The 97,629-nt window shown below is 64.2% G+C and carries 92 protein-coding genes, 2 tRNA genes and 1 pseudogene (1 of these 95 cut by a window edge); 42 read left to right on the forward strand and 53 right to left on the reverse strand.

All coding sequences use genetic code 11. From position 1 onward, the window contains the following. The 4 genes from BN1132_RS16565 to nqrE all read left to right on the forward strand — a co-directional run. On the forward strand, positions 1 to 986 hold the 3' portion of the coding sequence (locus tag BN1132_RS16565; RefSeq protein WP_042078894.1) for a MerR family transcriptional regulator. Its footprint begins 196 nt before the window's first position; 986 of the gene's 1,182 nt are visible here — the last part of the coding sequence; the start codon falls outside the window, past its left edge; its stop codon occupies positions 984 to 986. 40 nt (positions 987 to 1,026) lie between these two features. Then, positions 1,027 to 1,530, forward strand: a complete 504-nt coding sequence (locus BN1132_RS16570; RefSeq protein WP_042078895.1) for a GNAT family N-acetyltransferase — start codon at positions 1,027 to 1,029, stop codon at positions 1,528 to 1,530. Positions 1,531 to 1,835: 305 nt separating this feature from the next. Next, positions 1,836 to 2,129, forward strand: a complete 294-nt coding sequence (locus BN1132_RS16575) for a hypothetical protein (protein ID WP_084203036.1) — start codon at positions 1,836 to 1,838, stop codon at positions 2,127 to 2,129. Between the two features lie 175 nt (positions 2,130 to 2,304). Then, positions 2,305 to 2,904 carry an NADH:ubiquinone reductase (Na(+)-transporting) subunit E gene (nqrE, locus tag BN1132_RS16580; RefSeq protein WP_042078897.1) on the forward strand — a complete coding sequence of 200 codons (600 nt, stop codon included), beginning with the start codon at positions 2,305 to 2,307 and terminating at the stop codon, positions 2,902 to 2,904. Positions 2,905 to 2,950: 46 nt separating this feature from the next. Here the strand turns inward: nqrE and BN1132_RS16585 are convergent, their stop codons facing one another. The 15 genes from BN1132_RS16585 to leuS all read right to left on the reverse strand — a co-directional run bounded on the left by BN1132_RS16585 (position 2,951) and on the right by leuS (position 18,358). Then, positions 2,951 to 3,460, reverse strand: coding sequence for a GNAT family N-acetyltransferase (locus tag BN1132_RS16585; RefSeq protein ID WP_052447043.1), 510 nt, complete (start codon positions 3,458 to 3,460; stop codon positions 2,951 to 2,953). A gap of 170 nt (positions 3,461 to 3,630) precedes the next feature. Next, positions 3,631 to 4,596 (reverse strand): lipoyl synthase, encoded by a 966-nt coding sequence (gene lipA / locus BN1132_RS16590; RefSeq protein WP_042078898.1) that lies wholly within the window; start codon positions 4,594 to 4,596, stop codon positions 3,631 to 3,633. A gap of 85 nt (positions 4,597 to 4,681) precedes the next feature. After that, positions 4,682 to 5,374, reverse strand: a complete 693-nt coding sequence (gene lipB / locus BN1132_RS16595; protein ID WP_042078899.1) for a lipoyl(octanoyl) transferase LipB — start codon at positions 5,372 to 5,374, stop codon at positions 4,682 to 4,684. Between the two features lie 93 nt (positions 5,375 to 5,467). Then, entirely contained in the window at positions 5,468 to 5,731 is a 264-nt protein-coding gene (gene ybeD / locus BN1132_RS16600; protein ID WP_042078900.1) for a DUF493 family protein YbeD, read from the reverse strand. 256 nt (positions 5,732 to 5,987) lie between these two features. Further along, positions 5,988 to 7,217, reverse strand: a complete 1,230-nt coding sequence (locus BN1132_RS16605) for a D-alanyl-D-alanine carboxypeptidase family protein (RefSeq protein WP_042078901.1) — start codon at positions 7,215 to 7,217, stop codon at positions 5,988 to 5,990. Positions 7,218 to 7,382: 165 nt separating this feature from the next. Continuing rightward, the gene (locus BN1132_RS16610; RefSeq protein WP_042078902.1) at positions 7,383 to 8,306 is read right to left on the reverse strand and encodes a septal ring lytic transglycosylase RlpA family protein; all 924 of its coding nucleotides are present in this window, start codon (positions 8,304 to 8,306) and stop codon (positions 7,383 to 7,385) included. Further along, the gene (gene mltB, locus BN1132_RS16615; RefSeq protein ID WP_244462960.1) at positions 8,248 to 9,228 is read right to left on the reverse strand and encodes a lytic murein transglycosylase B; all 981 of its coding nucleotides are present in this window, start codon (positions 9,226 to 9,228) and stop codon (positions 8,248 to 8,250) included. Before mltB ends, BN1132_RS16610 begins: the two co-directional genes overlap by 59 nt. Before the next feature lie 32 nt (positions 9,229 to 9,260). Further along, positions 9,261 to 10,364: a rod shape-determining protein RodA gene (gene rodA, locus BN1132_RS16620; protein WP_042078904.1), complete on the reverse strand. Its 1,104-nt coding sequence runs from the start codon at positions 10,362 to 10,364 to the stop codon at positions 9,261 to 9,263. Next, entirely contained in the window at positions 10,357 to 12,273 is a 1,917-nt protein-coding gene (gene mrdA / locus BN1132_RS16625; RefSeq protein WP_042078905.1) for a penicillin-binding protein 2, read from the reverse strand. The genes rodA and mrdA overlap by 8 nt, the downstream gene beginning before the upstream one ends. A 99-nt stretch (positions 12,274 to 12,372) precedes the next feature. Next, positions 12,373 to 12,840 (reverse strand): 23S rRNA (pseudouridine(1915)-N(3))-methyltransferase RlmH, encoded by a 468-nt coding sequence (gene rlmH, locus BN1132_RS16630; RefSeq protein WP_042078906.1) that lies wholly within the window; start codon positions 12,838 to 12,840, stop codon positions 12,373 to 12,375. Between the two features lie 40 nt (positions 12,841 to 12,880). Then, on the reverse strand, positions 12,881 to 13,219 hold the full coding sequence (rsfS, locus tag BN1132_RS16635; RefSeq protein ID WP_042078907.1) for a ribosome silencing factor: 339 nt from the start codon (positions 13,217 to 13,219) through the stop codon (positions 12,881 to 12,883). Positions 13,220 to 13,435: 216 nt separating this feature from the next. After that, positions 13,436 to 14,092 carry a nicotinate-nucleotide adenylyltransferase gene (gene nadD, locus BN1132_RS16640; protein ID WP_042078908.1) on the reverse strand — a complete coding sequence of 219 codons (657 nt, stop codon included), beginning with the start codon at positions 14,090 to 14,092 and terminating at the stop codon, positions 13,436 to 13,438. Between the two features lie 76 nt (positions 14,093 to 14,168). Further along, positions 14,169 to 15,203 (reverse strand): DNA polymerase III subunit delta, encoded by a 1,035-nt coding sequence (holA, locus tag BN1132_RS16645; RefSeq protein WP_042078909.1) that lies wholly within the window; start codon positions 15,201 to 15,203, stop codon positions 14,169 to 14,171. A gap of 13 nt (positions 15,204 to 15,216) precedes the next feature. Next, entirely contained in the window at positions 15,217 to 15,699 is a 483-nt protein-coding gene (locus BN1132_RS16650; RefSeq protein ID WP_042078910.1) for an LPS assembly lipoprotein LptE, read from the reverse strand. Between the two features lie 79 nt (positions 15,700 to 15,778). After that, complete coding sequence (gene leuS, locus BN1132_RS16655) at positions 15,779 to 18,358, reverse strand: leucine--tRNA ligase (protein ID WP_042078911.1); 2,580 nt, start codon at positions 18,356 to 18,358, stop codon at positions 15,779 to 15,781. 143 nt (positions 18,359 to 18,501) lie between these two features. Between leuS and BN1132_RS16660 the strand changes: the two genes are divergently transcribed. Then, the gene (locus BN1132_RS16660) at positions 18,502 to 18,984 is read left to right on the forward strand and encodes a zinc ribbon-containing protein (RefSeq protein WP_042078912.1); all 483 of its coding nucleotides are present in this window, start codon (positions 18,502 to 18,504) and stop codon (positions 18,982 to 18,984) included. A 71-nt stretch (positions 18,985 to 19,055) separates the two neighbouring features. Here BN1132_RS16660 and lnt read toward each other — a convergent pair whose 3' ends face one another. From lnt to miaB, 5 genes and pseudogenes are all read right to left on the reverse strand, one after another. Further along, positions 19,056 to 20,633 (reverse strand): apolipoprotein N-acyltransferase, encoded by a 1,578-nt coding sequence (lnt, locus tag BN1132_RS16665; protein ID WP_042078913.1) that lies wholly within the window; start codon positions 20,631 to 20,633, stop codon positions 19,056 to 19,058. Between the two features lie 146 nt (positions 20,634 to 20,779). Continuing rightward, positions 20,780 to 21,661: a CNNM family magnesium/cobalt transport protein CorC gene (gene corC, locus BN1132_RS16670; RefSeq protein WP_042078914.1), complete on the reverse strand. Its 882-nt coding sequence runs from the start codon at positions 21,659 to 21,661 to the stop codon at positions 20,780 to 20,782. 189 nt (positions 21,662 to 21,850) lie between these two features. Beyond that, on the reverse strand, positions 21,851 to 22,321 hold the full coding sequence (gene ybeY / locus BN1132_RS16675; RefSeq protein ID WP_042078915.1) for an rRNA maturation RNase YbeY: 471 nt from the start codon (positions 22,319 to 22,321) through the stop codon (positions 21,851 to 21,853). Continuing rightward, complete coding sequence (locus BN1132_RS16680; protein ID WP_042078916.1) at positions 22,318 to 23,373, reverse strand: PhoH family protein; 1,056 nt, start codon at positions 23,371 to 23,373, stop codon at positions 22,318 to 22,320. The genes ybeY and BN1132_RS16680 overlap by 4 nt, the downstream gene beginning before the upstream one ends. Before the next feature lie 129 nt (positions 23,374 to 23,502). Further along, positions 23,503 to 24,930, reverse strand: a pseudogene (miaB, locus tag BN1132_RS16685) (tRNA (N6-isopentenyl adenosine(37)-C2)-methylthiotransferase MiaB); the annotation flags it as partial. A 242-nt stretch (positions 24,931 to 25,172) separates the two neighbouring features. Here miaB and BN1132_RS16690 point away from each other — a divergent pair. After that, positions 25,173 to 26,336, forward strand: coding sequence for an FAD-dependent monooxygenase (locus tag BN1132_RS16690; protein WP_042078917.1), 1,164 nt, complete (start codon positions 25,173 to 25,175; stop codon positions 26,334 to 26,336). 38 nt (positions 26,337 to 26,374) lie between these two features. Here BN1132_RS16690 and BN1132_RS16695 read toward each other — a convergent pair whose 3' ends face one another. Further along, the gene (locus BN1132_RS16695; RefSeq protein ID WP_042078918.1) at positions 26,375 to 27,274 is read right to left on the reverse strand and encodes a LysR family transcriptional regulator; all 900 of its coding nucleotides are present in this window, start codon (positions 27,272 to 27,274) and stop codon (positions 26,375 to 26,377) included. 114 nt (positions 27,275 to 27,388) lie between these two features. On the opposite strand from BN1132_RS16695, the gene BN1132_RS16700 reads away from it, so the two are divergent. Both BN1132_RS16700 and BN1132_RS16705 read left to right on the forward strand, forming a co-directional pair. Then, positions 27,389 to 27,613 (forward strand): hypothetical protein, encoded by a 225-nt coding sequence (locus BN1132_RS16700; protein WP_042078919.1) that lies wholly within the window; start codon positions 27,389 to 27,391, stop codon positions 27,611 to 27,613. After that, positions 27,610 to 28,263 (forward strand): HAD-IA family hydrolase, encoded by a 654-nt coding sequence (locus tag BN1132_RS16705; RefSeq protein ID WP_042078920.1) that lies wholly within the window; start codon positions 27,610 to 27,612, stop codon positions 28,261 to 28,263. Before BN1132_RS16700 ends, BN1132_RS16705 begins: the two co-directional genes overlap by 4 nt. 57 nt (positions 28,264 to 28,320) lie before the next feature. Here BN1132_RS16705 and BN1132_RS16710 read toward each other — a convergent pair whose 3' ends face one another. Then, the gene (locus BN1132_RS16710; protein WP_042078921.1) at positions 28,321 to 28,923 is read right to left on the reverse strand and encodes a nitroreductase family protein; all 603 of its coding nucleotides are present in this window, start codon (positions 28,921 to 28,923) and stop codon (positions 28,321 to 28,323) included. Positions 28,924 to 29,213: 290 nt separating this feature from the next. On the opposite strand from BN1132_RS16710, the gene BN1132_RS16715 reads away from it, so the two are divergent. Together BN1132_RS16715 and BN1132_RS16720 are read left to right on the forward strand one after the other, a co-directional pair. Further along, positions 29,214 to 30,761 carry a GGDEF domain-containing protein gene (locus BN1132_RS16715; protein ID WP_042078923.1) on the forward strand — a complete coding sequence of 516 codons (1,548 nt, stop codon included), beginning with the start codon at positions 29,214 to 29,216 and terminating at the stop codon, positions 30,759 to 30,761. A 239-nt stretch (positions 30,762 to 31,000) separates the two neighbouring features. Further along, positions 31,001 to 31,474, forward strand: coding sequence for a glycine zipper domain-containing protein (locus BN1132_RS16720; protein WP_042078924.1), 474 nt, complete (start codon positions 31,001 to 31,003; stop codon positions 31,472 to 31,474). A gap of 60 nt (positions 31,475 to 31,534) precedes the next feature. Here the strand turns inward: BN1132_RS16720 and BN1132_RS16725 are convergent, their stop codons facing one another. From BN1132_RS16725 to BN1132_RS16745, 5 genes are all read right to left on the reverse strand, one after another. After that, positions 31,535 to 32,491 carry a D-2-hydroxyacid dehydrogenase gene (locus BN1132_RS16725; protein ID WP_042078927.1) on the reverse strand — a complete coding sequence of 319 codons (957 nt, stop codon included), beginning with the start codon at positions 32,489 to 32,491 and terminating at the stop codon, positions 31,535 to 31,537. Positions 32,492 to 32,591: 100 nt separating this feature from the next. Further along, the gene (locus BN1132_RS16730; protein WP_042078928.1) at positions 32,592 to 33,350 is read right to left on the reverse strand and encodes a DUF3530 family protein; all 759 of its coding nucleotides are present in this window, start codon (positions 33,348 to 33,350) and stop codon (positions 32,592 to 32,594) included. 200 nt (positions 33,351 to 33,550) lie between these two features. Continuing rightward, the gene (gene efp / locus BN1132_RS16735; RefSeq protein WP_042078929.1) at positions 33,551 to 34,117 is read right to left on the reverse strand and encodes an elongation factor P; all 567 of its coding nucleotides are present in this window, start codon (positions 34,115 to 34,117) and stop codon (positions 33,551 to 33,553) included. Positions 34,118 to 34,161: 44 nt separating this feature from the next. Further along, on the reverse strand, positions 34,162 to 35,337 hold the full coding sequence (earP, locus tag BN1132_RS16740; RefSeq protein WP_042078930.1) for an elongation factor P maturation arginine rhamnosyltransferase EarP: 1,176 nt from the start codon (positions 35,335 to 35,337) through the stop codon (positions 34,162 to 34,164). A gap of 156 nt (positions 35,338 to 35,493) precedes the next feature. After that, entirely contained in the window at positions 35,494 to 36,537 is a 1,044-nt protein-coding gene (locus tag BN1132_RS16745) for a GMP reductase (protein WP_042078931.1), read from the reverse strand. A gap of 386 nt (positions 36,538 to 36,923) precedes the next feature. On the opposite strand from BN1132_RS16745, the gene rloA3 reads away from it, so the two are divergent. Beyond that, positions 36,924 to 37,415 (forward strand): retropepsin-like aspartic peptidase RloA3, encoded by a 492-nt coding sequence (gene rloA3 / locus BN1132_RS16750; protein ID WP_042078932.1) that lies wholly within the window; start codon positions 36,924 to 36,926, stop codon positions 37,413 to 37,415. A gap of 68 nt (positions 37,416 to 37,483) precedes the next feature. Here rloA3 and BN1132_RS16755 read toward each other — a convergent pair whose 3' ends face one another. The 7 genes from BN1132_RS16755 to BN1132_RS16785 all read right to left on the reverse strand — a co-directional run bounded on the left by BN1132_RS16755 (position 37,484) and on the right by BN1132_RS16785 (position 44,014). Further along, the gene (locus BN1132_RS16755) at positions 37,484 to 38,926 is read right to left on the reverse strand and encodes an ATP-binding protein (RefSeq protein ID WP_042078933.1); all 1,443 of its coding nucleotides are present in this window, start codon (positions 38,924 to 38,926) and stop codon (positions 37,484 to 37,486) included. After that, positions 38,923 to 39,615, reverse strand: a complete 693-nt coding sequence (locus BN1132_RS16760; RefSeq protein ID WP_042078934.1) for a response regulator — start codon at positions 39,613 to 39,615, stop codon at positions 38,923 to 38,925. The genes BN1132_RS16755 and BN1132_RS16760 overlap by 4 nt, the downstream gene beginning before the upstream one ends. 81 nt (positions 39,616 to 39,696) lie before the next feature. Continuing rightward, positions 39,697 to 40,329 carry a tetratricopeptide repeat protein gene (locus tag BN1132_RS16765; RefSeq protein ID WP_042078935.1) on the reverse strand — a complete coding sequence of 211 codons (633 nt, stop codon included), beginning with the start codon at positions 40,327 to 40,329 and terminating at the stop codon, positions 39,697 to 39,699. Position 40,330: 1 nt separating this feature from the next. Beyond that, the gene (locus tag BN1132_RS16770; RefSeq protein WP_042078936.1) at positions 40,331 to 41,179 is read right to left on the reverse strand and encodes an SDR family oxidoreductase; all 849 of its coding nucleotides are present in this window, start codon (positions 41,177 to 41,179) and stop codon (positions 40,331 to 40,333) included. Then, positions 41,176 to 41,832 carry an iron-containing redox enzyme family protein gene (locus BN1132_RS16775; protein ID WP_042078937.1) on the reverse strand — a complete coding sequence of 219 codons (657 nt, stop codon included), beginning with the start codon at positions 41,830 to 41,832 and terminating at the stop codon, positions 41,176 to 41,178. The genes BN1132_RS16770 and BN1132_RS16775 overlap by 4 nt, the downstream gene beginning before the upstream one ends. After that, a complete protein-coding gene (locus BN1132_RS16780; RefSeq protein WP_042078938.1) occupies positions 41,829 to 43,352 on the reverse strand; it encodes an AMP-binding protein in 1,524 nt (507 codons plus the stop codon). The genes BN1132_RS16775 and BN1132_RS16780 overlap by 4 nt, the downstream gene beginning before the upstream one ends. Next, on the reverse strand, positions 43,349 to 44,014 hold the full coding sequence (locus BN1132_RS16785) for a thermostable hemolysin (protein WP_042078939.1): 666 nt from the start codon (positions 44,012 to 44,014) through the stop codon (positions 43,349 to 43,351). Before BN1132_RS16785 ends, BN1132_RS16780 begins: the two co-directional genes overlap by 4 nt. 194 nt (positions 44,015 to 44,208) lie before the next feature. On the opposite strand from BN1132_RS16785, the gene BN1132_RS16790 reads away from it, so the two are divergent. After that, on the forward strand, positions 44,209 to 44,844 hold the full coding sequence (locus BN1132_RS16790; RefSeq protein ID WP_042078940.1) for a class I SAM-dependent methyltransferase: 636 nt from the start codon (positions 44,209 to 44,211) through the stop codon (positions 44,842 to 44,844). 74 nt (positions 44,845 to 44,918) lie between these two features. After that, positions 44,919 to 46,136 (forward strand): winged helix-turn-helix domain-containing protein, encoded by a 1,218-nt coding sequence (locus BN1132_RS16795; protein WP_042078941.1) that lies wholly within the window; start codon positions 44,919 to 44,921, stop codon positions 46,134 to 46,136. A gap of 79 nt (positions 46,137 to 46,215) precedes the next feature. Here BN1132_RS16795 and frdD read toward each other — a convergent pair whose 3' ends face one another. The 7 genes from frdD to mscM form a co-directional block, all read right to left on the reverse strand. Then, positions 46,216 to 46,572: a fumarate reductase subunit FrdD gene (gene frdD, locus BN1132_RS16800; RefSeq protein WP_042078942.1), complete on the reverse strand. Its 357-nt coding sequence runs from the start codon at positions 46,570 to 46,572 to the stop codon at positions 46,216 to 46,218. A 117-nt stretch (positions 46,573 to 46,689) separates the two neighbouring features. Further along, positions 46,690 to 47,088 (reverse strand): fumarate reductase subunit C, encoded by a 399-nt coding sequence (locus BN1132_RS16805; protein ID WP_042078943.1) that lies wholly within the window; start codon positions 47,086 to 47,088, stop codon positions 46,690 to 46,692. Between the two features lie 16 nt (positions 47,089 to 47,104). After that, the gene (locus tag BN1132_RS16810; RefSeq protein WP_042078944.1) at positions 47,105 to 47,839 is read right to left on the reverse strand and encodes a succinate dehydrogenase/fumarate reductase iron-sulfur subunit; all 735 of its coding nucleotides are present in this window, start codon (positions 47,837 to 47,839) and stop codon (positions 47,105 to 47,107) included. Continuing rightward, positions 47,832 to 49,616, reverse strand: coding sequence for a fumarate reductase (quinol) flavoprotein subunit (gene frdA, locus BN1132_RS16815; RefSeq protein ID WP_042078945.1), 1,785 nt, complete (start codon positions 49,614 to 49,616; stop codon positions 47,832 to 47,834). The genes BN1132_RS16810 and frdA overlap by 8 nt, the downstream gene beginning before the upstream one ends. Positions 49,617 to 50,132: 516 nt before the next feature. Next, positions 50,133 to 52,010, reverse strand: coding sequence for a methyl-accepting chemotaxis protein (locus tag BN1132_RS16820; protein WP_042078946.1), 1,878 nt, complete (start codon positions 52,008 to 52,010; stop codon positions 50,133 to 50,135). A gap of 156 nt (positions 52,011 to 52,166) precedes the next feature. Continuing rightward, on the reverse strand, positions 52,167 to 52,844 hold the full coding sequence (locus BN1132_RS16825) for a glycerophosphodiester phosphodiesterase (protein WP_042078947.1): 678 nt from the start codon (positions 52,842 to 52,844) through the stop codon (positions 52,167 to 52,169). A gap of 209 nt (positions 52,845 to 53,053) precedes the next feature. After that, a complete protein-coding gene (mscM, locus tag BN1132_RS16830) occupies positions 53,054 to 56,329 on the reverse strand; it encodes a miniconductance mechanosensitive channel MscM (RefSeq protein ID WP_042078948.1) in 3,276 nt (1,091 codons plus the stop codon). Between the two features lie 155 nt (positions 56,330 to 56,484). Between mscM and BN1132_RS16835 the strand changes: the two genes are divergently transcribed. After that, positions 56,485 to 57,822, forward strand: coding sequence for an MATE family efflux transporter (locus BN1132_RS16835; protein WP_042078949.1), 1,338 nt, complete (start codon positions 56,485 to 56,487; stop codon positions 57,820 to 57,822). 66 nt (positions 57,823 to 57,888) lie between these two features. Here BN1132_RS16835 and BN1132_RS16840 read toward each other — a convergent pair whose 3' ends face one another. After that, the gene (locus BN1132_RS16840) at positions 57,889 to 58,716 is read right to left on the reverse strand and encodes a peptidoglycan DD-metalloendopeptidase family protein (RefSeq protein WP_042078950.1); all 828 of its coding nucleotides are present in this window, start codon (positions 58,714 to 58,716) and stop codon (positions 57,889 to 57,891) included. Positions 58,717 to 58,961: 245 nt separating this feature from the next. Here BN1132_RS16840 and BN1132_RS16845 point away from each other — a divergent pair, with 245 nt between their 5' ends. From BN1132_RS16845 to BN1132_RS16870, 6 genes are read left to right on the forward strand one after another with little or no spacing between them, the layout of a single operon-like run. Further along, positions 58,962 to 59,501, forward strand: coding sequence for a fimbrial protein (locus BN1132_RS16845; protein WP_042078951.1), 540 nt, complete (start codon positions 58,962 to 58,964; stop codon positions 59,499 to 59,501). A gap of 9 nt (positions 59,502 to 59,510) precedes the next feature. Beyond that, complete coding sequence (locus tag BN1132_RS16850; protein ID WP_042078952.1) at positions 59,511 to 60,272, forward strand: fimbria/pilus periplasmic chaperone; 762 nt, start codon at positions 59,511 to 59,513, stop codon at positions 60,270 to 60,272. Positions 60,273 to 60,306: 34 nt separating this feature from the next. After that, entirely contained in the window at positions 60,307 to 62,865 is a 2,559-nt protein-coding gene (locus tag BN1132_RS16855; RefSeq protein WP_244462962.1) for a fimbria/pilus outer membrane usher protein, read from the forward strand. Then, complete coding sequence (locus BN1132_RS16860) at positions 62,862 to 63,590, forward strand: fimbrial biogenesis chaperone (RefSeq protein ID WP_042078955.1); 729 nt, start codon at positions 62,862 to 62,864, stop codon at positions 63,588 to 63,590. The genes BN1132_RS16855 and BN1132_RS16860 overlap by 4 nt, the downstream gene beginning before the upstream one ends. Next, the gene (locus BN1132_RS16865) at positions 63,583 to 64,617 is read left to right on the forward strand and encodes a fimbrial protein (protein WP_244462963.1); all 1,035 of its coding nucleotides are present in this window, start codon (positions 63,583 to 63,585) and stop codon (positions 64,615 to 64,617) included. Before BN1132_RS16860 ends, BN1132_RS16865 begins: the two co-directional genes overlap by 8 nt. 40 nt (positions 64,618 to 64,657) lie before the next feature. Next, a complete protein-coding gene (locus BN1132_RS16870) occupies positions 64,658 to 65,440 on the forward strand; it encodes a BPSS1780 family membrane protein (RefSeq protein WP_042079002.1) in 783 nt (260 codons plus the stop codon). A 48-nt stretch (positions 65,441 to 65,488) separates the two neighbouring features. Here BN1132_RS16870 and BN1132_RS16875 read toward each other — a convergent pair whose 3' ends face one another. Next, the gene (locus tag BN1132_RS16875; RefSeq protein WP_042078957.1) at positions 65,489 to 66,391 is read right to left on the reverse strand and encodes a LysR family transcriptional regulator; all 903 of its coding nucleotides are present in this window, start codon (positions 66,389 to 66,391) and stop codon (positions 65,489 to 65,491) included. 124 nt (positions 66,392 to 66,515) lie between these two features. On the opposite strand from BN1132_RS16875, the gene BN1132_RS16880 reads away from it, so the two are divergent. The 3 genes from BN1132_RS16880 to oxyR all read left to right on the forward strand — a co-directional run bounded on the left by BN1132_RS16880 (position 66,516) and on the right by oxyR (position 69,137). Continuing rightward, positions 66,516 to 67,376 carry a Vmh family MBL fold metallo-hydrolase gene (locus BN1132_RS16880; RefSeq protein WP_042079003.1) on the forward strand — a complete coding sequence of 287 codons (861 nt, stop codon included), beginning with the start codon at positions 66,516 to 66,518 and terminating at the stop codon, positions 67,374 to 67,376. 80 nt (positions 67,377 to 67,456) lie between these two features. Continuing rightward, positions 67,457 to 68,092 (forward strand): DsbA family protein, encoded by a 636-nt coding sequence (locus tag BN1132_RS16885; protein ID WP_042078958.1) that lies wholly within the window; start codon positions 67,457 to 67,459, stop codon positions 68,090 to 68,092. A 148-nt stretch (positions 68,093 to 68,240) separates the two neighbouring features. Next, positions 68,241 to 69,137: a DNA-binding transcriptional regulator OxyR gene (gene oxyR / locus BN1132_RS16890; protein WP_042078959.1), complete on the forward strand. Its 897-nt coding sequence runs from the start codon at positions 68,241 to 68,243 to the stop codon at positions 69,135 to 69,137. A gap of 66 nt (positions 69,138 to 69,203) precedes the next feature. Here oxyR and BN1132_RS16895 read toward each other — a convergent pair whose 3' ends face one another. After that, complete coding sequence (locus BN1132_RS16895; protein ID WP_042078960.1) at positions 69,204 to 71,693, reverse strand: penicillin-binding protein 1A; 2,490 nt, start codon at positions 71,691 to 71,693, stop codon at positions 69,204 to 69,206. A 298-nt stretch (positions 71,694 to 71,991) separates the two neighbouring features. Between BN1132_RS16895 and tapM the strand changes: the two genes are divergently transcribed. The 18 genes from tapM to BN1132_RS16985 all read left to right on the forward strand — a co-directional run bounded on the left by tapM (position 71,992) and on the right by BN1132_RS16985 (position 90,300). Next, the gene (gene tapM / locus BN1132_RS16900; RefSeq protein WP_042078961.1) at positions 71,992 to 73,053 is read left to right on the forward strand and encodes a PilM family type IVa pilus assembly protein TapM; all 1,062 of its coding nucleotides are present in this window, start codon (positions 71,992 to 71,994) and stop codon (positions 73,051 to 73,053) included. Continuing rightward, a complete protein-coding gene (gene tapN, locus BN1132_RS16905) occupies positions 73,041 to 73,610 on the forward strand; it encodes a PilN family type IV pilus biogenesis protein TapN (RefSeq protein WP_042078963.1) in 570 nt (189 codons plus the stop codon). Before tapM ends, tapN begins: the two co-directional genes overlap by 13 nt. Continuing rightward, positions 73,607 to 74,206 (forward strand): PilO family type IV pilus biogenesis protein TapO, encoded by a 600-nt coding sequence (gene tapO, locus BN1132_RS16910; RefSeq protein WP_042078964.1) that lies wholly within the window; start codon positions 73,607 to 73,609, stop codon positions 74,204 to 74,206. Before tapN ends, tapO begins: the two co-directional genes overlap by 4 nt. Positions 74,207 to 74,208: 2 nt before the next feature. Next, positions 74,209 to 74,736, forward strand: coding sequence for a pilus assembly protein PilP (locus BN1132_RS16915; RefSeq protein WP_042079004.1), 528 nt, complete (start codon positions 74,209 to 74,211; stop codon positions 74,734 to 74,736). A 16-nt stretch (positions 74,737 to 74,752) separates the two neighbouring features. Continuing rightward, entirely contained in the window at positions 74,753 to 76,978 is a 2,226-nt protein-coding gene (locus BN1132_RS16920) for a type IV pilus secretin PilQ (RefSeq protein WP_042078965.1), read from the forward strand. Positions 76,979 to 77,169: 191 nt separating this feature from the next. Beyond that, a complete protein-coding gene (aroK, locus tag BN1132_RS16925; protein WP_042078966.1) occupies positions 77,170 to 77,688 on the forward strand; it encodes a shikimate kinase AroK in 519 nt (172 codons plus the stop codon). A gap of 17 nt (positions 77,689 to 77,705) precedes the next feature. Beyond that, a complete protein-coding gene (gene aroB, locus BN1132_RS16930; RefSeq protein WP_042078967.1) occupies positions 77,706 to 78,788 on the forward strand; it encodes a 3-dehydroquinate synthase in 1,083 nt (360 codons plus the stop codon). Continuing rightward, the gene (locus BN1132_RS16935) at positions 78,778 to 80,325 is read left to right on the forward strand and encodes an SPOR domain-containing protein (RefSeq protein WP_042078968.1); all 1,548 of its coding nucleotides are present in this window, start codon (positions 78,778 to 78,780) and stop codon (positions 80,323 to 80,325) included. The genes aroB and BN1132_RS16935 overlap by 11 nt, the downstream gene beginning before the upstream one ends. Before the next feature lie 69 nt (positions 80,326 to 80,394). After that, positions 80,395 to 81,267: a Dam family site-specific DNA-(adenine-N6)-methyltransferase gene (locus BN1132_RS16940; RefSeq protein ID WP_042078969.1), complete on the forward strand. Its 873-nt coding sequence runs from the start codon at positions 80,395 to 80,397 to the stop codon at positions 81,265 to 81,267. Positions 81,268 to 81,517: 250 nt separating this feature from the next. Continuing rightward, positions 81,518 to 82,189 (forward strand): ribulose-phosphate 3-epimerase, encoded by a 672-nt coding sequence (gene rpe / locus BN1132_RS16945; protein WP_042078970.1) that lies wholly within the window; start codon positions 81,518 to 81,520, stop codon positions 82,187 to 82,189. After that, positions 82,179 to 82,844 (forward strand): phosphoglycolate phosphatase, encoded by a 666-nt coding sequence (locus BN1132_RS16950; RefSeq protein WP_042078971.1) that lies wholly within the window; start codon positions 82,179 to 82,181, stop codon positions 82,842 to 82,844. The genes rpe and BN1132_RS16950 overlap by 11 nt, the downstream gene beginning before the upstream one ends. A 17-nt stretch (positions 82,845 to 82,861) precedes the next feature. Beyond that, positions 82,862 to 83,866 (forward strand): tryptophan--tRNA ligase, encoded by a 1,005-nt coding sequence (trpS, locus tag BN1132_RS16955; protein ID WP_042078973.1) that lies wholly within the window; start codon positions 82,862 to 82,864, stop codon positions 83,864 to 83,866. A gap of 120 nt (positions 83,867 to 83,986) precedes the next feature. Next, positions 83,987 to 84,202 carry a hypothetical protein gene (locus tag BN1132_RS16960; RefSeq protein ID WP_042078975.1) on the forward strand — a complete coding sequence of 72 codons (216 nt, stop codon included), beginning with the start codon at positions 83,987 to 83,989 and terminating at the stop codon, positions 84,200 to 84,202. Positions 84,203 to 84,609: 407 nt separating this feature from the next. Continuing rightward, positions 84,610 to 85,191: an aminodeoxychorismate synthase component II gene (locus BN1132_RS16965; protein ID WP_042078976.1), complete on the forward strand. Its 582-nt coding sequence runs from the start codon at positions 84,610 to 84,612 to the stop codon at positions 85,189 to 85,191. 278 nt (positions 85,192 to 85,469) lie between these two features. Continuing rightward, the gene (locus BN1132_RS16970) at positions 85,470 to 86,687 is read left to right on the forward strand and encodes an aspartate aminotransferase family protein (RefSeq protein ID WP_042078977.1); all 1,218 of its coding nucleotides are present in this window, start codon (positions 85,470 to 85,472) and stop codon (positions 86,685 to 86,687) included. A 75-nt stretch (positions 86,688 to 86,762) separates the two neighbouring features. Then, entirely contained in the window at positions 86,763 to 87,782 is a 1,020-nt protein-coding gene (gene astA / locus BN1132_RS16975; RefSeq protein WP_042078978.1) for an arginine N-succinyltransferase, read from the forward strand. 61 nt (positions 87,783 to 87,843) lie between these two features. Beyond that, on the forward strand, positions 87,844 to 89,313 hold the full coding sequence (astD, locus tag BN1132_RS16980; RefSeq protein ID WP_042078979.1) for a succinylglutamate-semialdehyde dehydrogenase: 1,470 nt from the start codon (positions 87,844 to 87,846) through the stop codon (positions 89,311 to 89,313). Positions 89,314 to 89,502: 189 nt separating this feature from the next. Then, positions 89,503 to 90,300 carry a DUF1338 domain-containing protein gene (locus tag BN1132_RS16985; RefSeq protein WP_042078980.1) on the forward strand — a complete coding sequence of 266 codons (798 nt, stop codon included), beginning with the start codon at positions 89,503 to 89,505 and terminating at the stop codon, positions 90,298 to 90,300. Between the two features lie 90 nt (positions 90,301 to 90,390). On the opposite strand, the gene BN1132_RS16990 is transcribed toward BN1132_RS16985, so the two are convergent. From BN1132_RS16990 to pnuC, 7 genes are all read right to left on the reverse strand, one after another. After that, complete coding sequence (locus BN1132_RS16990; protein WP_042078985.1) at positions 90,391 to 90,987, reverse strand: HAD family hydrolase; 597 nt, start codon at positions 90,985 to 90,987, stop codon at positions 90,391 to 90,393. A gap of 83 nt (positions 90,988 to 91,070) precedes the next feature. Further along, a complete protein-coding gene (locus BN1132_RS16995; protein ID WP_042078986.1) occupies positions 91,071 to 91,421 on the reverse strand; it encodes a DUF1622 domain-containing protein in 351 nt (116 codons plus the stop codon). Positions 91,422 to 91,481: 60 nt separating this feature from the next. Continuing rightward, positions 91,482 to 92,402, reverse strand: coding sequence for an alpha/beta hydrolase (locus BN1132_RS17000; protein ID WP_042078987.1), 921 nt, complete (start codon positions 92,400 to 92,402; stop codon positions 91,482 to 91,484). Positions 92,403 to 92,489: 87 nt separating this feature from the next. After that, a complete protein-coding gene (yqfB, locus tag BN1132_RS17005) occupies positions 92,490 to 92,816 on the reverse strand; it encodes a N(4)-acetylcytidine aminohydrolase (RefSeq protein WP_042078989.1) in 327 nt (108 codons plus the stop codon). A gap of 24 nt (positions 92,817 to 92,840) precedes the next feature. Beyond that, entirely contained in the window at positions 92,841 to 93,512 is a 672-nt protein-coding gene (locus BN1132_RS17010; RefSeq protein ID WP_042078990.1) for a Crp/Fnr family transcriptional regulator, read from the reverse strand. A 119-nt stretch (positions 93,513 to 93,631) separates the two neighbouring features. Then, positions 93,632 to 94,357, reverse strand: coding sequence for a nucleoside phosphorylase (locus BN1132_RS17015; RefSeq protein ID WP_042078991.1), 726 nt, complete (start codon positions 94,355 to 94,357; stop codon positions 93,632 to 93,634). Further along, positions 94,354 to 95,076 carry a nicotinamide riboside transporter PnuC gene (gene pnuC / locus BN1132_RS17020; protein ID WP_042078992.1) on the reverse strand — a complete coding sequence of 241 codons (723 nt, stop codon included), beginning with the start codon at positions 95,074 to 95,076 and terminating at the stop codon, positions 94,354 to 94,356. Before pnuC ends, BN1132_RS17015 begins: the two co-directional genes overlap by 4 nt. Before the next feature lie 267 nt (positions 95,077 to 95,343). On the opposite strand from pnuC, the gene BN1132_RS17025 reads away from it, so the two are divergent. Next, entirely contained in the window at positions 95,344 to 97,176 is a 1,833-nt protein-coding gene (locus tag BN1132_RS17025; RefSeq protein ID WP_042078993.1) for an SLC13 family permease, read from the forward strand. A 233-nt stretch (positions 97,177 to 97,409) separates the two neighbouring features. Here BN1132_RS17025 and BN1132_RS17030 read toward each other — a convergent pair. Both BN1132_RS17030 and BN1132_RS17035 read right to left on the reverse strand, forming a co-directional pair. After that, positions 97,410 to 97,493: transfer RNA gene (locus tag BN1132_RS17030), tRNA-Leu, on the reverse strand. A gap of 8 nt (positions 97,494 to 97,501) precedes the next feature. Beyond that, positions 97,502 to 97,578 (reverse strand) — tRNA-Met (locus BN1132_RS17035). Positions 97,579 to 97,629 lie beyond the last annotated feature (51 nt).

Consider the following 97,629-nt stretch of genomic DNA (forward strand, 5'->3'; position numbering starts at 1 on the left):
TGGCGGGCGAGCTGGAGCAGGCGACACTGGAAGCCCGGGTCAGGGAGCTGGATGAAGAGCTGGCGCGGATGCAGCGCGCCCGGGATTTGCTGGCGGATCTCGCCGGTTTGCGTGCGCACTCCGGCGACGAGTTCAAGGCCTGGCAGCGGCAGCTGCAGCATCAAGCCCCGCAGGCCTACTTTGCCTGGGTGATGAGGCAGGGATTCAGTGAAAAAGAGCGTTACCACCTGCAATGGCTGAGCAAAGACATGAACGAACATGAGCGTTACATCCGGGATTTCAAGCTGCTGCTGGACGGCATGAGCTATTGGGGGCCGGGGGATTGTGCCTTTACCCAGCAGCAGTTTGCCGCGCTGCCCATGGCGCCTCGCCGGATCTTCGACATGGGCTGCGGGCGCGGCGCCGCCACCATGGCGCTGGCACAGGTGACGGACGCAGCCATAGTGGCCATCGATCTGGACGAGGAGGCGCTGGCCGCCGTGGCGAGATCGGCCAGTGCGGCGGGGCTTGATCAGGTCACTACCCTGTGCGCCAATATGGCGGACTTGCCCATGGAACTTGCCCCCGCCGATCTTATCTGGGCCGAGGGGAGCGCCTACACCATAGGGGTGGCCAATGCGCTGAAAGCCTGGCGGCCGTACCTTGCCGGCCCTGCTGCCTGCCTGGTGCTGAGCGACCTGGTGTGGCTGACGGACACGCCGCCAGAGGAGGCGTTGGCGTTCTGGCAGCGGGATTATCCCGCCATGCAGACGCTGGCTGGCCTGCTGAAGACGGTGCAGGAGGCGGGGTATCGCTGCCTGTGGCACACCCAGTTGCCGCAAAGGGCCTGGCACAACTATCTGGATCCCATCGAGCGCAATCTGGCGCACCATCGCGCCGAGCTGGGGGATAGCCCAGCCTGGCAGGATCTGAGCCGGGAAGTGGCCATCCACCGCCAGTACCTGGGCAGCTATGGCTATGTGATCTGCTGCCTGCAGGCCGTCTGATCAGGCCATCCATTGAAAGAGAGTAAACGGAGAAACCCCTATGAACATCCTCATTCGGCCCGAAACGGGCGCCGATCACGAGGCCATTGAGGCGCTGACCGTGGCCGCGTTCCTCAATGCGCCCCATTCCGATCACAACGAACAGCTGATCGTGCGCGCCTTGCGCCTGGCCGGGGCACTCAGCCTGTCGCTGGTGACGGAGCAGGAGGGCCGGGTGGTCGGCCACCTCTGCTTCTCGCCGGTGACCATCAGCGATGGCAGCGAGCAGTGGTATGGTCTTGGCCCCATTTCGGTCTCTCCTGCGCTGCACGGCAAGGGACTGGGTTCACGGCTGATGGAAGCGGGTCTGGCACAGCTCAAGGGGATGGGGGCGGCCGGCTGCGTGGTGCTGGGGGATCCCGGCTTCTACGGCCGTTTCGGCTTCGTGTCCGAGCCGGGGCTGACGCTGCCCGGCGTGCCGGCCGAGTACTTCATGGCCCGCTCGTTCGGCGCGGCCATGCCCAGTGGCGAAGTGTGCTACCACCCAGCCTTTGAGCAGGGGTGAGCCCTCACCTTGAGGAAGATGCAAGCCGGTTGCTCAAGGTGGTGCAACCTTGCCGGTTTTATCGAATGGAGCAGTGTTTAATATCAATATTGCTGATATCTCATGGTGGAAAATGCAATAAGTAACGGTATTGTGATATATTCCACCTGTTTTTTTCTTGACGGACCGACCCCTTGCCATCCTCCCGCCGCCCCTCGTCATGGCCGATGGTGCTTGCCATCGCCAGCTTTCTCTGGCTTGCCGCCTTCGTCGCGGCAGGGGTCGTTGCAACCCCGGGTCCGGGAACGGGGGGGAAGGGGAGCCCGATGCAACTGCACGAGCCCTCCCATCAGGGGCTGGCCGACAGCGTCAGCCTGCCACCGGCGGGACAGTGGCGGCTCGGCTTCGAGCAGGGACGGCGGCTGGAAGGCGCCAACCACCCCGAGCCCTACCAGATGCTGCTGGCCTGGTTCCAGCACGAGATCCTCGGCCTGCTCTGTGGCCTGCTGTTCTTTTTGCCCCTCATCTACTTCAGGCAGTTGTCTGACTGCTTCGGCTATCTGCACACTCGGCGGCTTCGCTGCCACCACCTGCAATTTCGCTTCTGCCAGGGGGACTAGCGTCTCATCCCTCGCGGGCGTAGGGCGGGAGCTTTCCCGCTGCTGATCCGACCGGGCACAGGGCGTCGTTCCTGTGTCCCGATCGCGCCCGTGCCTTTTTGTCATCCCGTGTCGCCGCGGCCCGTCGGCCTGCAGCGACCCCTCTCTCGATGCAGACAAGTGGTGAGCCCCATTCATGGACTATTACGTCAACCTGTTCATTCAGTCGATCTTCGTGGAAAACCTGGCCCTGGCCTTCTTCCTCGGCATGTGCACCTTCCTGGCCGTCTCCAAGAACATCAACACCGCCTTCGGCCTCGGCATGACGGTGCTGGTGGTCATGGTGATCGCCATCCCCCTCAACAACCTCATCTACCGCCATATCCTGCGTCCCGAGAGTACCTTCCTCGGCGAGTTTGATCTGAGCTTTCTCGATTTCATCGTCTATATCGGGGTGCTGGCTGCCCTGGTGCAGGTGATGGAGATGGTGCTGGACAAGCACTTCCCGGCGCTCCACCACGCCCTCGGCATCTATCTGCCGTTGCTGACGGTGCACTGCGCCATCTTCGGCGGCGTCATGTTCATGGCCCAGCGGGATTACGACTTCATCGAATCCGTGGTGTACGGGGCGGGCTCAGGACTGGGCTGGCTGCTGGCCATCGTCGCCATCGCCGGTCTGCGCCAGAAGATGAAGTATTCGGATGTGCCAGAGGGGCTGCGCGGCATCGGCATCACCTTTATCGTGGCGGGGCTGATGTCGCTGGGCTTCATGTCGTTTTCCGGGATCTCGCTCTGAGTGCCCGCACGACTGAAACCGGGAAGAGGGTTGATGGCGGGAGCTATCAACCCAGCGTTTTGGCCATGTTGTAGCCGGTGATAACGAACCCCAGCTCCTGATAGAGCGCCAGTGCCCGTGGGTTGTCCTGGGCGACCCTCAGCTTGATCTGGCTGACGCCAAGGCACTTCAACTCGGCTTCCAGCACCGCCATGGCGGCCTTGCCATACCCCAGTCCGCGATGGGCCGGGAGTGTGTAGAAGTCATAGATAAAGGTGCTGTGGGCGGCGCTGTCGATGCTGTGCCAGAGATAGCCGGCGATGGGGGCGACTGCGCTCCCGACATTGTCATGCACAGTGTCATTGACAGGGATGATGCAGAGCAGGCTCTGACCCGGCGTGGCGGCCCCTTGGGGCAGGTATTGCCGCAGGGAGGCTTCGGCCTGCTGGCGGGCCTCGGTCTGGGTCAGCCCGTGGTTGCTGGCGAGATCCCGGGCGTAGTCGTCGATGAAGTAGTCGCGATAGGCGGGGAAATGCGCCTCATCCATGGGGATCAGGCGAACGATAGGGGTCGGCATCCGGCGTTTCACTCAAGGAAAGGGAGTCGCTACCTTAACCCCGGAGCCCAGGGTTAGCCAAGGGGCTGGCCGGGATGGCCGAGTCCGGAATGCTCAATAAAAAGAGCGCCCAAGGGCGCTCTTTTCTGTCTGTGGCGGGGAGGCTTGCTTGACCTCTCTTTCGTGCGAGGTTATTTAACCTCTTCGCCCTTGGCCTGCAGGTCCGCGTGGTAGGAGGATCGCACGAAGGGGCCGCAGGCGGCGTGGCTGAAGCCGAGCGCCATGGCCACGTCTTTCAGCTCGTCGAACTCTGCGGGCGGCACATAGCGCTTCACCGGCAGGTGATGGCGGCTCGGCTGCAGGTACTGGCCCAGGGTCAGCATGTTGACGCCGTGCTCGCGCAAGTCCTTGAGCACTTGGACTATCTCCTCGTTGGTCTCGCCAAGGCCCATCATCAGACCGGACTTGGTGGGCACGTGCGGGTGCATCTCCTTGATGCGGCGCAAGAGCTCCAGGGACCACTTGTAGTCGGCGCCGGGGCGGGCGACCCGATACATGCGCGGGGCGGTTTCCAGGTTGTGGTTGAAGACGTCAGGCGGGGTCTCGCGGAACACCTCCAGCGCCTGCTCCATCCGGCCGCGGAAGTCCGGGGTCAGGATCTCGATGCGGGTCTGTGGGCTGTGCTCGCGGATCTCCTTGATGCAGTCGGCGAAGTGCTGGGCACCACCGTCGCGCAGATCGTCGCGGTCCACCGAGGTGATCACCACGTACTTGAGGTTCATCTCCTTGATGGTCAGCGCCAGCTTCTTCGGCTCCTCCGGATCCAGCGGCAGCGGACGACCGTGGGCCACGTCGCAGAAGGGGCAGCGGCGGGTGCAGATAGCGCCCATGATCATAAAGGTGGCGGTGCCGTGGTTGAAGCACTCCGCCAGGTTCGGGCAGGAGGCTTCCTCACACACAGAGTGCAGCTTGTTCTTGCGCAGGGTGCTCTTGATGTGCTCGATCTTCTGGCTCGACGGCGGCAGCTTGATCCGCATCCAGTCCGGCTTGCGCAGCACTTCCTCGTTGGGATCCGGCATGAATTTCACCGGGATCAGGGCCATCTTGTCGCCATCGCGCAGCTTGACGCCCGGCTCCATACGAACGGGTTTGCTCATGATTCACTCTCGGTGTTTGTTATTGTCTGGTTGATGGCCACCAGGCTCATCGCTGAGCCCTCATGGCCGCGCGGCATGAGCCTGCTCATGCCGCCTCTTCGGTATTCGTGATCTCTTGGTAGCCGATCAGGCGGGCCAGCTCCGTCACCAGCAGGGACTGTGCCTCGGCCACGCTCCGGGGGCCGCCCAGGGCGCTGGTCTGGGTCATGGCCATGCCCGCATAGCCGCACGGGTTGATGCGCAGGAAGGGGGTCATGTCCATGTCGACGTTGAGGGCCAGCCCGTGGAAGGAGCAGCCCTTGCGAATGCGCAGACCCAGGGAAGCCAGCTTGGCCTCCATGCCCAGATCGCTCTTCACGTAGACGCCGGGGGCATCGGGTTTGGCATAAGCCTCAATCCCGCTCTTGGCCAGGGTGTTGATGATGGCGGTTTCGAGGCAGGTCACCAGCTCGCGTACCGAGAGCTTGCTGCGGCGCACGTCCACCAGCACGTAGAGCACCAGCTGGCCCGGGCCGTGATAGGTCACCTGACCGCCGCGATCGCTCTGCACCACCGGGATGTCGCCGGGGGCGAGCAGGTGTTCGGCCTTGCCGGCCTGACCCTGGGTGTAGACGGGATCGTGCTCCACCACCCAGAACTCGTCGGGGGTGTCGGGGGTGCGGTTGTCGGTGAACGCCTTCATGGCGTCCCACACCGGCTGGTAGGGGCGACGGCCCAGCTGTCTGACGAGCAGTTGGCCGGCTGACGGTTGTGGCTCGGCGGGCGTTTCGAGTGACATCTTTCCTCACTGGCGGCGCGGTGTCGGTACGGTCGCCGCTGCGACCGGGCGGCAAATAATCAGTCGCCCCGATGGCGGGGCGAGAGAGGCGACTTACAGGACGTAGCGAACCAGCTCGATCTTGCCAAGAGCGGTGTACATGGCTTCGATATGTTCCTTGCTGTGGGCGGTGACCGTCACTCGTACCGAGTGATAGTTGCCCTTGGAGCTCGGCTGGACGGTCGGGCTGTAGGTGCCGGGGGCGTGCTGCTGCAGCACTTCCACCACCATGTCGGGCAGGGCGGGATCGGCCACGCCGAGCACCTTGAACGGGAACTTGCAGGGGAACTCCAGCAGTTCATCAAACTTGGTATTCATTTGCTCACCTTTTTCGTCGTCCACAAGGCGACGTTGTCTTTAATCTTGCATGGCCCCTCGGGGCCGCCAGTCACTGTCAATATGGGCACGGCCCACGCCGGGATCAAGGCCCGGGCGATGTGACAAGTGGTGGAGGTGTTGCTTTTTACCACAAATCGGTTATCGGCGGAACCTGCAGATTACAGGGTTATTGACTGGACAGACCGGAAAAGACAGCAGCGGCGCCTGTTGGCGCCGCTGCTTGAGGAGGGGTCTGTTACTTGAACCAGCTGGAGACCAGCATCACCAGGTAATCCCACAGGCGGCTCATCAGGCCACCTTCCTGCACCTCTTCCAGGGCGACCAGGGGCACCTGCTTGATCTCCTTGTCCCCCTGCTTGAGGTATACGGTGCCGACGCGCTGGCCCTTGGCCAGGGGCGCCTTCAGCTCGCTCTCCAGCTGGAAGTCCGCTTTCAGGTTGTTGCCCTGACCCCGGGTGACCAGCACGGAGACGTCCTTGTCGACCCCCAGCTTCACTTCCGGCTTGTCACCCATCCAGATCTTCTGGGTCACCAGCTCGGTGCCCGCCTTGTACGGGGTCAGGCTCTGGAAGAAGCGGAAGCCGTAGGTGAGCAGCTTCTTGCTCTCGGCGGCGCGGGTGGCTTCGCTGCTGGCGCCCAGCACCACGGCGATCAGGCGCATGCCCTCGTTGTTGGTGGCGGAGGAGACCAGGTTGTAGCCCACCTGGCTGACGTGGCCGGTCTTGATGCCGTCCACCTGCAGGGATTGATCCCACAGCAGGCGGTTGCGGTTGTGCTGGGTGATGCCGTTGAAGACGAAGGACTTCTGGGAGTAGATCTTGTACTCCTCCGGCTGATCGTGGATCAGGGCCTGACCCAGGCGGGCCATGTCGCGGGCGGTACTGTAGTGGCCCTCTTCATCCAGCCCGTGGGGGTTCTTGAACTGGGAGTCCTTCATGCCGAGCTTGGCGGCCCAGGCGTTCATCAGGCTGGCGAAGGAGTCGGTGCTGCCCGCCAGGTGCTCGGCCATGGCCACGCAGGCGTCGTTGCCGGACTGGATGATGATGCCCTTGTTCAGATCATCGACTGAGACCTGCTTACCCACCTCGATGAACATCTTGGAGGAGTCGGAGTAGTTCTTGGACCAGGCGTTCTGGCTGACGGTCACCATGTCGGTGCCCTTGATGTTCCCCTTGTGCAGCTCGTCGCCGACGATGTAGGAGGTCATCATCTTGGTCAGGCTGGCGGGCGGCAGACGCTCGTCGGCGTTCTGCTCGGCCAGCACCTGGCCGGAGAAGTAGTCGATCAGGATGTGGGCCTTGGCGGAGATCTCCGGCGCGGCGGGGATCACCATGGGGGCGCTGTTCAAAGTGGGGACCGGCTGGGCGCTCGGCAGGGCCGAATCCGGCGTCGGAACAGGCTGGTTGGCCTGAGCGGTGGCGCTTAACAGGGAGGCCAGAATAACGGAACGGGCAAATTTGGACATCTTGAAATTCCTGGTGCCTGGATGGGGTGTACCCAAGTTGAAAAAAAGCGGGCTTCACTATACCAGATGTGCGTGTCGGTCATAGCCCGAGATGCGATCTGGACGGGATTTTATGGGGTTGTCCCCGACCTCGCGTCGTATCCCGGCGTGAGGTCGGGGGCTATGTCAGGGAACGATGAAGGCCTGCTCCAGCCCGCCCTGGCGGATCTGTTCCAGCAGGATCGCCTGCTGATCGGTCGCCACCGGTCCCAGCAGGACGCGGAAGACGGCGCCGTGGGCCACCACCTGATAGGGCACGCCGTAGCGCTGGGTCATCACCTTGCCCATGGCCTGGGCCCGGGTCTCGGAGCCGCTCGCCAGCACCTGGATCATCTTGCCCTGGACGGTGGCGGCCTTGGGAGTTGAGAGGGTGCTGGTCGCCGTGGCGGCCGCTGCCGGAGCCGCCTTGGCCGGCGGGGTGGCGGTCGGCGTCTCGTTGACGAAGGTATCCGCGGCCGGCGCCGCAGGCACCATGGGCGTCATCGGTGTCATGGGCACCATTTCGACCATCTGGTCCGGCTGATCGGTGATGAGCTCGAGGCGCACCCTGGCCTCGCCACCGTCCACCATCTCCAGTTGCCTGGCGGCGGCGTGGGAGAGGTCGATGAGGCGATCGCTGCCGAAGGGGCCGCGGTCGTTGACGCGTACTATGGTCTCCAGCCCGTTGTCCAGGTTGGTGACCCGTACATAGCTCGGCAGCGGCAGGTTGCGGTGGGCGGCGCTGAACAGGGTGCTGTCCTGCACGTCGCCGTTGGCGGTCTTGTTGCCGTCCAGATCCCGGGCGAGCCAGCTGGCCGTGCCCTCCTCGCTGTAGTGCTTGATGTCGCGCCACACCTCGTATTTCTGCTTGCCTATCCAGTAGTCCCGGTTGCCGCTCGTGCTCATGGGCTCGGGGCGCGGAATGGCGCCGGTGGCCTGGGGGATCTCGATCACCTGGGGCTTCTCTTGCGGGACGGGCTCGGGCGGCAGCGGCTGGGGTTCTGGTTGGCTGCTACAGGCGGCCAGCAACAAGGTCAGGCTGAGGGGAAGAAGTCTGTGGCTGTAATGCATAAGCGTCCTGGATGGCTTGACTGAGTTGATGCACCGCCATCGCATAGAGAGGGCTGCGGTTGTAGCGGGTGATCACGTAAAAATTGTGGCGCGCGACCCAGTATTCCGGTCCTTCGGCCTGCTCCAATGCCAGCAGTTTCACCGGCGTGTTGGGTGCCAGCGGGGTGGCGAGCTCGATGCCCGCGGCCGCCAGCTCGGCCCAGCGCTGCTTGAGCTCGGGCTCGGGTGCCAGCAGGGTACCCACTGGTGCCAATCCGATCAAGGCGGGCTCGACCACCGACTCCCCCCAGCGCCAGTGGTGCAGGGCGAAGTAGTTGGCCACGCTGCCGATGGCATCTGCCGGGTTGGCGAACAGATCCCGCTTGCCGTCGTCGTCGAAGTCGACCGCGTAGTGGCGATAGCTGGAGGGCATGAACTGGCCCATGCCCATGGCACCGGCATAGGAGCCCTTGAGGGTGGTGAGCGGCCACTGCTCCTCCCGGGCAAGCAGAACCAGCTGGGCAAACTCCTTGGCGAAGAAGTCGGCCCGCTCGGGGTAGTGGAAGCCCAGGGTATAGAGGCTGTCGAGTACCGGATGGCGGCCCATCTGGCGGCCGTAGAAGGTCTCGATGCCGATGATGGCGACGATGAGGGCGGCGGGCACCCGGTAGCGCTGTTCGGCCCGGGCCAGGGTGGTCGCATGGCGTTGCCAGAAGCCGACCCCGTCCCGGATCCGCTCGGGGGTGACGAACAGCGGCCGGTAGCGGTGCCAGGGCTTGGCCTCCCAGGGCTTGCTGATGGTGTCCAGCACCTCCTGGCGTACCCTGGCCTGGGCGGCGGCGGCTTGCAGCTCGGCCAGCGGCACCGAGTGCTGCAGGGCGAGTTGTGCCAGTTGGGGCGGCTCGGGAGCCGCACCTGCCGTCAGTGACCAGGCTGCCAGCATCCCGCAGGCCAGCCTTTGCAGCCCCCGGATCATCAGGCCAGCAGTCTTCTGTGAGTCTGGATGGACATCAGGACGCCGAAGCCCGCCATCAGGGTCACCATGGAGGTGCCGCCGTAGCTCACCAGCGGCAGGGGCACCCCCACCACCGGCAGTATGCCGCTCACCATGCCCATGTTGACGAACACATAGACGAAGAAGGTCAGCGTCAGGGCGCCGCCCAGCAGGCGCTCGAAGCTGTTCTGGGCCTGCATGGAGATGAAGAGGCAGCGGCTGATGATGTAGAGGTAGATCACCAGCAAGAGGGCGACCCCCACCAGGCCGAACTCCTCGCTGAACACCGCGAAGATGAAGTCGGTGTGGCGCTCGGGCAGAAACTCCAGCTGGGACTGGGTGCCCTGCAGCCACCCCTTGCCGAAGACGCCCCCTGAACCGATCGCTATCTTGGACTGGATGATGTGATAGCCGCGGCCGAGCGGGTCCTTCTCCGGATCCAGCAGCATCAGCACCCGCTGGCGCTGGTAGTCGTGCATCAGGAAGAACCAGAGCACCGGCATGAAGGCGCAGATCAGCAGAACCGCCAGCCCGATCAGCCACCAGCTAATCCCCGCCAGGAAGATGACGAAGAAGCCGGAGGCGGCCACCAGGATGGAGGTACCGAGATCGGGCTGGGCGGCGATCAGCAGGGTGGGCAGCAGTACCATCACCAGGGCGATCATCACGTGGCTGAACTTCGGCGGCAGCGAATGGCGGCTGAGCCAGGCGGCCACCATGATGGGCATGGAGAGCTTCATCACCTCGGAGGGCTGGAACTTCATGAAGCCGAGGTCGAGCCAGCGCTGAGCCCCCTTGCCGATATGGCCGAACACGTCCACCGCGATGAGCAGCAGCACCACCACGGCGAACAGGGGCACGGACCAGCGGGCGTAGAGGGAGGGGGGCAGCTGGGCCATGCCGATCATCAGGGCGAAGGCGAGGCCGCCGCGCACCAGCTGGCGTACGATGGCGTCGACACTCTGCCCCGACGCCGAGTAGAGCACCACCATGGAGAGGGTCATCAGGGCCAGCAGGCCGAGCAGCAACGGCAGGTCGATGTGCAGCCTGTACCAGATGCTCTGCTGGCGGGCGGAATTACTCATGAGGGGCGACCTCTTCAGATTGGGGTTGCTTGGCCGGGGCCGGCGGCAGCTGGGGTTCCGGCGGCAACAGATAGGCATCCAGCATGTGGCGGGCCACCGGGGCGGCCATGGCGCTGCCGCCCCCGGCGTTCTCCAGCACCAGGGCGACCACGGCCTTAGGGGCTTCGAAGGGGGCGAAAGCGACGAACAGGGCGTTGTCGCGGTGCTCCATCTTGGTGGTGGCCGCGTTGTAGACCTGGTTCTCCTTGAGGCCCACCACCTGGGCGGTTCCTGACTTGCCCGCCGCCTTGTAGGGGGTATTGGCAAAGGCCCGGCGACCGGTGCCTTCATGGCCGTTGATGACGCGCCACATGCCGTCCTTGGCCACCTGCCAGTAGGTGTCGCTCTTGGCGGCGATGGCCACGTTCGGGTTGATGGGGGCGTTGACCACGCCGTCGGAGGAGGCGGTGCTCTTGAGCAGATGCGGCGTCACGTCGTGACCGTTCTGGGTCAGGATACTGATGGCCTTGGCCAGCTGGATCGGGGTGGCGCTCCAGTAGCCCTGACCGATGCCGATGGAGATGGTGTCCCCCTGATACCAGGGCTGGCGCCAGCGCGCCATCTTCCAGTCTCGGGACGGCATGACCCCCTTGGTCTCCTCGAACAGATCGACGCCGCTGTACTGCCCGAAGCCAAACTTGGTCATGTAGCTGTTGATCTTGTCGATGCCGACCCGGTAGGCGAGATCGTAGAAGTAGGTATCCGCCGACACCTCGATGGCGCGGTAGACGTCGAGCCAGCCGTGGCCCCAGCGGCGCCAGTCGCGAAACTTCTTGGTGGTGCCAGGGATGGAGAAGCTGGGCCCGCCGAAGTAGCGATAGTTGGGGGTGATGGCCCCTTCGTTCAGCCCCATCACCGCCATCATGGGCTTGACGGTGGAGGCGGGGGCATAGATGCCCTGGGTGGTGCGGTTCACCAGCGGCCTGGCGGGATCGTTGAGCAGCGCCGAGTAGTTGGCGCTGGAGATGCCCGTCACGAACAGGTTGGGGTCATAGCTCGGGCTCGACTCCATGGCCAGGATGGCGCCGGTGTTGGGTTCCATCATGACGATGGCGCCCCGGCGACCGGCCAGCAGCTCCTGCGCCTTCAACTGCAGGCGGATGTCGATGTTGAGGTAGATGTCCTTGCCGGGCTCGGGAGGCTGGAACTTCAGGGTGCGCACCACCCGGCCGCGGTTGTTGACCTCGACCTCCTGGTAGCCCGCCACGCCATGCAGCTCGTCCTCGTAGAACTTCTCCACCCCCTGCTTGCCGATGTCCTTGGTGGCGGCGTAGTTGGCGAGCTTCTCCTCCTTCTCGAGACGCTCCACGTCGCGGGTGTTGATCTTCGCCACATAGCCGAGGGCATGGGTCAGGGTGTCGCCGAACGGGTAGTAGCGCTTGAGGTAGGCCTCGATGCTGGCCCCCGGGTAGTTGTGCTGGTTGACCGAGAACAGCGCGACCTGGTACTCGCTCAGCTTCTCGAACAGGGGCACCGGCTTGAAACGGCGCTGGCGCTTGACCTCGGCCAGGAATTTCTCCTTGGTTCCCTCCGGCAGGGCCAGCAGGGCGATGAGATCGTCGGCGGTCTGCTCCAGGTTCTCGGTCTCTTCCGGCACGATTTCCAGGCTGTAGACGGGGCGGTTTTCCGCTAGCAGCACCCCGTTGGCGTCATAGATGAGGCCGCGGGGCGGCGCCACCGGCACGACGCGGATCCGGTTGTCATTGGAACGGGTCTGGTAGGTTTCGTAAGACTCTACCTGCAGGTAGTAGAGGTTGCCGAGCAACACCAGCATGAGCACGACCATGCCGATGTAGGCGACCAGGGTGCGCCGGAAGAACAGGCGCCCCTCGGCGCTGTGGTCGCGCATTTCGATGCGATTCTTCAGCATGCCGTTACCTTGTGGCTGACGTACGGGTGAGAGAGGCGATATGCATGCTCAGGCTCCGGGGGCCGGGTGGATGAGCGGAGTGCGTGGGCTCTGCATGGGTCACTCTCTGTGATAGGGGTGATTGGTGGTGATGCTCCAGGCGCGATAGAGGCTCTCGGCCACCAGCACCCTCACCAGCGGATGGGGCAGGGTGAGCGGTGACAGGGACCAGCTCTGTTCGGCGGCGGTCTTGCACTCGGGAGACAAGCCTTCAGGCCCCCCGACCAGCAGCGCCACGTCGCGGCCATCCAGCTTCCAGGCCTCCAGTTGCACGGCCAGCTGCTCTGTGGTCCAGGGTTTGCCGGGAATGTCCAGGGTCACGATGCGCGAGCGGCCGGCGGCCGCCAGCATGGCTTCCCCCTCTTTTTGCAGGATGCGGGGAATGTCGGCATTCTTGCCGCGTTTTCCGGCGCCGATCTCGACCAGCTCGAACGGCATGTCTTTCGGGAAACGGCGACGGTACTCTTCGAAGCCATGCTCTACCCAGGCAGGCATCTTGGTGCCCACTGCAATCAACTGGATCTTCATCTTGCTCTACGCCCTTGCCCTTTTTTGCGCGTCTGCACGCTTACTGTGCATTCACCTGGGCACCGCCCCAGAGTTTTTCCAGTTGGTAGAAGTCGCGGTACTCATCCTGCATCACGTGCACGATGACCGAGCCCATGTCCACCAGCACCCACTCGCCGGTGAGTTCGCCTTCCACGCTGAGCAGATCGAGCCCGGCGTGGCGCGCCTCGCTGGCGAGGTTGTGGGCGATGGCACTGACGTGGCGATTGGAGTTGCCGGAGCAGATGATCATGGTGTCCGTGATGCTGGATTTGCCGCGCACATCGAGGATGATGATGTCGCGGCCTTTCATGTCATCGATCTTGTCGACGATAAAGGCGAGCAATTCTTGGCCTTGCAATGTCTTCTCCTATCTTCCGGCGCCAGAGGGCGGCGGATTATATCATGGTCACTCCCGTTTCCCAGCCTGGCAAAGGGAGCGGATCCGGGGTTGCCACTCATGCAGGGGGCAACCCCTTAACGATCACTATAGTGCGCAACCCGCTCCGGCAATAGCCGGGCCGGTGCCGGGTGCGCCTCAGGGTGTCGGCTGGCTGGGCCGCACCGTTTGGCCCGTTCACTGGCCCCGGGTTGGCCGATAGAGGCCGTGCAGCCGGATGTAATCGGCGACCGGCGCGGGCAGCAGATACCTGGGATCCCGGCCCGATGCCAGCAGGGCTCTGAGCCGGGTGGCGGAGAGCTCGACGGGCAGGTTGCCCGCCAGCCAGATATGGCCGTGGCGGTGACGATGCAGATCCTCGCTGTCCTGGGTCTGGTGGCGGGCCAGCAGATCGGCCACCTCGGCCGGATAGTCCGGTTGCCAGCCGGGGCGGGTGCTCACCACCAGGTGGGCATGGTCGAGCAGCTCCTGCCAGCGGTGCCAGCTCGGCAGGCCGAGCAGGGAGTCCATGCCCATCAGGAAGCAGACTGGGGTGTCCGGCAGCTCGGCGTGCAGCGCGATCAGGGTGTCGATGGTGTAAGAAGGCCTGTCCCGATCCAGCTCCCGCTCATCCACCACGAAGCCCGGATTCTCCGCCGCTGCCAGCGCGACCATGGTGAGGCGCTGCTCGCTCGAACAGTAGGGGCTGGCGCGATGGGGGGGGATATGGTTCGGAACCAGGCGAACCTCCGCCAGCCGCAGGGCCTCGCGGGCCTCGATGGCGGGTCTAAGATGGCCGATGTGGATGGGATCGAAAGTCCCCCCCAGAATGCCGATGGGTGGTCTCAGCGTCATTCTTCTGCCCCTGTCTGAACAAGGTGATCGATATGGCTCGGCTCGCATGTGCCGCCGAGGATGCCGATGGGTGCGTTTAGCATGGATCCGCCTCCAGCAGCTGCAGCGGGGTGCCATCGCGAAAACCCAGCGCCAGGGTCTGCAACATCAGCCAGGCCTGCTCGGTATCGAAGCGGCGCTGGGCGTCGTCGAGCCGGGCCATCAGCTGCCACAGCTGCTGCAGCTTGGCGAAGGGCAGCCGGGTCAGGGCCTGCTGGATCAGTTGCTGGCGGCTCTGCCAGATGCGCAGGCGCGAGAAGTGCTCCACCAGAGGCTGACCGGCCCTGGCCGCCAGCGCCAATTCGGTCAGCTGTTCCAGCTCCCGGCACAGGGTCCAGGCCAGCATGCCGGGCTCGGTGCCCTCGGCGCGCAGGGCCAGCAGGATGCGCTGGGCCCGGTTCACCTTGCCCTCCAGCAGGGTGTCGATGAGCTGGAACGGGGTGAAGTGGGCGTGGCGGATGATGGTCTCCTGCAGGTAGGCGACCGTGATCGGCTGAGGGGGCGAGAGCAGGGTCAGCTTCTCTATCTCCTGGCTCGCGGCCAGCAGGTTGCCCTCGTAGCTGTGGCACATGAAGTTGACGGCGTCCGGCAGCACCTTGAGGCCGAAGCGCTGGAAACGGGCGCTCATCCAGCGCGGGAAGAAGCGGGGCTCGGGGTGGTTGACCGGCACATAGGTGCCGCTCTGGCTCAGCTTGTCGAACCAGGCCGCCTTCATCTGGGTCTGGTTGAGGCGGGGGCCCGAGAGCACCAGCAGCAGATCGGGGTGCAACTGCTTGGCTATCTCGGCGATGCGGGCGGCCAGATCCTTGTCGACCTTGGCCGGCAGCTCCAGCTCGATGATCTGGCGGGCGGAGAAGAGGCTCATGGCCTGGCAGGCGTCATAGACCTGGTTCCAGTCCAGCCCGGCCTCCACCACGAAGCTGTGGCGTTCATCGAACCCCTGTTTGCGGGCGACCTGACGCACGGCGTCGATGGCCTCCAGCTTGAGCAGCGGCTCGTCCCCAAAGACGAGATAGCAGGGCTTGAGCCCTGCCTTGAGATGATCCGCGAACTGCTCCGGATAGACTCTCATCAGGAGGCTCGCATCAGAACTTGACCTGGCTGAGCTGACGGATCACCAGGTTCGCGGCCTGCTCCTGCATCTCCTTTCCGAGCTGCTCCTGCTCGCGGGAGGAGGCGAGCGCCGCATCCGGCTTGTTCAGGAAGCTGCGGTTGAAGGTGATGGGGAAGACCTGGGTCGGCTTGCCCGGCACCGTCACGCTGAACTGGGTGCTGTAGCCCAGCAGGTACTCGCGATCCTGGCCGATGGCGTCGACGGAGGCGACCTGACTGCTGCTGCGCACGCCGGCCAGGGTCAGCACCGGGATGCCCTCCTTGTCCGCCAGGGTCACCCCGGAGGCCTTGAGGCGGGTGGTCACCAGGCGATAGAAGTCGCTCTTGTTGTCACCGACCACCTTCATGGTCATCAGCTCGGGGGGGATGGCGGTGCCCCGCATCTGAAAACCGCAGGCCTGCAGCAGCAGGCCCGTCAGCATGATGGCAATCCAGCGAGTAAGGGACATGCCCATATGAAATCCTCTTTGCTGTGCTTGAACGACGGCGGGCCAGGCCCGCCGTCTTCAGTTGGTCAGATTTGGTGACCAGAGATCAGTTGGCGACGATGTTGAGCAGCTTGCCCGGCACATAGACCACCTTGCGCACGGTCAGGCCGTCGGTGAACTTCTGCACCGAGGCGTCGGCCATGGCCAGCTTCTCGACGTCGGCCTGGCTGATCTCGGCCGGCACGGTCAGCTTGCCGCGCATCTTGCCGTTGATCTGCACCACCACCAGTTTCTCGGTCTCGACCATGGCCGCTTCATCGGCGACCGGCCAGCCGGTCACGTCGATGTCCCCTTCCTTGCCCAGCATCTTCCACAGCTCGAAGCCGATGTGCGGGGTGATGGGGTAGAGCATGACCACCACGGCTTCCAGTGCTTCCTGCATCAGGGCTCTGTCCTGCTCGTCGCTGCCCAGCTTGGCCAGGTTGTTCATCAGCTCCATGATGGCGGCGATGGCGGTGTTGAAGGTCTGGCGGCGACCCACGTCGTCACTCACCTTGGCGATGGTCTTGTGCAGCTCGCGGCGCACGGCCTTCTGCTCGCTGGAGAGGGACGCCACATCCAGCGCCGGCACGGCACCCGCCGAGACGTGCTCGAAGGTGGTGCGCCACAGGCGGCGCAGGAAGCGCTGTGCACCCTCAACGCCCGAATCGGACCACTCCAGGGTCATGTCGGCCGGGGAGGCGAACATCATGAACAGACGGACGGTGTCGGCGCCGTAACGCTCCACCATCAGCTGGGGATCGATGCCGTTGTTCTTGGACTTGGACATCTTGGTCATGCCGGAGTGGATCACCTCGCGGCCATCGTTATCCACCGCCTTGGTGATGCGGCCCTTGTCGTCCCGCTCCACCTTGACGTCGAGGGGGCTGACCCAGACGTTGCCGCCCTTCTCGTCCTTGTAGTAGAAGGCGTCGGCCAGCACCATGCCCTGGCAGAGCAGGCGCTTGAACGGCTCGTCGCTGTTCACCAGGCCCGCGTCGCGCAGCAGCTTGTGGAAGAAGCGGGCGTAGAGCAGGTGCATACAGGCGTGCTCGATGCCGCCGATGTACTGATCCACCGGCAGCCAGTGGTTGGCAGCCGCCGGATCCAGCATGCCCTTGTCGTAGTCCGGGGAGCAGTAGCGGGCGTAGTACCAGGAGGACTCCATAAAGGTGTCAAAAGTGTCAGTTTCCCGGAACGCTTCCTGGCCGTTGTAGGTGGTCTTGGCCCACTCGGGGTCGGCCTTGATGGGGCTCTGGATGCCGTCCATCACCACGTCTTCCGGCAGCAGCACCGGCAGCTGGTCTTCCGGGGTCGGTACCACTGAGCCGTCAGCCAGGGTCAGCATGGGGATGGGGGCGCCCCAGTAGCGCTGACGGGAGACACCCCAGTCGCGCAGGCGGTAGTTGACGGTGCGCTTGCCGCGGCCGAGCCCTTCCAGCTTGGTTGCGATGGCATCGAAGGCTGCCTGGAACTCGAGGCCGTCGAACTCGCCGGAGTTGAACAGCACGCCCTTGTCGGTGTAGGCGGCGGCGATCACGTCCGGCGCCTCGCCGTCGGCCGGCTTGATGACCGGCTTGATCTCGAGGCCGTACTTGGTGGCGAACTCGTGGTCGCGCAGATCGTGGCCGGGCACCGCCATCACGGCACCGGTGCCGTAGTTCATCAGCACGAAGTTGGCGACCCAGACCGGTACCTTGCGGCCATCCAGCGGGTGAATGGCGTAGAGGCCGGTGGCCATGCCCTTCTTCTCCATGGTCGCCATGTCCGCCTCGGCCACCTTGGTGTGCTTGCACTCCTCGATAAAGGCGGCGAGCTCGGGGTTGCCTTCGGCTGCCTGGGCGGCCAGCGGGTGACCGGCGGCGATACCGACATAGGTCACGCCCATGAAGGTGTCGGGACGGGTGGTGTAGACCTCCAGGTGCTCATCCTGGCCATCGACGGCGAAGCTGATGTTGACCCCTTCGGAGCGGCCGATCCAGTTGCGCTGCATGGTCTTGACCATCTCGGGCCAGCCTTCCAGGTTGTCGATGTCGTTCAGCAGCTCTTCGGCGTAGTCGGTGATCTTGATGAACCACTGGGGGATCTCTTTCTGCTCCACCGGGGTGTCGCAGCGCCAGCAGCAGTTGTCGATCACCTGCTCGTTGGCCAGCACCGTCATGTCGTTCGGGCACCAGTTGACGGAGGAGGTCTTCTTGTAGACCAGGCCCTTCTCGTAGAGCTTGGTGAAGAACCACTGCTCCCAGCGGTAGTAGTCCGGCTTGCAGGTGGCGAGTTCTCTGTCCCAGTCATAGCCCAGACCCAGCATCTTCAGCTGGTTCTTCATGTATTCGATGTTTTCGTAGGTCCAGGGGGCCGGCGCCGTGGCGTTCTTGATGGCGGCGTTCTCCGCCGGCAGGCCGAAGGCGTCCCAGCCGATGGGTTGCAGCACATTCTTGCCGTTGAGCCGTTGATAACGGGAGATCACATCACCTATGGTGTAGTTACGCACGTGCCCCATGTGCAGTCGACCAGACGGGTAGGGGAACATGGAGAGGCAGTAGAACTTTTCCTTGTCTACTTTCTCCACCGCCTTGAAGGTTTTCTTGGCATCCCAGTGCTGCTGCACTGCTGGTTCTATGGATTGGGGAACGTATTGCTCTTGCATTGGTGACATCCGGATCTGTGAAATGAATAGATAAAACGGCTGGGAAATCGCAATAGAATACCCATATCCTGCGGCGGCAACAACCGCCAGCATCCGCCGGTCCCCGGCCGGGCACGATCAGCTATCTGTACAGGAGCAACACCATGGACAAACGCCAGAAAGGGTATGAAGCCTTTATCGCCCAGCTCAGGAAGCAGTGGGAGGAGACGGAAGAGTTCCAGGGGGAGCGTCTCAACCGGATGATCGCCAGGGTGCAGGCCTATATGGAAGCGGCGGGGGATCTGACCAAGGATGAACTCGCCCTGATCGCCGAATACGTGAAGCGTGATCTCGGCAACTACGACGAGGGAAAGCAAGAGGTGCCCGAATCCGCCTTTATGCTGGCCCTGAAAGACACAGCCTGGTCCTGGCTGGCGGATGTGACCGACCGCGCCCAGGTGGAGTGGCAGGAGCTCGCGGACGAGCTGGAGCACAAGGGCATCTACCGGGCCGGGGACTGGGTCGGACTCGGCGTGCTGGTGTGCGATCACTGCGAGTGGCGCCATACGGTGCTGCATCCTGAACAGCTCGGCACCTGCCCCGAGTGCGGGGCCGACGAGTATCACCGCGAGCCGCTCTCGCCCTGATCACCCCCTGACAACGGCATATAAAGAGAGGCGCCCAAGGGCGCCTCTGCGATTTATCCACGTCTATCTCTTCAGGCCTTGCGGGCCCAGGGATGGGCGCGGGGGCGCAGCACCAGCGCCAGGCCCAGCAGCAGGGCGGCGATGCCGTACATGGGCCAGCTGCCGAAGCGCAGGTAGGGGGTCTCGCCGTGGGCGGGACGCACCTCGGTTCTCAAGACCCCGGCCTGGAACTGCGGGATCTGGGCGATGATGCTGCCGTCTATCTCGGTGACTATGGTGATGCCGGTGTTGGTGTCCCGCAGCAGCGGGCGGGCCAGCTCCAGGGCGCGCATGCGGGCGATCTCCATGTGCTGCCAGGGGCCGATACTGGTGCCGAACCAGGCGTCGTTGGAGACGGTCAGCAGGAAGTCGGTATCCGGCTGCACGTTGCGGCGCACCTCGTCCGGGAAGATGATCTCGTAGCAGATGGCGGCGGCGAACTTGAGTCCCTTGGCGATCAGGTTCGGCTGCACCTCGTCCCCCCGGCTGAAGGAGGACATGGGCAGGTTGAAGAAGGGGGCGATGGGGCGCAGCAGATCTTCAAAGGGCACGAACTCGCCGATGGGCAGCAGGTGGTACTTGTAGTAGCGGTTCTTGTGCTCGTAGTGATAGGACTCCTTGCCGTCCGCATCCTGCACCCCCATGCCGAGCACGGTGTTGTAGAAGCGCTGCTGCTGGAGATCGTAGTGAATGATGCCGGCCAGCAGGCCGGTGTCATTCACCTTCATCGCCTTGTCCAGGCTCTCCAGATAGGTGCCCATCTCCTTCTCGATGGCCGGGATCGCGGACTCGGGCCAGACGATGATGTCGGCATCCTGGTTCTCGCGGCTCAAGTCCTGGTAGGTGCGCACCGTGGGGATCAGGGCCTCAGGATCCCACTTGAGAGACTGGGCGATGTTGCCCTGCACCAGGGCCACCTTGACCGGCTCCCCCCGGGTGACCCAGTTGAGCTGCATCAATCCTTGCGCCGCCCCCACCAGGGCGACGGGCAGCAGCAGCCAGGCCGGCTTGCGGCTCTGCCACACCAGCCAGAGGGCGGAGGTGGTGAGCAGCAGGGCGAGGGTGATGCCCTGCACTCCCAGGAGGGGAGCGAACCCCTTGAGGGGGCCGTCTATCTGGGTGTAGCCGAACCAGAGCCAGGGGTAGCCGGTCATCACCCAGCCACGCAGCCAGTCGGCCCCGAGCCAGAGCGCCGGGAAAGCGAGCAGCCAGCGGCTCCAGTGGCGGCCGGCGAAGACGCGGGCGAACAGCCAGCAGGCCAGGGTCGGATAGAGGGAGAGATAGGCGCAGAGCCCGGCCAACAGCACGAAGGCGGCCGGCAGCGGGATGCCGCCAAACTCCGTCATGCTGACGTGGATCCACCACTGGCCCGGCAGGAACAGGCCCATGGCGTAGCCGAAGCCGCGCCAGGCCGCCTGCCTGGGGCTGGCCTTGTCCAGCAGGGCATAGAGGCCGAGCAGGGAGAGGATCACCAGGGGCCAGTAGCCGAAAGGAGAGAAGGCCAGCACGGCGATGGCACCGGAGGCCAGGGCGAACAGGCTTGTCAGGAGTTTCGATTTCACGGGGGATCGGGGCTCGAATTGGGCTGAATAAAATAAAGTGGCCGACATCTTAACCGCAAACGGTGCCAACGGCGAGCCTCCCGGCGGCCGGGTATCGAGGGGCGGTGGCAGGGAGAATGAAAGGGTAAGGGCCTGACAGAATGACAAACGCCCCTTGGCAGGGGCGTTGAACGTCAGGTCCGGGGCGGGAGAGATCAGGACTCCGGCTGGGCCGCCGCGTGATGCTCCGGGATCTTCACCTGCAGCTGTTGCAGACGACGCCGGTCCGCGTGCATCACCTTGAACAGGTAGCCGTCGAGCTCGATCTCCTCGCCCTTCTTCGGCAGGTGGCTGAAGGCGTGCATCACCAGGCCGCCGACGGTATCCACCTCTTCATCGCTGAACTGGGTGCCGAAGAAGTCGTTGAAGTCCTCGATCTCGGTGAGGGCGCTGACGGAGAAGACCCGCTTGCTGATGCGGCGGATATCGACGGGCTCGTCCTCGATGTCGTCGAACTCGTCGTCGATCTCGCCGACGATGAGCTCCAGAATGTCCTCTATGGTCACCAGACCCGAGACACCGCCGAACTCGTCCACCACTATGGCCATGTGGTAGCGCTCTTCGCGGAACTCCTTGAGCAGGCGATCGACCCGCTTGCTCTCCGGCACGATGACGGTGGGGCGCAGGATCTTCTCGAGCTGCAGCGGCTCGCTGGCGTGATGGCCGCCGAAGCCGAACGGCAGCAGATCCTTGGCGAGCAGTATGCCCTCCACGTGATCCTTGTCTTCGTTGATCACCGGGAAGCGGGAGTGGCCGGATTCGATGATGACCGGCAGGAAGTCGTCCACCGGTTGGGACTTCTCTATGGTCACCATCTGGGAGCGGGGGATCATGATGTCACGCACGCGCAGCTCGGCAATTTCGAGCACGCCCTCGATCATGTCCTTGGTGTCCTGATCGATGAGGTCTCGCTCCTCGGCATCGGCGATGACATCCACCAGATCGTTGCGGTCTTTTGGCTCGCCCTGGAAGAGTTGGCTGAGCTTGTCGAGCCAGGTTTTCTTCGGCGAGCCGGTACTAGGGTGATCGTCGGTCATTTTCTCTCTTGGTTACTCGTATGAACACACTTGAAATCGTTGTGGCTATATGAGGATAGGCATCGGCTGTTTCAAGGCGATGACCATCCGGTGTTTTACTCTTCGTCGTTCAGACCAGGGCCGGCGATACCGAGTTCCTGCATGATGTCGCGTTCGGAACGGCACCATCTGAGCGGCTCTTGATTCACCTTATCCTTCGACATCGTCGTCCAGATAGGGGTCCGCAAAGCCCAGCTCCTGCATGATGTCGCGCTCTAGCTGCTCCATCTCCTCGGCTTCCTCGTCCTCGATATGGTCATAACCTAGCAGATGCAGACTGCCGTGCACAACCATGTGGGCCCAGTGGGCGTCCAGGGTTTTACCCTGTTCGACGGCCTCGGCCTCGACCACCTGGCGACAGATCACCAGATCCCCGAGCAGGGGCAGTTCCAGGCCGGGAGGGGCCTCGAACGGGAATGATAGCACGTTGGTGGGCTTGTCCTTGCCGCGATAGGTGTGGTTGAGCTCGCGGCTCTCCTCCTCGTCGACGATGCGCACCGTCACCTCGGCCTCCTGCTGGAAGCCGAGGATGGTGCCCTCGAGCCAGCCTTGCAGCTGGGCCTCGCTCGGCAGGCCGTCGGGGCTGGCGCAGGCCAGTTGCAGATCCAGGGTCAGGCTCATTGGGCATTCTCTCTGCTGATGTTCTCTTTGTTGCTGGCGGCGGCCTTCTCGGCCGCCTGCTGGGCGTCGAACGCCTCGTAGGCCTGGACGATGCGGGCCACCACGGGGTGGCGTACCACGTCCTTGGACTCGAAGAAGTTGAACGACAGGCCGTCGACTCCCTGCAGCACCTCCAGGGCGTGGCGCAGACCGGACTTGGTGCTGCGGGGCAGGTCCACCTGGGTGATGTCGCCGGTGACCACCGCCTTGGAGTTGAAGCCGATGCGGGTCAGGAACATCTTCATCTGCTCGGTGGTGGTGTTCTGGGCCTCGTCCAGGATGATGAAGGCGTCGTTCAAGGTTCTTCCGCGCATATAGGCGAGCGGCGCCACCTCGATGATGTTGCGCTCCATCAGCTTCTCCACCCGCTCGAAGCCCAGCATCTCGAACAGGGCGTCGTAGAGGGGGCGCAGGTAAGGATCCACCTTCTGGGAGAGGTCCCCTGGCAGGAAGCCGAGCTTCTCCCCCGCCTCCACCGCCGGGCGGGTCAGCAGGATGCGGCGGATCTCCTGGCGCTCCAGGGCATCCACGGCGGCGGCCACGGCCAGATAGGTCTTGCCGGTGCCGGCGGGGCCTATGCCGAAGCTGATGTCGTGGCGCACTATGTTGGCGATGTACTGGGCCTGGTTCGGGCTCCTCGGCTTGATGAGGCCACGCTTGGTCTTGACCGTCACCTCCTTGCCATAGGGGAGGCTAGGCACCTCCTCGTCGTCCTGCTCCAGCACGCGGGACTCCTGCACCGTCAGGTGCACCATCTCTGGGGTGATGTCGGTCACCTTGCCCCCCTTGAGGGGCTGGGTCTCCACATAGAGGTGCTTGAGGATGACGGCGGCCGCGTCCACCTGGGCCTGCTTGCCCAGCACCTGGAAGTGGTTGTCCCGGTAGCTGATCTCGATGCCGAGGCGGCGCTCCAGCTGCTTGAGGTTGTCGTCAAAGGGGCCGCACAGGCTGGCGAGACGCAGGTTGTCGGCGGGCTCCAGATGCAGGTTCAGGGTCGCGATATGTCGGCTCAAATTGACCTCGTTTCAAGGTTCTTCCCTTCTGTGAGGGAAGAGACATTAATGGGGAGTGAAGGCCGCAACGCCCAGGGGATCGGGCTCGTTGTCGGGGCGGCCGGATTGGACCTGGATTTCGCTTGGAGCGGGGGTAAAAGCGGCCACCCCCAACCCATCGGGCACGTTGTCGGGGCGACGGGCCAGGATCTCGCTCGGCGCCGTGGCGATGCGCAGGTTCATCTCGTCCTCGCCGCGGATGAAGCGGCCGCGCAATGAGTAGGGGCGCACGTCGGTGATCTCCACGTCGGCGAAGCCGCCGATGAGGCGGTGCGGCCCCTCGAAGTTGACCACCCGGTTGTTCTCGGTGCGGCCGGAAAGCTGCATGGGATCGAGCTTGGACGGCCCCTCCACCAGGATGCGCTGCACCGAGCCCAGCATGGCGCGGCCGATGAGCATGGACTGGTGATTGATGCGGTTCTGCAGCCGGGTCAGGCGGGCCTTCTTCACCTCCATGTCCACGTCGTCCGGCAGATCGGCGGCCGGGGTGCCGGGGCGCGGGCTGTAGATGAAGCTGAAGCTCATGTCGAAGTTGATCTCCTCGATGAGTTTCATGGTGGCCTCGAAGTCCTCGTCCGTCTCGTTCGGGAAGCCGACGATGAAGTCCGAACTCATGGTGATGTCGGGGCGCACGGCGCGCAGACGGCGGATCTTGGACTTGTACTCCAGCACCGTGTGAGGGCGCTTCATCATGGTCAGGATGCGATCCGAGCCGCTCTGGATCGGCAGGTGCAGGAAGCTGACCACCTCGGGGGTGTCCCGATAGACCTCGATGATGTCGTCGGTGAACTCGATGGGGTGGCTGGTGGTGTAGCGAATGCGGTCGATGCCGTCGATGGCGGCCACCAGTCGCAGCAGTTCGGCGAAGGTGCAGTGGCCGCCGTCAAAGGTCGGGCCCCGGTAGGCGTTGACGTTCTGGCCGAGCAGGTTCACCTCGCGCACCCCCTGCTGGGCGAGCTGGGCGATTTCGTAGAGCACGTCGTCGAGCGGACGGCTCACCTCCTCGCCGCGGGTGTAGGGCACCACGCAGAAGGAGCAGTACTTGGAGCAGCCTTCCATGATGGAGACAAATGCCGTGGCCCCCTCGGCGCGGGGCTCGGGCAGGTTGTCAAACTTCTCTATCTCGGGGAAGGCGATGTCCACCTGGGCGCCATGGCCCTCCTGCACCTGCTTGATCATGGTCGGCAGGCGGTGCAGGGTCTGGGGTCCGAAGACGATGTCCACATAGGGGGCGCGTTTTCTCAGATTGTCCCCTTCCTGGGAGGCGACGCAGCCGCCCACGCCGATCACCAGCCCCGGCTTCTTCGCCTTGAGCTTCTTCCAGCGACCGAGCAGGTGGAACACCTTCTCCTGGGCCTTCTCGCGGATGGAGCAGGTATTGAGCAGCAGGACGTCGGCATCGGAGGGCTCCTCGGTCAGCGTGTAGCCGTTGCTGGCATCCAACAGGTCGGCCATCTTGGACGAGTCGTACTCGTTCATCTGGCAGCCCCAGGTCTTGATATGAAGTTTCTTGCTCATCGCTTCTCTTGACTGTTTTTGAAATCGGCAGGGTCAAAGGACCGGCCATTTTACTCCGCAATCCCGGTGCTGACCAGTCTGGGGCCGGCCGCCGCCCCCCGGCCTCCCCGTGCCCGGCCTGGGATGGCCGCCGGCAATTGCGCGACTGGCGCACTGTTTCTCCCGTCGCCTTGCGCTATCATGCCCCATTCGGTTCGGCCCTTGCGCCCTCGTGCGGGGCGACTCCTTGCAGGAATCAAGTTATGGAACAGTGTGATATCGCCATCGTCGGCGCCGGCATGGTGGGCGCCGCCACCGCCTGTCTGCTGGCGGCAGAGGGCCTCTCCGTGCGGGTCATCGAGACCCGGCTGCCCGAGCCCTACGCCCCCGGGCAGCCGCTGGATCTGCGAGTCTCCGCCATCAGCCAGGCCTCGGTGGCGCTGCTGACCCGGGCCGGTGCCTGGCAATACCTGCAACAGATGCGGCTGTGTCCCTATCGCCGGCTGGAGACCTGGGAGCTGGATGGTTTCGCCACCCGCTTCGACGCCGCCGATCTGGGGCTGCCCCAGCTCGGCTACATCATAGAGAACCGGCTGGTGCAGCTCGCCCTGCTCAAGAGGATAGAGGATTTCCCGACCATCCAGACCCACACCCCGGCGGCGGTGAAAAGCCTGCGCCAGAGTGCGGAAGAGGCCGTGCTGACCCTGGACGATGGCACCGAACTTAGCGCCCGCTGGGTGCTGGCCTGCGACGGCGCCGAGTCCCACACCCGCCAATTGGCCGGGATCGGGGTGTCGCGCTTCGAGTACCGCCAGCACTGCATGCTGATCAATATCGACACCGACTTCGAGCAGGAAGACATCACCTGGCAGCAGTTCACTCCGAGCGGCCCGCGCGCCTTCCTGCCCCTGCCGGGCCGCCACGGCTCCCTGGTGTGGTACGACAGCCCGGCCCGCATCCGGGCGCTCACCGCCATGAGCCACGAGGCCCTGGCCGCCGAGGTGCGCCGCCACTTCCCGGCCCGGCTCGGCGGCTTCACCGTCACCGGCAAGGGGAGCTTCCCGCTGGTGCGCCGCCACGCCAACGACTATTGCGCCGGTCGGGTGGTGCTGCTCGGCGACGCCGCCCACACCATCAACCCGCTGGCGGGGCAGGGGGTAAATCTCGGCTTCAAGGACGTGGCCTGCTGGACCGAGTTGCTCGGCAAGGCGGGGGCCCAGTGGCATGCACCGGCGCTGGCGGCGCGCTACGAGCGGCGTCGCCGCCCGGACAACCTGCTGATGCAGTCGGGGATGGATCTCTTCTACGGGGTGTTCAGCAACGAGATAGGGCCCCTCAAGCTCGCCCGCAACCTGGCCCTCAATCTGGCGGACAAGGCGGGCCCCCTCAAGGAGATGGCGCTGCGCTACGCCCTGGGGTTGGTATAGGGCGTACGCCCTCCATTGCGTTAGAGGAGTCGCGCGTCCTATCCGCCTTGTCCTGGCTCTGGGTGCTCCGCCCTGACCAGGGTCAGGAAGCGATCCCGGATGGGATCCGCAAACTCCGGGTTCCACACCAGGCTTATCTCCCACTCGGACCAGGGGCCGAAGAGGGGGTAGAGGGTCACCTCCCTGCCCGCGATAAAGCCGACGCTGCGGGGCAGGATGGCGTTGCCGATACCGGCGGCCACCAGGGCCACCAGGGTCTGGATGTCTTCCGCCTCCTGGATGATGCCGTTCAGCCGGTTGGCGCCGAGGAAGCGGGCGATCTGCTGGCTGAGACCGGGGCAGCGATGGCCCACCATCTGCAGCAGGGGCTGGCGGGTCAGCGCCTGCGCCACGTCGAAGGCGGCGGGATCCGGCCCAATCAGCCGGGTGGGCACCGCCAGCACCAGCCTGTCCGTCAGCAATCTGTGCTCCCTCAACTGGGGCGCGTCTGGCCGACGCATAAAGCCCAGCTGCAGTCGTCCCGCCAGCAGCAGCTCCTGCTGGGTGGCGGAGGTCATGTCCTGCAGGTGCACCAGCACGTCCGGGACCTGCTGCTTGAAGCGGGCCACCAGGGAGGGGGCGAGTGCGAAGCTGGAGATCCCGAACCCTATCTTGAGGCGCCCGGCGGCGCCGCTCGCCAGAGCCAGGGCGTGCTGCTCGAATCCCTTGCCGTGATCCACCAGGGCGCGGGCCTGGGGAAGCAGCTGGAGACCGATGGCGGTCAGTTCGGCGCCATGGCGGCCCCGGTTGAACAGGGTGCTGCCGAGCGCGAGTTCCAGCCCCTGGATCTGCTTGGTCAGGGCCGGTTGCGTGACGAAGAGCCGGCTGGCCGCCTCCCGGTAGTTGGCGGTCTCGGCCAGCATCACGAATGCCTGCAACTGCCTCAGGTCGAATCTCATTCCATTTGGTTATCCAATGTGGCGATTTATTGATTATAAATTATCTAACTGCCTTGTTCTAATGGTCTAGAAACGGGCCTTCTTGCCCGCTGACCAGCCACAAGGAGTCATGCCATGTCGAGCGAACGCTATCTGTTTTTGATCAAGGGGAGCCTGGTGATGGCCCAGCCACTGGCCGCGCCGGAGACGGGGGAGCTGCTGACCAGCCTGCTGCAGCAGGGGTTTGTCGTGGGGCCCGTGCCGGTGTGGGCGAGCAATGCCGAGCAGGCGCTCGCCTGCTACGAAGAGGCGGTCCAGCGGCAGGCCTTCGTGGATGTGCTGGCGGGGAGAGCCGCATGACAGGGCTCACTCTGGAGGCGGCAGCCCTGCTGCTGGACATGGACGGCACCCTGGTGCACTCCACCGGCGAGGTGGAAGCCGTGTGGCGGCTCTGGTGCCGGCGCCATGGGCTGGATCCGGAGCCCGTGCTGGCCATGTGCCACGGGGTGCGCTCGCGGGAGGTGATCCGGGCGCTGGCTCCCTGGCTGGACCTGGCGTCTGAGGTGGCCCTGCTCGACGAGCTGGAGATCCGCCACGGCGGGGCGGCAGAGCCGATCGCCGGGGCCCGCGCCGTGCTCGACGGCCTGCCGGCGGATCGCTGGAGCCTGGTGACTTCCGCGAGCCACAGGGTGGCGCGCCACCGCCTGGGCAGCGCCGGATTGCCGCTGCCACGCCTCCTGGTCGGCGCCGAGGACGTGGTGCGGGGCAAGCCGGATCCCGAGCCTTATCTGCTGGCCGCAAGCCGGCTTGGCCTGGCTCCCGCCGACTGCCTGGTGTTCGAGGATGCGCCCGCGGGCATCGCCAGCGCGCTGCGGGCCGGCTGCCGGGTGGTGCAGGTCGGGGGAACCCAGAGGTGCGATCCGGCGGTCACCGCCCTGATCCCGAATTGGGGCCGGGTGACTGTGGTCGTGCAGGGCGCTGGCCAACTGCAGGTGCAGCTGACGGCCTGAGAGGCGGGCAGAAAAAGCCCCCGACTGACGGGGGCTTGAGCGGGCGAGGCGTCAGGATTACTTGAAGACCCGGAAGCGCACGTCGTCGTCGATGAAGGTCTTGTCACCGGCCGGCTGTTCTATGCTGCCGAAGGGCATCTGGGCGCGCAGCAGCCAGCTGGCAGGCAGGTTCCACTCCTGGCGGACCGCCTGGTCTATCAGCGGGTTGTAGTGCTGCAGGGAGGCCCCTATGCCCTCCTGGGCTAGGGTGGTCCAGACCGCGAACTGGGCGATCCCGGTGCCGTGTTCGGACCAGATGGGGAAGTTGTCGGCATAGAGGGCGAACTTCTGCTGCAGATCCTTGATGACGGCGGTGTCTTCGAAGAACAGCACAGTGCCGAAGCCTGAGCGGAAGCTGCCGTTGACCTTGGCTTCGCTCTGGGGATAGGCCTCTGGCGGGACTATCTTCTTGAGCTCGGCCTTGACGATGTCCCACAGCTTGTGGTGCTGCTCGCCAAACAGGATGACGGCACGGGAGCTCTGGGAGTTGAACGAGGAGGGGCTGTGCTTGACGGCATCCTTGATGAGCGCCGTCAGCTGGGCCTCGGAGTGGGTCACCCGGTTGCCCAGGGCATAGATGGTACGACGTACTTTGATCTGTTCGATAAACGGACTGCTCATAACATCTCCTTGGTTGCTGAATCATCGCCGCCAGTCATGCCGGCAAAGGCCATCTGGCTCCGATCTCTCGAGCCATCGACTATAACACCTTCCGCGCAGGAAACCGTCAACGCAGGGTGATGACAGTTTCTACTTTTTATGGATATTCACATGACGGGAGCGCATATGGTCGACGGAGACTGCTGATATCTTTTTTATCATTAACAGTAGACGTTAATGATTTCAATCAATACCTTGGTGGTTGTTTCAACTATAAAATGCATGACATATGACATTTTATAGGGGGTTGGATGGCTGCCACTATCATCAAGGAACGCTATTACATCTTGACCCCGCTGTCGTGCCTGCTCGGCGTCCTGGTGTTGATCGCCACCCTGCTGCTGGCGGCGGCCAGCTACCTGCGCAGCATCGACAAGACCATGGCAGGCTACGGCCACATGCTCACCTCCATCGACGCCACCCTGATCCATGAACTGGTGCAGGACAACCAGCGCCAGCTCGGCGTGCTGGAGTCCTCGCTGGACAAGCGGGCCATCGCACGGGGAGAGACGGCCATCAACCCGATCTGGGCCATCGCCCACCAGTTCAAGCACGACGCCCACTTCCTCTATTTCTACAACGCCCGCACCCATCGTCTCGACAGCTACCCCCACTGGCAGGCGCCGGCCGGCTATCAGGCACAGAAGCGCCCCTGGTATCAGGCGCTCTCCGGCGAGGGGGACGACCTCATCTGGTTTGGTCCCTACGAGGAGTTTGATTCCGCCAGCCAGGTCCTGACCCTGATCAAGCGCGTCAGGGATGACGAGGGGCAACTGCTGGGGCTGCTGATGGTGGACATGTCATTCAACACGCTGCAGGCGGCGCTGGGGCGGGCACTGGGAGGGGACAAGGCCGCCCTCTACATCACGGAGCGCAAGGGGGGGCAGCTGGTGGTGGGGCACAATCTGCAGCTGCGGCCGGTCGGCCTTGATCCTGAGAAGCAGGTGGCCGGGCTGGACGTGATCTGGGAGGGCAGCCACCTGAGGCACCCGCTGACGAACATCGGCTGGGATCTCAATCTCTATCTGCCCCCTGCCCACTTCCATGAAAACCTGCAGGATACCCTGCTGATGGTGGTGTTGCCCGCGCTGGCGCTGCTGTGCGTCTGGCTGTGCAGCCTGGTGTTTCTGGTGCGAATATTCCGCCAGGAGCAGGCCCTGGTGCAGGGCTCCCTCAGCGGTCTCGTCCAGGATGAGGCCCTGCTGGAGATCCAGCGGCGCCGGCGCACCTGGTTCGTGCACGGCAGTCTGGGGGAGATCAACCAGGTGAGAAACAGCCTGATCCAGGGCCAGGATGCCCTGCTGCACGATCCCCTCACCGGGATCATGAACCGGCGGGCCTTCGATCAGGACAGGGCCAGGCTGGATCAGGAGGCGGTCCCCTACTGGCTGGTCCTGTTCGATGTGGACAACTTCAAGGGCGTCAACGACAGCTGGGGCCACGGCGTGGGAGATGCCGTGCTGTTCCGGGTGGCGACCATCATGGCGAGGACCCTGGGGGAGGCCCAGGTCTACCGGATCGGCGGTGATGAATTTGCGGCCCTGCTGCCCTGGGAACAGGGTGAGGTAGAGTGCCGCCTGACCCATCTGCTGGCCCGGGTACAGGCGCTGCAGTGGCGCGAGTTTGAGGCGTCCATCACCCTGAGCGCCGGAGGGGCGCATTACCCGGAAGGTGCTCCCAACCTGCTCGAGCGGGCCGATGAATGCCTGTACCGGAGCAAGCACCAGGGGCGGGACTGCTGGCATCTGGCGTCCAGCCGGCCTCCCTCCGAGGGGGAGGTTGTGACAGTATCTGTCTGACCGTCATCATGATAAAAAGGGCCCTCGGGCCCGGGTGCGGGGTCACAGCGGGGATAATTTCCCGTGTGACCTTTTTTTTTGTTTAATTTTCATTGGGTTGCTCTATTTCACTCCTGAGTGTCGCGAAGAGGAGACAGACGGCCCGGCGATGACGGACCCGTTGCCCCGGTAGCGTTGGCCAGGCCGCTTTGTATAGTGCAGGGAAAATAATCAATCATCAGGTTTGACAGGAGTAGCCCATGAAGATGAAACCATATGGCGTGAGCGCACTGGCATTGCTGGGTGCACTGCTGTTGGGGACGGGCCAGGTGCAGGCGTCGGAGACCCTCAACACCATACTCGGCGGCGGTGCTGGCGGGGTGGCCGGGACCATGATCGGCAAGGAGCTGGGCGGCGACACGGGCGCCCTGGTGGGGGCGGCGATCGGCGGTGCCGCCGGTGGGGCCGCCACGGCCAACCGGGGCAACAAGAATGAGGCCGCCCTCGGGGGGGCCGTCGGTGCCCTGGGGGGCGCCGCCATCGGCAAGAGCGTCGGGGGTGACACTGGTCGCCTGATCGGGGCCGGCATCGGCGGTGCCGGCGGCTCCGCCATCGGCGCCAAAACCGGCGACACTCACGAGAGCAACAACCACCGCTATTACGACGACAGGCGCTATTACAAGCACCACAAGCATCACAAGAAGCACCGCAAGCACAGATGGCATGACGACTGATGCCGCGACAAGACGACAGAAAGGGGCCCTGGGCCCCTTTCTTGATCCCGCCGCGCGGTCTCAGACCAGGCGGTGCTGGCGCCTGCCAAGGTAGAAGGCGTTGATGTTGTCGATCAGCTGATCCGCGAGCCGCTGCATCGACTCCTCGCTGGCCCAGGCCACGTGGGGGGTCAGGATGAAGTTGGGGTAGCGCAGGGCCTGCATCAGGGGATGGTCCGGGGGCGGAGGCTCCACGCTTGCCACGTCGAAACCGGCGCCGCCGAGCCGGCCGTTGCCGAGGGCCTCCAGCAGGGCCTGCTCGTCCACCAGGCCGCCACGGCCCACGTTGATGAGCAGGGCCCCCGGTTTCATCATGGCCAGCTCCCGCTCCCCGATGAGGTGGCGGGTGTAGGGGGTGAGCGGACAGTGCAGGCTGATGACATCCGAGCTCTCCAGCAGGGCGTCCAGGGGCAGTCTGTCGTCATCGCCGGGAGTCCCTATCTGGCTCTGGGCATAGCGCACCTCCATGCCGATGGCCTCGGCCCGCTGCCCCAGGGCCTGCCCCAGGGTGCCCTTGCCGATGATGCCGAGCCGCTTGCCGTGCAGATCCGTGATGGGGTGGTCGAAGAAGCAGAACTGGCCGCTCTGTTGCCAGCGCCCTTCCAGCAGGGACTGGCGCCAGGCAAACAGGTTGCGCGACAGGGCCAGCATCAGCGCCATGGCGTGTTCGGGAACCGAGGGGCCCGAGTAGTTGCGGATATTGCACACGGCGACATTGGCGGCGCGACAGGCCTCCAGATCCAGGTTGTCGCTGCCGGTGGCCGCCAGGGCGATCAGGCGCAGCTCCGGCAACTGGGCCAGCTCGGCGGCGCCTATGCGGACCTTGTTGATGATGGCGATGCTGGCGCACTTGAGCCGCTCCACCACCTGATCCGGCGCCGTGGTCGGGTAGCTCTGCCAGTGATGGGGAAAATCGGGGCGGCGCAGATTGATGCCGGCGTCCAGGGTGTCGCTGTCGAGAAACACGATTTGCTGCATGAAGCCTCCTGCCATTGGTGCGGACATGATGCCAAAGATGGCGTGCCGCTGACCAGCCCGGGAGCGTGTCCGGGAGAGGCCCGCCTCCAGGGCGACGGGGTCAGATCCAGCCCAGGTGGGTCAGCCAGCCCTGGATGCGCCCGGGCGTCTCGTCCAGATCCATCAGGGCATAGGGACGATAGTTCAGCTTGTGGCTGCGGCGGCTCTCGCTCTTGCGCGCCTCGGCGGCCAGCAGAGGCCAGGTGCTGCCCTCCTCCTGATAGAGGTCCAAGGTGGGGATGCTGGCCTGTGCCACCTGCTTGGCCAGGGTCTGGTTGCTCTGCTGATTGGGGAAGAAGCCGTCGAGCAGGACCAGGGCATCGGGGGCCGGCAGCTGTTCGCTCGCGATGAGGTTGGCGGCCCAGGCCGCGCTGGTCCCCTGTGCCAGCAGCAGCCTGAAGCCCCCCTCCTGCAGCTTGGCGTCGCCGAGCTTGCTGATGCGGGTGGCAAACTGCTTGCGAAAATCGTCGATGGCCTGCTGCTTCTTCTCGGCGGCGGGATCCAGCTCCGTCTGTTGCGGCGAGGGGAGCAGCAGCAGGGTGTCGAAGCCGAGCCGCCCCAGATCCCGGGTCAGTTGCCACAGCTGGCCGCTTCGCTGCCAGTCAGGCAGCAGGATCGCGAGCCCCAGATAGCTGTCGCCGTCGTGCCTGGCGAACAGCACCCGCTGCTTGTCGACCTGGGTGCTGTCAGGCACCCCTTGCCAGTCGCCATTCTGCCAGTAGTCGGGTGGCACCAGGGGGGCGGGCTCGCCGGCCCGCGCCAGCCCGCCGTACAGGCAGCCAAGACTCAGCAACAACAGTGGTAACAACGCTCTGGCCATGGGCCCCTCGTGGATTGTCCCGGGATGGGTCTTACAGTTAGCGGCGGCGGCGGCCATTTCTGAAGGGGGATGCCTGGCTGGGCGCCATGGCCCGGGTATGCATGTCGCCGGTCGCCAGCCGGAGCGGGGCAGTCCGGTGACACGGCCAATAAAAAAGCGAGCCTGAGGCTCGCTTTTTGCAATGGGTTCGAGGGGTCAACTTAGTTGACGCGACGCTTGAACTCACCGGTGCGGGTATCGATTTCGATCTTGTCGCCGATCTCCACGAAGGCGGCAACGGCCAGCTCGTAGGAGGTGCCCTTCAGGCGGGCCGGCTTGGTCACTTTGCCGGAGGTGTCGCCACGGGCGGCCGGCTCGGTGTACTCGACTTCGCGAACGATGGTGGTCGGCAGCTCTACGGAGATGGCTTTCTCGTTGTAGAAAGTCACTTCACACAGATCTTCCATGCCGTCTACCAGGTAGTTCAGCGCGTCACCCAGGTTGTCCTTCTCGACGTCGTACTGGTTGTACTCGGTGTCCATGAAGACATACAGGGGGTCGGAGAAGTAGGAGTAGGTGCACTCCTTGCGCTCCAGTTGAACGACTTCCAGCTTGTCGTCGGCCTTGAATACGGTCTCGGTGGCGCTGCCGTTCAGCAGGCCTTTCAGCTTCATCTTGACCACGGCGGAGTTACGGCCGGATTTGTTGAATTCGGCTTTCTGGACCACCATCGGCTCGGTACCGATCATGACGACGTTACCAGCGCGGATTTCCTGTGCGGTTTTCATGTAAAAAATTCCTGTTCGTATACGGGCAGATAAAAACTGCCAGATTATATACGGCTTTCTAAAAATTTCACCAACCTCGTGACGAGATCCCCCTCGGCGAGCAACTTCTGTGACCAGGCTCGCGCATGTTGCTGCCAGTGTGCGGCATGGATCGGCCATTGGGCCCAGAGTTCGCGCACATCGTGCCCATGATTGAGGGCGTGATTGAAGGCGCGCAGCCACAGCGCCGCGTCGGTCGGCAGCGCCGCCAGATAGTGCGTGAGGAAGTCGTCCAGCTTGGCGATGTGAGCCTCGTCGTCCTGGGGATAGATGTGCCACAGGAAGGGCCTTGCCGCCCACTGGGCCCGCACGAAGGAGTCTTCCCCCCGCACCAGGTTGAGATCGCAGCTCCACAGCAGCCGGTCGTAACCGGCCTGATCCGTCATCGGCAGCAGCTTGATGCACAGGCTCCCCGCCTGCAGCAGATCTCCCGCTTGGGCCGTAGGGATGGCGTCTGCCAGCCCGGCCCCGGTGAGCACGTCCTCGAGGGCGCGCCCGAGCGGCAGCAGCAGGGTGACCGGCGTGGCGCTCTGGCTCCAGCGCTGGACCAGGCTCCTGAGCGCCGCGCTCTCATAGGTAAAGAGGCTGACCCTCAGCTCGTTTTCTCGTTTGGGTGGCAGGCCCAGGCTGGCCCAGTAGGTGGCAAGCCCCGTGTCATCCTGCTGCCAGGCATCCCGCTCGGCGATGAGCCCCTGCTCGCACAAGAGGCCGCCAGTTCTCGGCGTGAAGCCCGGGAAGAAGAAATACTTGTCGAGGCTCTGGCTGTCGACCCGCTGGGGGGAGGCGAGGCCGTGGCAATCCTCGACCCAGGCCTCGGCGCTGAGATATTCCAGGTTGATCCAGCAGGGGGGCGGGCTCTGCTCGGCCATGTGCGCAATGAAGGGGGCGGGCAGGGCGCAGGCGAAGGCCTCGATCACCACGCGTGCCGGCACGGCATTGGCGGGCAGCGCGTCGTGCCAGCGCTGGATATGGATCCCCTCGACCCACTGGGCTTCTTGTGCGGGATCCAGTCCGGGGCAGATGCGGGCAAAGCTGGCCAGATCGTCCACCCAGAGCCTGACCTTGCCGTGGCCTTCCCGCTGAAGCTGACGGGCGAGCCGCCAGGTGACGCCGATGTCGCCGAAGTTGTCCACCACGGCGCAGAAGATATCCCAGTCAAAGGGGGGCAGGGGGCTGCTCATGTCGGGGTCCAGATGCAAAAAAACCGGTGCGCAGGGTAGCACACCGGTGACTCGGCTTCTAACGGTCGGGCCGCCAACCCCCTCCCAGCGTCCCCCTTCGAAAGGGGGAGGAGTCAACACGCCCTCCCCTGGTGAAGGGGAGGGCTGGGGTTCCCGTTACTCCTTGCCGTAGACGTTGTTCTCCTGCTCCCGCACCCGGATGAAGGTGGTGCGCTTGGTGAGCTCTTTCAGCTGGCTGGCGCCTACGTAGGTACAGGTGGAGCGCACGCCGCCCAGAATGTCGCGCACGGCGTTCTCGACCGGACCGCGGTAGGGCAGCAGCACGGTTTTACCCTCGGAGGCGCGGTATTCGGCGACGCCACCGGCGTGCTTGTCCATGGCGCTGGAGGAGCTCATGCCGTAAAACTTCATGAAGGGTTCGCCGTCTACATCGACGATCTCGCCACCGCACTCCTCGTGGGCCGCCAGCATGCCCCCCAGCATCACGAAGTCGGCGCCGCCGCCAAAGGCCTTGGCGACATCGCCCGGGCAGGTGCAGCCGCCGTCACCGACGATCTGGCCGCCGAGGCCGTGGGCCGCATCGGCACACTCTATGATGGCGGAGAGCTGCGGATAGCCGACCCCGGTCTTGACCCGGGTGGTGCAGACCGAGCCCGGGCCGATGCCGACCTTGACGATGTCGGCGCCGGAGAGGATCAGCTCTTCGACCATCTCGCCAGTCACCACGTTGCCCGCCAGAATGACGTGGTTGGGGCAGGCTTCACGAATTTTGCGCACAAACTCGACGAAGTGTTCGGAGTAGCCGTTGGCCACGTCGACACAGATGAAACGCAGAGCTTCGGACATGGCGAGGATCTGGCGGGTCTTGGCGAAATCTTCAGCCGAGGTGCCGGTGGAGACCATCACATGGCCCAGCAGCGCCGGATCGGTCTCGTTGACGAAAGCTTGCCACTGCTCAAGGTTGTAGTGCTTGTGTACCGCGGTCATCATCTCGAAACCGGCCAGGGTGCGCGCCATGGCGAAGCTGCCGACGGTATCCATGTTGGCGGCGATAACGGGCACCCCCTGCCATTGGGTCTGGGTGTGCTTGAAGGTGAACTGACGGGTCAGGCTTACTTGGGAACGGCTCTTGAGGGTAGAGCGCTTGGGGCGGAACAGTACATCCTTGAAACCGAGCTTCAAGTCTTCTTCGATACGCATTGCGAATTCCTTATTGAGCCTTGTGAAAGTCACTGTTGCAGTGGGCAAAATTTTCGGCAGGCACAAAAAAACCGCAGGTTTTCAAGGCCTCCGGTTTACAACAGTGTAGGGAAAAATCCCGCCGGAACAAGACTGATAATTCACGAGGCCTTGTGGTAGCCTTTGGCGTCACAACCTCAGGATGGCAGCCAGTGTCATCCAGCACCTTCCTCCCCCCATTTCTTTCTGTTCCTCCCCTCTCTGTGGGGGCATGCACTGTGTCCGGCACGGCCTGTCGCCTGCCATCGGGGTGGCCGGGGGCGGTTCGCCCCGGGCCCGGAATCCGGTTGACCCGCCGGATGGCTGTGGTACATCTGGGCGCAACATCGGCAAGGCGAGAGAGCGAGATGAGCAAGAGAATGGCGAGCGCGGTCATGATGTGGGCCCTGTGTGGCAGTGCGGTGGCGGCGCCGGTCAGCTACGGCTGGATCGAGAAGGGGGTGATCATGCCCTACGGGGTGGCGGTCAAGATGAAGCTGGATACCGGGGCGCTCACCTCCTCCCTCGATGCGCGGGAGCTTCACCACTTCAAGCGCGACGGCAAGCCCTGGGTGCGCTTCACCCTGGCGCTGACCGATGCCAACACCGACAAGGCGGTGCGCCAGACCCTGGAGCGGCCGGTGGAGCGCAGCGTGACGGTGCGCGGTGCCGGCGGCATGGAGCAGAGGCCCACGGTGACCATGAGCATCTGCGTCGGCGACAAGGTCTACAAGGAGTGGTTCACCCTGCGGGATCGCAGCGAGATGATCTACCCCGTGCTGCTGGGACGCCGGCTGCTGGCGGAGCTGGGGCCGGTGGATGCGAGCCGGACCTTCACGGTGCAGCCCAGCTGCCGCTGATGTTCCGTGGAGATGAACAACGGGGGCCTGGCCCCCGTTTTTCATGGCTGGAATGCGGGCGGTGCAGCTCAGGCAGGGCGCAGGGGGGAGGGCAGCAGCACGCTCACTTCGAGCCCCCCTTCAGGCCGGTTGTGGATGTCGAGATCCGCCCCGTGAAGCTGGGCGATGCGCTGGACTATGGCCATGCCGAGCCCCACCCCGTCCCCCTGCTGGGGATTGACCCGGAAGAAGCGCTCGCACAGCCGTGACAGGGCGGCGGTGGGGATGCCGGGGCCGTTGTCCCGCACATCCACCCGGACCCGGTTGCCCTCCTGGCTGACCACTACGGCGATCTCGCCGCCCACCTGGGTGTAGCGCAGGGCGTTGTCGATGAGGTTGCCGAACATCAGCTCCAGCAGCATGGCCTGCCCCATCACCTGCAGGTGGCCGGCGCCCTCCAGGGAGAGCTGCTGGTCCTTCTTCAGGGCGATGGGGGCCAGGGTGGCCAGGGTGGACTGCAGCAGCGGCTCCAGGGCCAGGCTGGCGAGCGCCGGTGTCTGCTGGTTGTCGATGCGGGCCTGGGTCAGCAGCTGGCGGATCAGGCGATCGCTGCGATCCAGGGCCAGCTGCATCTTGCGCAGCGCCTGCTCGCGGCTCTGCTCATCCTCGGCTGCCATGGCGTTCTCGCTGTGGATGCGCAGCACCGCCAGCGGGGTGCGCAGCTCGTGGGCCGCCTCGTTGGTGAACTGCTTCTCCCGCTCCAGGGTGTCGGCCAGGGTGTGCATCAGGCGGTTGATCTCCCCCACCAGCGGCGTCAACTCCTCGGCCTTGATGGCCAGGTTGAGCGGGCTCAGGTTGGCGGGGTGCCGCTCGCCGATGGCTTGCGCCAGCAAGTGCAGCGGGGCCAGGCCACGGGTGACCAGCCACCACAGCAGGCCGAGCAGGAAGGGCAGGGTGATGAAGAGCGGCAGCATGGTGAGGGTGGCCATCTTGCTGGCCAGCTCGCCCCGCTCGTCGTCCCGCTCCGCGACGATGAGCCAGGTCTGCTCATCCTCGTTGTAGAGGGTGAAGGTGCGCCAGTCGTGGCCGTCGCGATGCACGGCGCCAAAGCCCAGCTCCGGCTTGCCGAACAGCTGGCGCGGCGCGCTGGGGGAGCGCAGCAGTATGTTGCCCTCGCCGTCGGTCAGCTGGAAGGTGAGGTTGCGCTCGAACTCGTGGCCATAGGGGGTGAACTCGTTGTCCTGTCCGATCTGGCCGAAGCCGCTCGGCTCCTGGTGGGGGGCGTTCGGCACGGCCTGCTCCCACTCCTGATAGATGGCGCCGTTGCTCGGCAGGTCGCCGCGCTGTTTCAGATAGCGGTCGAGCAGCTGGTTGGTGATGCGGGCGGACTGGGCCAGACGGGCATCAAACAGCTCCTCCATCTCGTGATTGGCCTCCAGATAGCCGATGAGGCCGCTGACGGCGAGGCTGACGCTGACCAGGGCCAGGATGCCGGAGAGCAGGAAGCGGCGGATGGAGCGGACGCGACTCATGGGGCCGGGGCTCCCTTGCCGCCCGTGACATCGAGCTGGGGCACTATGTAGCCGACGCCGCGGATGTTGCGGATGAGCTCGGGGAAGAACTTCTTGCGCAGGTGGTGGATGTGCACCTCCACCGCGTTGCTCTCGGCCCCCTCGTCCCAGCCGTAGAGGCTCTGCTGCAGCTGATCCCGGCTCAGGACCCGGCCGCTCTGGGTGATGAGCTCCTGCAACAGCTTGTATTCGTGGGGGGTCAGCCTGACCGGCTCGCCTCGATAGGTGACCTGCTGTGACGCCGGATAGAGCAGCAGCTCGCCGTACTCCAGCTCGGCCTGGGCCTGCCCCTTGCTGCGGCGCACCAGGGCGCGCAGGCGGGCGTTGAGCTCCTGCAGGGCGAAGGGCTTGACCATGTAGTCGTCGGAGCCCGCATCGAGCCCCAGCACCCGGTCGTCCAGGGCATCCCGGGCGGTGAGGATGAGCACCGGCAGGGTCTGCCCTTCCCGGCGCAGCTTGCGCAGCAGGCTGATGCCGTCGATATCCGGCAGGTTGAGGTCAAGGATGAGGGCGGCGAACTCCTCGCTCTTGAGCGCCGACAGGGCGGGCAGCCCCTGTTGCAGCCAGTCCACCGTGTAGCCGCTGCCGCGCAGGGCATCCACCATGCCGTCCCCCAGCATCACATCATCTTCCACCAACAGGATCCGCATTATCTTCTCCCTCAAACGACACTGCCCACCAGTATGCAAGCTGGTGGGCAGAGTTTAAATAGCGCACTGATCTGCTTGCGTTTACAGCTTGGCGAGGCGCTCGCGGATCTCCGCCCTGCGCCCCTCGTCCGCCACCTCGCGGCCCGGTCTGGCGGGGGCGGCCAGGGCCTTGTCCAGGTAGATCCTTGCCTGCACCTTGTCCCCCTGATCCAGCAGGAAGTCGCCGTAGAAGAAGTTGGGGTCGATGCCGGTGGGGTTGATGGCCAGCGCCTGCTTGAGCAGTTGCTCCGCCTTCTCGTCATCGCCGAACCCGACCGGCCAGCCCGGCACCTGGTAGTAGAGGGAGCCCAGGCTGGTGTAGGCCGAGCCGTCCAGCGCAGCGGGATCCTGCTTGATGGCGATCTCCAGCCTGGCCTTGGCCTCCTTCACCAGGCCCAGCGCTCCCAGGCCACCCTTGGCGCCGGCCCAGGTGCTCTTGACGATGGCGGACCAGATCAGCAGATCGGTGCGAAACGCCTCCTTGGCGCTCGCCTCATCGGCCTTTGCACTCAGGGTCTCCAGGCAGCTCTCCTTGGCCTTGCCGGTCTGCTGGTACTGGCAGTGGGCCCACTGCTGCTGGATGGTGGGCAGGGCATCGGCGGCCTGGGCCTGCATGATTCCCAGGGTGAGCAGCAGGGCGCCCAGGGCGATACGGGGGGATGTGGCGTGTTTCATCTCAATGTTCCTTCTCGTTCGTGGCACAGGGGGGCGGGCTCTGGTGCCCGGTGGCAAGGGGGAGCGAGCGGCGGGCGTGGCGCTCGATGACGGGATGCTGTCTGGCCAGCGCCCTGTCCACCACGGCGGGCAGCAGGGCGTTGAGCCGCACGAACAGCTTCTCCGGCCAGCCGAGCCAGCTGCGGCGTGTCTCGTTGCACAGGGCGATGACGGCCTCCTCGGCCACGTCCTGGGGGCTGTCGGTGTGGGTGCCGAGCTCGGCATTCATGGCGTAGGCCGCCTCGGAATTGAGGTGGGTGCGGGTGGCGCGGGGGGCGAAGTGCAGCACCTTGATGCCGGTGCCCTCCAGCTCCCGCCCCAGCGCCTCGCTGAAGCCCCGCAGGGCGAACTTGCTGGCGCAGTAGACGCTGTACCCGGCATAGCCGATGGCCCCCAGGCTGGAACCTATGTTCATGATGATCGCGGGCTTGCGCAGCCTCGGCAGCAGGGCGCGGGTGAGCTGGATGGGGGCCTCGACGTTGAGCAGCAGCTGGCGCTCGACCTGCTCGCTGCTCTGATCCTCCAGCCAGGCAAACTGGTTGCAGCCCGCGCCGTTGATCAGCACGTCCAGCCCCTCGTCCAGGGCCGGGTGCTGCAACAGCCTGGCCCGCTCCTGGGGCGAGCCCAGATCGGCGGTCACCGTCTGGTGGCGCTCCGGATGCGGCAGCTCCTTGCGCAGGCGTTCCAGGGCGCCGGCCCTGCGTCCGTGCAGCAGCAGGTGTGCGCCCTGGGCCGCCAGCTCCATGGCCAGGGCCTCGCCTATGCCGCCGCTGGCGCCGGTGAGCAGTATGCGTTTTCCTTCGAGCTTCATTGGCCGGATCCCGTGAGCTGATAGAGCATGTCGCCATAGAGGCGGTAGACCACGCGGGCCGCGTGAATGATGGCGGCCTGATCGGCCTGGTCTTCCACCCGGTTCATCAGGGATTCGAAGAACTTGAGGTGCTCCTGATCCAGGGCGCCGTGGGAGCTGAGGTAGCTCATCGCCTGGGGCGGCAGACCCAGACCGCTCCTGAGCTGATCGGCGATGGTCAGGGCGATGGCGACGCTGGTGCCCTCCAGCACCTGCACCATGCCGAAGAAGCCCATGGGGTTGCCGCGCTGGATCTGGTCGTAGAGGAAGGCGACCATCAGCTCGATGGGGAGCCCGGGCCGGCCGTGGCGCACCGCCTCGGCATCGCCGCCGCAGGCGCGGATGTCATTGAGGATCCACTCCTGGTGGCCGTACTCCTCGTCGATGTACTCGCGGATGGCGCCGCGCACCCACTCGTACTCCTGCCCCAGCCTGCCGCCGGTGGCCATCAGCAGCGGCACCGTGTGGCGCACGTGGTAATAGGCCTGTGCCAGGAAGGCGAGGTAGGTCTCCCGGCTGATGTCGCCACGGCGGCAGGCCTCGATGATGGGAGCATTGAACAGGCGCTCGCGCTCGCCGGCGGTGGCTTGTTGCAGGGTCTGATAGAAACTCATGAAGATTCTCCTGTGAGGCCTTGTGTCAGGCATTGGTCGATCTGCCGGGAAAAGTGCTGATAAATCTCGTTGCGACGGGGGCGACCGTTGGCGGTCAGCAGGCCGGGGTGCTGATCCAGCGCCACCGGCAGCCAGTGATGGATGCGGGCGTAGTCGGGCAATTGCCGGTTGAGCCGGGCTATCTGTTCGGCCAGCTGGGACTGGCTGCCCGGCAGCGGCTGGATCAGGGCCACGTTGGCGGGCTGGCCGTCGCCGAAGATGACGATGCGGGCGATGGCCGGGCAGAGCTGGGCCTGGGCCTCCACCCATTCCGGCGAGAAGTTGCGGCCGAAGGCGGTGATCTGCACGTTCTTCTTGCGCCCCGTGATGTGGAGATAGCCCTCCTCGTCCAGATGGCCCAGATCGCCGGTGGCGATCTGCGGGTCAGCAGGCTTGCCTGTGGCAAGCGGGTTGGCCGCGGCGCCCTCTTCCCCCAGGTAGCCCAGCATGGCGCTGCCGCTCACCATGACCTCGCCGTCGGCGGCGATCGTCACCCGGCAGTGGGGCAGGGGCAGGCCGACGCTGCCCGGGCGATCCCCCAGGGGGCCATTGAGGGCGACCACGGAGCCGCACTCCGACAGCCCGTACCCCTCGTAGACCGGCAACCCCGCCGCACGGGCATGGCCGATGAGATCGGGGGCGACCTTGCCGCCACCGACGGCGACGAAGCGCAGCCCCCTGAGCCCTTCGGCCAGCACAGGATTGGCGCCGCACAGGGCCAACAGCAGGCGCAGCAACTCGGGCACCAGCACCAGGCTGTGGCTGGGCCATCGCAACAGGGCCTGAGCCAGGGTGGCGGGATCCAGCTTGCTGGAGCCCGAGAAGCCGAGTTCCCCCAGGGAGGGGATGCGGCTGCTGGCACCGGTGAGCAGCGGCACGTAGAGACCGGTCAGGTTCTCCAGCAGGGTGGTGAGCGGCAGCAGGGTCAGGTGTTGTTCCACCCTGGCCGGGGCGACGCGCTCGGCCAGAGACTCGCAGACCGCCGTCATCTGCGCCAGCGACAGGCAGACCCCCTTGGGCTGGCCAGTGGTGCCCGAGGTATAGGTGATCTTGGCGGTGCCCGCCGGCAGCTCGGGCAGGCTGGTTGGGATGCGGCGCCACAGGGGCACGGCCTGCTCATCCGGCCTGCCTGCCATCAGCACGAACGGCGCGGCCGCCTGCCATCCCTGGTGCTCGGGTCCCACCAGGGCATCGGCCCCGCTGCTTTCCAGCAGCCAGGCCTGCTGCGCCGGGCTGAAGAAGTGAGGCACGGGGATGACCACGATCCCGGCCCGGGTGCAGGCCAGATCGATCAGGGCCCAGGGCAGACCGTTGTCGAGCTGCAGGGCCAGGCGGCGAATGCCGGCGTGCTGCAAGCGGTCGGCCAGGCGCTGGATCTGCTGCCACAGGGTCCGGTAATCCAGCTCTCCCTGGCTGCCTTGCAGTGCGGGCTGTCGCGGCGTCAGGCTGGCGTGGCGGGCGATGGCGTCGAACAGGCTCATTGAGCGCACCTCTTGTCATGGCCGGCCTGGTCAAAAAGCATGGGCATGGGCCCCAGCAGGTTGAGCAGCAGGCTGCTCTGGGCGAGCACCTCGCGCCCCTGGTTGAGGTCGCCCGCCATGACCCTGGGCTGACAGCGGTAGTACTCCCCCCAGGCGCTGGCGTCTGCCCCGACCTGGTGGGCCTCTGCGAGTGCCAGCTCCACCGGGTTGAGGCGCAGCCGGGCAAAGCTGTTGCGAAGCTTGGCGGTGCCGGTGAACACCACGTAGTCGAGGGCGTTGTCGCACAGCAGCCGGCACAGGGCGGCAAACATCAGGCGGGCATTGCCCGGCTCGCGGCAGGCGAGGTTGCCCACTTCGATGATGCGGCTGCGGGCCGGACGTACCCCGAGGCGGGTCTCGATGGCGGCCTCGACGGGCTGTTCCAGGTACTGCTCCAGATAGAGGGGATGCTCACGCTCGCCATGGCTGGCCTGGTTGAGGCCGCAGGCGCCGACCAGCACGCCGTCTGCCCGGTAGAGTCCGAGCAGGCAGGGCAGAAAATGGGGGATGCGGGCGTTGAATTCGAGGGTGTAGGCGGCCTGGATATAGGCTTGCAGCGCCATGACCTGCTGCTCTGATTCGGCCAGGATCAACCTGTAGGGGGCTTGGATCTCGCTGGTCATGGTTGGCTCCTTCTCTTGGAATGGGTTGAGAGTAAAAGGGCAAACTTAAGAAACCCTTAAGGAGCGAAAAAAGGAGGAAAAATGCGAGGGGCACCCGAAGTCGGGCGCGGGAGACGACCCGGCTGAGACAAAACAGTTGCCAGCGGCGGGCGTGGCAGGCAATCTGCCCCGCTGTCGCCATCCGAGGAGTCCCCATGCCAGCCCCTTGCCCTCTCTGTTCGTCCTGCCGAAGTTACCCCCTGCCGGTGGCAGGCAAGGCGTATCACCGCTGCCTGGCGTGCGAGCTGGTCTGGCTGGATGAGGCGGATCACCTGGACGAAGCGGCCGAGAAGGCGGTCTACGACGATCACGACAACCGGGTGGACGATCCCGGCTATCGCCGTTTCCTGATGCGGGCCTTCGGGGAAGTGCTGGCCCGGGTGCCGCCTCCTGCCAGCGGCCTCGACTTTGGCTGCGGCCCGGGCCCGGCGCTGGTCGCCATGGGGCGGGAGTCGGGCTTCGAGATGGCGGGTTACGACAAGTTCTACGCCAACGATCCCGAGCTGCTGTCGCGGGAGTATGACTTCATCACCAGCACCGAGGTGGTGGAGCACCTCGCCGACCCCCGCGCCGTGCTGGACGGCCTCTGGGCCCGGCTCAAGCCCGGTGGCGTGCTGGTCGTGCAGACCCAGCGGGTGCTGGGGGACGAGCGCTTCAGGACCTGGCGCTATCGCCAGGACCCCACTCACATCGTCTTCTTCGCCGAGGCCTCGTTCCGCGCCCTGGGAGCGTGCTGGCGGGCAGAGGTCGAGTTTCCCCATGCCGATGTGGCCGTCTTCACCAAACCCTGAGCCGGGCGTTTCCATTTGCCGCCGAGTTGGGCATGCTGGTGCTTTGCAACCTTGGAACGGATGCCCTTATCTTCATGTCGATTCCCCATCTCTCCCTGCAGGACGCCCGCCATCTGCAGCTCGCGGCCCAGGGTCTGCTGACCCCGCGCCGCACCAAGGCCGCCCCCGCCGATCTGCTTGACTGCATCCGTCGCATGGCGCTGTTGCAGATAGACACCATCTCGGTGGTGGCCCGCAGCCCCTACCTGGTGTTGTTCAGCCGCCTCGGCCACTACGACCCCGCCTGGCTGGAGCGGCTGCTGGCCGAGGGCGACCTCTTCGAATACTGGGCCCACGAGGCCTGCTTCGTGCCCCGGGAGGATTACCGGCTGCTGCGCCATCGCATGCTGGATCCCGCCGCCATGGGCTGGAAGTTCTCGGCCCAGTGGCTCAAGACCCACGGGGAGGAGATCGAGCAGATCGTCGAGCGCATTCGCCTGGAGGGCCCGGTGCGGGCTGCCGACTTCGAGCGCAAGGGGGGCAAGGGCAATGGCTGGTGGGACTGGAAGCCGGAGAAGCGGCACCTGGAGGCGCTGTTCACCGCGGGCCGCCTGATGGTGCGCGAGCGGCGCAACTTCCAGCGGGTCTACGATCTCGCCGAGCGGATCATCCCCGAGTGGGACGACGAGCGGGATCTGCCGAGCCTCGAGCTCGCCCAACGGGACATGGTGCGGGCCAGCTGCCGGGCGCTGGGGCTGGTCAAGACCGGCTGGGTGGCGGACTACTATCGCCTGCGGCGGGGCAAGTACGACGCCCTGCTCCATCGGCTGGCGGACGAGGGGGAGCTGTTGCCGGTGCGGGTGGAGGGGTGGCAGCACGGTGCCTTCGTGCACGCGTCGCTCGCGGGCGAGCTGGCGCAGGCCCAGGCGGGCACCCTCAAGGCGACCCACACCACGGCGCTCTCGCCGTTCGATCCCCTGGTGTGGGATCGCAAGCGGGCCAGCGAGCTGTTTGGCTTTGACTACCGCATCGAGTGCTACACCCCGGCCCCCAAGCGCCAGTACGGCTACTTCGTGCTGCCCCTGCTGCATCGCGGCAGGCTGGTGGGCAGGATGGACGCCAAGGCCCACCGCAAGGAGGGGGTGTTCGAGGTCAAGAGCCTCTACCTGGAGCCGGGCGTCAGGGTCACCCAGATCCTGGCCCGGGAGCTGGACAAGGCACTCCGGAAGCTGGCGGACTGGCACCAGACCCTGCAATTGAGATACGGCGCCGTGCCGGCGCCCCTGCTGGCGCTTTGGGCGGCGGGGGCATAACCCCCAACCTCCTCCTTGAAAAGGGGGGGGATAAAAAAACCGGGCGCTTGGCCCGGTTTCTCATTGCGTCAGGATGTGCTTACTGGAACACCAGCACCATCAGCAGACCGACGGTGATGGCGGACACCAGGAAGGCGAAGCCGTAGAACACATAGTGGTGCAGCTTGGTGGTGTGGATCCCCAGGTCATGCAGGCCGTGGTAGATGCGGTGCATGCCGTGCCAGATGGGCAGGGCGATGATGGCCAGCAGGATGCAGGCCCCCCACCAGGAGCTGGCGAAGGCGAGCACGCGCTCGTAGCTCATGGTCTCCACGTCCATGATGCCCATGGGCACCAGCAGACCGGTAATCAGGACAATCACCGGCAGCAGCATGGCAACCACCATGCCACCGGCACCAAACAGACCCCAGTATATTGGCTCGTCAGAACGTCTCATGCTTTTTCCTCAAATCAGGATTAATAGCGATATCGTGGCAACCTTGCTGACGCACGGGGTCCGGGGCCAGGCTGGCTCCAATAACCGGGTTCGTCAGAACGTTTCAGGGTTTTCTCCTCAGGCCACGATGATCAGGACAAGCAGGGATACCACCGCCAGCGCCAGATACTGGGCGATGACGATCGGCTTCTCCGGCACCAGGTCTTCACCACGGAAGATGCGCATGGCTTTCGGGGCCAGTGCGAACCAGGTCTTGGCGTGGAACAGGCAGGCTGCCAGGGCGACGACGTGGAACAGGATGGCGACCGGGCTCTGCAGGGATTCCAGCCAGCCGTTGAACGCCTCCTGACCCTGGACCAGGCGCATCAGACCCCACATCAGCACCACGGCGTAGATGGAGACGAAGATGCTGGTGCCTTCGCGGATCATGTAGCCGGTGTAGAAGGCATTCTTCAGCCACCAGTCTTTCTTCATCTCGCGCACGTAGGGCTTACGTTTGCTCTCAGTGTTGTTCATGGTCTCACTCCTGGTCTCAATCCGGCTTGAACATGGCGATCATGTAGTCCTTGGCGCTCTCGACCTTGCCAAGCTGGATGGCGGCGGCCGGATCCACGCCCTTGGGGCACACTTCGGAGCAGTAGCCCACGAAGGTGCAGCCCCAGACGCCCTCGTCCTGGCTGATGATCTTCATCCGCTCCCTGGACGCGCTGTCGCGGTTGTCGGCGTTGTAGCGGTAGGCCAGCGCCAGGGCCGCCGGACCGGTGAACTTCTTGTTGATGCCGTACTGCGGGCAAGCCGCATAGCACAGACCGCAGTTGATGCACATGGAGAACTGGTGATACTTCGCCATGTCAGCCGGGGTCTGGGTGTACTCGCCGTCGCACAGGTTGCGCGGTTCGGCCGGGATGATGTAGGGCTTGATGCTCTCCAGCTTCTCGATGAAGTCGGACATGTCCACCACCAGGTCGCGCTCGATGGGGAAGTTGTTGAGCGGCTCTATGGTCATCTTGCCCGGCAGGTAGTCCCGCAGGAAGGTCTTGCAGCCGAGCTTCGGAATGCCGTTGACCATCATGCCGCAGGAGCCGCAGATCGCCATCCGGCAGGACCAGCGGAAGCTCAGGGTGGAGTCCAGCTGATCCTTGATGTACTGCAGGGCGTCCAGCAGGGACATCTCTTTGAGGTAGGGCACCTGGAAGGTCTGCATCCAGGGCTCGTTATCCTGCTCCGGACGGTAGCGCAGGATTTCAATTTCGATCATCTCAGCCATTCTTCTTAGCCTCGTCTTGTTTCTCACCCTCGGAACCGTACACGCGCTTGGCCGGTTGGGATTTAGTGATCTTCACATCGGAGTAGTCGATGGTCGGGGCCCCTTCGCCGTTGTAGAAGGAGAGAGTGTGCTTGAGGAAGTTGACGTCATCGCGCTCCTCGTAACCGTCCAGACGCTGGTGGGAACCGCGGGACTCCTTGCGGTTGATGGCGGAGTGTGCCATGGCTTCCGCCACGTCCAGCATGTAGCCCAGTTCGATGGCGTACAGCAGGTCGGTGTTGAAGACCGAGGACTTGTCGTTGATCTTGATCTTCTTGTAACGGGCCTTCAGCTCGTTGATCTTGTCGATGGTGCCCTGCATCAGCTCTTCGGTACGGTAGATACCGACGCCGGCTTCCATGGACATGCCCAGCTCGTTGCGGATATCCGCCGGGTTCTCGGTGCCGTCGACATCCAGCAGGGAGAGGTGCTGCTTGATCAGAGCTTCGGCCTTGGCGGCCAGGGCGGCAGTGTCGCCGTGGGCCTGGGTCTTGGCAAACTCACCGGCGTGCTCGCCGGCCACCTTGCCGAACACCACGATCTCGGACAGGGAGTTGGAGCCCAGACGGTTGGCGCCGTGCAGGCCGACGGAGGCACACTCGCCCAGGGCATAGAGGCCCGGCAGACGGGTGGCGCACTGGCCGTTGGTCTCGATGCCGCCCATGGTGTAGTGCGCGGTCGGGCGCACCGGGATCGGCTCTTTCACCGGATCCACACCCACGTAGGCCTTGGCCAGCTCGCAGATGAAGGGCAGACGCTCTTTCAGGTACTTCTCGCCGAGGTGGCGCAGGTCGAGGTGAACCACGTCGCCCATGGGGCCCTGGATCACGCGGCCCTTCTGCTGCTCCTGCCAGAAGGCCTGGGAGAGGCGATCGCGCGGGCCCAGCTCCATGTGCTTGTTCTTCGGCTGGCCGACCGGGGTTTCCGGGCCCAGGCCGTAGTCTTGCAGGTAGCGGTAGCCATCCTTGTTCAGCAGGATGCCACCCTCACCGCGACAGCCTTCGGTCATCAGGATGCCGGTGCCCGGCAGGCCGGTCGGGTGGTACTGGACGAACTCCATGTCCCGCAGGGGCACGCCGTGGCGGTAGGCCAGGGCCATGCCGTCACCGGTGACGATGCCGCCGTTGGTGTTGTAGCGATAGACGCGGCCGGCACCGCCGGTGGCCAGCACCACGGACTTGGCCTGGATGAAGCGGGTGATGCCGTTCTGGATGTCGAAGGTCAGTACGCCCTGGACGCGGCCATCTTCCACGATGAGATCCAGGCAGAAGTGCTCGTCGAAGCGCTTGATGCTCGGGTACTTGATGGAGGTCTGGAACAGGGTGTGCAGGATGTGGAAGCCGGACTTGTCGGCGGCGAACCAGGTACGGGGGATCTTCATCCCGCCGAAGCGGCGCACGTTGGCCTTGCCATCGGGCTTGCGGCTCCAGGGGCAACCCCAGTGCTCCAGCTGGATCATCTCGTTGGTGGCGTTCTCGACGAAGTACTCGACCACGTCCTGCTCGCACAGCCAGTCACCGCCGGAGACGGTGTCGTTGAAGTGGTTCTCGAGAGAGTCGTCATCACGGACGACGCCGGCGGCGCCGCCTTCCGCGGCCACTGTGTGGCTGCGCATGGGATAGACCTTGGAAATCAGGGCGATATCCAGATCGGGGTGGGCTTCTGCAATGGCGATTGCGGCACGCAGGCCACCACCACCGGCACCGATGATGGCGACATCGGTCTTGATAATATCCACATCTGCCTCCTTAGGGATAGATTTGCTGGGCACGATTTTGCTCTATGAAAAAAATTCAGGCTTGATGCAAGTCAAACTGCTCTGTTTTAGTGCGTGGCAATGGTGGTTTTTAATACAACCACCCCATTCCATGGATGAAAACGCCGTTTTTATCGCCATCCTTCAGTGATCAGGATCAGCCGCAACCATCAGTCTGGTTGTTTTAACTCCCAGATTATATGTAGTTTTCTTTCAGTAAAATGAGAAATGCCTCTCTTTTTGGGTATTACCCTCAAAGTTTTTAAGTTTTTTATCAAAAATATTTAATAAGAACTATTCTCAGCATTTTATGGTCTGAAATCTTTTAAAAAAAGTAATGCGAATATAGCCGAGGTGAACCATGGGCAGGCTGTATGCGACCTGAATGGGGAGGAGCCTCACAAAAACGCGATACGGGGCGCCAGGGTAATAACTACTGAAACAAAAGGGATTTTACGTAAAAAAGGGGGCCTGTGCGGCCCCCTGGATGGGGTGGTCTCAGATGCGGAACATGCCCACCTGATTGTTCAGTTCGCCTGAAATATTTTTAAGTTGAGCCGACAGGTTGCGGGAGCTGTCCGCATCGATCGCCAGCTCGTCGGAGACGTCCTTGACCGCCTGGATGTTGCGGCTGACCTCGTCGGTCACCGCCCGCTGCTCCTCGGCGGCGCTGGAGATCTGGGTCGCCATGTCGGAGATCTGGTTGATGGAGGTGGTGATCTGCTCCAGGGCCTGGGTGGCGTCGTTTGCGTCTTCCACGCTGTTCTGGGCCAGCAGTTGACCCTCGTGCATGGTGCTGACGGCCCCCTGGGTGTTGCGCTGAAGGGTCTCGATCATGCTGCGGATCTCGACGGTGGAGCTGTGGGTGCGCTGGGACAGCACCCGCACCTCGTCCGCCACCACGGCGAAGCCACGGCCCTGCTCGCCGGCCCGGGCCGCCTCGATGGCGGCGTTCAGCGCCAGCAGGTTGGTCTGCTCGGCGATGCCCTGGATGGTGGAGAGGATGGTGTTGATCTCCTGGGCGTTCTTCTCCAGCTCCTGGATGATGCCGGAGGCTTGTTTCACCTGAGTCGCCAGATCCGTGATGGAGCGCTGGTTGCGGGCGATCACCTGCTTGCCGTGCTCACAGCTGCTGGAACTGCTGCGGGCTGCCTCCGCGGTCTGCTCGGCATTGCTGGCGACCTCGACGGCGGTGGCGGACATCTCGTGCACCGCGGTCGCAATCTGGGAGATCTCGTTCTGCTGGCGCGCCAGCCCCTGGTTGGATTTCTCCGCCATGTCGTGGGAGGACCTGGCCTGCTGGTTGAGCTGGGTGGAGGAGTTGGAGATGTCCTGCACCATGACGTGGATGCGTTCGATGAAGGTGTTGACGTGCTTGGCGACGGTGCCGACCTCGTCTTCCCGCTCGATCTTGATGCGGCGGGTCAGATCGCCGTTGCCACGGGAGAGATCCGCGATGGCGTCGCCGAGGGTCTTCAGGGGCGCCAGGGAGCGGTTGATGGCCACGTAGGAGAAGCCCGCCACGATGAGGATGGTGAGGAGGCCCTGCAGCAGGGCGGAGGTCACCATGCGGGAGACGGACTGATAGGCCACCGCCTCGTCCACCACGATGCCGAAGTACCAGTTGGTGTTGGGGATCTCGGTGAGATCGAACACGCTCGCCTTGCCGCTGATATTCATCTCGGAGATGGTGTTGTCATGGGCCAGCTCGTTGACCTTGGCGGCGGTGAGGTCCGGGGAGAGGGCGGTGGCGGGCTTGAGGGTCAGCGCCTTGTCCGGGTGGGCGATGATGGTGCCGTTGCTGTCCACCAGGATGGCGTAGGTGCCTTCCGAGTTGATCGCCAGCACGTCGCGTACCAGGCCGTCGATGGAGACGTCACCGGCGATGACGCCGTCGGTGCTGCCGCGGCTGAAGGGCTCGGCGATGGTGATGATGAGGTTGCCCGAGGCGGCGTCGGCATAGGGGGCCGTGATGGCGAGCTTGCCGGCGGCCATGGCGTCCTTGTACCAGGGGCGCTGGCGCGGATCATAGCCGGCCGGCAGATCGGTCGGCTTGCTCTGGATCATCCGGCCATCCTTGGTCCCCACGTAGACCAGGTCGAAGTTGCCCGCGTTCATGGACTGGGCCAGGTGGCTCAGCGGTTCCTCCTCCTTGGCGAAGGCCTCCTTGGTGGCCTGGACCAGGCTGATGCGGGCATCGAGCCAGCGGGAGATGCCCTTGACGTTGGCGATGGAGCTGTCGTCGATGAAGCTCCAGATCAGCCGCTGGGTTTCGCTGCGCAGCTGGGTGGTGTTGTACCAGACCTGCAGGCCGGAGATGACCAGGATAATGGCCCCGATGGCGAGGACCAGCTTGTTCTTGATGGATAGGTTCATGTTTACATCCTTGTGAGCGTCAGTCTGAGATCCGTGGTGTTTGTTATTGTTATGGGCCAACTCTGTATCGGCCGACTGTGGACTTTATGTATCCCGGTGCACAGCAAATTTTCGATTTATTTCACCTCCCGACGGCCCGCCAGGCCGCGCCGATACTCAGCTGAATCGATCTGGTCGGTTGGTAAAGATGCTATCGACGCCCATGGCCGCCAATGCATCCCCATCACTCACCTCATCGACCGTGTAGACCAGGATCTTGAGCCCCCGGCGATGGGCATCCGCCACCAGCCCGGCGTCGACAAAATCCACGTCGCAGTTCAGGGACCAGGCCCCCAACTCCTCGGCGAAGCGGGCACCGTGCAGCGGCAGGCTGGCGGTCAGGGCGCCGGTCCTGATCTCCGGCCGCAACACCTTGAAGCGTATCAGCTCGGGATGATGGAAGGAGGAGACGACCCAGTGCGCCGGGGTGAAGCCAAGCTCCGCCTCGGCCCGCCGGGTCAGGGCGGCCACCGGCTCGGCGGTGCCTGCACCCTTGAGTTCGATGTGCAGCTCGCAGCGCCCCGCAATCAGGCTCATGACCTGCCACAGGGTCGGGATCCGTTCCCCGTCTCCGGCATCCAGGCTTGCCAGATAGTCCCGGGATTGGTGGCTGAGCACCCCGTGGCCGTCGGTGCAGCGCTCCAGCCGCCTGTCGTGGAAGACCCAGAGCTCGCCGTCAGCCTGCTGCACGTCGAGCTCGATGGCGCCGACCCCGAGCTCCAGCGCCAGGGCGATGGCCTTGAGGGTGTTCTCCGGTGCCAGTCCGCTGGCCCCGCGATGGGCAATGATCTGCATTCGTTGCTCCTGTTGTCGTCATTGGGGGATGGTGATAACCCCACCCCGGCCCTCCCCTTCACAAGGGGAGGGGGCCCGTCAACCCCGGCTCATCCTGATATCGATCTGCTGGTGCGGCAGGTGCATGCCGTATTGGGCCTGCTTGTCCAGGATCAGCGAGTGGACCTCGTGGGTGCACGGGGACATTCGGTGATCCCTCAGTACCATGCTCAACCCCGGCTCATCCTGATATCGATCTGCTGGTGCGGCAGGTGCATGCCGTATTGGGCCAGCTTGTCGAGGATCAACGAATGCACCTCGTGGGTGATCGGCATCCGGTGATCCATGCTGTTGACGTAGAGCCGGATCTCGTAGATGAGGGCCGAGTCGGTGAATTCGATCAGGAATACCTCAGGGACCGGGGTGTCCAGCACCAGGGTGGACTCCTGCACGCACTGCTCCAGCAGCTGCTGCACCCGCCTGGGCTCCTGGGTCAGGCCGATGCGGATGCGCAGCTTGACCCGGGTGATGGCGTCTGACAGGGACCAGTTGATGAACTGCTCGGTGATGAAGGCCTTGTTGGGGACGATGATCTCCTTCCTGTCCCAGTCCACGATAGTGGTGGCACGGGTCTTGATCTTGGTGACTGTGCCGGTGAGATCGCGGATGGTGACGGTGTCGCCCAGGCGGATCGGCTTCTCGAACAGGATGATGAGGCCGGAGACGAAGTTCGCGAAGATCTCCTGCAGCCCGAAGCCCAGCCCCACAGAGAGCGCCGCCACCAGCCACTGGGTCTTGGACCAGTCGATGCCGAGCATGGAGAAGCCGGTGAGGGCGCCGATGAGCAGCACCAGGTACTTGCTGACCGTGGTCAGCGCAAAGCCGGTGCCGGGGGAGAGGCTCAGGTGCTGGAGCAGGGTGAGCTCCATCAGCCCGGGCAGGTTGCGGGCGGTGACCACCGTCAGGATGAAGGCGAAGGCGGTCAGCATCAGATCCTGCAGGGTGATGGCGGAGAGCTGCTCGATACCAGCCACCTTGCTGCTCACCTGCCACACCTCGATGCTGCTGAGGAAGCTGAACGCCGAGTTGAGATCCGACCATTGCACCACTACCAGCATGGTGAAGCCCAGCATCAGCAGGGTGCGCACTAGGCCGAGGGACTGGGCGCTGAGGGTGTCGAGATCCAGCTCGGGTTCCTCCACCACGTCGGGGATCTCGGAGCTGAGATCGTCCTCGTCCCGCTCCCGCTGGGCCAGGATCTCGGCCCGCTTGTGCTTGGCGCGGTCGAAGGCGAGCCGGCGGCGCTGGATCAGCATCCAGCGGTGGGCCAGGTAGTAGACGAGCAGGCAGCCGAGCCCCGCCAGCAGGCTCAGTTCCAGCTGGCGCAGCAGGGTGCGGGAGGTGTAGAAGTAGCCGAACAGGGCGCCCAGCACCGCCAGCAGGGGGGCCAGCATCAGGCTGTTCCAGATGAAGTGGTGCAGCAGGTGGGGCTTGGTCATGTCGGCCTGCCCCCAGGTCAGCGGCAGCTTCTCCCGGTTGAGGCGCGCGAAGAACAGCAGCAGCCAGAGGGCGCCGACGATGAAGGCGAGGCGGCCCAGGGAGTCATAGAAGGCGTGCTCCTGATAGCTGCTGGCCATGCCCTGCACGAAGAAACAGGGGATCAGCACCAGCAGCAGGGTGCGGAACTGGCCCCACACCCGCTGGACCCGCTCCTTCGGCCAGCGGAAGTGCAGGATCAGGATCCCCTTCTCCAGGGTGAGGTGGCGGGCGACCAGCAGGGCCAGCAGCAGGAACCAGATCTCGCCAAGGCCCCGGGCCACCGCCACCGCGAAGGGGTATTGCCAGGCGCCGTCCAGCAGGCCGTGCAGCATCAGCGCCATGGCGGGCAGGGGCAGGGCCGCCAGCAGGGAACGCATCAGCAGCCGGCTGGTGAGGCTGAACTTGTCCTGGGTCACCTTGCCGATGCGCGGGGCTATGAACTGGCAGTACTCCGTCAGGTGGCGGGCGAGTTTCAGCCAGCACCAGGCCAGTCCCAGCAGGCCCAGGCCGGCCAGGGTCAGGGTGAGGGGGTTGTTCTCGGCGATGGCCCTGGGGATCTGCAGCCAGTTGGCCGGGTTGAAGATCAGTCCCAGGGCGGCGGGCACGCCGAGCAGCACGACCGGGCTCAGGGGACGCACGTCCGGCATCCAGAACAGGTGGCTGGCGCTGAGTTCGCGGATCTCGTCGATCTTGCTGTTCTGGCGGCTGTAGAGCAGCTTGAGCCGGGTCTGCTCCTGAATGAGGGTATCGGAGGCGTCGTTGAGCCGGGTCAGCAGTTGCCGCCTAGCCTTGAGCAGGTTGTCGAGCACGGCGCGCTGGGCCCTGTCCAGGGTGATGCCGTCCCCGCTCAGCAGGTTGTTGCGGATCTGCGCCGGATCCTTCAGGGCATCCTGTTCGGTCTCGTACTGGTATTTCGCCATGCGCGCCTTGACGATGGCGGATTCCAGCTTCTCCAGCGGGAAGTAGGCGGGCAGGTCGGCCAGCTTGCTGCGCAGGTTCTCGCCATAGGCGTTGCTGATCTGCAGCCACTCCAGCTGTTCGCGCACCGAGTTGACCAGGTCGTTGAGCCCGGAGAGGGAGCTGTCCAGGGTGCGCTGCTCGTCCTGCACCCGCTCGATCTGGTCCTCCAGGGCCCCCAGTTGCAGGGAGAGCGCCTGGTTCTGCTGTTGCTGCTCCTGCAACAGGGGCAGATCCGAGGTGAGCTGCCGGCGCAGGCGTTCGCTCTCGGCCAGGGCCTGCTCGGTCTTCTCCCGGCGCAGCTGGTTCTGCTGGGCGAGCAGGCTGGCCTGCCACTCGTCCTCGTCCGTGATGGCGAGGTTGAGCTCCTGCAGCTTCAACTTGCCGAGATCGTTGCGCTGCTGGGCGGAGAGCTGTTCGAGCTCCAGCATCTGGATCCGGTCCGACAGGCTCTGCTCCTTGAGGCGGGTGGCCAGCTGCTGGGCCTCCTGCAGCCGATCCGACTCGTTGCTGAAGCTCAGGCGATCGAGCTGGGATCGGGTCTGCAACAGCTGCTTGCGCAGCTCGTCGACCCTCAGGTGATACTCCTGCCCCGTGCTCTCCAGCTGGTTGAGGCTGTCGGTCACCCCCTGGCGCTCCTTGCGCAGGTTGATCTGGCGGTTGCTGCTCAGGCTGATGGCCTGGCGCAGGGCGTCCTCCTTGAGGGAGGAGAGGGGCGGACGGGACTGGGGCTGGTAGTTGTGCAGCCCCTCCTTGAGCCGGGCCGACTCCTTGGGGTAGTCGATGAGGATCTGCTGGTAGGCCTTGCCCTGCTCCCGGTAGCGCTGGGCGTCCCGGGCATACTGCAGCGCCTGCTGGTAGCTCTCCCTCAGCTGCTGGTTTTCCGGGCTCTCCGTCTTGGGAACGCTCTGCAACAGTTCCTCGACCTGGGTGATGGCATCATCGGCCTGGGCTGCGGAGAAGGGGAGCAGGCTGAGACAGAACATCAGGCAGAGCAGGCGTTGCAACATGGCGCACGTTTCCGTTCATGAGAAATCGCCCTAGCCTAAAGCAGGGGCTGGAGCGGGTAAAGCCTTCCATCCTAATGATTCACAACATAAATGGCGGGTGATCCGGGTCTTGTTTGGCTATTATTCTGGCCGTTTCCCACCTTGTTGAGCATTCTATGTCCTCCGTCGACCTGGGCACGGCCCCCCTCTCCCGCCTCTTCCTGCGCTATGTGACCCCGACGGTGGCCGCCATGCTGGTCACCGGCGTCTATGTCACCATAGACGGCATCTTCGTCGGCCATATCCTGGGTCAGGACGGCCTGGCCGGCATGATGCTGGCCTACCCCATCTGCGCCGTGCTCTATGCGGTGGGGGCGCTGATCGGCATGGGCTCCTCGTCGCTCGCCTCGTTTTATCTGGGCAAGGGGGAACAGGCTAAGGCGCGCCACATCGTCGGCAACGCCCTGGTGATGGTGCTCATCGCCTCGGCCCTGCTCGCCTTTGTCGGCATCCGTCATGGGGACGAGATGCTGCGCTGGATGGGGGCCGAGGGAGTCATCTTCGATGCCGGCCTCGCCTACCTGCAGTGGTACGCCTGGCTCGGGGCCTTCGCGGTGCTCTCCATGGCGTTTACCGCCCTGCTGCGCAACGACGGGCGACCCGGCCTCACCACCTGGATCCTGGTGGGGGGCGGCGTGCTCAACGTCCTGCTCGATTACCTGCTGATGGCGGTGATCCCCTGGGGGCTGGCGGGGGCGGCCATCGCCACCATGCTCTCCCAGGCGGTGACCAGCGGTCTCTGTCTGTGGCACTTCTTCACCCCCCGCAGCCAGCTGCGCATCCGCTGGGACACCCTGGTGCCGGACTGGCGGCTGATGGGGGAGACGCTGCGACTCGGGGTGTCGAGCTTCCTGATGTACCTCTATCTCTCCGTGGTGCTGGCGCTGCACAACAAGGCGCTGCTGGCGGTGGGTAGCTCGCTGCACGTGGCCGCCTATGGCGTCATCAGCTACAGCGAGGCCTTCTTCTATCTCATCTTCGAGGGGATCGCCATGGGCATCCAGCCCATCGCCAGCTTCAACGCCGGGGCGGGCAACTGGGCGCGGGTGCTGCGGGTGCGCAACCTGGCGCTGGGGGTGACCCTGGTGGTGGCGCTGTGCGGCATGGTGCCGCTCTATCTGTGGCCGGAGGGGGTCGTCTACCTGTTTGCCGGCGACAACGCGGCCCTCTTGCCGGTGGCGACCCTGGGGATCTGGCTCTACTTCTGGGGGCTGCCCATGGAGGGACTGCTGCTGGTGGGGGCCACCTACTTCCAGGCCATCAACCGGGCCCGCATCGCCTCCCTGCTCACCGGCGGCAAGCTGGTGCTGATTGGCGGCTTCCTGTGGGGCTTCTCCTCCCTCTGGGGCGTGGCCGGCGTCTGGCTGGCGCTGCCTGCCTGCAGCACCCTGCTGGTTCTGGTGATGTGGCGGGTCATGGGCAAGGAGGCCGGGCTGCATGCCGCAGCCGCATAGCTAACGCCCCCGTCCATTGACGACAAAGGCAGCCTGGGCTGCCTTTGTCGTTTCATCCAGCCAGGGTCAGGGCTTGAAGGCCCCGATAAAGATGGCGGGGTCGACCCGGGCATCGTTCAGGCTAACGTTCCAGTGCATGTGGGGACCGGTGGCACGACCGGTGGCGCCGACCCGGCCGACGATGCCGCCGCGGGGCAGGCTCTGGCCCAGCTTCACGTCGACCTTCGACATGTGACAGAACATGCTGATGAGCCCCTGGCCGTGATCGACGAACACCGTATTGCCGTTGAAGAAGTAGTTGCCGATGAGGATGACCTTGCCCGCCGCCGGCGCCTTGATGGGGGTGCCGGCGCCGACCGCAAAGTCGAGGCCAGAGTGGGGGTTGCGCTCCTCGCCGTTGAAGAAGCGGCGCAGGCCGAACGGGCTGGAGAGGGGGCCGTTGACCGGCTTGTCGAACAGCAGGTTGCTGGGCTGGGCCGGGCTGAAGGTCTGGTAGGCCTTGGTCTGTTCGGCCAGCTCCCGATTGATGCGCGCCATGTCCTCCGCCAGCGGATTGACCTGGCGCGTATTTTTCAACTTGATGTGCTGCTCCCGGTAGTGCTTGGTGCCGACCTGGAAGCCGAGGGTGCGGCCATCGCCCAGCTTCAGCTGGTGGGGGCCGGGCTGGCTCTTGAGCGGGATGCCGACGATGGCGATCCAGCGCCTGCCCTCTTCCTGCACCACCAGCACGGGCTTGTCCTGATACCGCACGGCGGGCGCCTTGGCGCCGTCCCCGAGCGGCACCACGGCCACGCCCCCCGGCACAGGGTGATTGAGCAGGCGGCTGATAAAGCCGGATTCGGCGTGAAGAGCGGGACTGCCGAGCAGCACGAGAAGGAAGAACAGGCGGCGCATGGTGGCTCCATCGAACAAGGCGGTGAGATACGAGGGGGCAGATGATGCCACATTCTGCCGGGGCTGTCCGTCCCCCGGACCCATGGCCGCGGGGCTGCCTGAAAGGAGCAGGAGTGAAAACTCTGTGCTATTTACTAATGCGTCACTAAAAGGTGTCTTTGAATGACACCTATGTCGGCAAGCAGTGAAGCACTGGCAGGAGGACGGCAGTCGCCAGCGACATCCAGGGATAGACGGAGGTTGTGATGAAGACCAAGGCTCTCTTGCTACTCGGACTCATAATGGGGATGTCGGCACCCGTTGCCGCCTTCAACGGGGTCATTACCATCAATGGCGAAGTGACCGCGGGGACCTGTGCCATCGCGGTCAACGGGGGCACGGCGTCTGCGACCGTGACCCTGCCCACCGTCAGCACCAATGCCCTTGGCAGCATAGGCCAGACCGCAGGGGCGACCGGTTTCAACCTTGCTCTCACCAGTTGCCCGACCACGGGGTCTGTGCGGGCCTACTTCGAAAACATCGGGGTGGAGCAGACCACGGGCAATCTCAGCAACAAGGCCGTCGCCTCGGGAGGCAAGAACCCGGCCCAGAACGTGGAGGTGCAGATCCTCTCTGCCAACAGCACCCCCATCGATCTTCGTACCAACACAGGCAACAATGTGCTGGTCAGCTTCAGTGCCACCGGCGGGGCGACCCTCTACTACAGCGCCCAGTACATCGCCACCGGCGCCGTCGGTGCCGGCCTGGTCTCTGCGGATCTCATCTATTCTCTGGACTACCACTGAGTCTGCCCCATGAGCCTCCCTGCCTCCCATCGTTCCCCCCTGGCCGGGTCTGGCCGCATCCTCTGGTGCGCCTTGCTGCTCCTGTCCTGGCAGGCCTGGGGTCATGTCCAGATCTCCGGTACCCGGGTCATCTACCCGGCCAATGCGCGGGAAGTCACGCTGGAGCTGACCAACAAGGGGAGCACCCCCTCGCTGGTGCAGGTGTGGCTGGATGCCGGTGACCGCCGGATCCGGCCCGGTGCCGAGGCCCTGCCGTTTCTGATCACGCCTCCCATCACCCGCATCGAGGCCCAGCGCGGCCAGTCCCTGCGTCTGGCCTATGTGGGACAGGGGCTGCCTCAGGACCGCGAGTCCGTGTTCTGGCTCAACGTGCTGGAGGTGCCGCCGAGCGTCAAGTCCACCCAGGCTGGCCAGAACATGGTGCAGCTCGCCTTTCGCTCCCGGATCAAGATGTTCTACCGGCCGGCGGGTCTGGCCGGTAATGTGGAGCGTTCCGCACACCGGCTCACCTGGCGGCTGGTCCACCAAGGCGCAGGCTATGCCCTGCGGGCCAGCAATCCGAGCCTCTATCACGTCAGCATCAGCAACCTGGAGCTGCAGACGACCCAGTCGAAGCGTTACAGCAACCTGAGCGGTGGCATGGTGGCGCCGGGGGGTACCTTCGATTTCCCCGTGGAGCAACTCTCCGGGGCCGTCCATGCCAAGAGGGTGACCTTCCATTGGCTCAACGACTATGGCGCCCGCGAGGTGGGTGAATTCGTCTTCCGTTGATCCCGGTGCATGCGCCGGCGCCGAGGGGGATGCCATGAGCGCCGGCGTGTCCCTCCCTTGCCATGCTTCTCCGCCGGCCTGCGGCCCCGCCCCCGGTGGCTGGTGTCTCTTCCTCCTGCTCTGGGGAGCCCTGGCCATGGCCGAGGAGGCTCCCGGGCAGGCAGGTGGCTCACCCGACGAGGTGGAGTTTGACAGCCGCCTGCTCGACAGCCTGGGGGTCGACATCGATCTGGCGCGCTTCTCCCGTGCCGACTTCATCCCCCCGGGGCGCTATCAGCTCGACATCACCCTCAATGGCAAGGAGAGGCTGAGCCAGCAGGTGGAGGTGAGAGCGGGGAAGGATCCCGCTACCCCCAGGTTCTGCTTCCAGCCCGACCACCTGAAACAGTGGGGGCTGATCTTGGACAAGCTGCCCGATCAGACCGAGGTGACGCGGCAGCTCGGCCTCGACTGCATCGAGGTGGGGGCCCTGGTGCCCGGCGCCGGCTTCACGTTCGATCTCGCCAGCCTGAGCGGGGCTCTCAGCCTGCCCCAGGCCTACCTGGGCCGTGTCAGACGGGACTATGTGGGGCCGGAGCAGTGGGTGCAGGGGATCAATGCCGCCTTCGTCAGCTACAACGCCAACCTCTACTACAGCGAGCAGGAGGCGGTCGACGAACCGCTGAGCAGCAGCATCAACCTCAACACAGGTCTCAACCTCGGCGCCTGGCGCCTGCGCCACAACGGCTCCTATCAGGGGGGCAGTCACGGGGGCTATGATCCCCTCAACAGCTATGCGCAGCGGGACATTACCTCCCGTACCGCCCAGCTGACCCTGGGGGAGTATTTCACCCCGGGCGACAGCTTCGACAGCGTGCCCTTCACCGGTGTGCAGATCGCCAGCGACGACGCCATGCTGCCCGACTTCGAACGGGGGTTCGCCCCCGTGGTGCGCGGGGTGGCCCAGAGCAACGCCAGGGTCACCGTTCGTCAGGGCAGCGCCCTCATCTACGAAACCCAGGTGGCGCCCGGTGCCTTTGCCATCGACGATCTCTATGCCACCAGCTTTGCCGGGGATCTGGACGTGACCATCACGGAGGCGGATGGCAGCGTTCAGAGCTTCACCCTGCCGTTTTCCTCCGTGGTGCAGATGTTGCGAGACGACACCTCCCGCTTCAGCCTGACCCTGGGGCGCTATCGCAACGAGGCGGGGCCCGATGGGCCGGACTTTCTGCAAGGCACCTACAGGCGCGGCTTTTCGGATGCCCTGACCCTCTATGGCGGGGCCATCGCCGCCGAGGATTACACCGCCCTGCTGGGCGGTGTGGCGGTGGGGTCGGATTACGGGGCCCTGGCCGTCGATGTCACCGGATCCTGGGCGCGCGCCCTGCCCGTCAGCGCAGCCTTGCCGGCGTCGCAGTCCGGTCAGAGCTATCGCCTCACCTACAGCAAGCAGATGGAGATGACCCGGACCTATGTCACCCTGGCCGCCTACCGCTTCTCCAGCGAAGGCTACCTCGATCTCAACGACGTGGCGGCGATGCAGGCCCAGGCGCTGGACCGCCTGCAGCGGGAGCGCAATCGCTTCCAGCTCAATGTCAATCAGCCGGTGGGGGAGTGGGGGGATCTCTACTTCAACGGCATTCGCCGCGACTACTGGGGAGGCCAGGGGGAGAGCAGCAGCTTCCAGCTCGGCTACAACCGGGGGTTTGACTGGGGCAGCCTGACCCTGTCGGCCAGCCACTCCCTGGAGGAAGGGGCCGGCGATCAATACGTGCTGAGCCTCAGCATTCCCATCGGCGACAAGCTGGGGGCCCCGCGCCTTAGCAACACCCTCTCCTATCAGGAGGGGCAGGGGACCAGCGCCAGGCTGGATCTCAACGGCGGCTCCCGGGACGGCCGCTTCTATTACGGCCTCTACGGCAGCCATGGTCCCGGCGGGGAGGGCAGTACCCAGGGTTATGGCGCCAATCTGCAGTATCAGACGGCATCCGCCCAACTGGGGCTCAGCACCAGCCAGGGGGAGGGGTATGCCCAGTATGTGGCCTCTGCCAAGGGGACCCTGCTGGTGCACGGTGAGGGCTGGGTGCTGGGGCAGACGCAGGGGGAGACGATGGCACTGGTGGAGGCAAAGGGGGCCCAGGGGGCCAGGGTCAGCCACGGGATCGGCAGCGAGGTAGACGGCGATGGCTATGCCGTGCTGGCCGGGCTCAACCCTTATCGCACCAACATCATCGGCCTGGATCCGAGCGGCCTGCCGCTGGATGTGGAGATCGACGGCAGCGCCCGCATGGTGGCCCCCCGCCGGGGGGCCATCGTCAAGCTGGCCTACGAGACCCGGGTCGGTCAGCCCCTGCTGATCAAGGCCGAACGGCAAGATGGCAGCGCCCTGCCCTTCGGAGCCGAGGTGGTCGACGGCAGCGGCGGCTCGGTGGCCGTGGTCGGCCAGGGGGGACTTATCTTCGTGCGTGGCGAGCAGGGGCCCCTCTACGTCCAATGGGGTGAAGAGAGGGCAGAGCGATGCCGGCTCGCTTATCGGGCTCCCCGGCCGGATCCGGCCATGCCCTATCAGCAGGTGGCGGCCCGCTGCCTCGGCGTGGAGTCTGGCTCATGAGAAGGGTCGGATGGCCGGGTGTCGTGCTGCTGGCCCTGCTGTGGGCAAGGGAGGGCGAGGGCGCCCTAAACCTGACCCGTACCCGGCTCGTCCATGAGGGGGGTGAGGCCACACTGCTGGTACGCAACGATGGCGCCGGCCCCAGCCTGTTGCAGGCCTGGGTCGATGAGGGGGACGAACGCCAGGGACCGGCCGAGGTCACGACCCCCTTTCTGGTGGTGCCCCCCGTGATGCGGCTGGGGCCCGGACGGGGGCAGACGCTGCGTGTCCTCGGCGCGGATCTGGGCCGGCTTCCCCGGGACAGGGAGTCCCTGTTCTGGCTCAATGTGCTGGGGCTTCCCCCCAAGGCTCACGCCTCGCAGGGGAGCGTGCAGCTGGCCTACCGCACCCGCATCAAGCTGTTCTATCGGCCGCCCGGGCTGGCGGGATCGGTGGCGGAGTCGGTGTCTAAGCTGGGTTGGCAGGCCTTGCCCGGGGGCGGGCTCAGGGTCACGAATCCGGGCCCCTTCCACATCAGCCTGAGCGAGGTGCTGCTGACGGCAGGCGGGCGGGGGCTGGCCTGGCGCGAGGGCGGGGTGCTGCCGCCCTATGGTGCCCTGCCCGTGGTCATGGCGGGGAGGGTACCGCCGGACGCCAGGGGCAGGCTGCGCTGGATAGACGACGACGGTACCTACCGTGAACAGGCCTTTGTGCTGGGATTGGGGGGAGGATCGCGGGATGAGTAACATGGCTGGCCGTCATGGCCCCTGGCCCCTGCTGGCGGGGGCGCTCCTGCTGCTGGCGGGCATGTGGCCTCAAGAGGGGCTGGCCGTCAGCGGTCAATGCACCAGCCCCTTCGTGGCGACCCTGCCCATCAGCGCCGATAACGATCTCTATCAGCCTGGCGAGACCCGGAGCGCGACCTTCTCGACCACGGACACTGCCACCTGTGACTGCACCGGGATCTCGGTGGGCCTGCTGGTGACGGTCTACTACCAGGGCACGACCGGCCTGCCGACCGTTGCCGATCCCCTCGGTACCCTCATCAAGCTCAACCCCTATTTCGGCCTCAAGGTGGAGTTCAACGCGGCAGGGGCATACCAGACAGTTCCCTTCAATGCCACGACCAGTGGGTTGCTCAGCGCCTGTGTCGGCGGCTTGCTGAATGTCTCCCTGCTGGGGGGGATCAACGTGAACGGCGGGCGCGTCACCCTGAAGCTGCTCAAGGGGGTCACGGGCACCCAGACCTTCAGCGGCACCGTCGCCCACCTCTTCGTGCGCCGTGCCGGCACACCCGACACCAGCCCGGTCAATGCATTCAGCACCCTGGCGATGAACATCAGCGTCACCTCGACGCCGACCTGCCAGTTTCCCGCCGGCACCAGCATCCCCATCGATCTCGGCGCCGTGGCGCAGAGTGCCTTCGTCGAGGGGGAGATCCCCAGGGGATATAGCCCCCGCAGCGTCGATGTGAGCGTGACCTGCAGCCAGATCCCGAGCGACTACGTGGTGCCGCTGCGCTACAGCTTCGGAGGGGCGCTCAGCAGCCAGAACCGCTTCATCACCACCAGCCTGGCCGGAGTCGGGGTAGGCATGGTGGAGCAGGACACCTTGACCCCTATTCCATTCGATACCGCCATCGCGGTACCCTATTCGGCGGCTACCCATGACACCGACTACAGGGTGAGGCTCTATCCGACCCGGTTGCCGGGTCAGGTGGTGCGTACCGGTACCTATACGGGAACCATCATGGTCACGGTGAGCGTGCCCTGACGAGAGGCTTCCCCGCTCCTATTTTTCGACGAGGTCAATGATGCAAAGCGACAGCGCCCTGCGCCGCGAACCCAAGCGCCACTCCATCGGACAGGGCTGGATCTGGGTCCGCACGGGATTCGACATCTTCAACAAGGGGATGGGGGCCAGCGTGGCCATGATAGTGCTCTGGTTCGTGGTGGGCATAGTGCTGGACCAGCTGCCGGCGGGGGGGCTTATCTCCCAGCTGCTCTACATGGTGTGGGGTGCCGGCTGGGTGGCGGTGGCACGACGGGGCTTTGGGGGGCAGCCGCTGCAGTTCGCCGACTTCTTCGCCGGTTTTCGCCATCGCCTGACGCCGCTGATGCTGGGGGGGCTCATGGTGCTCGCCCTGTTCATGATGATCCTGATGATCTGTGCGTTCATGCTGCACCTGTGGGGGCTGACCGGCCTGTTGTCCCAGGATCCCGAGACCCTGACGCTGACCCCGGAACAGGCCCGGGGCTTCCTGCTCTGCGCCTTGCTGGGGCTGGCCCTGCTGGTGCCCGTGCTGATGGCCATCACCTTTGCCCCCGCCCTGATCTTCTTCCACGGGGTCGGGGTCTGGCAGGCGGCCAGGCTCAGCTTCAGGGGCTGTCTGCGCAACATGTGGCCCTTCCTCTGGTGGGGGCTGCTCGGGGCCGTGCTGATCTTCTTCGGGGCGCTGCTGATGCTGGTGGGCCTGCTGGTGGTGCTGCCCGCCATCAACTACTCCATCTATGCCGCCTATCACGACATCTATCTGGAGGAGCCGGTGGCGAACGATGGCGAGCCGCCTGCCAGGGAGTTTGGCTTCGAGGCGTGAGCCAGGATCCGCAGACAGGGGGCCGCCAGGCCCCTTTTTCATGGACCCTCACCGGGCTTGCCACAGGGGATCGTCCGCCATCCGGGCGACGAGAAAGTCGAGGAAGCTGCGCAGCAGGGGAGACATCTGCTTGCGGGTGCCGTAGACCGCATAGACGCCGAGCCGCTTGGGTTGCCACTGGGTCAGCAGGGGCATCAGGGCGCCGCTCGCGAGGTGGGTCTCCACCGAGTAGCGGGGCTGCAGGCTGATCCCCGCCCCATCCAGGGTCGCCGCCAGCAGCAGGTTGGAGATGTTGGCGCTGAGGTTGCCGCTCACCGGCACCGACTCGGGACCATGAGGCCCCTGAAACTCCCACAGGCTCTTGCCGAAATAGGTGTAGGTCAGGCAGTTGTGCAGGGCCAGATCCTGCACCTGCTGGGGCGGAGCATGGCGAGCCAGGTAGGCAGGACTGGCACAGACCACGGAGTGGCAGGTGCCTAAGGGGCGCGCCACCAGATTGGGATCCAGATCGTTGGTGATGCGCAGGGCGAGATCGATCCGCTCTTCCACCAGGTTGACCGTCCTGTCCAGCAGCAGGATGTCGATGGCCGTGCCCGGGTAGCGAGCCAGATAGTCGTTCGCCGCCTTGACCAGCAGGGCTTCGGAGAGGGAGTAGCTGCTGGTGATGCGCAGTTGGCCCTTGGGGGCGTCGTCGCCCTTCACGGCGATCTGTTCCATCTCCTCTCCGAGTGCCAACATGGCGCGGGCCCGGTTCAGGGCCTCCTCGCCCGGGCCGGTCAGACTCAGTCGGCGGGTGGTGCGGTGCAGCAATCTGGCTCCCATCCAGCGCTCCAGCTCGGCCAGGTAGCGCGAGACCATGGCGCGAGACATCTCCAGCTTCTCCCCGGCCCCGCTCAGGCTGCCCTGTTCGACCACGCAGACGAAGACCCGTAATGCGGTCAGCCTATCCATTCGTGCCTCTATATGCTCGATTTGTGCAACAGTGATGCACTGATTATGCGGTATTTGCACCTTAGGCGATCCAATACACTGTGTCCATCAAATGACCCCCCGAATACTTAATGAGGAATAGATGATGAACAGCACCCTGATCCGCAACCTGACGCTGGCCACCACCCTGCTCGGTGGCGCCGCGCTGGCCGCCCCCCTGACCGTGACCGTCTACAACCCCGGCGAGAAGGCGATCTTCCCGGTCTCCTCCTCACTGGTGACCGGTGACAAAGAGGCGATCCTGATCGATGCCCAGTTCGACGTGCAAAATGGCCAGGCGCTGGTCGACATGATCAAGAAGAGCGGCAAGAAGCTGACCGCTGTTTATATCAGTGCCGGTGATCCCGACTTCTACTTCGGTCTGGAGCCCGTCATGGCTGCGTTCCCGGATGTCAAAGTGCTGGCCGACCAGCATGTGGTTGACCATATCAACCTGACCAAGGATGCCAAGCTGAGCTACTGGAGCCCGATCCTGGGCAAGGGGGCACCCAAGAGCCTGACCGTGCCGCAAGTGATGACTGCCAGCCATCTGACCCTGGATGGCGAGAAGATTGAAATCAAAGAGATGAACACGCCCAATGCCTACCTCTGGGCCCCTTCCATCAAGACGGCATTTGGCGGTGTGCCGGTCTACAGCGGCGTGCACGTCTGGATGGCGGACAGCCAGACCAAAGCGGCCCGCAGCAACTGGGTCAAGGCGCTGGACAACCTGCTGGCCCTGAAACCCGAGCGCGTGGTACCGGGCCACTTCCTGGGCACCGCGCCCCAGGGCACTGCCGCAGTGACCTTTACCCGTGACTATGTCCAGCGCTTCGAGCAGGAGCTGGCCAAGGCGAACAGCTCCGGTGAGCTGATAGAGGGCCTGAAGAAGGCCTATCCGTCCCTGCCGGTGGACGACGGCCTGGCCATAGGTGCCAAGGTCAACATGGGCGAGATGAAGTGGTAAACCCCTGACGCCTACTTCCCTGTGTTTTTTTACCGGGCCCGAGGGCCCGGTTTTTTTAGCCGAATGAACGAGTGAATCACATGAACGACACCACCTTGCACTATGTCTATGACCCCCTCTGTGGCTGGTGCTATGGCGCAGCCCCCCTGCTCCGCGCCGCAGCCGGGATCCCGGGCCTTCGCATCGCGCTGCATGCGGGCGGCCTCTGGCTGGGCGCCCGGCGCCAGCCCATGGGCCAGGCCCTGCGGGACCATGTGCGCCCCCATGACGAGCGGATCCACGCCCTGACCGGCCAACCCTTCGGGGAGCGCTACTTCAACGAACTCCTGCTCAACGAGGGGTTGCTCCTCGATTCCGAGCCGCCCATTCGCGCCGTTCTGGCACTGGACGAGCTGGGCGGGGATGGCCTTGCGCTGTTGCACCGCATCCAGGAAACCCATTATGAGGAGGGGGACTGGGTCGGCTCCCCGGCGCGGCTCACGGCGCTGGCGCAGGAGCAGGGCGTGCAGCCTGAGGCCTTTGCCCAGGCCTGCCAGCGGGTGGATCTCGCCGGGCATCTGGCCGACAGCCAGGCCTGGTTGCGACGGCTCGGCGGGCAGGGATTCCCGACCCTGGGGCTGATGCGGGGCGAGCGCCTCCTGCCCATCCCCGTCTCACCGTATCTGGGGGAGCCGCACGCCTTCGCGAAGCATCTCGCCTCCCTGATGACTGACTGACCCCTGGCGGCCGCGGTTCCATGCCGTGGCCGCTGCCATGCTCCTGCTACCTGTGTGGCGGACGTGCATTCGCCTGCGAGCCTCCCTTGTCCCCCGCACCGTTCTTGTGCATGCTAGCGGCCACATTGAATGGCAGGATGCAGTACCCATGAACCTTCGCGATCTCGAATACCTGGTAGCGCTGGAAGAGGAGAAACACTTTCGCAAGGCGGCGGAGCGTTGCTTCGTCAGCCAGCCGACCCTGAGCGGCCAGCTGCGCAAGCTGGAAGATGAGCTGGGGGTGATCCTGATCGAGCGCACCTCCCGCAAGGTGCTGTTCACCCCGGCCGGGGACGCCATGGCCCGGCAGGCCCGCAAGGTGCTCAAGGAGGTGCGTGAGCTCAAGAGCATAGGCCAGCACTTCGCCGAGCCCATGTCCGGCGAGATCCACATCGGCTTCATTCCCACCGTGGGTCCCTACCTGCTGCCCCACATCATTCAGGATCTGCGCGAACACTTCCCCAAGCTGGAGTTCTACCTCTACGAAGAGCAGACCCAGGTGCTGCTCAAGCGGCTGGAGGAGGGGGAGCTGGACTGCCTCGTGCTGGCGGAGCTGGAGGGGATGGAGGGCTTTGGATCCATCCCCCTCTATCAGGAGCCCATGTGGCTGGCGGTGCCCCAGCATCACCCCGAGGCCATCGCCAGGGCGGTACCGCTGCACAACCTCAAGGGCAAGAAGCTGCTGATGCTGGCCGATGGCCACTGTCTGCGGGAGCAGGCGCTGGGATTCTGTTTTGCCGCCGGCATCGGGGAGGATCAGCGCTTCAAGGGCACCAGCCTCGAGACCCTGCGCAACATGGTGGCGGCCGGCAGCGGCATGACGCTGGTGCCCAGGCTGGCGGTGCCCGCCAATCCGGAGGAGGGGGGCGTCAGCTACCGCCCGGTGATCGACCCCGTGCCGGGGCGCACCATCTCCCTGCTCTACCGTCACTACTCGGTGCGGCGTCCCTGCTTCAATGAACTGGCGGCCCGCATCTCGCGCCTGATAAAGAGCCTGCCCGTCTAGGGGCGAGGTCCCCGGGCACAAAGAAAAAACCGGCGCAGGGCGCCGGTTTTTTTGTCTCTCGCAGATCTAGAAGATGTCGTCGGTCGAGACGGGGCCATCGGTGGCCGAGCCGTCACCGCCATACACCTGGTTGCCATCGGAGAGCTGGCTCGCGTAGCGGGTCGGTTCAGTGCCTTCCTTGAAGAACTCGTCCGTGCTGCTGCCATCGGCGCGATTGGTCAGCAGACCCGTCTCGCGATCGATGCGCACCTGCATGATCCCCTCGGGCACCGGCATCTTGCGCTCGGGCACCTGCTTGAGCGCCGTCTTCATGAAGTCGATCCAGATGGGCTGGGCGGCACCGCCACCGAATTCGGCGCGACCCAGGCCGCGTTGGTGGTTGTCAAATCCGATCCAGGAGGTGGCGACCAGATTCGGGGTATAGCCGGAGAACCAGGCATCGCGGGATTCGTTGGTGGTCCCCGTCTTGCCCGAGATGTCGTGGCGCTTGAGGTCGCGGGCCGCTCGCCAGCCGGTGCCGCGCCAGCCATTGCCACCCCAGATGGCGGTGGTCAGGGTGTCGGTGATCAGGAAGGCGCTCTGGGCGCTGATGGTCTGCGGCGCCATCTTGTTGGGCACGACGGGATCGATGGGGCACTGGGCCTTCCAGTCGGGCACCGTATTGGCATAGGCATCGGCGCTGTCGAGGCCGGCGGCGGCCAGCACGCCGCAGTCGCGGCAGGCGGCGGCCGGATTGGCCTGGTACAGGGACTTGCCGAAGCTGTCGGTCACCTCGGTGATGAAATAGGGGCTGACCTGGAAGCCGCCATTGGCCAGCACAGAGTAGCCGCGCACCACTTCCAGCGGGGTGAATTCGGCGGCGCCGAGGGCCAGGGATTCGTTGGCGGAGATGTGATCCCGGGCGAAGCCGAAGCGGGTGAGGCCGTCGATATAGGTATCCAGCCCGATGGCGCGCATCAGCCGGACCGACATCACGTTCTTGGACTTGGCGAGGCCGAGGCGCAAGGGGGTCGGCCCTTCATAGATGGCCGGCGAGTTCTTGGGCTGCCACATGGGGCCCTTGGCCGGATCCCACTGGTTGATCGGCGCGTCGTTGATGAGGGACGCCAGGGTATAGCCCTGCTCCAGCGCGGTGGCATAGAGGAAGGGCTTGATGTTCGAGCCGACCTGGCGGCGAGCCTGATCGACCCGGTTGAACTTGGAGATCTCGAAGCTGAAGCCGCCCACCAGGGCCTCGATGGCGCCGTCTTGCGGGTTCATGGCGACCAGGGCTGCGTTGACGTCGGGGATCTGGGAGAGCAGCAGCTCTTCCCCTTTTTCCCGCACCCAGATTTGGGCGCCGACTTTTAGCACATCCCGCGCCGATTTCGGGGCGAAGCCCTGGCGATCGTCGGTGATGAAGGCGCGCGCCCACTTGATGCCGTTCCAGCCCAGCTCGGCCTGTTTGCCGTTTCTGAGCACCAGGGTGGCGCTCTTGTCGCCCAGCTTGGTGACCACGGCGGCCATCAGGGGCTGATAGCTCGGCTGTTTGGCCAGGTGGGCCATGATCTGGTCGTAATCCCAGGCCGCTTCGCCGGCTTTCCACAGCAGGGCGGTCGGGCCGCGATAGCCGTGGCGGGTGTCGTAGTCGAAGACGCCGTCGAGCAGCGCCTGGTGGGCGGCGCGCTGGCGCTTGGCGGTGACAGTGGTGTAGACGTGCAGTCCCATGGTGTAGGCATCTTCACCAAACTGCTCCACCATCTTCTGGCGCACCATCTCGCTCAGGTAGGGGGCGTTCAGGGTCGTTTCCGCACCGTGGTAGCGGGCCTTGACCGGCATTCTGGAGGCTTCGTCATACTGGGCCTGGGTGATCTTGCCGGTCTCCAGCATGCGACCAAGCACCACGTTGCGGCGGGCGAAGGCGCGCTCCGGGGAACGGATGGGGTTCAGCATGGAGGGGGCCTTGGGAAGACCCGCGATGATGGCGATCTCGTCCAGGGTCAGATCCTTGACCTCCTTGCCGAAGTAGACCTGGGCGGCGGCGCCGACCCCGAATGCCCGGTAACCGAGGGGGATCTTGTTGAGATAGAGCGTCAGGATCTCGTCCTTGGTGAGGTTCTGCTCGATGCGCCAGGCGAGGAACACTTCCTTTATCTTGCGCACCAGCGTCTTCTCGTTGCTCAGGAAGAAGTTGCGTGCCACCTGCTGGGTGATGGTACTGGCCCCCTGGCGCGCCTGACCGGAGACGGCCCAGACGGTCGCGGCACGAATGATGCCGATGGGGTCAATGCCCGGGTGTTCATAGAAACGGGCATCCTCGGTGGCGAGCACGGCATCGATCATGGGCTGGGGGATTTCATCCAGCCGCAGGGGGATGCGACGAATTTCACCAAACTGGGAGATCAGTTCCCCGTCCCGGCTGTAGACCTTCATGGGGGTGGCCAGCTTGACATCGCGCAGAGCGCTCACATCCGGCAACTGGGGCTTGATGTAGAAGTAGATGCCGATGAGGCTGGCAACACCCAGCACTGCACCCAGCATCATGACAATAAACAGGCGAACGAGCCATTTCAGCATGGAAGAACTACCAATCGTCTTAAAATTAGCCAACGGGCGCAGAGTATAGCCTTTTTACCCTCGCGGATTCGAGGTTTTCCTGTCCGCAGACGCCGACCTCGAGAAGAGGCGGGAGGGTAGCATTCCGGGACGCAATTACCAAGGGGGGGCCGCAGCCAGGGCCGAAAGGAGAGGAAGGTCAACTTTTGACATAAACTTTATGACATTGATAGATAGAGCATTATATTGAGTTAAGGCATCACCCTGTGATGCGCTGTCCTACAATAAGTCCGAAACCCAATAACGCATGGATGTGTATATGTTTGGGCTATTAAGTAAGGGATCCCTCCTCTCCTTGGCGGGCATTGATTTTGGCAGTCAAACCATCAAGGCCGTCACCATCAGCGGGCGTCCCGGCAAGGTGCATCTCGGATCGGTTGCCGAGGTCCCCATGCCCAGGGGCACTCTGGTCGATTATCAACTGCAGGACATTGAGCGGGTCGGCCAGTCCCTCAAGTCGCTCAGGCGGCTCGTGCAAGGGGACTGCCAGCACGTGGCCACGGCCGTGACTGGCTCCAATGTCATCACCAAGATCATCCAGGTCGACACCAACATCAACGAGAGCGAGCTGGAGAACCAGGTTCATCTGGAGGCGGAACAGATCATTCCGTTTCCTCTGGACGAAGTCAGCCTGGATTTCGAGATCCTCGGCATGACCGCCGACAACAGCCGTCAGGAGGTGCTGCTGAGTGCGGCACGGACCGAGAGCGTCAGCGGCCGGGTCAGTGCACTGACGGAGGCGGGCATGAATACCATGGTGGTGGACGTGGGGGTCCACGCGCTCGGGCGCGCCGTGCTGGCTTGCCTGCCCGAGCTGCAAACCTGGGACAAGCCGGTCGGCATCGTCGACATCGGTGCCAGTGCCATGACCTTTGCCGTCCTGCTCAGGGGGCAGGTGATCTATTCCCGCTTGCAGAATTTCGGTGGCGATCAATACAGCCAGGCCCTGGCCTCTTTTTACAGCATGAGCCTGGAAGACGCGGAACTTGCCAAGCTCCAGGGATCCCTGCCTGCGGATCATGAGGTGGATGTGCTGCTGCCGCACCTCAGTACCCTGGTGCTGCAGATCCGGCGCAATGTGCAACTGTTCTGCAGTTCGTCGGGCAACAAGGAGCTGTCCAAGCTGGTGCTGACGGGCGGGGGAAGTCTGCTGCCCGGTCTGGCCGGGCAGCTAGGCAGCGAGCTCAACTGTGAAGTGCTGCATCCCGACCCCTTTGCGCTCTTTGGCAAGCCTCAGGGAGAAGGGGGTCTGGCCCACGGGGCCAAGTACATGACGGCACTCGGTCTGGCACTGCGGAGCTTCACACCATGTCAAATATAAATCTCCTGCCCTGGCGGCAGGCCAGGGCCCAGCGCCAGAAGAAGCAGTTCGGCATCCTGTTCGGGCTGTTCCTGGCGGGAACTGCCGTCATCGCCTTTGCCGTCGACTGGCTGGTGCAACAGCAGATCGGCTATCAGCAGGAGCGCAATCAGCGATTGCTGCAGGAGATGGCCATGCTAGACACCCAGCTCGGCGAAATCCGGCTGCTCAAGGAGCGGCGCAAGGATCTGATCGATCGCATGCAGCTCATCGAGCAGTTGCAGATGCGACGCAACATACCGGTGCGTCTGTTCAATCAGCTGCCCGTGCTGGTGCCCAATGGGGTATACCTTGACACCCTCGCCCTGCAGAACAACAAGATCGATGTCAAGGGCAAGACCGAGGCCTATGGCAGGGTGGCCAGCATGATGAGACGCATCGACGGGTCGGGCTGGCTGGCGCAGTCCCAGCTCAGCACCATCTTCACGGCAGAGGTGGCACCCATTGCACTGAGCCAGTTCTCCATGATGTTCCAGATCGCCACGGCACTCCCGGACGCGGCTAAGGGGCAAGAATGAACCTGCAACAGCTCAATGAACTGGATATCAATGACATCGCGCGCTGGCCCAGGGTCGCTCAGGGCATCTTCATCTTCCTCTGCTGTGCTCTGCTGGGGGGGGCCATTTACTACTATGTGATTGCCAACTCCATGACGGCATTGGCCAGGGAGGCGGATAAAGAGAAGGAACTGAAGAGCCAGTTCGAGAGCAAGGCCATGCTGGCCGCCAATCTGGAGGCATACAGGAAGCAGATGGTGCAACTGGAGCACCTGGTAGATACCCAGCTCAAGCAGTTGCCCAACACCCATGAGGTTGCCGGCCTGCTGGACGACATCAGCTTCATCGCCACCGACAACGGTCTCAAATTGAACAGGATCAACTGGGAGCCGGAGGTCAAACACGAATTTTCGACCGAACTGCCCATGCGCATCGAGGTGGTGGGCACCTATCACGAACTCGGCAAATTCACGGCAGACATGGCCGCGTTGCCGCGCATCGTGATCCTGGAGTCGTTTCAACTCAACCAAGACAAGGGACAGGACGAGTTGATCGGCATGTCCATGCAGGCCAAAACCTACAAATACAACGGTAAAACCGTGGAGCAGAAGCCATGAGCATGAGAGTGACAGTACTCCTCTTGTCGGCGCTGTTGGTGACGGCCTGCGGCGTACAGGAGGACATGGACGAGTACGTCAGGCAGACCAAGGCGAGGAAACCCATCCCGATCGAGCCCTTGCCTGAGATAAAGGCCTTTTCTCCCATGGCCTACCAACGCAGCGATCAGCGCAGCCCTTTCATTGCCCCCCAGCCGGAAACCAGTTCCAGGCTGGATGCCAAAGCCAAGCCGGATTGCGCACAGATCGTCGCCAATCGGGAGAAGGAGGTGCTGGAACGCTATTCGCTGGCCAGCCTGAGCATGAAGGGATCGATCGGCAGACAAGGACAGCTATGGGCATTGATCAATACCCCGGACGGGCAGGCCGTGCGAGTAGGGCTCAATCAGCACATGGGACTGGATCAGGGCAGGGTCATCAAGATAACGAATACTCATGTTGACTTGATGGAGACGGTACCGGATGGCAAAGGATGCTGGGTCACCCGAGAGACCCAGCTGGCCATGGCCAATCTCGACGCAAAACTATGATCAGGGATGAGCAGAGATGAGAACAACAATAAGAAGGATGACAGGTGTGGCGCTGCTGTGTCTGGGCGGATGCACTCAGGTGTGGGCGGTCCCCGCGTTGCAGGAGGTCAAAGTCAATCCCCTGCTGGCCGATCAACTCTTGCTGGAACTCAGTTTCAGCGAGCCCGTGAGTGGGTTTACCGATAGGCTGTCGTATGAACCCAATCAGCTCTTGTTGCATGTGCCCGGAGCTGTGGGGGCACTGACGGTCAATCCGCTGTCGATCAAGCAACAGGGGGTGAACAACCTCAAGGTCGAGGGCAAGGGGCAGGGGCTCGACATCAAGATAGCCCTCGATCAGCTGACCCCCTATCAAGTCCATCAGCAGGGCAACAAACTGCTGGTGTCGCTGGGGGAAAAAGCCGGTCAGCCAGTGGCCTCCTCGCCCGCCCCTGCGGCGGCCAACCCGTCGGCGCTTGTCAGGAGCCAGCCGGTGACGCAATCCGCCTTGATCGATACCCAGCGGGTTGCCCAGAACCAGTCCCAGTATCAGGCACAACCCGCCGTGGCGCAGGCCCCTGCCGTGGTGCCGATCCCTGCCGCTGCCAGCAAGCCCGTGCTGTCCGTCGCGCCGACGAATCCGGGAGGTGGCTATTTCAACTCGGTCAAGGGCGTCGATTTTCGCCGTGGCAAGGAGGGGCAGGGGGAGTTCCTCGTGACCCTTGACAACAGCTCGGCGGCGGTGGACGTCAGCAGCCGAGGTCAGAAGGTATTTGCCAAGTTCCACGGCACCCGGATCCCGGATGAACAGCTCAACCTCATCAATGTGCAGGACTTTGCCACCCCGGTCTCCCAGGTGGAGGTGTTCCGCCAGGGCAATGACACCCTGTTTGAACTCTCGGTCAACGGTCAGTTCGATTACCGTTACGATCAGGCCGACAAGATGTTCATCATAGAGGTAAAGAAACGGGCGGCCACCACGGCGGCCAAGCAATATCAGGGCAAGCCGATATCCTTGAACTTCCAGGATATTCCGGTGCGAACCGTGTTGCAGATCATCGCCGACTTCAACAATCTCAACCTGGTGACTACGGACTCCGTCGCCGGCAACATCACCCTGCGCCTCGATGGGGTGCCCTGGGAGCAGGCGCTGGACATCATCCTCAAGGTGAGGGGGCTGGACAAGCGGCTGGACAACAACATCCTGCTGGTGGCCCCGGCGGATGAAATCGCCGCTCGGGAGAAGCAGCAACTGGAGAGTCGCAGCCAGGTGGCCGACCTTGCGCCTCTCTATACCGAATACCTGCAGATCAACTATGCCAAGGCAGCCGAAGTGGCCGCCCTGCTCTCCTCCGAGAGCACCAAGCTGCTCTCCCCCAGGGGGGCGGTGAGCGTGGATGAGCGTACCAACGTGCTGGTGGTCAAGGACACGGCGGACGTCATCGGCAACGTCAAGCGCATGCTGGACATCCTCGATATTCCGGTCAAGCAGGTGGTGATCGAGGCGCGCATGGTGACCATAGACGATGGTTTCGACGAGGCGTTGGGGGTGCGCTGGGGCGTGACCAAGACGGACGGTCATGGCAACGGCACCTCGGGCACCATAGAGGGGAATGACGGCGCCGGTAACAATGACGGTAGCTCCACCATCACGCGTCCCGGCGTGGAAGACAGGCTCAACGTCAATCTGCCGGTGACCAATGCCGCCGGTACGCTGGCGTTCCAGGTCGCTCGTCTCGCCAACGGTACCCTGCTCGATCTTGAACTCTCCGCCCTCGAGAAGGAGAGCAAGGCCGAGATCATCGCCAGCCCCAGGGTGACTACCGCCAACCAGAAACCGGCCCTGATCGAGCAGGGGACAGAGATCCCCTATGTGGAGTCCTCCTCCAGCGGGGCCACCTCGGTCACCTTCAAGAAGGCGGTACTGAGCCTCAAGGTCACACCCCAGATCACCCCGGACAACAGGGTCATCCTCGACTTGACCGTGACCCAGGACACCAAGGGGGAAACCGTGCCGACCGGTACCGGGGATGCGGTCTCCATCAACGCCCAGTCGATCACCACCCAGGTGCTGGTCAACAACGGCGAGACCCTGGTGCTTGGCGGCATCTATCAGCAGACGATTAAAAATGATGTCAGCAAGGTGCCGCTGCTGGGGGACATCCCCGGCCTCGGCTACCTGTTCAAGAAAACCACCAGTGAAAACAAGAAGCGTGAACTACTGATTTTCGTGACCCCGAGGATAGTCACCGACGCCCTCTGAAAACTTTACATGTGAGAGCAAAACACATATAACCTTACGCCCCGATGAGGCTGGGGCGTAAGGGCTGCGGTTGCCAGTCCTGGTTTCTGTTGAGATAATCCCCCTCCTGATCCATCGCAAGATAAGGTTCATAGGTACCCCGGTCGAGTGTTTACCGGGGCCATACAGTTTGTAATTACTAACGAAAAGACATGGCTGAGAAACGCAATATTTTCCTGATAGGTCCCATGGGTGCGGGCAAGAGCACCATAGGTAGACATCTGGCAGAACAACTGCACATGGAGTTTTTCGACTCAGATCATGAGATTGAGCGCCGCAGTGGTGCCGATATCGGCTGGGTGTTCGATGTTGAAGGCGAAGAGGGTTTCCGGATCCGCGAAGAGAAGGTGATCGGTGAGCTCGCCGAGCATCAGGGTATCGTGCTGGCGACGGGGGGCGGCGCCATCAAGAGCCGTGAAACCCGCAACAAGCTCTCTGCCCGTGGCATCGTGGTCTACCTCGAAACCACCATTGAGAAGCAGCTGGCGCGCACCCAGAGAGACAAGCGCCGCCCCTTGCTGCAAACCGAAGAGCCGCCCCGGGAAGTGCTGGAGCGTCTGGCGCAAGAGCGCAACGCCCTGTATGAAGAAGTCGCTGACTTTGTCATCCAGACCGATGATCAGAGTGCAAAAGTTGTCGCCAATCAAATCGTCAAGTTGATCGGCATGTAATCCATTAGAGGACGTCCATGGAAAGGTTGAAGGTCGAACTGGGTGAACGCAGCTACCCGATAGAGATAGCTGCCGGTCTGTTGCAACATCCCGAGGTGCTGGCGCAGACGATCAAGGGCAAGCGGGTCATGATAGTGACCAATACCGTGGTCGCGCCCCTGTATCTTGAGCAGATCATTCAGTTGCTGTCCGGCTTTCAGGTGGAACACCTGATACTGCCGGATGGGGAGGCCCACAAGACCCTGGCCACCTTCGAGCGGATCATGTCCGCTCTGCTGGAAACCAGCCATGGCCGTGACACCACTCTCATCGCCCTGGGGGGCGGCGTGATAGGCGACGTTGTCGGCTTCGCTGCGGCAAGCTATCAACGAGGCATTCCGTTCATCCAGGTGCCTACCACGCTGCTCTCCCAGGTTGATTCTTCCGTCGGCGGCAAGACCGCCGTCAACCATCCCCTTGGCAAGAACATGGTGGGCGCCTTCTACCAGCCCAGGCATGTGATCATCGATACCGACTGCCTCAAGACGCTGCCCGCACGGGAGTTTGCCGCCGGCATGGCCGAGGTGATCAAGTACGGCATCATCTGGGATGAGTCCTTCTTCTCCTGGCTCGAGGCCAACATGACGCGCCTGCAGCGGCTCGATGCCGACGCGCTCTCCTACGCCATTCGCCGTTGCTGCGAGATCAAGGCCGATGTGGTCGGGCAGGACGAGACCGAGCACGGGGTGCGGGCCCTGCTGAACCTGGGGCACACCTTCGGCCACGCCATCGAGGCCGAGAAGGGCTATGGCAACTGGCTCCATGGGGAGGCGGTGGCGGCAGGCATGATGCTGGCGGCGGACACGGCCCTGGCCCGTGGCGACATGACAGAGCAAGAGGTTGCGCGGATCCGCGCCCTGCTGCTGGCGGCCGAGCTGCCGGTGCAGGCGCCGCCGGAGATGGATTTTGCCGCCTTCATCCGCCATATGCGCCGTGACAAGAAGGTGCTGGAGGGCAAGCTGCGACTGGTGCTGCCGGTCGGGATCGGGCGGGCCCAGGTGGTGGCCGACGTGACGGATGCTCAATTGATGGCGGTGATCGAGTCTGGTCGTGACCACTAACAAACTGCTCAAACTCCCTTCCCAGCGGCAGCTGGTCGACCGGCTGCTGCATCTGATCGAGTTCAATCACCCCTTTATCTTTCTCTGTGGCAAGCCCGGCAGTGGTCGTGGCACGCTCTGCGAGTCGCTGCTCGCCCAGTTGCCTGACACGGTGCGGGTGGTGAGCCTCATCGGCAGTCCGGCCATGAAGATGGCGGATGTACGCCAGTTGCTGCTGCAGCAGGTAGTGGCTCGCCCCCTGTTCAATGCGCAGGATGCGCTGGCCGACAGCTTCTTTCGCATGCTGGAGGGAAAGCCGTCCACCCTGCTGCTCATGGTAGAGCGCGCCGACGCATTGCCCGCCGAGCTGGTCGGGGAGCTGTGGGCGCTCTGTCGTCACAACGATACCCTGGCCGCGCCCCACAAACTCGCCATCCTGCTCTCCGGCGGTGACGCCTGGTGTCGCAACCAGAAGGCCCTGCTGAAAGGGCGTGCCATGCCCGCTCTCGAGCTGGAGGTCGCGCCACTGAGCGCGCCGGAGCAACGCATCTTCTTGTATGAGAAGGCCAAAGAACTCAAGATCCCGACAGCCCTCTTGCCCAAGCCCAAGGTGGAAGAGATCCTGAATGGGGCGGGCGGACACCCGTCCGCCATCATGCAGTCACTGGAGGATATCATGACCGACAGAAGGCCCAAGAAACGCCAGGCCGAGTTGCCCGTCAAGAAGATCGCGACCGTGCTGGCCCTGGTGGCCGCCGGCTTGCTGGCCCTGAGCTACCTGCCCCTGTTCGATGATGGCGGCAAGGCGCCAGACCAGGCATCGTCCCAGGGAACGGCGTTGCCCGACCCCGTCACCGCAGATCCCCTGAGCGTCGGCGGTGCGAGTGCGGCACAGGGCACCCAGGAGAGCGACACCGGCCCCGGGGCGGCGGGGACGCAGGTCGCCCGGGATTGGCAACCCGATGCCAAGCCCTTGCCCAAGAAGGTCGAGAGCGAGACGGTCACTACGGAGTCGACCAACTACGAGGGGCGCCGGGTAGTCATCTCCGACGAAGTGGTCGAAAAACTGATGAATCAGCCCAACGTCAGCGGCGCCCTGCCCACGGCCGTGGTGGACGAGCTGGTGGGCGGCGGTTCCCAGGCAGTGCCGACGGTGCAGGCCAAGGCACAGGGCAGCGCCCCGGCGGTCAAACCGGCTGCCCAGGGCAGCGGCACCCAGCCTGCGTCGGCCACACCGGCTGCGGCGCCGGCCCCCAAGGTGGCGTTGACTCCGGTCGCGACCCTCAACAAGAAGCCGAAGAACCACTACAGCGTCCAGCTGATGGGGGCGAGCAACACCAAGGCCGTGGACAGCTTCGTGGCGGAGCACGGGCTGGCGGGCAAGATCTGGGTCTACAAGACGAGTTTCCGTGGCAGTCCCTGGTATGTGGTGGTGCAGGGCGACTATGCCAGCAGCGCCCAGGCCAAGGCGGCGATCCGCAAGCTCTCGCCCGCCTTGCTCAAGGGACAACCCTGGCCCAAGTCGTTTGCCCAGATACAAAAAGAACTGAAGCAATAGCCAGCCGCCCGAAGAAGGGGGTAGAATCACCCCCCTTTTTTGGCATCGCCTTGTTAACACCGGACATCCATGAAAAAAACACGTGCGTTTTTAAAATGGGCCGGGGGAAAATACTCCCTGGTCGAAGAGATCGCCGAGCGCTTGCCGGACGGACGTGTGTTGCTGGAGCCCTTCGTCGGGGCGGGATCCGTGTTCCTCAACACGGATTACGATGCCTATGTGCTCAACGATATCAATCCGGATCTCATCGATCTCTACAACCACCTCAAGCGGCAGCCGGATCGCTTCATCGGCGAGGCTCGTCGGCTGTTCGTGGCCGAACACAACCACAAGACCGCCTACTACCGTCTGCGCACCCAGTTCAACCAGGCCGAGGCCGGGTTCGAGCGGGCCCAGCTGTTCCTCTTCCTCAACCGCCACGGCTTCAACGGCTTGTGCCGCTATAACAAGAAGGGCGGGTTCAACGTCCCCTTCGGTTCCTACAAGAAACCCTACTTCCCGGAGAAGGAGCTGTGGGCCTTCGCCGAGAAGGCGCAGAAGGCCACCTTCATCTGCGAGAGCTATGCCGACGCCATGGCGCGCGCCGAGGAAGACTGGGTGATCTACTGCGATCCGCCCTATGCGCCCCTCTCCACCACGGCGAGTTTCACCACCTACTCGGCGGGCGGTTTCACCCTGGACGATCAGGCTCTGCTGGCTCGCCTGGCCCGCCACACCGCCGCCCACAAGGGCGTGCCCGTGCTCATCAGCAACCACGACATCGAGCTGACCCGGGAGCTCTATCGCGGGGCCCGGCTGGACGAGATCCTGGTCAAGCGCACCATCAGCCGCAACGGCGGCGGTCGCAACAAGGTGGCCGAGCTGCTGGCACTCTATCCGCCCGGCATCGAACCCGAGCAGGGTTATTATCCTGGCGAGGCGGAGCTGGCCGTCGCCGGTTGAGTCGTGAACGGTCCCTGCGGGGACCGTTGTCGTTTCTGGTACTGCCGGCTTGCCGCGACACGAGCGGATCCTTCCTGCCACCCGGTGCGCCAGGCTGCGGATGGGTTTTCCCTGCAGGTACAGCCCGTTTGCAGCGATTGCACGGGGGAGCGCCGCGGTTCACTGGTGCAGCAGATGCGGGTCGTTTTCATCGCCCTTTTGCGATAAAATTGCGCCGTTTTTTCTGCCACGCTGCCAATGGATGACGCTGATGAAAGACTTTCTGATTGCCCCCTCTATCCTCTCCGCCGACTTTGCCCGCCTGGGTGAGGACGTGGCCAAGGTGCTGGCCGCCGGGGCCGACGTGGTGCACTTCGACGTGATGGACAACCACTATGTCCCCAACCTGACCATAGGCCCCATGGTCTGCCAGGCCCTGCGTGACTATGGCATCGAAGCCCCCATCGACGTGCACCTCATGGTCAAGCCGGTGGATCGCATCGTGCCCGACTTTGCCAAGGCGGGCGCCAACCTTATCACCTTCCACCCGGAAGCCTCCGACCACGTGGATCGCACCCTGGGTCTCATCAAGGAGCAGGGTTGCCAGGCCGGCCTGGTATTGAACCCGGCCACGCCGCTCACCTGCCTCGAATACGTGATGGACAAGCTGGACGTGATCCTGCTGATGTCGGTCAACCCGGGCTTCGGTGGCCAGAGCTTCATCCCCGGCACCCTCGCCAAGCTGCGTCAGGTGCGCCGCCTGATCGACGAGAGCGGCCGCGACATCCGTCTGGAGATCGACGGCGGCGTCAAGGTCGAGAATATCCGCGAGATCGCGGCCGCCGGTGCGGACATGTTCGTGGCCGGCTCCGCCATCTTCGGCAAGCCGGACTACAAGGCGGTGATCGACGAGATGCGGGCGGAGCTGGCCCATGTCCGTTGAGCGTCCCTTCGATCTGGTGCTGTTCGATCTCGATGGCACCCTGATCGACAGTGCCCCCCAGCTGGCGCTGGCGGTCAACCGTACCCTGGCGGATCTGGGGCTGGCGGAGGCCGACGAGGCGGTGGTGCGCACCTGGGTCGGCAACGGTGCCGACAAGCTGATCCAGCGTGCACTGGATTACCGCGAGGCGCCCGAGCTGTTCGCCAGGGCCCGCCCCCTGTTTGACCGGCACTACCAGGCCTGCCTGCTGGAAGGACTGGGGATGTATGAAGGGGTCGAGCAGAGCCTGCGTCGCCTGCAACGGCTCGGCTATCGCCAGGCCGTGGTGACCAACAAGCCGAGCCACTTCGTGCAGCCCATTCTGGAGGCCCTCGGCATCCAGGATTGCTTCGCCCTCTGGCTGGGGGGCAACTGCGTGCCCGTCAAGAAGCCGAGCCCGGAGCCGCTGCTGCACGCCTGCCACGAGCTGGGTGTCAGCCCGTCCCGCACCCTGATGGTGGGGGACTCCGAAAATGACGTGCTGGCTGCCCAGGCGGCCGGCATGAAGGTGGTGGGGCTCACCTACGGCTACAACTATGGCCGCCCCATCGCGGATTCCCGCCCGGACTGGGTATGCGAGCAGTTTGCACAGCTCGATGCCCTGCTGGCCGAATAACAAGGATCAACACATTCATGGCTAAACCAATCGTATTGAGCGGGGCCCAACCCTCGGGCCAGCTGACCATAGGCAACTACATGGGGGCCCTGCGTCAGTGGGTCAGCATGCAGGATGACTTCGACTGCCTCTACTGCATCGTCGATCTGCACGCCATCACCACCCGCCAGGATCCCGCGGCCCTGCGCAAGGCCTGCCTGGACGCCGCCGCCCTCTATCTGGCGGTCGGCATCGATCCGGCCAAGAGCACCGTCTTCATCCAGTCCCACGTGCCCCAGCACGCCGAGCTCGGCTGGATACTGAACTGCTACACCCAGATGGGCGAGCTGTCGCGCATGACCCAGTTCAAGGACAAGTCCGCCCGTTTCGAGAACAACGTCAACGTCGGCCTGTTTGGCTATCCGGTGCTGATGGCGGCGGATATCCTGCTCTACCAGGCCAATCAGGTGCCGGTCGGCAATGACCAGAAGCAGCATCTGGAACTGACCCGCGACATCTGCACCCGCTTCAACAACCTGTACGGCGAGGTGTTCACCCTGCCCGAGCCCTTCATCCCGACCGAAGGGGCGCGGGTGATGAGCCTGCAGGATCCCACCAAGAAGATGTCCAAGTCCGACGACAACGAGGCGAACTTCATCGGCCTGCTGGAAGATCCCAAGCAGATCGTCAAGAAGATCAAGCGGGCGATGACCGACTCCGACGAGCCGGCCGTGGTGCGCTTCGACCCCGAGAACAAGCCGGGGGTCTCCAACCTGCTGACCCTGATGTCCGGGGTGACGGGTCGCTCCATCCCCGAGCTGGAGCAGCACTTCGAGGGCAAGATGTACGGCCACCTCAAGGGCGAGACGGCCGATGCCGTGGTCGCCTTGCTGGAGCCCATCCAGGCGCGCTTCCGCGAGCTGCGTCAGGATGAGACTCATCTGCGGGCCATTTTGGCGGCTGGCGCACAAAAGGCGCGGGAAAGGGCTGAAAAAACCCTGACCAGCGTATATGATGTTGTCGGCTTCGTTCCTCGAGCCTGACATACTGGGAAGGTGTAGTAGAAGAGAGCTGGGTATCTGCCTGGCTTTCTTTGTTTTACCCGCCCGGTTCGTCATTTCCTCCTTCAATGTCACACAGGGGTCGTTGCCCCAAGAGAAAGCATGTCTGCCGAATCACATATCCTGACTGAAGAACTGGGTGACAAGGGCCACTGGCTGCGCAAGTTTCGCAAGGCCAAGAACCTCAACACCCTGCAGCTGATGGTCTCCAATGCCATCGACAAGCACCACAAGACCCCGGCCATCGCGGCGGCCATCTACCTGGCCGAGTGTCAGCGCGAGCGCGAGCTGGAGCAGGGGCGCCTGCTGGATCGCTGAGCCTTGCCTGCGGGCGCTGGCCATTCGCGGGCTGTGCTGCCGATCCCCTGAGCCCGGCGCAAGCCGAGTCCCGTTTATTCCTCCCCGGGGCCTGCCCATGGTGGCGAGAGCGCTCGTCTCCCCCTTGGCTCCTGCCCACCTCGCAGACCATGAAAAATGGCGTTGCGCCTGCACGGGGCGTGAAGGGGGCCGCGATGCTCCCCGGCCGTCGGCCTGTCGATTATCTCCGCCCGTCGGGAGGGGCGATAACAGGGCCGCGCCGCCACCGCCAGGCTTGCCATCCGGATCACCACGACGACCCCGGTTTATTAACGGGGAGAGACATGCCAGAATGCGCGGCGTCTGTCCGTCGCTGCTCGTGACGGGCTGTCCGATCACCGTCTCTGTCTGACTCCCAGGGTCTTTTCATGCTGCTACTCATCGACAACTACGACTCCTTCACCTGGAACCTGGTGCAATATTTCGGTGCCCTGGGACAGGAGGTGCTGGTGAAGCGCAACGACGAGCTGAGCCTGGAGGAGATAGCCCGGCTCGCCCCACGCCACCTGGTGATCTCCCCTGGGCCCTGCACGCCGAACGAGGCGGGCATCTCCCTGGCCGCCATCCGCCGCTTCGCGGGCGAGATCCCCATCCTCGGCGTCTGTCTCGGTCACCAGTCCCTGGCCCAGGCGTTTGGGGCTCAGGTTGTACGTGCGCGCCAGATGATGCACGGCAAGACGTCCCTCATCCGCCATCGGGGGGAGGGGGTGTTCAGGGGATTGAAGGATCCGCTGCGGGTCACCCGCTACCACTCCCTCGTCGTGGAGCGCGATTCCCTGCCCGATTGTTTCGAAGTCACCGCCTGGAGCGAGCATGCCGACGGCTCCATGGACGAGATCATGGGCCTGCGACATAAAACACTGGCGCTGGAAGGGGTGCAGTTCCATCCGGAGAGCATCCTGAGCGAGCAGGGCCACCAGTTATTGGCCAATTTTTTAGCCGTTTCCTGAAAAAATTGTGACATGCGCCTCAAAACCGAGATGAGGCGAAAAAAATTTTCCCTGACACTTTATTCACCCTCCTCCCTGTCCAAATTATCTCTTGCCAACACCCCCTGAGCCGTTATGCAATGCGGTTGCCTAAAATCTCACGGGCAATCGAACAATGTTCCTCATAGGCGGTCAAGTTACAGACTTTTTACTTTTTTTCTGTGATAATTCCGCCACGTTTACACGGATTTAACTTTTGGGCGGTGGATTATTCTGCCGCGATATAGCAGGAGAGCAATATGTCAGAGTTGTTGGCAGTGACACGTGAAGTGTTTGATGAAGTGATGGTTCCCAACTATGCGCCGGCCAAGATCATTCCGGTCCGCGGCGAGGGATCACGTGTCTGGGATCAGGAAGGCCGCGAGTATGTCGACTTCGCGGGCGGGATCGCGGTCAATGGCCTGGGCCATTGCCATCCCAAGCTGGTCGAAGCCCTGAAAACCCAGGGTGAGAAGCTGTGGCACCTCTCCAACGTGATGACCAACGAGCCGGCCCTGCGCCTGGCCAAGAAGCTGGTTGCTGCCACCTTCGCCGAGAAGGTCTATTTCTGCAACTCCGGTGCCGAAGCGAACGAAGCCGCCCTCAAGCTGGCCCGCCGCTACGCCATCGAGAAGTTCGGGGCCCACAAGACCCAGATCATCGCCTTCCACCAGGGCTTCCACGGCCGTACCTTCTTCACCGTGAGCGTCGGTGGCCAGGCTGCCTACTCCGATGGCTTCGGTCCCAAGCCGGCCGACATCACCCACGTGGCCTACAACAACCTGGAAGAGCTGGCCTCCGTCATCTCCGACAATACCTGTGCCGTGGTGATGGAGCCGCTGCAGGGGGAGGGTGGCATCATTCGTCCCACCGACGAGTTCGCCCGTGGTGTGCGCGAGCTGTGCACCAAGCACAACGCCCTGCTGATCTATGACGAAGTGCAGTCCGGGGTCGGCCGTACCGGTGAGCTCTATGCCTACATGGGTCTGGGGGTCACGCCGGACATCCTCACCAGCGCCAAGGCGCTCGGCGGTGGCTTCCCCATCGGCGCCATGCTGACCACCACCGAGATCGCGGCTCACCTGAAAGTGGGTACTCACGGTTCCACCTACGGTGGCAACCCGCTGGCCTGCGCCGTGGCCGAGGCGGTACTGGACGTGGTCAACACCCCGGAGGTGCTGAACGGCATCAAGCAGCGCGAACAGCTGTTCCGCCAGGGCCTGGAAGCCATCAACGCCAAGTACCACTGCTTCAGCGAAGTGCGCGGCCAGGGTCTGCTGCTGGGCGCCGTGCTGAACGATGATTTCAAGGGCCGCTCCCGCGACTTCCTGCTGGCCTCCGTCGATCAGGGCCTGCTGGCGCTGGTGGCGGGCACCAACGTGGTGCGCTTCACACCGTCCCTGGTGATCCCGGAAGCGGACATCAAGGAAGGTCTGGCCCGGTTCGAGAAAGCAGTCGCCCAGGTGGTCAACGCCTGAGGCTAGTTGAGGTGGGGAACCCGCCCGGCAGGAGCCGGGCCCCCACCTGTCGTCAATGAAAGGGAGTTGTCATTTATGTTGGTTATCCGTCCTATCGAGCAGCGCGACTTCGCCGGCCTCAAGACCTGTGCCATCGAATCCGGCACTGGCATGACCTCGTTGCCGGTCAACGACGAGCTGCTGCAACGCAAGATCGATGCCTCGACCCAGACCTTCCTGGACAAGCCCGCCGGCAAGGGGGATTGTCTCTACTTCTTCGTGGCCGAGGATCTGGAAACGGGCGAGATGGTCGGCACCTGCGCCATCGACGCCGCCGTCGGCCTGTCCCAACCGTTCTACAACTATCACATCGGCAAGGTGGTGCACTCCTCCCCCAAGCTCGGCATCTACAACGTGGTGGAGACGCTCACCCTCTCCAACGACTACACCGGCAACTCCGAGCTCTGCACCCTCTTCCTGCGCGAATGCGCCCGCGAGGGGCTCAACGGCCGTCTGCTCTCCAAGCACCGTTTCCTGTTCATGGCCGAGCACCCCGAGCTGTTTGACAGTACCGTCTTTGCCGAGATGCGCGGCGTCTCCGATGGCAACGGCCACAGCCCCTTCTACGAGTGGCTGCAGAAGCATTTCTTCTCGATGGACTTTCCCACCGTCGACTATCTCACCGGCATCGGCAAGAAGCGCTTCATCGCCGAGCTGATGCCCAAGTACCCCATCTACGTGAACCTGCTGAGCAACGAGGCGCGCGCCGTCATCGGCCAGACCCACGAGAAGACCCGTCCGGCCATCAAGATGTTGCAGGACGAGGGCTTCGTGAACCGCGGCTACGTCGACATCTTCGATGCCGGCCCCACGGTCGAGTGCGAGGTGAAGAACATCCGCAGCGTGCGCCGCAGCCAGAAGCTGGCGGTGCTGGTGGGCGAGCCCATCGGCGGTCACACCTACCTCATCTGCAACGCCAGGTTCGAACAGTACCGCGCCTGCTACGGCAACATCCGGGTCGATCTGGACAAGCACGAAGCCATCATTCCGCCCAAGATGGCGGCCGCCCTCAAGGTGGAGAATGGCGACATGGTACGGGTCGTCGATCTGGAGTAACGGGTATATCCGCATTGAGACGGGTCGCCAAGGCGGCCCGTGCACCACAAGGAGTGAATTGATGATGTCTTTAGTCCAGTTTATCGATGGCCAGTGGCTGGCCGGCGAAGGCAAGCCGTTCGAATCCAGAGATCCGGCCAAGAATGCAGTGATCTGGCAGGGGGAGGCGGCAAGCCAGACCCAGGTGGACGCCGCCGTCAAGGCGGCCCGTGCGGCCTTCTACCATTGGTCCGATCTGGCCCTCGAGGAGCGCCTCGCCATCGTCCGCCGCTACGCCGACCTGCTCGGCGAGCACAAGGAGGCGCTGGCCCTGACCATAGCCCGGGAAACCGGCAAGCCCCTGTGGGAGACCCGCACCGAGGTCGCCGCCATGCAGGGCAAGATCGTCATCTCCATCCGCGCCCATGACGAGCGCACCGGCACGGTAGAGAACCCCATGCCCGGCGCCAGGGCCTTCGTGCGCCACAAGCCCCACGGCGTGGTCGCCGTGTTCGGCCCCTACAACTTCCCGGGCCACCTGCCCAACGGCCACATAGTGCCTGCCCTTATCGCCGGCAATACGGTGGTGTTCAAACCCTCCGAGCTCACCCCCATGGTGGCCGAGGCCATGGTCAAGGTGTGGCAGGAGGCAGGGCTGCCCAAGGGCGTGCTCAACCTGGTGCAGGGCGAGGTCGATACCGGCAAGGCGCTGGCGGGCAATCCGGACATCGACGGCCTCTTCTTCACCGGCTCGTCCCGTACCGGCCACTTCCTGCACCAGCAGTTCGCCGGCCAGCCGGGCAAGATCCTGGCCCTGGAGATGGGCGGCAACAACCCGCTGATCGTGAAAGACGTGAGCGACATCGACGGCGCCGTGCACGCCATAGTGCAGTCCGCCTTCATCACCTCGGGTCAGCGCTGCACCTGCTCCCGCCGCCTGTTCGTCGAGCGCGGCGCCCGGGGCGATGCCCTGGTCAAGCGGCTGGTGGAGGTGGTCGGCCAGATCCGGGTCGGTCACTACGATGACGAGGCTCAGCCCTTTATGGGCGCCATGATCAGCGAGCGAGCGGCGCTTGGCATGGTGGAGGCCCAGGCCAGGCTGCAAGCGCTGGGTGGCGAGAGCCTGCTTACCCTCAAGCACCTGGAGGCGGGCACGGGGTTCGTTTCTCCCGGCATCATCGACGTGACCGCGGTCGCTTCGCTGCCGGACGAAGAGTACTTCGGCCCGCTGCTGCAGCTCATCCGCTATGACGACTTCGATGCCGCCATCGACCAGGGCAACGCCACCAGCTTCGGCCTCTCGGCCGGCCTGCTGGGCGACAACGAGGCGGACTGGCAGCACTTCTTCAAGCGTATTCGTGCCGGCATAGTCAACTGGAACAAGCCCATCACGGGCGCCTCCAGCGCCGCGCCCTTCGGCGGCATAGGTGCCTCCGGCAACCACAGGGCGAGCGCCTACTACGCCGCCGACTACTGTGCCTATCCGGTGGCCTCTGTCGAGGATGGCAAGGCGAGCATGCCGGATCAGCTGTCCCCGGGTTTGACGTTTTAATCGTTCATGGAGATAGCGATGCAGACGAGATGGCTCAATGCCGACGACTACTGTGTCATATCTCCGGTGACTTCGGTCGAGGATGGCAAGGCGAGCATGCCGGATCAGCTGTCCCCCGGCCTGACCTTCTAATAACAAAGGGGCATCCACGGGTGCCCTTGTCTGTACCCGCAATCAAAGGAAAGAGAGATGCAAAAGGATATCGAGACCCTGTTTGGCCATCTGTGGGACAACTACATTCAGGTCACCCCCAGTGCCCACAAGGTTCACCAACTGCTGGGGGGCGGTGCCCCCATCATCAACGATCACGTGGCGTTTCGGACCTACAACCTGCCCAAGCTCGGCCTCGAGAAGCTGGCGGCCCACTTCCGTGCCCTGGGGTACGAGGAGAAGGGCGAGTATGTGTTCAAGGCCAAGAAGCTCTATGCCAAGCACTTCGAGCATGCGGATCCGGACGCCCCCAAGGTGTTCATCAGCGAGCTGAAGGTGGAAGAGCTCTCGGCAGGCGCCCAGGCCATCATCCACAAGCTGGTGGATCAGGTGCCCGATCACCTCACCGACACCCCGGCCTTCCTCTATGCCGGCGCCCCCTGGCAGGTCTCCTGGAGCGACTACCAGACCCTGCTGGCGGAGAGCGAGTACGCGGCCTGGATGGCGGCCTGGGGCTATCGTGCCAACCACTTCACGGTCAATATCAACCGTTTGGCAGACTTTGAAACCATCGAACAGGTCAATGCGGCCCTGAAGGCGGCGGGCTTCGTGCTGAACACCGTCGGCGGCGAGGTGAAGGGAGATCCTCAGGTGATGCTGGAGCAGTCCTCCACCATGGCGGACAAGGCCGAGGTGGCCTTCAGCGACGGCGTACGCGCCATCCCGAGCTGCTTCTACGAATTCGCCCTGCGCTACCCGCAGCCGGATGGCGTGCTCTATCCGGGCTTCGTCGAGGCCTCGGCGGACAAGATCTTCGAGTCCACCAACGCCATGTAAGGTGGTGCCGGATCATGCCGGTACCGCGTTATGAAAAACGCCTCCCTGGTGGAGGCGTTTTTGTTGGCGGACGGGGCACATTTGCCCACCCTAGCGCGGGCAGAGTGCGCCCTGATGGACCAGCAGGGTCTCCATGCCGGCGGCGCGGCCCGCCTCCAGGCCTATGGGGGTGTCTTCGAACACCAGGCAGTTGGCCGGCTTGGCGCCGAGCTGCTCGGCCACTTTCAGGAAGGTGTCGGGGTGGGGCTTGTGGTTGACCACGTCATCGGCGCTCACCAGCACGGGGATGAAGGCGTCGAGCCCGGTCTGGCGCAGGATGTGTGCCGCATGCGCCCGGGTTGAGCCTGTGCCTATGCCCATGGGCACCTTGCCATGGCAGCCCTTGACCAGCTCCCACATGGCGGGAAACACGCTTACCTTATCGATATGCTCAAGATAGAGCGCCACCTTGCGGCGGGCGAAGGCCTCCACGTCGATGGCCAGCCCGTGCTGCTCTGCCAGCATGGCCACTATCTTGCGGGTGGGAATGCCGCCGTACTCGTTGAGCTGCGCCCGATCGAACGGCAGGCCGAACTCGGCGCTCGTCTGCTCCCAGGCATCCAGGTGCAGGGGCATGGAGTCCACCAGGGTGCCATCCATATCGAAGATCAGGGCGTCGTACTGCTCAAAGCGGTGTTGCTCGGTCATGGGACTGCTTCCTCCTGGGCGAAAGGCCCAGGGTACCAGATCCGTCGGTTGGATGCCGCTCGCCCCGTCGGCGGTGTCTCGGCCTAGGCGCGCTGGCGCTCGCTCTGGGCCTCCAGCTCCTTGCCGAGGAAGTAGTTCAGGAAGGTGCGGATCACCGCGATGATGGCGAGGCGGATCAGCTCCTCCTTGCTCGGTGCCACCGTGGTGGCCAGGATGTCGGCGGCGAGCTGGAACTCCAGCGCCAGGATGAGCCAGCTGCCGAAGCAGAGCCGGATGCGGGGAAAGCCGGGCTCGTGATCCCGCACCCTGGCCGCCAGCCAGAGGGTCTTGCCGAGCCCCATCACCACGCAGGCGATGGAGATGAGTTCCAGCAGCAGCTGGAACAGCTCGACCCCGTGCATCATGGCCTCTCTCAGGCCGGTTATTTCAAACACGCTCGACTCCTCCACGATTCAAAAGAGACACTTGTACCACGCTGACCGGCCCGGGCCAACTCAGAGCCTCCTGAGCAGGGCGGCCATCTGCTCGACGAGCTGGCGGGCGGCCGGACTGACGGCGGCCAGTTGAAAGTAGCCGTGGATGACCCCGAGCTGCCGCTGGCAGGTGGCGACGACGCCGGCTTGCAGCAGTTTGCGATAGAGGGCTTCTCCTTCGTCGCGCAGCGGATCAAATTCCGCGGTCACGATATGGGTCGGCGGCAATCCTGGCAGGGCCGGGTGGTGCAGCGGGCTCGCCTCCGGATGATGGGCGGGCAGGGTGCCCAGATAGGCCTGAAAACCGCTGAGCAGCATGTCGCGGGTGATGAGGTTGTCGTCGCCGAGCAGGCGATAGCTGTCGCTTCCCCCCAACGCATCGAGCATGGGGTAGAGGAGGATCTGGGCGGCGGGAAGGGGCGCTCCCGTCTCCTTGAGCCGCAACATGGTGATCAGGGCGAGGTGACCGCCTGCGCTGTCGCCTGCGAGCGCGATGCGCTTGGGATCGCCGCGCCACTGCGGCAGCTCGGCCATGATGGCGAGGGTCGCGGCCAGCGCATCGTCATGGGCCGCCGGATAGGTGTGTTCGGGAGCGAGGCGGGTATGCACGGCAAAGACCAGGGCGCCGGCACGGTTGCACAGCATCCGCATCTGGCGGTCGTGGGTCTCGAAATCCCCGCTGACGAAGCAGCCGCCATGAAAGTAGATGAGTACCGGAGAGGGGGAGTCTGCGGGATCGACGGGCTGATAGAGGCGGATGGCGTAATGTTCTTCTTGCCACTCCTCGATGCTGCCGACCTCCTCCCGCTCGCCGCCCAATGCGGCAGAGGCAAGGTAGCCTTCACGGCGCGCCTGCCAGCTCAGCTCGCTCGCCCTGGGTCTGCCTGCGGCGATGAAGTCCGCCACCATGGCCGCGATGGCCGGTTCGAGTTGTTCTTCCATAACGCACCAATAACTGTATATAAAAACAGGTATTGTGCGCTTTTGGCCCGGGAGCGCAACCGGAGTTAAATGAGACAGCTCACAAAATCAGGCTTCAACCAGCTGGAATTCAATCACATAGAGCTGTGGCAGATCGGGGTAGATGGCGCGGATGACCTCCTTGAGCTCGGGGAGCGTCATGTTCTCCTGGCGGGCGTGCTCGTCATCGAGTTCATCGAAGGCGACTGCCTTGACGGAGATCACTTCGATGGTGCCAAAGGGCTGATGCTCCGGGTTGGTGAACAGGGCCAGCCGCTGGCCGGGCTGCCAGTCGGCCTCGCTCTCGTCGCGGATGGTGATGGTCTTGCGCCCGGCCTGGATGTCGGCGACGAAGCGGCTGAAGAAGGTGAACTCGGGGTGGGTTGCAACAGACATGGGGGCTCCGATGGTGAGTGAAGGTCAAAGATCGAGATAGGTGCGCAGCCTGGCCAGATCGGCGATGGCGGGTCCCTCGGCCCCTTCGCAGACAATCCCCTGTTCGATCAGCTCCTTGAGGGCGCGCCGATAGACCCGCTCCGTGGTGCCAAAGCGAGCCGCCTCGTGGGCCCGCTTGCGCGAGCCCAGCATGGGGGTGCGCTGGCGCTCGCGCCACAGCTCGAAGGCGATGTTGTAGGCGATGGGGTGCAGCAGCCGGCTGGTGGTGATGTCCAGGGTATCCAGGTAGTCGCTGGCGAGCGCCGCGGCGAAGAAGAGGGTCAGCTCGGGCTCGGCCAGCAGCCGTTTGGCCAGCTTGTCGGCGCAGATGACGGCGGCGTCCAGCTCGGTCTCGGCCACCACGCTCCACTGCACCGGGGTGGCGCTGAAGAACTCCATCTCACCGAAGATCTGCTGGTGGCACTCGATCTCGCCGAGCTGAAACTGCCGCCCCGAGTGCACCGCACTGTTGAGGGAGATGCGGCCCTGGGCCACCAGATAGAGCTGCTCGCACCGCTCCCCCTGCCGCATGATGGGTTCGCCCGGCAGGTAGCGGCGCGAATAGAGGGTGCAGGCCGCCAGCGCCGCGGCAAAGCGCGGTTCGAGTGCGGCAAGCTCGGCGTGAAAGCGACCGAGGGGGTAGGGTTGTTGCTGCATGGGGAAGGCCCGGCTTGACGAGGGCCATGAGGCTAACAAGGGCGGGGGCGGGATGCCAGCATCGGCGCCTCCGAATGTGCCGGGCTTAACGTTTTGCCGGGGCCGCAACGGGCCCCAGCTTATTGCGTCAGGGCGTGGAGGGCGGCGGCGATGGCCAGCCGCTCGCCGGTCATCATGGCGGCTTCGCTGGCGGCGTAGTCGCTCACTCCCGCTTGCACGTCCTGCTCGAAGGCCACCACGTTGCAGAGCACGGCGGCTACCCGCACCTTGCGCAGGCGCCCCACGGCGAGCAGGGAGGCGGTCTCCATGTCTGCCCCGAGTACCCCGCGCTGGTGCCAGTAGCGACAGACGTCCTGCTCGTCATCCCGGTAGAAGCTGTCGTGGGAGCGCACCAGCCCGTGCCAGTGAGGCTGGTCGCTGGCGCCGAGATGGGCGAGCAGGGCGGCCTGCAGGCGGATGTCGGCGCAGGCGGGGTACTCGGGGGGCAGGTAGGCTTGCGAGGCGCCTTCGCTGCGCACCGCCCCCTCCACCACGATAAGATCCCCGAGCCCGATATGGCCTTGCAGGGCGCCGGCGGAGCCGACTCGGATGAGCGAGCGGGCGCCCGCCTGCACCAGCTCCTCCAGCGCGATGACGGCGGAGGCGCCGCCGATGCCGGTGCTGCACACAGTGACGGGCAGCCCTCGGTAGCGGCCGCTGATCAGGCGAAACTCCCGGTGCTGGCCGAGACTCTCGCACTCCTCTAGCTGGCTGGCGATGCGCTCGACCCGGGCCGGGTCGCCACACAGTACCACCCGCGCGGCTATCTGATCCGGGTGGCATTGCAGATGGGGCAGCAGGCTCATGCGATCGCTTCCTGTTGCGGACGCTTGGCGCTGACCATCCACAGGCGAGTACCGTTGGTGGCGATGAACAGCAGGATCAGGTACTCAAGGGACATGGCATAGACCCCCTGGGCGGCATAGACACCGATGCTGATGATGTTGATGACCACCCATAGGATCCAGTTCTCCACGTACTTGCGGGTCATCAGGATCTGGGCCACCACGGAGAGCACCGTCATGCTGGCATCCCAGAAGGGGAAGGCATCGGGGGAGGGCTCAGGGGTGGCGAGATTGGCGCCAAACAGGTTGAGCAGGGCGACCGAGGTGCGCGCCAGGGCGGCGAATACCGGGTCGATATAGAGGGTCAGCAGGGCGATGGCCAGCACGCTCGCGGCGGCGGTGGCGATGAGTTTGGACTTGCTGAGCCAGCGGATCTGCAGGGTGTCACCCTGGGCGTTGGCCGGGCGGGTCCAGGCGTACCAGCCATAGAGGTTGGCGCAGAAGAAGAACAGCTGCAGCAGCAACAGGCCGTAGAGCTGGATCTGGAAGAAGATGATGGCGAACAGGCTGACGTTGATGAGCCCGAACAGGTAGTTGATGGTCTTCTCCTGGCTGGCGCACCAGATGCAGGCCAGCCCGAACAGAGTGCCGATGGCCTCGATCCACGACATGGCGTAACCACCGCCCAGGGGGATGGTCACCAGGGTGTGATGGATGCTGAACCACTCGAATATGCTCATTTTCGTTTCCTTTGAAAATTGGGGGCGTGAACCGGGCCTATTCTAGGGGCGGCGCGGAGGCGCTGGCAGGACTTTTGTCCGTGCAGGGCCGAGCCACCTCAAAGAATGGACAAACGGCGGGGGCAACTTTAGGCCCCCGATGGCACCCTGATATGCGATGATGCCCTGCCCCACTTTTTTTGATATGTCACAACATGGGGATGAGCAGGCTGTGGTCTGATGGGATCCCCCTTGGTGCGGTCGGGGAGTGGAACGAAAGGAGCGAGTGTGAATTCCGAGTTGATCTGGGTACTCTGCATGCTGGTGGGGGCCATCCTCCTGTTTATTACCAACAAGGTGCGCATGGACGTGGTCGCCTTGTTGATCATCATACTGTTCGTGCTGAGCGGCACCCTGACCCTGCCACAGGCGCTGGCGGGCTTCAGCGACCCCAACGTCATCCTGATCGCCGCCCTGTTCGTGGTGGGGGAGGGGCTGGTGCGCACCGGCATCGCCTATCAGGTGGGGGATGCCCTGGTGAAGGTGGCCGGCAGCAGCGAGACCCGCATGCTGGTGCTGCTGATGGTGGCGGTGGCGACCCTGGGGGCCGTGATGAGCTCAACCGGGGTGGTGGCCATCTTCATCCCCGTGGTGCTGAGCGTGGCGAACCGCATGGGGATCCCGCCCGGCAGGCTGATGATGCCGCTCGGCTTTGCCGGCCTTATCAGCGGCATGATGACGCTGGTGGCGACGCCCCCCAACATGGTGGTGAACAGCGAGCTGATGCGCCACGACATTCAGGGGTTCGGCTTCTTCGGCTTCACCCCCATGGGGGTCATCATCCTGGGGATGGGGATCCTCTACATGCTGCTGATGCGCACCTCCCTGGTGCGCGAGGAGGAGGAGGGCAAGGGCAAGCAGAGCGGGCGCAGCACCATGCGCGATCTCATCCGCGACTATAGGCTGGCCGGGCGGGCGCGCCGACTGGCACTTCGGCCCGATTCCCCCCTGATCGGTCAGACCCTGGACGAGCTGCAGCTGCGGGCCCGCTACGGGGCCAACGTCATCGGGGTGGAGCGCTGGCGCAAGTTCAGGCGGGTGATGGTGACCGTCTCCGGGGTGACCGAGTTCCAGGCCAAGGACGTGCTGCTCATCGACATGTCGGATCCCGAGGTGGACGTGCGGGAGTTCTGCAGCGAGGCGCGGCTCGAGCCCATGATATTGCGCGGGGAATACTTCTCCGATCAGGCGCGGGAGGTAGGCATGGCCGAGGTCTCCCTCATCCCCGGCTCCCGACTGCTCGGCAAGAGCATTCGCGAGGTGGCGTTCCGTTCCCGCTATGGCCTGAGCGTGGTGGGGATCCGCCGCGCCGGCGAGGCGCTGACCGGCAAGCTGGTGGACGATGCCCTGCAGATGGGGGACACCCTGCTGGTGGTGGGGAACTGGAGCCTCATTCGCCAGTTGCAGACCCATCATCGCGATTTCCTGCTGCTCGGCCTGCCCGCCGAGGTGGACGAGATGGCGCCGGCCCGCAGCCAGGCCATCCACGCCCTGGTGGCGCTCGGGGTCATGATAGTGCTGATGGTGACGGATCCCGTGCCCAACGTGATCGCGGCGCTCATCGCCTGCCTGCTGATGGGCAAGTTCCGTTGCATCGATCTGGAGAGCGCCTACAAGTCCATTCACTGGCCGACCCTGATCCTCATCGTGGGCATGCTGCCCTTTGCCCTGGCGCTGCAGCAGACCGGCGGGGTGGATCTGATCGTCGGGGGACTGATCTCGGTGGTGGGAGAGATGGGACCTCGCGTGATGCTGGCCAGCCTGTTCGCCCTGTGCGCCGTCATCGGGCTCTTCATCTCCAACACGGCGACGGCGGTGCTGATGGCGCCCATTGCGCTCGGCACGGCCCAGCAGATGGGGGTCTCCCCCTATCCCTTTGCCATGACCATCGCCATCGCGGCCTCGGCGGCCTTCATGACGCCGGTCTCCTCGCCGGTCAACACCCTGGTGCTCGGCCCAGGCAACTACAGGTTCGTGGATTTCGTGCGTATCGGCGTGCCCTTCACCCTGCTGGTGATGGTGGTGAGCGTCATCGCCATCCCCTGGTTCTTCCCGTTCTGACGGCATTGATGAGAAAGGCGGCCTGCGGGCCGCCTTTTTGTTGCCTGCGGGGCCCCGACATGAAAGGCCGACATCAAGAGGGTGCAGAGGGTGAGTACCCTGTGCCGGGGAGAGCACGAGGTGCAGCCGCTAATGGCTGGGAGGCGGTTGCAGGCGCGGGACTGCGGGAGACGGGCGGCAAACGCCGGATACAAAAAAACCAGCCTGGGCTGGTCTGTTTGGTACGGCTTTGATGGTGCGGAAGGAGAGACTCGAACTCTCACGCCTAGGGCGCCAGAACCTAAATCTGGTGCGTCTACCAATTTCGCCACTTCCGCAAGAGTAATGGTGGCTATGACGGGATTCGAACCTGTGACCCCCGCATTATGAGTGCGATGCTCTAACCAACTGAGCTACATAGCCGTCTTGTGCCCGACTCGCGTCGAAGACAAGTAAAAATGGCTGGGGTACTAG

The organism is Aeromonas sanarellii, from assembly GCF_000820085.1.
Taxonomy (GTDB): domain Bacteria; phylum Pseudomonadota; class Gammaproteobacteria; order Enterobacterales; family Aeromonadaceae; genus Aeromonas; species Aeromonas sanarellii.

What these genes read in the sequence shown, in the direction of transcription:
- BN1132_RS16570 (WP_042078895.1), top strand. Translation starts at nt 1,027, where the DNA reads ATGAACATCCTCATTCGGCCCGAAACGGGCGCCGATCACGAGGCCATT.
- BN1132_RS16575 (WP_084203036.1), top strand. Translation starts at nt 1,836, where the DNA reads ATGCAACTGCACGAGCCCTCCCATCAGGGGCTGGCCGACAGCGTCAGC.
- nqrE (WP_042078897.1), top strand. Translation starts at nt 2,305, where the DNA reads ATGGACTATTACGTCAACCTGTTCATTCAGTCGATCTTCGTGGAAAAC.
- BN1132_RS16585 (WP_052447043.1), bottom strand. Translation starts at nt 3,460, where the DNA reads ATGCCGACCCCTATCGTTCGCCTGATCCCCATGGATGAGGCGCATTTC.
- lipA (WP_042078898.1), bottom strand. Translation starts at nt 4,596, where the DNA reads ATGAGCAAACCCGTTCGTATGGAGCCGGGCGTCAAGCTGCGCGATGGC.
- lipB (WP_042078899.1), bottom strand. Translation starts at nt 5,374, where the DNA reads ATGTCACTCGAAACGCCCGCCGAGCCACAACCGTCAGCCGGCCAACTG.
- ybeD (WP_042078900.1), bottom strand. Translation starts at nt 5,731, where the DNA reads ATGAATACCAAGTTTGATGAACTGCTGGAGTTCCCCTGCAAGTTCCCG.
- BN1132_RS16605 (WP_042078901.1), bottom strand. Translation starts at nt 7,217, where the DNA reads ATGTCCAAATTTGCCCGTTCCGTTATTCTGGCCTCCCTGTTAAGCGCC.
- BN1132_RS16610 (WP_042078902.1), bottom strand. Translation starts at nt 8,306, where the DNA reads ATGCATTACAGCCACAGACTTCTTCCCCTCAGCCTGACCTTGTTGCTG.
- mltB (WP_244462960.1), bottom strand. Translation starts at nt 9,228, where the DNA reads ATGCTGGCAGCCTGGTCACTGACGGCAGGTGCGGCTCCCGAGCCGCCC.
- rodA (WP_042078904.1), bottom strand. Translation starts at nt 10,364, where the DNA reads ATGAGTAATTCCGCCCGCCAGCAGAGCATCTGGTACAGGCTGCACATC.
- mrdA (WP_042078905.1), bottom strand. Translation starts at nt 12,273, where the DNA reads ATGCTGAAGAATCGCATCGAAATGCGCGACCACAGCGCCGAGGGGCGC.
- rlmH (WP_042078906.1), bottom strand. Translation starts at nt 12,840, where the DNA reads ATGAAGATCCAGTTGATTGCAGTGGGCACCAAGATGCCTGCCTGGGTA.
- nadD (WP_042078908.1), bottom strand. Translation starts at nt 14,092, where the DNA reads ATGACGCTGAGACCACCCATCGGCATTCTGGGGGGGACTTTCGATCCC.
- holA (WP_042078909.1), bottom strand. Translation starts at nt 15,203, where the DNA reads ATGAGAGTCTATCCGGAGCAGTTCGCGGATCATCTCAAGGCAGGGCTC.
- BN1132_RS16650 (WP_042078910.1), bottom strand. Translation starts at nt 15,699, where the DNA reads ATGGGCATGTCCCTTACTCGCTGGATTGCCATCATGCTGACGGGCCTG.
- leuS (WP_042078911.1), bottom strand. Translation starts at nt 18,358, where the DNA reads ATGCAAGAGCAATACGTTCCCCAATCCATAGAACCAGCAGTGCAGCAG.
- BN1132_RS16660 (WP_042078912.1), top strand. Translation starts at nt 18,502, where the DNA reads ATGGACAAACGCCAGAAAGGGTATGAAGCCTTTATCGCCCAGCTCAGG.
- lnt (WP_042078913.1), bottom strand. Translation starts at nt 20,633, where the DNA reads ATGTCGGCCACTTTATTTTATTCAGCCCAATTCGAGCCCCGATCCCCC.
- corC (WP_042078914.1), bottom strand. Translation starts at nt 21,661, where the DNA reads ATGACCGACGATCACCCTAGTACCGGCTCGCCGAAGAAAACCTGGCTC.
- ybeY (WP_042078915.1), bottom strand. Translation starts at nt 22,321, where the DNA reads ATGAGCCTGACCCTGGATCTGCAACTGGCCTGCGCCAGCCCCGACGGC.
- BN1132_RS16690 (WP_042078917.1), top strand. Translation starts at nt 25,173, where the DNA reads ATGGAACAGTGTGATATCGCCATCGTCGGCGCCGGCATGGTGGGCGCC.
- BN1132_RS16695 (WP_042078918.1), bottom strand. Translation starts at nt 27,274, where the DNA reads ATGAGATTCGACCTGAGGCAGTTGCAGGCATTCGTGATGCTGGCCGAG.
- BN1132_RS16700 (WP_042078919.1), top strand. Translation starts at nt 27,389, where the DNA reads ATGTCGAGCGAACGCTATCTGTTTTTGATCAAGGGGAGCCTGGTGATG.
- BN1132_RS16705 (WP_042078920.1), top strand. Translation starts at nt 27,610, where the DNA reads ATGACAGGGCTCACTCTGGAGGCGGCAGCCCTGCTGCTGGACATGGAC.
- BN1132_RS16710 (WP_042078921.1), bottom strand. Translation starts at nt 28,923, where the DNA reads ATGAGCAGTCCGTTTATCGAACAGATCAAAGTACGTCGTACCATCTAT.
- BN1132_RS16715 (WP_042078923.1), top strand. Translation starts at nt 29,214, where the DNA reads ATGGCTGCCACTATCATCAAGGAACGCTATTACATCTTGACCCCGCTG.
- BN1132_RS16720 (WP_042078924.1), top strand. Translation starts at nt 31,001, where the DNA reads ATGAAGATGAAACCATATGGCGTGAGCGCACTGGCATTGCTGGGTGCA.
- BN1132_RS16725 (WP_042078927.1), bottom strand. Translation starts at nt 32,491, where the DNA reads ATGCAGCAAATCGTGTTTCTCGACAGCGACACCCTGGACGCCGGCATC.
- BN1132_RS16730 (WP_042078928.1), bottom strand. Translation starts at nt 33,350, where the DNA reads ATGGCCAGAGCGTTGTTACCACTGTTGTTGCTGAGTCTTGGCTGCCTG.
- efp (WP_042078929.1), bottom strand. Translation starts at nt 34,117, where the DNA reads ATGAAAACCGCACAGGAAATCCGCGCTGGTAACGTCGTCATGATCGGT.
- earP (WP_042078930.1), bottom strand. Translation starts at nt 35,337, where the DNA reads ATGAGCAGCCCCCTGCCCCCCTTTGACTGGGATATCTTCTGCGCCGTG.
- BN1132_RS16745 (WP_042078931.1), bottom strand. Translation starts at nt 36,537, where the DNA reads ATGCGTATCGAAGAAGACTTGAAGCTCGGTTTCAAGGATGTACTGTTC.
- rloA3 (WP_042078932.1), top strand. Translation starts at nt 36,924, where the DNA reads ATGAGCAAGAGAATGGCGAGCGCGGTCATGATGTGGGCCCTGTGTGGC.
- BN1132_RS16755 (WP_042078933.1), bottom strand. Translation starts at nt 38,926, where the DNA reads ATGAGTCGCGTCCGCTCCATCCGCCGCTTCCTGCTCTCCGGCATCCTG.
- BN1132_RS16760 (WP_042078934.1), bottom strand. Translation starts at nt 39,615, where the DNA reads ATGCGGATCCTGTTGGTGGAAGATGATGTGATGCTGGGGGACGGCATG.
- BN1132_RS16765 (WP_042078935.1), bottom strand. Translation starts at nt 40,329, where the DNA reads ATGAAACACGCCACATCCCCCCGTATCGCCCTGGGCGCCCTGCTGCTC.
- BN1132_RS16770 (WP_042078936.1), bottom strand. Translation starts at nt 41,179, where the DNA reads ATGAAGCTCGAAGGAAAACGCATACTGCTCACCGGCGCCAGCGGCGGC.
- BN1132_RS16775 (WP_042078937.1), bottom strand. Translation starts at nt 41,832, where the DNA reads ATGAGTTTCTATCAGACCCTGCAACAAGCCACCGCCGGCGAGCGCGAG.
- BN1132_RS16780 (WP_042078938.1), bottom strand. Translation starts at nt 43,352, where the DNA reads ATGAGCCTGTTCGACGCCATCGCCCGCCACGCCAGCCTGACGCCGCGA.
- BN1132_RS16785 (WP_042078939.1), bottom strand. Translation starts at nt 44,014, where the DNA reads ATGACCAGCGAGATCCAAGCCCCCTACAGGTTGATCCTGGCCGAATCA.
- BN1132_RS16790 (WP_042078940.1), top strand. Translation starts at nt 44,209, where the DNA reads ATGCCAGCCCCTTGCCCTCTCTGTTCGTCCTGCCGAAGTTACCCCCTG.
- BN1132_RS16795 (WP_042078941.1), top strand. Translation starts at nt 44,919, where the DNA reads ATGTCGATTCCCCATCTCTCCCTGCAGGACGCCCGCCATCTGCAGCTC.
- frdD (WP_042078942.1), bottom strand. Translation starts at nt 46,572, where the DNA reads ATGAGACGTTCTGACGAGCCAATATACTGGGGTCTGTTTGGTGCCGGT.
- BN1132_RS16805 (WP_042078943.1), bottom strand. Translation starts at nt 47,088, where the DNA reads ATGAACAACACTGAGAGCAAACGTAAGCCCTACGTGCGCGAGATGAAG.
- BN1132_RS16810 (WP_042078944.1), bottom strand. Translation starts at nt 47,839, where the DNA reads ATGGCTGAGATGATCGAAATTGAAATCCTGCGCTACCGTCCGGAGCAG.
- BN1132_RS16820 (WP_042078946.1), bottom strand. Translation starts at nt 52,010, where the DNA reads ATGAACCTATCCATCAAGAACAAGCTGGTCCTCGCCATCGGGGCCATT.
- BN1132_RS16825 (WP_042078947.1), bottom strand. Translation starts at nt 52,844, where the DNA reads ATGCAGATCATTGCCCATCGCGGGGCCAGCGGACTGGCACCGGAGAAC.
- mscM (WP_042078948.1), bottom strand. Translation starts at nt 56,329, where the DNA reads ATGTTGCAACGCCTGCTCTGCCTGATGTTCTGTCTCAGCCTGCTCCCC.
- BN1132_RS16835 (WP_042078949.1), top strand. Translation starts at nt 56,485, where the DNA reads ATGTCCTCCGTCGACCTGGGCACGGCCCCCCTCTCCCGCCTCTTCCTG.
- BN1132_RS16840 (WP_042078950.1), bottom strand. Translation starts at nt 58,716, where the DNA reads ATGCGCCGCCTGTTCTTCCTTCTCGTGCTGCTCGGCAGTCCCGCTCTT.
- BN1132_RS16845 (WP_042078951.1), top strand. Translation starts at nt 58,962, where the DNA reads ATGAAGACCAAGGCTCTCTTGCTACTCGGACTCATAATGGGGATGTCG.
- BN1132_RS16850 (WP_042078952.1), top strand. Translation starts at nt 59,511, where the DNA reads ATGAGCCTCCCTGCCTCCCATCGTTCCCCCCTGGCCGGGTCTGGCCGC.
- BN1132_RS16855 (WP_244462962.1), top strand. Translation starts at nt 60,307, where the DNA reads ATGAGCGCCGGCGTGTCCCTCCCTTGCCATGCTTCTCCGCCGGCCTGC.
- BN1132_RS16860 (WP_042078955.1), top strand. Translation starts at nt 62,862, where the DNA reads ATGAGAAGGGTCGGATGGCCGGGTGTCGTGCTGCTGGCCCTGCTGTGG.
- BN1132_RS16865 (WP_244462963.1), top strand. Translation starts at nt 63,583, where the DNA reads ATGAGTAACATGGCTGGCCGTCATGGCCCCTGGCCCCTGCTGGCGGGG.
- BN1132_RS16870 (WP_042079002.1), top strand. Translation starts at nt 64,658, where the DNA reads ATGCAAAGCGACAGCGCCCTGCGCCGCGAACCCAAGCGCCACTCCATC.
- BN1132_RS16875 (WP_042078957.1), bottom strand. Translation starts at nt 66,391, where the DNA reads ATGGATAGGCTGACCGCATTACGGGTCTTCGTCTGCGTGGTCGAACAG.
- BN1132_RS16880 (WP_042079003.1), top strand. Translation starts at nt 66,516, where the DNA reads ATGAACAGCACCCTGATCCGCAACCTGACGCTGGCCACCACCCTGCTC.
- BN1132_RS16885 (WP_042078958.1), top strand. Translation starts at nt 67,457, where the DNA reads ATGAACGACACCACCTTGCACTATGTCTATGACCCCCTCTGTGGCTGG.
- oxyR (WP_042078959.1), top strand. Translation starts at nt 68,241, where the DNA reads ATGAACCTTCGCGATCTCGAATACCTGGTAGCGCTGGAAGAGGAGAAA.
- BN1132_RS16895 (WP_042078960.1), bottom strand. Translation starts at nt 71,693, where the DNA reads ATGCTGAAATGGCTCGTTCGCCTGTTTATTGTCATGATGCTGGGTGCA.
- tapM (WP_042078961.1), top strand. Translation starts at nt 71,992, where the DNA reads ATGTTTGGGCTATTAAGTAAGGGATCCCTCCTCTCCTTGGCGGGCATT.
- tapN (WP_042078963.1), top strand. Translation starts at nt 73,041, where the DNA reads ATGTCAAATATAAATCTCCTGCCCTGGCGGCAGGCCAGGGCCCAGCGC.
- tapO (WP_042078964.1), top strand. Translation starts at nt 73,607, where the DNA reads ATGAACCTGCAACAGCTCAATGAACTGGATATCAATGACATCGCGCGC.
- BN1132_RS16915 (WP_042079004.1), top strand. Translation starts at nt 74,209, where the DNA reads ATGAGAGTGACAGTACTCCTCTTGTCGGCGCTGTTGGTGACGGCCTGC.
- BN1132_RS16920 (WP_042078965.1), top strand. Translation starts at nt 74,753, where the DNA reads ATGAGAACAACAATAAGAAGGATGACAGGTGTGGCGCTGCTGTGTCTG.
- aroK (WP_042078966.1), top strand. Translation starts at nt 77,170, where the DNA reads ATGGCTGAGAAACGCAATATTTTCCTGATAGGTCCCATGGGTGCGGGC.
- aroB (WP_042078967.1), top strand. Translation starts at nt 77,706, where the DNA reads ATGGAAAGGTTGAAGGTCGAACTGGGTGAACGCAGCTACCCGATAGAG.
- BN1132_RS16940 (WP_042078969.1), top strand. Translation starts at nt 80,395, where the DNA reads ATGAAAAAAACACGTGCGTTTTTAAAATGGGCCGGGGGAAAATACTCC.
- rpe (WP_042078970.1), top strand. Translation starts at nt 81,518, where the DNA reads ATGAAAGACTTTCTGATTGCCCCCTCTATCCTCTCCGCCGACTTTGCC.
- BN1132_RS16950 (WP_042078971.1), top strand. Translation starts at nt 82,179, where the DNA reads ATGTCCGTTGAGCGTCCCTTCGATCTGGTGCTGTTCGATCTCGATGGC.
- trpS (WP_042078973.1), top strand. Translation starts at nt 82,862, where the DNA reads ATGGCTAAACCAATCGTATTGAGCGGGGCCCAACCCTCGGGCCAGCTG.
- BN1132_RS16960 (WP_042078975.1), top strand. Translation starts at nt 83,987, where the DNA reads ATGTCTGCCGAATCACATATCCTGACTGAAGAACTGGGTGACAAGGGC.
- BN1132_RS16965 (WP_042078976.1), top strand. Translation starts at nt 84,610, where the DNA reads ATGCTGCTACTCATCGACAACTACGACTCCTTCACCTGGAACCTGGTG.
- BN1132_RS16970 (WP_042078977.1), top strand. Translation starts at nt 85,470, where the DNA reads ATGTCAGAGTTGTTGGCAGTGACACGTGAAGTGTTTGATGAAGTGATG.
- astA (WP_042078978.1), top strand. Translation starts at nt 86,763, where the DNA reads ATGTTGGTTATCCGTCCTATCGAGCAGCGCGACTTCGCCGGCCTCAAG.
- astD (WP_042078979.1), top strand. Translation starts at nt 87,844, where the DNA reads ATGATGTCTTTAGTCCAGTTTATCGATGGCCAGTGGCTGGCCGGCGAA.
- BN1132_RS16985 (WP_042078980.1), top strand. Translation starts at nt 89,503, where the DNA reads ATGCAAAAGGATATCGAGACCCTGTTTGGCCATCTGTGGGACAACTAC.
- BN1132_RS16990 (WP_042078985.1), bottom strand. Translation starts at nt 90,987, where the DNA reads ATGACCGAGCAACACCGCTTTGAGCAGTACGACGCCCTGATCTTCGAT.
- BN1132_RS17000 (WP_042078987.1), bottom strand. Translation starts at nt 92,402, where the DNA reads ATGGAAGAACAACTCGAACCGGCCATCGCGGCCATGGTGGCGGACTTC.
- yqfB (WP_042078989.1), bottom strand. Translation starts at nt 92,816, where the DNA reads ATGTCTGTTGCAACCCACCCCGAGTTCACCTTCTTCAGCCGCTTCGTC.
- BN1132_RS17010 (WP_042078990.1), bottom strand. Translation starts at nt 93,512, where the DNA reads ATGCAGCAACAACCCTACCCCCTCGGTCGCTTTCACGCCGAGCTTGCC.
- BN1132_RS17015 (WP_042078991.1), bottom strand. Translation starts at nt 94,357, where the DNA reads ATGAGCCTGCTGCCCCATCTGCAATGCCACCCGGATCAGATAGCCGCG.
- pnuC (WP_042078992.1), bottom strand. Translation starts at nt 95,076, where the DNA reads ATGAGCATATTCGAGTGGTTCAGCATCCATCACACCCTGGTGACCATC.